Source organism: Pseudomonas fluorescens (assembly GCF_900636825.1).
GTDB lineage: Bacteria > Pseudomonadota > Gammaproteobacteria > Pseudomonadales > Pseudomonadaceae > Aquipseudomonas > Aquipseudomonas fluorescens_BG.
Window position 1 is genome coordinate 1,118,510 of the sequence record NZ_LR134318.1, and the last position, 115,343, is coordinate 1,233,852.

Here is a 115,343-nt window from a genome sequence, read left to right on the forward strand (position 1 = left end):
GTCCAGCGGCCGTTGAGCACCGTCGCATCGGCGTTGGTGCTGAAGCCGAAGAAGCTGCGAACCGACCACAGACCGAGGACCAACAGGGTCACCAGGAACAGGGCGATGTAGAAGATGCGTAATGAGCGGGTCATGTCAGATCCCTCAGAACTGGAAGTAAAGGAACGGCGAGAAGCTTTGCGCCGAAAGTTTGAGAATCGAGGCGATGAACAGCAGCAGGATCAGCCCGCGCATCACGTAGCGCGACCAGTCTGCGGTCCAGTAGGCCGGTTGCACCTGGGCTTCGACGCCGACGGTGTAGCCAGGTTCGTGGATGCTCGCCGGATTTTCCCCAGGCGCTGCCTTGATCATTCCCGGCGTCGCAGTGGCAGGGCCATCGGCCTCGACGTTGACCGCAGGTTTGGTCTTGGCGGGCGGCTGATTGGTGTACAGATCACGCAGGCCGAAGAACGCCAGCGTTACGTAAGCCACCACCAGAGTTGCCACTTGCAGACCGGTCAGGCTGGCCTGATTGAGTTCCGACAGCGACCAGTCGCCGAAGCTGAACATCGCGCCGTACATGCGACCGGCAACGTGCAGGTTTTCGGCACGGAAGATCACCCAGCCCATCACCACCAGCAGGAACGTCAGCGCCCAGCGGATCGGATTGAGGCTGCGCGGCGAAGTGTTCAGGCCCAGTGCTTTTTCGATCGCCAGCCACATGCCGTGCCAGGCGCCCCAGACGATGTAAGTGATGTTCGCGCCGTGCCACAGACCACCGAGCAGCATGGTCAGGAACAGGTTGCGATAGGTCATCAGCGTGCCTTTACGGTTACCGCCGAGGGTGATGTAGAGATAGTCACGCAGCCAGGTCGACAGGCTGATGTGCCAGCGACGCCAGAACTCGGTGATCGACTGGCTGATGTATGGCTGCTTGAAGTTTTCCATGAAGCGGAAACCCATCATCAAGCCCAGGCCGATGGCCATGTCGCTGTAACCGGAGAAGTCGAAATACAGCTGCGCGGTGTACGCCAGCGCGCCGAGCCAGGCATCGCCGGTGGTCGGGTTCTGCAAGGCGAAGCAGTGGTCGGCAACCACGGCGAGAGTGTCGGCGATGAAGACCTTTTTGATGAAACCCTGCATGAACCGTGTGCAGCCCTCGGAGAATTTGTCGAGGGTGTGCGTGCGGTTGTTGAACTGGTCGGCGAGGTCGCGGAAACGCAGCACCGGGCCGGCAATCAGGTGCGGGAAGATCGCCACGAACGCTGCGAAGTCGATCAGGTTACGCGTGGCTGGAGTGTCGCCACGGTAGACGTCGATGATGTAGCTGATCGATTCGAAGATGTAGAACGAAATACCGATCGGCAGCAGCACGTGGGTGAGGATGAACGGCTCCAGACCCACCGACGTCATCATTGCGTTGATGCTGTCGACACCGAAGTTGGCGTACTTGAAGTAGCCAAGGATGCACAGGTCGACGGCCACCCCGAGCAGCAGCCAGCGCTGGGCCGGTTTGGTTCTGACGCCGGCGGCACCGACTTTCAGGCCAATCCAGTAGTTCCACAGCGTGACGGCTGCGAACAGCGCGAGGAAGTCCACTCGCCACCAGGCGTAGAACACGTAGCTGGCGATCAGCAGCAGCAGGTTGCGATAGCGTTGCCCGCTCAAGTAGTACAAGCCGAGAAAGATCGGCAAGAACAGAAACAGGAACACGTTGGATGAAAATACCATCCCGATCTCTCCATGTTTGAACCAACAGTCAAGGGCCAAAGCCCCCCCAAACCCCCCAGGTCAAACCAGAGGGCTAACTCAAATCTCGATGCTTCATGTAGGAGCTGCCGCAGGCTGCGATCTTTTGATCTTGATCTTCAAAAGCCAGATCAAAAGATCGCAGCCTTCGGCAGCTCCTACAGGGTTTTGCATCTGGTGTTACGAGCCTTTATTGCCCTTTTCGTGGGACGGGTCGTAGACCTTGGTCAGGTCGCCGCCGAGGCGGAAGGTCTTGAACGGCTGCATGTCGCGTTTCTTGTCGATCACCTCAGGCGCGCAGGTGTAGAGGGTGCAGAACGGTTCCAGCCAGGCGAATTTCATGTCCTCTTTCAGATCGGTCATGTCCTGCTCTTTGCCGTTCTTCTCTTCGAACGCATCCGGATCTTTCACCCCGGACAACACCCGATCACCCAGACGCTTCAGCGCAGCGTTGTTTTCCTGACGCAAATCGACACCGTTGACCTGGGCGAAACTGGCGATCATCGCCAGCGGCGGCAGGGCGTAGTTGTGATAGGCGAGGGCGCGTTGCTGGCGCTTGAGCTCATTCGGCAGGAAGCCATCGGCATCGACCTGGTTGACGCCGACCTTGTATTCCTTCACCGCCCAGTCAAACAGGTCGCGGCGGTTGGTCGCGACCGAAGTCGCCATCACCGACCAGGCAGCCCAATAGGAGTGGTTGTTGGTTTTTTCCAGCGGCAGGTTGTCCCAGTCGCTGACCACCTGATCGGCCATTTTGCTGAACCAGGCTTCGATCAGCTGCGCTTCCTGCTGGTGCTGGGCCAGTGGATGCGAGTCGGAAAACTTCAGGCGAATGTAAGAAGACGCCATGCTGCCCAGCGCCCATTTGCGCATCGACTTGCCGGTGTGGTTGAAGTCTTTCGACATCAGCGCGTCAGCCTTGGCCCATGCGGTCAACCAGTTGAGCGTGCATTCGAGCTGCTCCGGGCGACCGTCGCGCATGAATTGCATGACGCGCTTGGCGGTACCGCGCTCCAGCGTAGTGATGTCTTTGGTGGTGTCGCGAAAGGCTTTTTCCGACTGCACATTCAGCGTCGCGCGGGCCTTGTCCGAACCTTCGTATTTGCTGCGAAATTGCAGCGGACCGGTGTACGGCGCTGGCATCGCATCGCAGCCTTCACTCTTGTCGCCGGTCTTGAATTTATCCACCGGGGCGAAGTAGCCCTGTGGCGGACGCAGTGGCGCGGCGGCCTGAGTGGCCCCGGCGAACATCGCCAAGCTCAGCAGCGTCGGTGCCAACAGATTTTTCAGTTTCGGATTTCGCATAGCAGACCTCATTGCCCGAGTTGCGCAGTCTGTTGACCAGCGCCCGGGAATACGTTGCGTTTGCAGATTTTCGCTTCGACTTTTTGTGGCGCGGCACCGGGCTTGGCTTCAGGGCCCTGGACTTCAACGGCCAGCAGGTTTTGCGAGGCCCAGTCTTCGTCCGTGCGCAGCTCAAAGGCGAAACGACCGTCGGTGTCGGAAGTTTCCGGTTTCTCGATTTTGATGTCCTCGTGGCGACCGTTCATGTACCAGAGGGTGGCTTGCAGGGTTTTCACCGACGTGTCGGCGAAGCGGATGTCGACCTGATGGCTGGCGTTCTGCAGGTTCAGGTTCTTGCTGTTGACCATCAGTTCCTGTTTGCTGCCCGGCTTCAGCGTGGCGCTGCCGGTCATCTGCGCGTCTTTGCCTTCGCAACCGTTATCGAGCAAGGCCATCATCTGGCGATAGATGGTTTCCTGGTCGAGGCGATACAGCGGCGAGAACTCCCAGATGAGAATCTTCGGCGGGGTCTTCTGGAATTCTTCGCTGCCCAGATATTGCAGCATCGAACCTTCAAAACCGCCGCCGGGGAACGCTACGTTGAGAATGTCGGCGCCGATGGCTTCTTCGAGGAAACCGGCGAAGTTGTAGTTCTTGCCGCTGTGCGAAGTACCGACCAGGGTGATCTGCGGATTGCCCGAATCGCCGAACAGATCGCCGTCGCCTGCCTCACCTTTCGGCTCGGTGGTGAACTGGTCCATGTACTGGATCGCGTAGCTGGTGCCGCACAGTTGCCCGGCCATGTTGTGCAGGGTGCCGGTCTTGCCCATGCGCCCGGACTTCTTGGTCTCGAACTCACGTTTGGGAATGTCGGCGAAGGCCGGGATCTGCTTGACCTTCTCGGCGACGATTTTCGCCGTGCGCTGGGCACCATACGGCGTCCAGTGCTGGTCGCCACGGAAGTAGAAATCGTGGGCGGGCAGGGTGTCCGGCAGCGATTCGTTGGTCAGTGGCGACAGGTCTGGCACGACGTAGCCCATCTTGGCGAAACGGCCGAGCATGGTCTTGTAGTTGCCCAGAGCTTTCTCGTAATCGAACGCGGCTTTTTCCTGCGGGTTGAGCTTGTTGCGGTTCACCAGACCTCGGGTCGGCTGGTATACGATCACCAGCTCCACGCCTTTGCTCTTGAACGCATCGTGCAACTGTTGCAGGCGTTTGTAGCCGGCCGGTGTGGTGTTGAACTCGGTGCGCAGGTCTTCCTGAGTCCGGAACAGCCAGTCGCCCTGGGCCTGCACCAGCGTGGTGAAATTCTGCTGATAACGCGTCGTGTAGTTCTTCGCGTCGTGGGCGGCCGGGCACAGGTTGCAGCACGGCTCGGCGGTGAATTTCGGCGGCGCAACGGTTGCATCGTCAGCGTCGGCGCGGGCGTTGCCGGCAGCGAGAATGCCGAGGGTCAGGGCCGAGAGGCTGAGCAGCTTGATCATGTGTGGGTGCATAAAAATATCCTCAGTCCTGCATTTCGGTCTGGCGTTCGACAGGGTCGATCAGCACGGCTTTCTGCTGGCGTACCAGCAAGTCGAGAATTTCATCCTGGCGCTCGCCGAGGATGCCGTTGAAGCTGATGCCGCTCGATTTGGTCGGCGCCAGCATCGATACGCGATACAGCTCGACACTCAGCGGCGAGTCGATCGACAGCGGGCCGCTGCCATTGGCCGCCAGTTCGCCGCCAACCACGATCAGCGACACCTGCGCATCGAATGGATCGAGCTTGATGTCACGGTCGGTGTCGGTGAGGTCCTTGATGTGGCCGTAAACCCCGGTCAGGCCGTTGGCCATGGCGATGTTTTCGTAGAGGCGGATGTTCACGCTGTTACGAATGCGAATGCCGTGACGGGTATTGCTGATCACCTTGTTGCCCCACAGCAGGTTGTCGGCGGACTCATAGAGCGTGATGCCGTCGGTGTGGTTCTTGTAGATCTCGTTGTAGGCAATGATGTTGTTGACGCTGTTACGGTCGATCACCAGGCCCGACAACTTGTTGTCGAAACTCTTGTTGTTGAAGATGAAGCTGTCGTTGACCTCACGGGAAATGATGATCCCGTGCTTCTTCTTCGTGCCGTGAACGGTGTTCTCGGCAATGATCAGACGGTGCGAGCGGTCATGCGGGTCGATGCCGTAGACGATGTTGTCTTTGTAGGTGTTGCCCTTGACCACAAAGTCGCGGGTTTCGTAGCAGTAGAAGCCGTACCACATGTCCGAGAACTCGGAGCCGACGATCCAGCCGGTCGGCTCGGGACGCTTGAGGACTTTGGCCATGTTCGGCGTGTACTGGGAAATACTCACGCCGTACGACTTACTGTTGGCGTAGCCGAAGCTGGCCATCTTGCTGTTGACGATGTAGGTCTCGGTGCCGCCCCAGGCGAGCAGGAACGGACGGAATTCCTTCGGCGAACGGAACGTCGCGGGGCCGTTGTCCTTTTCGCGCCAGCCGGTGACCTTGGTGTCACGCACGAACAATTGGCCGTCGTTGACCAGGAACGAACCGGCCTCTTGGGACAGGCGCAATTCCTGGGTCTGACCGTCGATTTCGAGGATGCCTTTCTCGCCGACCACGATCGGCAGTTTGGCCAGGTACACGCCCGGGGAGGTCTCGCTGAAATACTGCTTGGGCAGTTTTTTCGCCAGATCCTTGAGGTTCATGTAGCCGTCGTCGATGAAGATGGCCTGCGGGATGCCGTGCTGACGCACCACCCATTCAGCCATCTTGTTGTCACCGCCGATGAAGTCCTTCAGGGCGTTTTCCTGCATCATCCGGCGCACGCTGATTTTGCCCGGCTTGCTGCGCACGATCTTCGCGGCAGCGGCTTCGGCGGTGAAACCGGAGAGGTCGGGCAGGGTCGGCTTGGCCAGTTGCAGCGCGTCGGTCGGCGCGCTGCTGACCGTGTAGGTCTTGGCCTGTTGCAGTTCCTTGGCCACGGTCACAGGTTTGGCCGGTTCAACATTGGCGAAGGCGCCGGCGCTGGCCAGCAGCATCGCGCCGGCCAGCAGGCTCAGTGAGCCTGTTCTGGTGCTGATCATGTCGGGCACTCCCTTGGCGGTTTGCATCAGAAGCGCCAGATCACGTCGATGAATGCGCGGTGCATGTAGGAATCAACCTGGCTGCCGTAGGCATCGCCCGGTTTGAACACACCGCCACGGAAACGCACCAGCGCCGAAGGCTCGTCGATCGACTGGCTCAACGCCGCCGGCAACAGGCCTTGCTTGAAGTACTTGGTGACGACCAGATCCATTTCCTGGCCCAGATCCTTGTTGCCGTCTTCAAGCGGCAGCGAGGTGCTGGAGAGGATCGCGCCGGTGACGTCGTCGGTGTTGTTTTCCACCGCGTTGATGCCATTGCTGCCGACCGGCTTGTTGCCGTCGACACGCCAGAACTTGTGATAGATCAGGCTGGCGTCGTACTCGTCGTTGATCATCCAGGAACCGAACAGGGTGGCGGTCTGCATGTTGTTCATTTCGCCACGGAACGCTTCGCCGAAACGGTGTACGCGCGAGCGAGTGCCGGTGTAGTTGGAGCGGTTGCTTTCCAGACCGGTCTGTTCGTAATCGGCGCTGGCGCGGGCATACGCGCCGCCGACTTGCCATTGCGGATCAAGGCGCAGACGCACACCGATATCGGTGGCCCAGCCGTTGACGTCGTCGCTGCGCTTGGCTTGTGCCGGACGGCTGCCATCGGCGTTCAGCGCGTTGACCGTGTCGCGGTCGCCGCTCATGCCGGTGATGCTGCCCCAGTAATTGACAGTGTTGGTGTTGCGCCAGTTGTAGGCGTCGCTGTCGGCGGTCAGGCCGATCCAGCTGATGTCGCCGTTCTCGGTCTTGTCCAGCGAATCGCGCGGGACACCCGGCTCGGCGTAATCGAGTTTGCCGTCATCGTGAGTGTGATGGCCGCGAATGCCGACCCACTGGCCCGGCGTCCACTGGTAAGCGGCATCGGCGTAAGCGTGCAGGCGATCCTTGTCTTTCGGCGCCAGCTCTTTCAAGTCGGTGCGGTATTCGCTGAAGCGTTCGGCGACGCCGGCGTTGGCGCGCAGCAGGGTGGTGTCGAAGGTCCAGTTCAGCGCTTCGATGTTGGTGTCGCGCCATTGGCCGTCGTCATTGCGCAGGCGCTGGCGACCGAACTTGAGCATCTCGCCAGGGTACGGCGTGAAGCCGCTGTAGCCGACCCAGAACTCGCGCATCGCCAAGTAGTTTTTCTTGGTTTCGCGATCACCGCTGTCGGTGGCTTGTTCGCCATCGGATTGCTGCAGGGTGTCGGTCTCGATGATGTCGGTCGAGGTCACGGCCTGGCCCATCGCGTAGGCGCTCCACGCGCCGCTTTCGCCGTAGATCCACGGACGCAGGTCGAGGCCCACGCCGTTGACATCGCCGCCGCCGGCCGTGCCGAGATCGCGGTCGTCTTCGGACTGGCCGGTGAGTTTCACTTCCAGACCGAAGTTCTTGGTTTCAGTCAACGCAGCCAGTGTCGGGCAAGACCAGATCAGCGCGAAGGTGAGGCCAATACCGGCCTTCACGAATGGGTTCAGCTTCATAGTTTTTCCTCGCCGTCTTCTTCTTGCAGGGCGTGCAGTTGCAGCGTGTTCGAGTTCAGGGCGCCACGGCTGGCCTGTTCCTGTTGCAACAGGCGGCGGGCTTCGGGCAGGCGCTCGGGCGGCAATTGCGCCTCGAGGGTCGCTGCCAGTTCATCGGCTTGCGGGGTGTTCTGCGCCTTGGCCAACTGGCTGAAGACATAGGCGTTCAGCGGGTCAGGCTTGGTGCCTTTGCCTTGGGAAAACAGTTGCGCGATAGCGAAGTCGGCACTGTTCTGCCCGTTGCGGGCAGCGGTCAGCAGATGATCGAGGGCCTTTTGCGGATAGACCTTGCCCAGATAACCACGGCGATAGATCTGGCCGAGGTAGTAATCGGCGGCGACTTCACGGCCGACGGCTTTCTGGAAATGTTCTTCGGCGACTTTGGCGTCGGCCGGGACTATTTTCCCTTCGTAGTAGACCTTGCCCAGGAACAGCTCGGCGCGTGGCTGGTCAGCGGCGCGGCCGTTGTCCAGGTATTTCATCATCTGGTCGACGTCGCCCAGTTCGGGGAAGTCGTACAGCAGTTGCGCGAGGGTGACCCACGACGCCGGGTAGCCTGGGGCGATTGGCTCGAGCAGCGACTGCGCGGTTTTCTCGTCAGTCTTGCCCAGGGTCGAATCGGCCAGCACGCGGGCTACCGAATCGACACGCTGCGCGGTGACCGTGCCACGGCTGTAACCGGCTTGCATTTGCTTGATCAGCTCGGCCTGTTGCTCCGGCTGACCACGCTTCTGGTAAACGGTGGCCAGTTCGACGTAGCAGATGTCGGTGGTGGCGAGCGCGGCTTTGCAGATTTTTTCCACGTCATCCAGGTGCTGATCGTAAGTGCCTTGGGTGCGATACAGCAGCACCTGCGCCAGACCTGCTTCCGGGTAGCCGGATTTGCGCCACTGATCGATCTGCTGCTGAGCGTTGATGTTCGGGAAGCTGTGCGGGTATTGCAGATACAGCATCGCCAGCGGGATCAACGTATTGCCTTCGCCATTGGCGGCGGCTTTTTTCAGCAGGGTTTCGGCTTCGTGGTGCTCGGCTTCGGTAGAGCCCGGTTTTGCAACCAGCAGGCGACCGAGACGTGCCTGAGCGCGCGGCGACACGCTGGCCGCTGCGCGGTAAGTCGCTTCGGCCTGTTTCATCTGCGCCGGGTCGCGGCTGTCGACCTGAATATCGGCCAGGCCGACTTGCGCCTCGCTGTAACCCAGATCGGCCAGTTGCTGATAATTCTGCGCAGCCGTGGCGGTGTCGCCACGCTTGAGCGCTTCATTGGCCAGACGCTGATCGGGCAGACCGGCGCAACCGGCCAGAGAAACTGCCAGCGCCAAGGCACAGATGGGGCCCTTGTGGGAGCTGGCTTGCCAGCGATTCAGGCGACTCGGTGTTTCAGCAAGACCGTATTGATCCAATCGCTGGCAAGCCAGCTCCCACAGGGATCGCGGCGTTCTGAAAAGACTGGTGATAGTCACAGGCATGTCCTCGACTTAAAGACCGGCAGCCATGGCTTTGTCGATCAGCCAGTTCAGGTTCGGGCCACGGTCGCTGTTCACTTCCACCGGGCGACCGGCGAGGCTGCTGTCGAGCGGCTCGTCAGGCTGGATCTGTACGCGGATATCGGAGGACAGGTCGGCGCTTTTCAGGCTGGTGCTGCTGACGATCTTGCCGGTGCGGGTCTTTTCTTCGCCGGCGATCTGGAAGCTCACCGGGGTGCCCGGACGCACATCGCCGAACTGGCGATAGGAGAAGCGTGCTTCAACGTTGGCCTGGGTGTTGCGTGGCACCAACTGGAAGATCACGTCGCCCTTGCTCGCGTACTGACCGTCAGCCACCAGTTGCTGGGCCACGGTGCAATCGCACGGCGAAGTCAGGGTGCCGGTCATTTGCTTGCCGAACAGTTCCTCAACCTTGGCCGGTGCCAGTTGGTCTTCTTCCAGATGACCTTTGAGCACATCGAGCATGCTGGTGCTGAAAGTCGCCAGCGGTGCGCCTTTGGCGGCAACACCATCGGATTTCACCAGGCTTTGCACGGTGCCGTCACGCGGCATGGTGATGTTCATTCCCGGCACGCTGACCAGACCGGCCTGCGCATGGCTGACGAAATACATGCCGTACACCGACTTGAAAATGAAACCGGCAGCGACCAGGCCAACGGCGAAAATACCGGCGCTGAACGTGACGGCCTTCAGGCGACCGAACGCGGTCATGCCGGTGTCGTTGGTCTTGTTCTTGCGCGCCTTGGTGAAGTTGTCACGCTGCAGGGTCGCGAGCACTTCGCCGATGCTGACGATGTCGCCGGCCAGGTGCGAAGTGATCAGGTGACGCAAGGTCGAAATGTCCTGCGGCTCGAGGTTCTGGAACTGGCAGCCGGCGCGGCCGGTGGCGCGATCAAAGGAACGCACCTGCAGTTCAACGTCCATGGCCAGGCCGAGGTTGTCGATGACAAATTGCAGACGCGCCTTGTATACCTCGCCGATGGTCAGCGGCATCTGCCCGGCGTTGAACGCCAGACCGCCAGCCGACAGATCGAGAACACGCGCTTCGAGCGGAGTCCGGTCAGGGCCGAAGAAACGCAGCTTGGCCGGGATTTTCACGCGAGCGTGCTGGCGCTGGGCTTCGGATTCATGCACTACGTTGACGTTGACGGCGGTATTCATAGGGGCGATTTCCTTGTTAATTCAATAGGAGCGGGTCAGACCATCATCAGCAGCACGGCGACAAAAATGCTGCCGGCGGAGAAGGTCATGGTCCGAGACGACCAGGTGTTGAACCAACGTTGAAAGCTGGCGAGATCACGGGTCAGGGATGTGGGCTGGCGAGTCCAGGATTGTTGGTCGAGGCGGAAGAACACGTAGATCTTCACCAGCGCGCCAACGATCTGGTTGTAATACAGAATCGCCGGGTAAGCGGGGCCGATGCGGTGGCCGGAACACGACAGCAACAGCGTCAGGATCAGACGGGTGATGCCGATCCACAGCAGGTACACGAGGATGAACGCGGTGCCGTACTTGAAGCTGGCGATCAGCGCGACGGTCAGGCCCAGCAGCGAAGTCCACATCGACACACGCTGGTCAAACAGCACCACCGAAGTGAAAGCACCGAGACGACGGATACCCAGGCCCAGTGCGCGCGAGTTCTGGCGCAGGTTGTTGCCGTACCAGCGGAACATCAGCTTGCGGCTGGCCTTGATGAAGCTCTTCTCTGGCGGGTGCTCAACGGTGTTGATCGCGGCATCCGGCACGTAGAAGGTGTCGTAACCCAGACGCATCAGGCTGAACCAGCTCGACTTGTCGTCGCCGGTGAGGAACTTGAAGCGGCCCAGACGCCAATGCTGCAGCGAGTCGCTTTCAACGTCGGCGATGAATTCCGGATTGGTCACCACGGAGGCTTTGAATACCGACATCCGGCCGGTCATGGTCAGCACGCGCTTGGACAGGGCCATCGAGCACATGTTGATGTGGCGCTGGGCGAAACGCAGCTTGTGCCATTCGCTCATGATGTAGCCGCCGCGCACTTCGCAGAATTCGTTGGTGGTCAGGCCGCCGACATTGCCGAACAGCTGGAACCACGGCACGGTCTTGCGCACGACGCCTTCGCCGAGCACGGTGTCGCCGTCGATCACGGCCACCACGGCGCGGTCGTCCGGCAGGTGACGGGAAATCGCGCGGAAACCGAACGCCAGACCATCGCGCTTGCCGGTGCCGGGAATGCGCACGAAGTCGAGCTTGACGCGCTCCGGCGGATTCATCCGTGCCCACAGCGCCTTGACCAGCAACTCGTCGGACATTTCCACGATCGAGCAGACAATGGTGGTCGGCAGTTCGCAGTCGATGGCTTCGCGGATCACCGAGCTGTAGACCTGCGCGGTTGTCAGCGCGTCAATACGAAAGCTGGTGACCATCAGAAACACATGCGACGGGTCGGCCGCTTTACCCAGCTTGCGCACTTTGCGGCGCAGATGCGGGTAAACGATGTAGAGAAAAATCATGCCGCGCACAAAGTGCGTTGCACCCATCGAGTAGCGCCAGATACCCACGGCGCCAATCAGGAAAATGAAGTCCTTCGACTCGGAGTCGAATGTGGACGTGGGCAGCATCAAGGCCAGGCCCATCAACAAACTTAGGTAAAACAGCCAACCGGCGGCCTGAAGTAGGCCGTGTTTTAGCCTGTGCATAATCTGCATCCGTCTCTATCTCGGGCTGGGCCCGATGGGGTTAAGGCAGGCTTACGAAAAAATTGCGATGTCACGCGCAATTCTGGCGATCCCGGTAGGAGCTGCCGAAGGCTGCGATCTTTTGATCTTTTTGGGTGTTCACTCACGACTCAAGTGACCCCGGTAAAGATCGCAGCCTCGTTTTACTCGTCAGCTCCTGCATCGGGTTCACACAGTCAGTGCGCGGCGACGCGGTATGCGGCGCCGCGCAATGTCTGCTTACCAGCAGATCCCTTCGGTACGGGTGCCGGCGTCGGTGGCCTTGGCCATGAAGCCGACCAGGTCGATGACCTGTTTGCCGTGCGGCGCCTGTTGAGCCAGCGAACGGAATTTCTCGTCGCGGTTGCCGAGGATGATCACGTCGGAGTTGTCGATCACCGAATCGAAGTCCGAGTTGAGCAGGGACGATACGTGCGGGATCTTCGACTCGATGTAGTCTTTGTTCGCACCGTGAACACGGGCGTACTCGACGTTGCTGTCGTAGATGCTCAGGTCGTAACCCTTGCCGATCAGCATTTCGGCGAGTTCAACCAGCGGGCTTTCGCGCAGGTCGTCAGTGCCGGCCTTGAAGCTCAAGCCAAGCAGGGCGACTTTGCGTTTTTCGTGGCTTTCAACGATGTCGAAAGCGTTCTGCACTTGCGATTCGTTACTGCGCATCAGCGAGTTGAGCAGCGGCGCTTCGACGTCCAGGGAACCGGCGCGGTAGGTCAGCGCACGCACGTCTTTGGGCAGGCACGAACCGCCGAAGGCGAAGCCTGGGCGCATGTAGTACTGGGACAGGTTCAGCGTCTTGTCCTGGCAGACCACTTCCATCACTTCACGACCATCGACGCCGACCGCTTTGGCGATGTTGCCGATCTCGTTGGCGAAGGTCACTTTGGTCGCATGCCAGACGTTGCAGGTGTACTTGATCATTTCGGCAACGGCGATGTCCTTGCGGATGATCGGTGCGTCGAGTTCTTCGTACAGCGATTGCAGAACGTCGCCCGACGCGGTGTCGAACTCGCCGATAACGGTCATCGGTGGCTGGTCGTAGTCAGCAATGGCGGTGGATTCACGCAGGAATTCCGGGTTGACCGCAACGCCGAAGTCGACGCCAGCCTTTTTGCCCGAGCAGTCTTCCAGAATCGGGATCACCACGTTGGCCACGGTGCCTGGCAGCACGGTGCTGCGTACGACGATGGTGTGGCGGGTGGTTTTTTCACGCAGGACAAAACCGATCTCGCGGCACACGGCCTCGATGTAGTTCAGTTCCAGGTCGCCGTTCTTTTTGCTCGGCGTGCCGACGCAGATCATCGACAGGTCGGTATCACGAATCGCCTCGGCGAAGTTGGTCGTGCCGCGCAGACGACCGGTCTGGATACCCTGTTGCAGCAGTTCGCCCAGGCCTGGTTCTACAATCGGCGATTTGCCGGCGTTAATCATGTCGATCTTGTCTTTGGCAACATCGACGCCAACTACGTCATGGCCCCGTGCAGACAGGCAACCGGCACATACTGCGCCAACGTAACCCAAACCAAATATGCTGATGCGCATCGCAATTACCTCTGTATATATCAGGCCTTAGAGGGCCGGAGTTAATGGTGTTCAGCGGTCACTAGTGCACTCGGAAGTGCGGCTTACAGGCGCCACAATGCCGTGTGCAGGCATACAAAGTTCCGAGTGTCTAATAAGTGCACTCAAGATGTGCGCAACTAGGCCTTGTTGTTATGACTTGCCCTGTTATGCAGCGGATCTTCCGTGCGGGAAGACTCTTGTGCAGTCGTGTAGCCTGCTCGACGTCCGGTAGGGGGCCGGTAAATCAAGCAGTTAGGTGCTCAGGCGAGCACGTTTATAGGGGCGCGGCCTTGGCCTTTGTAGGGGATATAAATGGTGCGTATCTCCTGTCCTTCGATTGTTTTGAGACTAGTTAGTCATCCGGGCAAGTTGTTGTGACAACTTGGTTACATGGCTATCTGCTCTACGTAAGTTATCTCTTACAGAAACGGCGAGAATCGTTACCGGTGGTATGAGCTACGCATTTCGACATAGTTCCGGTCCACTCATCGTGCCAGCGGAAATTTTTTGAAATATTGATCAAGATGGCACTAGTTTCAATTTGATAGCACTTGCGATTTCGCCCTTTACTCTTGGGGGTATAAACGGCGTCGATAGTTTTGTGCCACTACAGGTAAAAAATTTACGTGCCACTACTGAAAAAAAACTTCAGTGTCGAGTGAAACTAAAATTAGAAAAGGGCGTGTGGTTTTATTGGCGCCACGAAATTGGCGATATGCGGCGGGGGAATTTTGACTTCGGGCGGAGTGCACGACTCTCAGCGAAAAGAGTCGTGCAAAGGGCATGCTTTATTCGGGGGCGTGGTCGCGCAAAAACACCAGATTGTCCGGTTTGGAATGCTCGGCGCTGTAGCGGTAACCCTGCTCGTCGAATTGCTTGAGCTGTGCTGGATCGTTGATACGTTCCTGAATCACGAAACGGCTCATCAGACCGCGCGCTTTCTTCGCGTAGAAACTGATGATTTTGTACTGGCCGTTCTTCTGATCCTTGAACTCGGTATTGATGATCCGCGCGTTCAGGGCGCTGCGCTTGACGGCCGAAAAGTATTCGTTCGAAGCGAGATTGAGCAGCACGTCATCGCCCTGTTCGGCCAGTGCTTCATTCAGCCACTCGCTGATTCGTGTGCCCCAGAATGCGTACAGATCCTTGCCCCGGGCATTGGCCAGTTTGGTGCCCATTTCCAGGCGATAAGGCTGCATCAGGTCCAGCGGGCGCAGCAAGCCATAAAGGCCGGAAAGCATGCGCAGGTGCTTTTGCGCGTAATCGAATTCAGCTTCGCTGAACGATTGCGCATCCAGACCGGTGTAAACATCGCCTTTGAACGCGAGCAGCGCCTGCTTGGCGTTTTCCGGTGTGAATGCCGGCGTCCAGCTGCCGAAACGCGCGGCATTAAGACCGCCGATCTTGTCGGATACGTGCATCAACTCGCTGATCTGCGCCGGGCTCAGTTCGCGCAACTGCTGGATCAATTCCTGGGAATGGTCGAGGTATTGCGGCTGAGTGAAGCGCTGGGTCGCCGGCGGTGTTTCGTAATCGAGGGTCTTGGCGGGGGAAATCACCATCAGCATGAAGTCGTCTCCTTTAATCGTGGGGGCGATTCTAGGGGGTTGTCGGTGTTGACTCCAGCTATGGGGGTTATAGGCAGGTGTAAGGTCGGGCATTTGCGACGGCTGGTGGATTTTTTTCCCTCACCCTAACCCTCCCGAAACGTCGGACCGCCCAAAGGGAGAGGGGACCGACCGAGTGGTTCTTTCGATTTACGCCGACATGATCTATCGAGTTGAACTCAAATTTTGAAATCAACGGAGATCGGCTCCCTCTCCCCTAGGGAGAGGGCTGGGGTGAGGGTAGCGTCCGTGAATGTTGCACATCAGCTATAGTGCCGCGCGGGTTTTGTTATGGAGACACCCCTTTGCGCATTGTTCTTTTATTCTCCGCGTGGCTGCTCAGCTTGGCCGCCGCGGCGGCGCCTGGTGATCCGGCGACGCTGGATCGCACGACCTGGCCGGAGCAGCTCAGCAGTCCGACATTGTTCGACGTGGCCTCGCGGGCGGAAATTCTCATGTTCGCCAGAGGCCTGCTCGGCACCGAATCCATCGACGAGGCGGCACTGGCCCAGCGCCTGGGCCTGCGCACGGTCAATATCGATGCGATCAACAGCCTGCGCCAGCGTCTCTGGCAGCGTTTGTTGAGCAACTACAACTACGCCCAGCAAAGCTGCGATCAGGATGCCTCGTTCTGCTTCCTCGTCGAAGATCTGCCGAGTCTGCGTGAGCAGGCTGCCAAGTTTGCGGTCAGCGATGACAGCTATTACACCAAGTGGGCCGAGCCGAGCCGCATTTTCCATTTGCAGTATCTGGACGAACTGATGCGCAAGGCCGCGCTGTCGCCGCAGACCAGTAACGAATTCGATCGTTTCGGTGACTACGAGCGCAACGGCGACGACATGCATGACCGCCTGTTTCTGCTGACCTTCGACAGCGCCGCCAATGTGCAGCCGGACAATACCGACTGGCTCACCGAGTACCTGCGCAAGTCCAATCTGAGCGCGACGTTCTTCGTGTTGGGCAAGGATGTTCAGGCGCGACTGGCCGATCGCTCTGTCAGCAGCCTGCAGGCGGGCTTCTCGAAACAATGCGTCGGCGTCCAGGGTTGGGAGTTTCGCTCCCACAGTCATTGGCAGGACTGGCAGGATTCGGTGCGCCGCAGCGCTGATCTGGTGAAGAACAAGTTGCCGGAAAACTACGTGCCTCTGTTCCGTCCGCCGGAAGGGCAGCGCCGCAGTGACGCTCAGGGTTTCTTCAATACCCAGGGCCTGCAAGTGGCACTGTGGGACATCGATGCTCAGGACGCTGCCGGCAAACTGAAGGGCGCGCCGAGTGCGCAACGGGTGTTGACCCTGATGCTGCTATGGCGCCACGGCGTGATCAATTTCAATATGAAACAGGACGCAGTGAAGACCTCGTTGCCGTGGTTGATCACGCAAACGGCGCAGAGCGGCATCGGCTGGGAAGACTGCCAGGACGCGTTTCGCTGACATACGGAAAAAGCCCGGAAACATTGGGCTTTGGGCAATTTTTTCGAAGAATTTGCTGCAGGTGGACTTCCGACTCTAACGGTGTCGCGACGGTCCGCCAAGGGCTTTTCGTCACTTTGCAAAATAAACTTAAAAAAACCGTCAAAGTACTTTTTTATGTCATCGGTTTTGGAGTATTACGAAGACAGACCGCCGAAACCTGCAACACAGGTGGCGTCTTCCAAGACCCGTTTGTTTGCAGTCACTTGAATCTCCGCAGGTGAGATTCGGCAGTCACTTCGAGGCGCAGCACCGCTCAGGTATTGCGTCTACTGGCTCTGACAAAGGTGACCGAGTATGGATGATCACGGACGTAGCCCTTCCTCCAACCAGCCAATCCTGTATGTACTCGATACCAACGTATTGATTCACGATCCTAATGCCCTGCTGAATTTCGAAGAACACCACGTCGCTATCCCGATGACCGTGCTTGAAGAGCTGGACAAGCTCAAGAGCGGGCATCACAGCGTGGCCGCCGAATGTCGTCAGGCCATCCGGTTGATCGACAAGACCCTGGGCGATGCATCCCCCGAAGACGTCGAACTGGGTGTGCCGATCCAGCGCGGCAAAGGCGGACCGAAGGGCTTGCTGTCAATTCTGATGAGCAAGCAGGCTGAATCGAACCTGATTTTGCCCGAGCACCTCAATGACAACAAAATCATCAACCAATTGATCGACCTGCACACCCGCGATCCGCAGAAACCGGTGGTGCTGGTCACCAAAGACATCAACATGCGCCTCAAGGCGCGCGCCTGCGGTATTGCATCCGAAGACTACAGCACCGACCAACTGGTCGACGACGTTTCCCTGTTGCCCAACGGCTACCACAACATGACCGGCTCGTTCTGGGACCGCGTGAGCAAGGTTGAAACCCGGCAAGACCATGGCCGCACCTGGCATCAAGTGCAGTTGATCGACAATTTGCCCGCGGTGCACATCAACGAATTCATCATTGATGAACAGGGTTTCGTCGGCTGGATCAAGGAGATTGAAGAGGACAAGCTGCTGATCCTCGACCTGCATCAGGAACCGCTGCTGCATCAGGAGGCCTGGGGGCTCAAGCCACGCGACATCTATCAAAGCCTGGCGCTGTACGCGTTGCTTGATCCGGACATTCATCTGGTCAATCTGTCTGGCGCCGCCGGTTCCGGCAAAACCATTCTGGCGCTGGCTGCGGCGATCGAGCAGACCATGGTCAGCAAGCGTTATCGCCGCATCATCGCCACCCGCAGCGTGCAGGGCCTGGATCAGGAAATCGGCTTCCTGCCCGGCACCGAAGCGGAAAAAATGGAGCCTTGGCTGGGCGCCATCACCGACAACCTCGAAGCCTTGCACATGGATGACGAAAACACCCATGGCAGCGTCGACTATATCCTCAGCAAAGTGCCGTTGCAGTTCAAATCGCTCAACTACATTCGCGGTCGCAGCTTCCAGCAGAGCTTGATCCTGATCGACGAATGCCAGAACCTCACGCCGCACCAGATGAAGACCATCATCACTCGCGCTGGCGCCGGTTCCAAAGTGGTGTGCCTGGGTAACCTGGCACAGATCGACACCCCTTACCTGTCCGCGACCAGCTCCGGGCTGACCTACCTGACCGAACGCTTCAAGGATTTCCCCAACGGTGTGCACATCACCCTGCAAGGGGTGCCTCGCTCGATCCTGGCCGAATACGCCGAATCTCACCTCTAAGAGGAGTAGCGACAAGCTTCAAGCCGCTAGCTACAAGTGGTCCGAGTGAACTTCACTTGCCGCTTGAAGCTTGCGGCTTTCGGCTGTTTAAATGCGAGCTTTCCTGACGCCTGCCTACCGCGCTTTTAACTTGCCGCTTGTAGCTTGTCGCTCGCAGCTGCCTCAAGGAGGCCCCCGTGCTGACTCATCTCGATTCCCAAGGTCGCGCCAACATGGTCGACGTCACTGAAAAAGCCGTGACGTTCCGTGAAGCGACGGCTCAAGCGCTGGTGCGCATGCTCCCCGAAACTTTGCAGATGATCGTCAGCGGCGGCCATCCCAAGGGCGACGTGTTTGCCGTGGCGCGCATTGCCGGCATTCAGGCGGCGAAGAAAACCAGCGATCTGATTCCGCTGTGCCACCCGCTGATGCTCACCGGCGTCAAAGTCGAGCTCAGCGCTGAAGGTGAAGATAGCGTGCGCATCGTCGCCCGCTGCAAGTTGTCCGGGCAGACCGGCGTCGAGATGGAAGCGCTGACCGCCGCCAGCGTCGCCGCCCTGACCATTTACGACATGTGCAAAGCCGTCGACCGTGGCATGACCATCGAGAGCGTGCGTTTGCTGGAAAAAGTCGGCGGTAAGAGCGGCCACTTCCAGGCGGAGCAGCCATGAAACTGACTGTAAGATTTTTTGCCCGTTACCGCGAGGCACTGGGCGTGGACTCGGTGAAGGTTGAAGGTGATTTCGCGACTGTCGACGACGTGCGAGCACTGCTTGCGCAACGAGATGGCGCCGAGGTGTTGAGCGAGCAGAACCTGATGTGCGCACGCAACGAAGATCTCTGCCAACTCGATGAGCCTGTCGCCGACGGCGATGAAGTGGCGTTTTTCCCCACTGTGACCGGAGGCTGAACATGGCGATTCGCGTGCAGGCCACGCCGTTCGATCCGGGCGCTGAAGTCAACGCGATGCACGCGGCCAATGTCGGTGTAGGCGCGGTGGTGAGTTTTGTCGGTTACGTGCGCGACTTTAATGACGGACTCGATGTGGCGGGGATGTTTCTCGAGCATTATCCGGGCATGACCGAAAAAGCCCTCGGCAAGATCGCCATCGAAGCCGAACAGCGCTGGCCGCTGTTGAAACTGGAAGTGCTGCACCGCATCGGCGCGCTTGAGCCGGGCGAGCCTATCGTCTTCGTCGGCGCCGCCAGCGCCCACCGCCAGGCTGCATTCGACGCCTGCGCCTTCGTCATGGACTACCTGAAAACCCGTGCGCCGTTCTGGAAGAAAGAAAACACCAGCGATGGCCCGCGTTGGGTTGAAGGGCGGGACAGCGATCATGCAGCGGCGGATCGCTGGAAGAAGTAAATCAAAAGATCGCAGCCTTCGGCAGCTCCTACATAGGGTCGGCATCCACCTGTAGGAGCTGCCGAAGGCTGCGATCTTTTTGCTTCTGCCCCCGAATTGACGATTTGTACATATAAGTCCAATATGGATTTACAAGTACAAAATGCTTCAATCTTGCCGCTCGTAGCTCCCCGCTCGAAGCTGCTCTTCTTCGTCTTGCCAAACCAACAACAACCCCGCGAGAGAACGAACATGAAGAAACTCCCCCTCATCACCGGTCTGGCCCTCAGCCTGTTGGCCTGTGCCAGCACCTTCGCCGCCGAAAAAACCCTGCGCATCGGCATCGAAGCCGCTTACCCACCGTTTGCCTCGAAAACTGACAAGGGCGAAATTGTCGGTTTCGACTACGACATCGGCAATGCCCTGTGTGCGCAAATGAAGGTCAAGTGTGTATGGGTCGAGGGAGAGTTCGACGGGCTGATTCCCTCACTGAAAGTGAAGAAGATCGACATGGCCCTGTCGTCGATGACCATCAACGAAGATCGCAAGAAGTCGGTGGATTTCAGCCACAAGTATTACTTCACTTCCTCGCGTCTGGTGATGAAAGAGGGCGCCAGCGTCGACGATCAATACGCTAGCCTCAAAGGCAAGAATGTCGGCGTGCAGCGCGCCACTACGACTGATCGGTTTGCCACCGAGGTATTCGAACCGAAGGGCATCAACGTCAAGCGCTACAGCAACAACGAAGAGATCTACATGGATCTGGCGGCTGGGCGCCTCGATGCGATCTTTGCCGACACCATCCCGTTGAATGATTTTCTGTCGATGCCGCGCGGTAAGGGGTACGCGTTTGTCGGGCCGGAGCTGAAGGATCCGAAGTATGTCGGCGAAGGTGCGGGGATTGCGGTGCGCAAGGGCAACGGTGAACTGGTCAGCCAGTTGAACAGCGCCATCGACGGGATTCGTGCGAGTGGCGAATACCAGAAGATTTCCGAGAAGTATTTCAAGACTGATATCTACGGCGATTGATAAAAAAGATCGCAGCCTTAGGCAGCTCCTACAGGGGAATGCGTGCTCCTGCAGGAGCTGCCGCAGGCTGCGATCTTTTGCTCCTCAGCCTTTCAATTCCTTCAAATGCTTGTACACCGTCGCCCGCCCCATGTTCAGCACATTGGCCACATAGTTCGAAGCGCTCTTGCCCTTGAACGCGCCCTCGGCGTGCAGCGCCAGCACCAGCTCACGCTTGTGATCGCGGGTCAGGACATTCAGGCTCAACTGGCGTTCGCGCAGCCAGGCATGCAGGAAGGTGTTGATGCGCTCCTGCCAGTCATCGCGAAATAAAGAATCCGGTTGTGGGATCAGCTTGCTCGGCGAGAGGAACAGGTCCAGCGCTGCCTTGGCGTTCTCGAACAATGAAATGTTCAGATTGATGCACAGCACTGCCAGCGGACGACTTTCGCTGTCGCGCAGCACTGTGCTCAGGCTGCGAATTTTCTGACCGTCCCAATTGAGCTTTTCGTACGGGCCGATATTCCTGTCGCTGACATCCTCGCTGAGCATGTCCTCCAGTGACGAGTCGTCGCCGATCTCGCGCTTGGACAAGTTGTTGGCGATATAGTCGACCTTCTGCGTACGCAGGTCGTGCAGCACCACCTCGGCATGGGGATAGAACAGTGTGGCGATGGCGTCGGCAATGGCGCGGAAGTTATCCAGCACCGGATCGAATTCGGGGGCGGTCATGACAGTGAAGCTCCAGGCAGCGTCAACGCCTCCGTGATCAGGAGGCGCAGGAAGTGTGCCGCAATCTGCGGCGCGCGTCACCGCACGGATTCAGCGCAGGCGAGCAGGGGAGAGCATGGCGCTGTCCAGCCCGAATTGCTGCAGCTGTTCGGGCAGTGGCTGACCTCGCACTAACGCCGCACTGGCCTGGCCCATCGCCGGCGACGTCTGAATGCCGTAGCCACCTTGCGCCGCAACCCAAAATAATCCCGGCACCTGCGGATCGAAACCGCTGAGCAAATCGCCGTCTGCGACGAAGCTGCGTAAACCAGCCCAGGTGCGGGTCGGGCGGCGGATGGTCAGGGTCGTGGCTTCTTCGATCTGGTAGATGCCCATGGCGATGTCGAGTTCTTCCGGCTGCACATCGTGCGGTTCGACCGGATCGGCATTGGCTGGGGAGCCGAGAAACATCCCGGCATCGGGCTTCATATAGAACGATTCGTCGAGACTGACCAGCATCGGCCAGTGATGAATGTCGATGCCTTCGGGGCCGGCGAAGATGAAGGCGGCGCGGCGTTTCGGTTGCAGGCCCAGCGCAGTTGCGCCGGCCATCGTGCCGATCTTGTCGGCCCAGGCGCCGGCGGCGTTGATGATCACCGGCGCGCTGAACGTCTGGCCATTGGTTTTAACTTGCCACAATCCTTCGGCGTCGCGGCTCAGGCCCAACACTTCGCAGTCGGTGTGTACTTCACCATTGTTGCGGCGGATGCCACGCAGATAACCCTGATGCAGAGCGTCGGTATCGATATCGCTGGCGCTTGGATCGTAGATTGCACCGTGGACTTTTTCCCGGCGCAGAATCGGCAGGCGCGCGCAGGCTTCGTCGGCGCTGAGCATTTGCATCTGCGGTACCGTGGCCTTGGCACTAAGGTATTGATTGTTCAATTCGGCGGAGTCACCGATGAAATCCACGGTCATTTCGCCGCGTGGCGTCAGCAATGGGTGCTCACAGAAACCGGCCGGTGGGTGGTCGAAAAACTCGCGGCTGGCCTGGGTCAGTGCGCGCACTTGCGGGGTGCCGTAAGCTGCGGTGAACAGCGCGGCGGAACGGCCGGTGGAGTGATAGGCCGGGTGCGATTCCCGCTCGAGCACGATCACTTTGGCGTGGGGCGCCAGCCAGAACCCGGTAGAAGCGCCGGCAATTCCGCCGCCGATGATGATGAAATCTGCGTGGCTCATGAAAACTCCGAAGCTATCGTGGTTCTCTGGGGAGCTGTCATTGGCAACTCCCCATTGGAATGCGATCCCTGTAGGAGCTGCCGAAGGCTGCGATCTTTTGATCTTGATCTTAAAAAACAGATCAACAGATCGCAGCCTTCGGCAGCTCCTACAGGGGATTTTTGGTGTTAGTGGGTTAGGTGGTAAACCGCGTTGGCCAAGGCAATGTCTTCAAGGCCCAAGCCGATTGAGCGGAAAAACACGTGACGGTCGTAACCCGGGCGCTGGACTTTTTCGCTGAGCAAGTCGGCGAGATCGCCAACAATCGAATCCTGGCTCCAGCCATGCTGCTCAGCGGCGATCAGCATTTCACCCGCCGACCCCGGCGTGGTCAGACGATAGTCGCAGAACACCTGCATGTTATTGAGGCTGGCCGGCGGTACCTCGTGGGCGCGGGGGGCGTTGGTGCTGATCGAGGTGATGAGTGCCGGTTTGCTCAACTCGACCGGGTCGATCACCGGGCCGGCGGACGAGGTGCACAGCATGATGACGTCTGCATCGGCGAGGGCGGTTTCACGGCTGTCAGTGATCTTCAGGTTGGGGGTGATGGCTTTCAACAAGGCCTGGGTTTGCGCGTCGGCGGACAGGCTCGGCGAATACATACTGATGCTCCGCCAGTCACGCAGCGACTTCACGTAATGCAGGTGCGCCTGGGCAACCTTGCCGCTGCCGATGATCGCCAGCCGTCGGGCGTTCACAGGTGCAAGGGCATCGACGGCCACAGCGGTGGTCGCAGCAGTCCGCGCGGTGGTCAGTTCGCCGGCATCGCACAGTAGCAGCGGCTGGCCGGTTCTCATCGACATCAGCAGTGTCCATGCCGTCACCAGTGCGCCTTGCTCGCGCACAATGTAGGGCGAGGTCTTTACGCCGTACACGCCGTCTTCTGCCAACACGCCCAGGTAGTTGATGAAATCGCCAGCGCCTTGCGGAAACTCCACCAGTTGCTGCGCCGGCTGCACCGCGTTGCCTGCGGCGAGATCGCGGAACAGCTTGCGCAGAATCTGCGGCACATCGATCCGGGTCAGCAGTTCACGGGCCTGGGCCTGGTCGATCATGTGGGGCGTGCTGGACATATTGCGCTCCGAAACTAAACTTATTTTTCCATTATGGACTTTTAGTTCTTTCTAGCAATATGCGGGCATAAAAAAAGCGCAGTCCGTTACGGGCTGCGCTTTTTTCCCAGCGTCGGTTACTGCGGACGCTTGCGCTCAACCGCGCGCAACAGATGCGTTGGCGGCGTTTCACAGCTGATCTTGCGCCCGAGTTTCTCTTCGATGGACGGCAACTGGTACGAGTCGTCTTCGCCAGCGAAGCTGATCGACACGCCATCAGCGCCCGCACGACCGGTACGGCCGATGCGGTGCACGTAATCGTCCGGCACTTCCGGCAGGGTGAAGTTGATCACGTGGCTGATGCCATCGATGTGAATGCCGCGACCGGCGACATCGGTGGCCACGAGCACGCGAATCTTGCCTTCACGGAAACCTTCGAGGGTCTTGATGCGCTTGTGCTGCGGCACGTCACCGGACAGTTGCGCAGCGTTCACACCGTCGCGCACCAGGCGTTCTTCGATACGACGCACTTCGTCCTTGCGGTTGGCGAACACCATCACGCGCTCCCAACCATTGTCGTTGATCAGGTTGAAGAGCAGCTTGTACTTGTCGGCACCGGCAACGGCGTAGATGTGTTGCTCGACGTTGTCGCTGGCGACATTGAGCGATTCGATCTCGACGATGGACGGGTCGGTGGTCCATTGCTTGGCGAGGTTCATCACGTCTTCGGTGAAGGTCGCGGAGAACAGCAAGGTCTGGCGCTCGGATTTCGGCGGGGTCTGGCGAATGATCTGCCGCACTTGCGGGATGAAGCCCATGTCGAGCATGCGGTCGGCTTCGTCCAGCACCATCACTTCGACCATGTCCAGATGCACGTCGCCGCGCTGGTTGAAGTCGAGCAGACGCCCAGGGGTGGCAACGAGGATGTCGCAGTGACGCGCTTCCAGGTGCTTGAGCTGCTTGTCGAAGTCCATGCCACCGACGAACGTCATCACGTTGAGGCCGGTGTACTTGGTCAGGTCCGCAGCGTCTTTGGCGATCTGCACCACCAGCTCACGGGTCGGCGCGATGATCAGCGCACGGGGTTCGCCCATGTAGCGTTCTTTCGGCGGCGGCGTTTGCAGCAATTGGGTGATGATCGAAATCAGAAATGCGGCGGTTTTGCCGGTGCCGGTCTGCGCGCGGCCGATGGCATCTTTGCCGGCGAGGGTGAAACCCAGCACCTGCGCCTGGATCGGCGTGCAATACGGGAAGCCCAGGTCCTGAATGGCGTGCATCAGTTCTGGCGACAACTTGAAATCGTGAAAGCGGGTCTTGCCTTCCTGCGGCTCGACCACGAAGTCTTCGAGTTTCCACGGGATGACCGGTGCCTTGGGCTTCGGCTCGCGGCGCGGTCTGGCCGGTGTCGGCGCTGCGTTGCGGACGGTTTCGGCGGCGACGGGCGCGGCCGGAACGGGGGCTGGCTCTGGCTTCGGTGCCGCTACGGGAGCGACGCGCTCGGCCTGTGGTGCATCGCTGCGATGACCGGGGGCGTGCGACGGCGCACTGGGAACTGACGCGAGCTGCTCAGCCTCGCTTTTACCGAACATCTTCTTGAGTGCTTTGAGCACGGTCATCTCATCAATTGGTTAAGGAATGTACGCCGGCCAGTGTAATGCAAGAAACGGGCGCGGCGTAGGGGGAGGGATCAAAGGGCGGTTTTAAACCCACGCTCAGCGCAGGCGTTCGCTCAACCAGACACCGATGTCACGAATCTCTTCGGGTAACACTTCGTGCTCCATTGGGTATTCCTGCCATGTCACGGTGACACCATGGTGCTTCAAGTACTCGTAAGCGCTGCGCCCCATCGAATTCTGCACCACGTTATCGAACTGCCCGTGCAGACAAAGCACTGGAATGCGCTGCTGACTGGCGGACAGTTCCAGTTCATCGCTGAATGTCGGTGCATAGGTCGACAATGCGAGAACCCCGCCCAATGGCCCCTGCCACTTCAGGAATGCGCTGTGAAAAACCACCGCGCCGCCTTGGGAAAAACCGGCGAGGAAAATCCGCGAGGCGTCTATTCCGCTGGCGCGCTCGGTTTCGATCAATTCGATGATGCGATCGGCAGATGCTTCCAGTTCGTCGCGATCGATCGCCCGTGCCGGGCTCATGGCCTTGATGTCGTACCAGCTGGGCATGGCATATCCGCCATTTATCGTCACTGGACGTGACGGCGCCTGCGGCAACACGAAACGCGTGCTCAACAGGCTTTCCTGCAAAGCCTCGGCCACCGGCAGGAAGTCGTAGCGGTCGGCGCCGAGGCCGTGCAGCCAGATCACGCAGGCGTCTGCGGGCTTAACAGGCTGAAGAATCAAGGGCTCGGTCATGGCTGCTCCAAATGTGTGCGGGCGCTCTCAATAAGTGCGTGATTTGCGTGCGCGCCCGGTTGATCCGTTAAGAAGATGTCGCAAGGTTACAAGTTTTGCTCTTGACCTGTCGCTTAAGCGCTTCAGCGACCGGTGTGGTACGGGCTTTGCTATGGCTTCCTGCGTGCAACAGATCCCGCGCCTGGCGGTAACACTATCAGTGTACCCCTTGGGGCGGGATGCAAAGAATCCGGTGATGGATGTTCGCCAATGGCCGCTACGGGCTTAGCGAACGTGAAAGGGCTACAGCCCGTTCGGCCGATTGGTGAGAAGTGAGTTGTCCATGATGTGGATTGTCTCCTACTAGACTCATAGCGAAGGTCTTACGTCGGTTGACCCCAAAAAAAGCCAACACGGGTCAACAACGCCTCAAAAGGGTGCGACGGGACTCAAGCTCCGACACAACAAGAGCAAAACTGGAGGTTTGAATGAAGATGTTGAAATCCACTCTGGCGGTCGTGACTGCTGCAGCAGTACTCGGCGTCAGCGGGTTCGCTCAGGCGGGTGCAACCCTGGATGCAGTGCAGAAGAAAGGTTTCGTGCAATGTGGCGTGAGCGACGGTCTGCCGGGCTTCTCGGTTCCGGATGCTACCGGCAAGATCCTCGGGATCGACGCTGACGTCTGCCGTGCCGTGGCTGCCGCCGTTTTCGGCGACGCCAACAAGGTCAAGTTCAGCCAGTTGAACGCCAAAGAGCGTTTCACTGCGCTGCAGTCCGGCGAGATCGACATCCTCTCGCGCAACACCACCATGACCAGCTCCCGTGATGCCGGCATGGGCCTGAAATTCCCGGGCTTCATCACTTACTACGACGGCATCGGCTTTCTGGTAAACAACAAGCTGGGCGTGAAAAGTGCCAAGGAACTGGACGGTGCAACCATCTGCATCCAGGCCGGTACCACCACCGAGCTGAACGTTTCCGACTACTTCCGCGGCAACGGTCTGAAATACACCCCGATCACTTTCGACACCTCCGATGAAAGCGCCAAGTCGCTGGAATCCGGTCGTTGCGACGTGCTGACCTCCGACAAGTCCCAGCTGTTCGCTCAGCGCAGCAAGCTGGCGTCGCCGAAGGACTACGTGGTTCTGCCGGAAACCATTTCCAAAGAACCTCTGGGCCCGGTCGTACGTAATGGCGACGACGAGTGGCTGGCCATCGTTCGTTGGGTTGGCTACGCGCTGCTCAACACCGAAGAAGCCGGCATCACTTCGAAGAACGTCGAAGCTGAAGCCAAGTCGACCAAAAACCCGGACGTCGCCCGTATGCTCGGCGCTGACGGCGAATACGGCAAAGACCTGAAACTGCCGAAAGACTGGGTTGTGCAGATCGTCAAGCAAGTCGGCAACTACGGTGAAATCTTCGAGAAAAACCTCGGCAAGAGCACTCCGCTGGAAATCGACCGTGGCCTGAACGCCCTGTGGAACAACGGCGGCATTCAGTACGCACCACCAGTGCGCTAATGGTTCTATCGCCCGGCGGGCCAACCGCCGGGTGATGTTCTTGTTCCATTTCTTCCGGGGCACTTCATGCAAAATTCAATCGGCGCACCAAAGCAGAGGCTCAGCCTCAGCGATCCACGAGTGCGTGCGTGGCTATTCCAGATCATCACCGTTGTGGCGGTGGTCTCGCTGGGCTGGTACTTGTTCGACAACACGCAAACCAACCTTCAGCACCGGGGCATTACCTCCGGTTTCAGCTTTCTGGAGCGCAGTGCCGGATTCGGCATCGCTCAACACCTGATCGACTACACCGAAGCGGACAGCTATGCCCGTGTCTTCGTCATCGGTCTGCTCAACACCCTGTTGGTGACAGTGATCGGCGTGGTTCTGGCGACGATCCTCGGTTTCATCATCGGCGTGGCGCGGCTGTCGCAGAACTGGATCATTGCCAAACTGGCGACGGTGTATGTGGAAGTTTTCCGCAACATTCCGCCGCTGCTGCAAATCCTGTTCTGGTACTTCGCGGTGTTCCTGACCATGCCGGGGCCGCGTAACAGCCATAACTTCGGCGATACCTTTTTCGTCAGCAGCCGTGGCCTGAACATGCCGGCTGCACTGGCAGCCGACGGTTTCTGGGCATTCGTGATCAGCATCGTGCTGGCCATCGTCGGCATCGTGCTGATGTGCCGCTGGGCCAACAAACGTTTCGAAGAAACCGGCGTACCGTTTCACAAGTTCTGGGTCGGTCTGGCGATTCTGCTGGTGATCCCGACCTTGTGCGCGCTGATCTTCGGCGCTCCGCTGCATTGGGAAATGCCTGAGCTCAAGGGCTTCAACTTTGTCGGCGGCTGGGTATTGATCCCGGAACTGCTGGCGTTGACCCTGGCCCTGACCGTGTACACCGCAGCGTTCATCGCTGAAATCGTGCGTTCCGGGATCAAGTCGGTCAGCCACGGGCAGACCGAAGCGGCGCGTTCGCTCGGCCTGCGCAACGGCCCGACCCTGCGCAAGGTGATAATCCCGCAAGCGCTGCGCGTGATCATTCCGCCGCTGACCAGCCAATACCTGAACCTGGCGAAAAACTCTTCGCTGGCGGCCGGTATCGGTTATCCGGAAATGGTTTCGCTGTTCGCGGGCACCGTGCTCAACCAGACCGGTCAGGCCATCGAAGTGATTGCGATCACCATGAGCGTGTACCTGGCAATCAGTATCAGCATTTCCCTGCTGATGAACTGGTACAACAAGCGCATTGCGCTGATCGAGCGGTAAGGAAAAGCGCATGAGTACTCATACTTTCAAACCCGACATGCCTCCACCGAACAGCAGCATCGGGGTGGTTGCGTGGATGCGCGCGAACATGTTCTCCAGCTGGCTCAACACCTTGCTGACGCTGTTCGCGTTCTATCTGATCTACCTCGTCGTGCCACCGATCCTCAGCTGGGCGATTGTCGACGCGAACTGGGTCGGCACCACCCGCGCCGACTGCACCAAGGAAGGCGCGTGCTGGGTGTTCATTCAGCAGCGTTTCGGCCAGTTCATGTACGGCTATTACCCGACCGAACTGCGCTGGCGCGTCGACCTGACCGTGTGGCTGGCGGTCATTGGCGCAGCGCCACTGTTCATTTCGCGGATGCCGCGCAAAGCGGTCTACGGCCTGAGCTTCCTGGTGTTGTATCCAATCATCGCCTTCACCTTGCTGCATGGCGGTTTCGGTCTGACCACCGTGCCGACGAGCCAGTGGGGCGGCCTGATGCTGACCCTGGTGATCGCCACGGTTGGTATCGCCGGAGCATTGCCGCTGGGCATCGTGCTGGCGCTGGGACGGCGTTCGAACATGCCGGCGATTCGTGTGGTCTGCGTGACCTTCATCGAATTCTGGCGCGGCGTGCCGTTGATCACGGTGCTGTTCATGTCCTCGGTGATGCTGCCGCTGTTCCTGCCCGAAGGGATGAACTTCGACAAGCTGCTGCGGGCGCTGATCGGGGTGATTCTGTTCCAGTCGGCCTACGTCGCCGAAGTGGTACGCGGTGGTCTGCAAGCGATCCCCAAAGGTCAGTACGAAGCGGCTGCGGCGATGGGCCTCGGTTACTGGCGTTCGATGGGTCTGGTGATTCTGCCGCAAGCCCTGAAGCTGGTGATCCCCGGCATCGTCAACACGTTCATTGCGCTGTTCAAGGACACCAGCCTTGTGATCATCATCGGCCTCTTTGACCTGCTCAACAGCGTCAAACAAGCCGCTGCCGATCCGAAATGGCTGGGCATGGCCACCGAAGGCTACGTGTTCGCCGCCCTGGTGTTCTGGATTTTCTGTTTTGGTATGTCGCGCTATTCCATGCATCTGGAACGCAAGCTCGACACTGGCCACAAGCGTTAGGAGTTCTCTGTAAATGAGCGAAGCAATCAAAAAGCCTGTGGGTCCGGAAGGCATCATCCAGATGCAGGGCGTGAACAAGTGGTACGGCCAGTTTCACGTGCTCAAAGACATCAATCTCAACGTCAAGCAGGGCGAGCGTATCGTCCTGTGCGGCCCGTCGGGTTCCGGCAAATCGACGACGATTCGTTGCCTCAATCGTCTGGAAGAACATCAGCAGGGCCGCATCGTTGTCGATGGCGTGGAACTGACCAACGACCTCAAGCAAATCGAAGCGATCCGCCGCGAAGTCGGCATGGTGTTCCAGCACTTCAACCTGTTCCCGCACCTGACCATTTTGCAGAACTGCACCCTGGCGCCGATGTGGGTACGCAAGATGCCCAAGCGCAAGGCCGAGGAAATCGCCATGCATTACCTGGAGCGCGTACGCATTCCGGAGCAGGCGCATAAGTACCCGGGGCAACTGTCCGGCGGTCAGCAGCAGCGTGTGGCAATCGCCCGCGCCCTGTGCATGAAACCGAAAATCATGCTGTTCGATGAACCGACTTCAGCGCTCGATCCAGAGATGGTGAAGGAAGTGCTCGACACCATGATCGGTCTGGCGGAAGACGGCATGACCATGCTCTGCGTAACCCACGAAATGGGCTTCGCCCGCACCGTGGCCAACCGCGTGATCTTCATGGACAAGGGCGAGATCGTTGAGCAGGCTGCGCCGAACGACTTCTTCGATAATCCGCAGAATGAGCGGACGAAGTTGTTCTTGAGTCAGATTCTGCATTGATGGTTTATGTGTAAAAAACCAACCCGGCCACGTGCCGGGTTGGTTTTTTGGAATCTCAGGAGACGGAAAGGGATTCCTGTTCTTTATGGATGGTGTGCTTGAACGCCCCTCTCAGATCAGCCCCTTCGGCCAAGACTCTCGCATCGGCTAGCAAGTGTGGATAGCGATCCAGCAAGCGCATCAGAAGCATCAGCGCTTTTGGTGGTAATAATTCGCCACGCTCGTACCTTGAGAAGGCGTTGTGGCCACCGCCTGACAGTAACTGCACAGTTTCTTTTTGCGTGAGGTGCAGTTTGCGACGGATACGCTTCATCTCGGCACCGATCATCTGTCGAGCAGCGATCACCAGCTCGTCACCAGCGTCCGTATAACGTTCCGCACTGTCGGTATTGTCATCCCACTCGACTTCCCCGCATTGCTGACATTCCCAGCCAGCAAGATCATCTATACGCCGCTCCATGCCTTTGACACTGATGGTTTCGCCACGACCTTCGAAATGTCTCATTCCCTCGCGCGCGCCGCAGCTGCAGCATTGTCGGGTTTTCATGGGTTTCTCTCCTTGAAGGAGATTACCGGAGGACCACCGCCGGGGCGGTAAGTCACCTTGATGTAAATCTCCAGGTCTTTTGAGTTGACGTGATACACGTCGTGCCAGACTCGATGGTTGTCGTAAGTAGTCATCGATTTGTACAACATCCCTTGCTGTAACTCGAAAATGATCTCCCGCATCTCTCTGTGGCTGAAGCCAAGATCCAAACCGGTTTTTTCCGAAGATCTGGTAAAGGCTCTTTTTCCAAGCCGCCTCACCTCAGACTTGATCACCGCCAAGTCGTAATGGGGTGTTTTCTTTTCCATAAGAAACCAAAACCCTGTCCCTGAAATTACCCTCAAAGGGTAATTTTGACCAATCGAAAATGCCGCTCCATGTGTCTCGATTGACCCTAGGTGGTTGCCGTCCTACACGGGTCTGACTACCATGTCAGAAAATTCATCCTATGATTGGATGAAAGGGCGGGACTCATGTCGGAAATTTCTCCTTTGATAAAGCGATCCTTGGTCGATCAGGCCCTGGATCAACTGCGTCAACGCATCAACAGCGGTGCCTGGCAGGTAGGCGAGCGCTTGCCGACCGAGCCCGAGCTGTGTGCCGAACTGGGCATCAGCCGCAACACGGTGCGCGAGGCGATGCGCGTGCTGGCGTTTTCCGGATTGATCGAAATTCGCCAGGGTGACGGCAGTTATCTGCGCGCGCTGGTGGATCCGCTGGATACGCTCAAGGCGCTGTCGCGTTGCTCGCTGGAGCAGGCGCGGGAAACCCGGCACATCCTTGAGGTCGAGGCCATCGGTCTGGCAGCGTTGCGCCGCACCGACGAAGACCTCGTCGCATTGCGCGAGGCCCTCGGGACCAGCGGCAGCCACTACCACGGTGATCTCGACACCTACATCGCCTGCGATCTGGTGTTTCATCGCCGGTTGGTCGACGCCGCGCACAACCCCACGCTCAGCGAGCTGTATCGCTATTTCTCCAGCATTGTCGGCGCACAACTGCGCCAGACCCTGAACATCGTCCCGCGCCGTCAGGAAGTGTTCGATCTGCACATCGAGTTGCTCGATGCGGTCGAGCAACGCGACCCGGAACGGGCCAAAGCCTTATCGAGGCAGTTGATCAATGAACCTTGAAACCGAGAAGTCCATGCCCCGCCACGAGATATCCACAACGCCTAAACGCCCCTCGGAGCTTGAAGAGCTGCTGATCGACGCCGAGGCCGATGATGAGCAAGTGCAGCAGAGCCCGCCGCGGGTGCGCAGGCCCTGGCTGTTGCTGCTGGGATTGATTCTGGTCGCGTTGAATCTGCGCCCGGCGCTGTCGAGCATGGCGCCGCTGCTCAGCGATGTATCGAAGAGTCTCGGCTTGTCGGCGGCGCAGGCCGGTTTGCTGACGACGTTGCCGGTTCTTTGCCTCGGTTTGTTCGCCCCGCTGGCGCCGATTCTGGCGCGACGCTTTGGTGCCGAGCGGGTGGTCCTGGGAATTCTGCTGACCTTGGCCGGTGGCATTATCTTGCGCAGCCATTTCGGTGAAATCGGCCTGTTCGCCGGCAGTGTGCTGGGTGGTGCGAGCATTGGCATCGTCGGCGTATTGCTGCCGGGCATCGTCAAGCGCGACTTTGCCAAACATGCCGGCACCATGACCGGCGTGTACACCATGGCGTTGTGCCTGGGCGCGGCAATGGCGGCGGGTTCGAGCGTGCCGTTGAGCGAGCACTTCGGTGGAAGCTGGACGATCGGGTTGGGCTTTTGGGTGATTCCTGCGCTGGTGGCGGCGTTGTTCTGGTTACCGCAAGTGGGGCCGAAACACGGCGCGCACAATGTCGCTTATCGGGTGCGCGGCCTGCTGCGCGATCCGCTGGCCTGGCAGGTAACGTTGTACATGGGCCTGCAATCGTCGCTGGCCTACATCGTATTCGGCTGGTTGCCGTCGATTCTGATCGGTCGCGGTCTGACGCCGACCCAAGCCGGCCTGGTGCTGTCCGGTTCGGTGATCATCCAGCTCGCCAGTTCGCTGGCCGCACCGTGGCTGGCCACCCGGGGCAAGGATCAGCGTCTGGCCATCGTCGTGGTCATGGCGCTGACCCTCGGTGGCCTGTTCGGGTGCCTGTACGCGCCGATCGACGGCCTGTGGGGTTGGGCAATTCTGCTGGGCCTGGGGCAGGGCGGAACGTTCAGCCTGGCGTTGACCCTGATCGTTCTGCGTTCGCGCGATTCCCATGTGGCGGCGAACCTCTCGAGCATGTCCCAGGGCTTCGGCTATACGCTGGCGTCGATGGGCCCTTTCGCGGTTGGTGTGGTGCACGACTGGACCGGCGGCTGGAATGCGCTCGGCTGGATTTTCGGCATCATTGGTGCTGGCGCGATCCTCGCCGGGCTTGGCGCCGGGAGAGCGCTGTACGTGCAGGTCGAGAGCGAGAAAATCTGAGTTCTGCAGGAGCTGCGGCACGCTGCGATCCTTTGACTGTGATTCGTTTAAAAAATCAAAATCAAAAGATCGCAGCGTGCCGCAGCTCCTACAGGGGTTTTCTGTGCATGCAAGCGATGCCGATAGTGTTTCTCCGCCCGGCAGATTATGGTGCTGGCAATCTGTACCTCTTTTTTGGAGATTGTCTTGAGCGAAGCCAACAGCGCGGTGATTACCCGTTTCTACGAAGCCTTTCAACGCCTCGATGCCGAGGCTATGGCCGCCTGCTACACCGACGATGTGGTGTTCAGCGATCCGGCGTTCGGCGAACTGCGCGGGCGTGATGCCGGCGACATGTGGCGCATGCTCACCACCCGCGCCAAAGACTTTTCGCTGACCTTCGACAACGTCCGCACCGATGAGCGCAGCGGCGGCGCGCACTGGGTGGCAACGTATCTGTTCAGCCAGACCGGCAATGTCGTGATCAATGATATCCAGGCGCACTTTGTCTTCCGTGACGGCAAGATTTGCGAGCACCGCGACCATTTCGATCTGTGGCGCTGGTCGCGTCAGGCCCTGGGTTTCAAAGGCTTGTTGCTGGGCTGGACGCCGCTGGTGCGCAACGCCGTTCGTGCGCAGGCGCGCAAGGGACTGAAGGCATTTCAGGCTGGTCGCTGATAATATCGCGGTCTGTTTCCTACACGTCTTGATCCCGAAGTGACCAGCCTTAGCGAAAAATCCGTCGATGTCGCCGAACCGGTGAGCAAGTCCTGGTTCGTCTACCTCGTTCGCGCAGCCAACGGTTCGCTGTACTGCGGAATCAGCGACGATCCGCTGCGTCGCTTCGCCAAACATCAAAGCGGCAAAGGCGCGCGGTTTTTTCTGTCCAGTCCGGCGATGGCGCTCGTTTATACAGAACGCTGCCGCGACAAAAGCGATGCACTGCGGCAGGAACGGCTGATCAAAAAACTCAAGAAGAGCGCCAAGGAATGCCTGGTCGCCTCTTATCAATCTGACTGATTGGTTCCCATCAGGCAGATCTGTAGGCTGCCAGGCCAATGCACGCTAAGCTGCCGGTTCACTTTCCAGCGGCGGAGCCGAGCATGTCCGAGTTGATTCTGCACCATTACCCGACCTCTCCCTTCGCTGAGAAGGCCCGCTTGCTGCTCGGCTTCAAAGGCTTGTCGTGGCGCTCGGTGCATATCTCGCCAGTGATGCCCAAACCGGATCTGACCGCGCTGACCGGTGGCTATCGCAAAACCCCAGTGCTGCAGATCGGTGCGGACATCTATTGCGACACGGCGCTGATCGCGCGACGCCTTGAACAGAAAAAAGCCTTGCCGGCGTTTTTCCCCGAAGGCCAGGAAATGACCAGCGCAAGTTTCGCTGCATGGGCCGACTCGGTGGTGTTTCAGCACGCCGTGAGCCTGGTGTTCCAGCCGGAATCGGTGGCGGTGCGTTTTGGCAAGTTGCCGCCCGAAGCGATCAAGGCCTTTCTCGCCGACCGCGCCGGACTGTTCAGTGGTGGCAGTGCGACCCGGCTGAGCGCCGAGCAGGCCAAGCATCAGTGGCCGACGATCATGGCTCGATTGGAGCAGCAATTGCAGCGCGAGCAGGGGGACTTCCTGTTCGGTGAGCCGTCGATTGCCGACTTCGCGCTGGCGCACCCGCTGTGGTTCCTCAAGGCCACCCATGTAACCGCGCCGCTGGTGGATGAATACCCGGCAGTGTCGGCGTGGCTGGGTCGGGTACTTGGTTTCGGCCACGGTGCGGCGAGCGAGATGTCTTCGGAAGAGGCGCTGCAGGTCGCACGGAATGCGACACCGGCGGCATTGCCCGGCGAGCAGTTCGTTGATCCGAACGGTTTCAAAGCGGGGCAGCAAGTGGCGATTGCGGCGATCGATTACGGCGTCGATCCGGTGGTGGGCGAGCTTCTGTTTGCCGGCAGCGAGGAGTTGATCATCCGCCGAGAAGACGAACGTGGCGGCGTGGTGCATGTGCATTTCCCACGCTTTGGTTTCCGTATCGAAGCCAGATAACAGCAAAAGATCGCAGCCTGCGGCAGCTCCTGCATGAGACTTGTGTAGGAGCTGCTACAGGCTGCGATCTTTTGATCTTGCTGTTACTTCAGCGCGGCGAGAATCTCGTCCGGGTCAAACCCGCGAATCAACGTGCCGTTGACATCAATCAACGGAATCCCGCGCCCACCCAATGCCTCGTAAGCCTTGCGCGCCTCGGCATCCTTCTCGATATCGTATTCTTTGAACGCAATCCCCTTGCTGTCGAGAAAGCGCTTGGTCTGTTTGCAGTAACCGCACCAGTCGGTGGCGTAAAGCACAACGCTGGCCCGCGCCCGCGTCTGCTCCGAGACCATTTGCGAGGGGTTGAACACTCGCTCGATCTTGCCCCAGTTCTGATAGACCACGACCACCAGCAGAACCAGCGCCACTTTCTTCAATACGTTGCCGAGCATCAATTGCGGCGCTTCAACTGATCGGTCAGGGAAGTTGGCAGCCCCTTAATGATCAGGGTGCCGTTTTCTTCGTCGTACTCGATTTTCGAACCCAGCAAGTGCGCTTCGAAACTGATCGACAGACCCTCGGCGCGACCGGTGAAGCGACGGAATTGATTGAGGGTGCGTTTATCCGCCGGAATTTCCGGCGACAGGCCGTAATCCTTGTTGCGAATGTGATCGTAAAAGGCCTTCGGGCGTTCTTCATCGATCAGCTCCGAAAGTTCTTCCAGGCCCATCGGTTCGCCAAGCTTGGCCTGGCTGCTGGCGTAATCCACCAAAGTCTTGGTTTTCTCGCGAGCGGAGTCTTCCGGCAAGTCCTCACTCTCGACGAAGTCGCTGAAGGCCTTGAGCAGCGTGCGCGTTTCGCCCGGGCCGTCGACACCTTCCTGACAGCCGATGAAATCGCGGAAGTATTCCGACACCTTCTTGCCGTTCTTGCCTTTGATGAACGAGATGTACTGCTTGGACTGTTTGTTGTTCTGCCACTCGGAAACGTTGATCCGCGCGGCCAGGTGCAGCTGTCCGAGGTCCAGATGGCGCGACGGGGTTACGTCCAGTTCATCGGTCACCGCGACGCCTTCGCTGTGGTGCAACAGGGCGATCGCCAGATAGTCGGTCATGCCTTGCTGATAATGAGCGAACAGCACGTGACCGCCGACTGACAGGTTGGATTCTTCCATCAGTTTTTGCAGATGCTCGACCGCCACTTTGCTGAACGCGGTGAAGTCCTTGCCGCCGTCCATGTATTCCTTCAGCCATCCGCTGAACGGGAATGCGCCGGACTCCGGATGGAACAGACCCCAGGCTTTGCCCTGTTTGGCGTTGTAGCTTTCGTTGAGGTCGGCGAGCATGTTCTCGATGGCTGCGGACTCAGCCAGTTCAGAGTCACGGGCGTGCAGAACTGCGGGCGTGCCGTCGGGTTTTTTGTCGATCAGGTGGACGATGCAATGACGGATCGGCATGGGCTTCTCGGCTGTTGGATGGGAGGAGGGCAGGCTCCCCCGAAAAAGCGCCCAGTGTACCCGAATCTCTATCCGAGGCTCTGCGCAGGAGCTGCCGGAGGCTGCTAACTTTTGATCTTGTTTTCCAACATACAAAGTCCAAAGATCGCAGCCTTTGGCAGCTCCTACGGGAGGGGCCAGGGCTTAAATCGGGGCAAGTGGCCGGCCTTATGCAGTTTTTTCCCGATTTAGAGCAATAAAGCTGACCAAATGGGTAGCTAGAAGCGGATATTTCCTTGTCGCTGTGCTAGTTTTGCCCGGTCTTACGCGAAGTCACTGCGTTAAGCGTGCATTCAGCATTTGTCAGGTCGAACCAAACCCTGATTTCGGTATCTATAACCCGACTCGTCGTGGTTATCGCCGAGGGTGCCAGATCCAGAAGATCGGGCTCGATGGCTGACACTGCACTCTGCAATCCACATGAATTTGATAGGGAAGGAACACTACATGGCTCTTACTAAAGACCAACTGATCGCCGACATCGCTGAAGCTATCGACGCGCCGAAAACCACCGCGCGTAACGCTCTGGACCAACTGGGCCAAATCGTTGCTGATCAGCTGGAAAACGGCGGCGAAATCACCTTGCCAGGTATCGGCAAGCTGAAAGTGACCGAGCGTCCTGCCCGCACCGGCCGTAACCCTTCGACTGGCGCTGCCATCGAAATCCCTGCCAAGAAAGTGATCAAGCTGGTTGTGGCCAAAGGCCTGACCGACGCTGTGAACAAGTAAGACGCAGCGATAAAAAAACCGTGCACCGGAGTGATCCGGGCACGGTTTTTTTGTGTCTGCGATTTCTTGATGTCACTAAGGTCTTTGTGGGTGTACGTCCCGTAGGAGCTGCCAAAGGCTGCGATCTTTTGATTTTGTTTTGACCATCAAGATCAAAAGATCGCAGCGTGCCGCAGCTCCTACAGGATAAGCGTAATCAGCGAACCCAGCGCTCGCGCCGCCAGATCTGCTGCTCGGATTTGGTCTGGAACGTCCAGGCGACAAAGCGGCTCTGCTTCTGTCCCTGAGACATCTCCACCACCTGGCTCTCCAGCACGCCAGCCTTCTTCAGTGCGGTCTCGATTGCCGGCAGATTCGAAGCCTTCGACACCAGCGTGCTGAACCACAACACCTTGTGCTGGAAGTTCGCGCTTTCGGCGATCAGTTGCGTCACGAATCGCGCTTCACCGCCTTCACACCACAGCTCGGCCGATTGCCCGCCGAAGTTGAGCACCGGCAGCTTGCGTTTCGGATCGGCCTTGCCCAGGGCGCGCCACTTGCGCTCGCTGCCCTTGGTCGCTTCTTCCATCGAGGCATGAAACGGCGGATTGCACATGGTCAGATCAAAACGCTCGCCCGGTTCCAGCAGACCGATCAGGATGTGCTTGCGGTTTTCCTGCTGGCGCAACTGAATGACTTTGCTCAGGTCGTTGGACTGGACGATAGCCTTGGCGGCGGCAACGGCCGTCGGATCGATCTCCGAGCCGAGGAAATGCCAGCGGTATTCGCTGTTGCCGATCAGCGGATAAACGCAGTTGGCGCCCATGCCGATGTCCAGCACATTGACGATCGCGCCACGCGGCACCTTGCCGTCGTTCATGCTCGCCAGCAGGTCGGCGAGAAAATGCACGTAATCGGCACGCCCCGGAACAGGCGGGCAGAGGTAGTCCGCCGGAATATCCCAATGCTGAATGCCATAAAACGACTTGAGCAGCGCCCGGTTGAACACGCGCACCGCATCGGGGCTGGCGAAGTCGATGCTTTCCTTGCCGTAGGGATTGGTGATTACGAACTTCGCCAGCTCCGGCGTGGTTTTGATCAGCGCCGGGAAGTCGTAACGACCCTGATGGCGGTTGCGCGGATGCAGGCTGGCCTTTTCACGCGGCTCGGCAGTTTTGGCCGGGGACGCGGCGTCAGGCTTCTTGCGCGCAGGTTTGGGAGTGCGGGGGGCGTTCATGGGCGTGATCGATTCGGGTATGGCTGAAAGTGGCGGGTATTGTCCCACATCTGAAGGTCACACGCCGAACCCCTGTAGGAGCTGCCGGAGGCTGCGATCTTTTGATTTTGATTTCAGAAGCAAGATCAAAAGATCGCAGCCTTTGGCAGCTCCTACAGGGGAAATGTGGAAGGAATAAAAAAGGGAGGCCACTTGGGCCTCCCTTTTATATTGGCGATCTGCCGTTACAGACTGGCAATCCGCGCATGTTGCTCCGCCAGTTTGCCCAAGGCCTGTTCGGCCTCGGCCAGTTTGGCGCGTTCTTTCTCGATGACTTCGGCCGGGGCCTTGTCGACGAAGCCGGCGTTGGACAACTTGCCGCCAACCCGTTGGACTTCGCCCTGCAGACGCAGGATTTCCTTGTCCAGGCGCGCCAGTTCGGCGCCTTTGTCGATCAGACCGGCCATCGGCACCAGCACTTCCATCTCGCCAACCAGAGCGGTGGCGGACAGCGGTGCTTCTTCGCCAGCCTGCAGAACAGTGATCGATTCCAGACGCGCCAGTTTCTTCAGCAGTGCTTCGTTCTCGGTCAGACGACGCTGGTCTTCAGCGCTGACGTTCTTCAGGTAGATCGGCAATGGCTTGCCTGGGCCGATGTTCATTTCGCCACGGATGTTGCGCGTGCCGAGCATCAGTTCCTTGAGCCATTCGATGTCGTCTTCGGCGGCCGGATCAATGCGTTCTTCGTTGGCCACCGGCCAAGGTTGCAGCATGATCGTCTTGCCCTGAATGCCGGCCAGCGGCGCGATGCGCTGCCAGATTTCTTCAGTGATGAACGGCATGAACGGGTGCGCCAGACGCAGCGCCACTTCCAGCACGCGTACCAGCGTACGGCGGGTGCCGCGCTGGCGTTCAATCGGCGCGTTCTCGTCCCACAGCACTGGCTTGGACAGTTCCAGGTACCAGTCGCAGTACTGGTTCCAGATGAACTCGTACAGCGCTTGCGCCGCGAGGTCGAAACGGAACTGATCGAGTTGGCGGGTCACTTCGGCTTCGGTGCGTTGCAGCTGCGAAATGATCCAGCGATCCGCCAGCGACAGCTCGTACGCCTCGCCGTTCTGGCCGCAATCTTCGCCCTTGTCCAGAACATAACGCGCGGCGTTCCAGATCTTGTTGCAGAAGTTGCGGTAGCCTTCGACGCGGCCCATGTCGAACTTGATGTCGCGACCGGTCGAAGCCAGCGAGCAGAAAGTGAAGCGCAAGGCGTCGGTGCCGTAGCTGGCGATGCCGTCGGCGAACTCGTCGCGGGTCTGCTTCTCGATCTTCTTCGCCAGTTTCGGCTGCATCATGCCGGAGGTGCGTTTCTGCACCAGTGCTTCCAGCTCGATACCGTCGATGATGTCCAGCGGATCCAGGACGTTGCCCTTGGATTTGGACATTTTCTGGCCCTGACCATCGCGCACCAGACCGTGTACATAAACGGTCTTGAACGGCACCTGCGGCGTTCCGTCCTCGTTCTTGATCAGGTGCATGGTCAACATGATCATCCGGGCGACCCAGAAGAAAATGATGTCGAAACCCGTCACCAGCACGTCGGTGGAGTGGAATTTCTTCAGGAACTCGGTCTGCTCAGGCCAGCCCAGGGTGGAGAATGTCCACAGGCCCGAACTGAACCAGGTGTCGAGAACGTCGTTGTCCTGTTGCAGCGCAACGTCCGGACCAAGGTTGTTCTTGGCGCGCACTTCGGCTTCGTCGCGACCGACGTAGACCTTGCCCGCCTCGTCGTACCACGCCGGAATACGGTGGCCCCACCACAGCTGACGGCTGATGCACCAATCCTGAATGTCGCGCATCCACGAGAAGTACATGTTTTCGTATTGCTTGGGCACGAACTGGATGCGGCCGTCTTCAACGGCAGCGATCGCAGGCTCGGCCAACGGCTTGGTCGACACATACCACTGGTCGGTCAGCCACGGCTCGATGATGGTGCCGGAGCGGTCGCCTTTCGGGACTTTCAAGCCGTGATCGTTGACGCTGACCAGCAGGCCAGCGGCATCGAACGCAGCCACGATCTGCTTGCGCGCTTCGAAACGCTCGAGACCGGCATATTCAGCAGGGATCTTGCCGTCGATGCTGTCGTTCAGCGTACCGTCGAGGTTGAACACCTGTGCGGCAGGCAGCACGTTGGCGTTCTTGTCGAAGATATTCAGCAGCGGCAGGTTGTGGCGTTTGCCCACTTCGTAGTCGTTGAAATCGTGGGCCGGGGTGATTTTCACGCAACCGGTGCCGAATTCAGGATCGCAGTAATCGTCGGCGATGATCGGGATGCGGCGGCCAACCAGCGGCAGCTCGACAAATTTGCCGATCAGGGATTTGTAGCGCTCATCGTTCGGGTTAACCGCGACGGCGGAATCGCCGAGCATGGTTTCCGGACGGGTCGTCGCGACGATCAGGAAGTCGTTGCCTTCAGCAGTTTTCGCGCCGTCGGCCAGCGGGTATTTCAGGTTCCACAGGAAACCTTTCTCGTCGTGGTTTTCCACTTCGAGGTCGGAGATCGCCGTGTGCAGCTTGGTGTCCCAGTTGACCAGACGCTTGCCGCGGTAGATCAAACCGTCTTCGTGCAGGCGCACGAACGCTTCTTTAACGGCTTCCGAGAGCCCGTCGTCCATGGTGAAACGTTCGCGGCTCCAGTCCACGGACGAGCCGAGTCGACGGATCTGCCGGCTGATGTTACCGCCGGACTGATCTTTCCACTCCCAGACTTTCTCGAGAAATTTCTCGCGGCCCAGATCGTGACGATTCTGGCCAGTGGCTTCAAGTTGACGCTCCACCAGCATCTGCGTGGCGATACCAGCGTGGTCGGTGCCCGGCTGCCACAGAGTGTTGCGACCCTGCATGCGGCGGAAACGGATCAAGGCGTCCATGATCGCGTTGTTGAAGCCGTGACCCATGTGCAGGCTGCCGGTGACGTTCGGCGGCGGAATCATGATGGTGTAGGAGTCGCCCGCGCCTTGCGGGGCGAAGTAATTCTCGGACTCCCAGGTGTTGTACCAGGAAGTTTCAATGGCGTGCGGCTGGTAGGTCTTATCCATGCGCGGCGGGACCCTATTGGCATTTATTCAGGAAAAGCCGATGAGTATAGCGGGGCATGGAGCCGAGGGCGAGCCGGCGCGCGGGTACGTCAATGTAGGAGCTGCCGAAGGCTGCGATCTTTTGATCTTGTTTTTGTGAAAGCAAAGTCAAAAGATCGCAGCCTTCGGCAGCTCCTACACCTGCGGGTTATTCGTACTGGCTGAGCAGCCGCTCCATTCGCGCATCGAGGCGGCGTTTAATTTCGGTTTCGATGTGCGGAGCGAAATCGTCAATCACGTCTTGCAGGATCAATTGCGCGGCGGCGCGCAGTTCGCTGTCGAGGTGGAGCAGGGCGTCCGGGCCTTTATCAACGGTCGCGGCCGGCTGTGCGGCAGCCGCCGGAACGGCTGGCTGTGACGGTTCGATGGTCGGCGGCTGGTTACCCGGCGAATCGAACAACATCGGAATCTGTTCCTGTTCGCCTTCATCGACCGTGTCGGTCAGCAGTGGCGGTTGCAGGTTGTCATCGCCGAGCAACTGGCGGATCGATTCGAGATCGTCCAGCAGATGTGCGGACTTTTGTTGCGGTTTCGGAGTGTCCATTGGAATGCTCAGAGTCGCTGTAAACGGTGGTCTTGCAGAGGATAGCCCTGTTCCCGGTAGAAACGGAAACTCTCGCGCGCGGCGGCGCGGATCGTCGGGTCTTCGACCACCACTTCCGCTACACGGGCAAATTTGCTGGCGAATGCCGGGACTTTCAAATCGAGATTGACCAGCAAATCCTGATGCTGACCGCAGTCATCGCCCAAGCCCAGCACGATCAAACCATCCGGTTCGCTGTCGGCGAGGCCATGCGGCACGAAGCTTTCGCCCTTGAATGCCCACAGGCGCGCATCGAGGTCTTCACGCTGAGCGGCATCGCTGCAATGCAGATAGATGCGGTGGCCCATGCGCCAGGCTTTTTCGGTGAGCTTGCAGGCAAAATCCAGGCGTGCCGAAGGATCGGCGCTGGGCAGGATATAGAAGTCGACTTTGGTCATTGCGGTTCCAGAGCGGCAAGCGGCGTCACCCGAAAGTGACGCCGCCGCCCATCAGCGGTTTCAGGCTTTGGCGCGATCCAGCAGGTACTGGGTCAACAAAGGCACCGGACGGCCAGTGGCGCCCTTGTCCTTGCCGCCACTGGTCCATGCGGTGCCCGCGATGTCCAGGTGCGCCCAGTTGAGGTTTTTGGTGAAACGCGACAGGAAGCACGCGGCGGTGATGGTGCCGGCCTTCGGGCCACCAATGTTGGCGATGTCGGCGAACGGGCTGTCCAGTTGCTCCTGGTATTCGTCGAACAGCGGCAGTTGCCAGGCGCGGTCGTCGGCGGTCTTGCCGGCGCTGAGCAGTTGCTCGATCAGCTCGTCGTTATTACCGAGCAGGCCAGAGGTGTGGGCGCCCAAGGCGACGACGCAAGCGCCGGTCAGGGTCGCGATGTCGATCACCGCTTGCGGCTTGAAGCGCTCGGCATAGGTCAGCGCGTCGCACAGCACCAGGCGGCCTTCGGCGTCGGTGTTGAGGATTTCCACGGTCTGGCCGCTCATGGTGGTGACGATGTCGCCCGGCCGCGAAGCGTTGCCGCTTGGCATGTTTTCCGCGCAGGCGAGGATGCACACCAGGTTGATCGGCAGTTTCAGCTCAAGCACCGCGCGCAGGGTGCCGAACACCGAGGCCGCGCCGCCCATGTCGTATTTCATTTCATCCATGCCGGCGCCTGGCTTCAGGCTGATGCCGCCGGTGTCGAAAGTGATGCCTTTGCCGACCAGAGCGAACGGCTTCTCGGATTTCTTGCCGCCGTTGTATTGCATGACGATCAGGCGTGGAGGCTGGGCGCTGCCCTGGCCGACGGCATAGAACGAACCCATGCCGAGGGATTTGATCTTCTTCTCGTCGAGCACTTCGACTTTCAGATCCTTGAATTCTTTGCCGAGGCTTTTCGCCTGTTCGCCAAGGAACGTCGGGTGGCAAATGTTCGGCGGCAAGTTACCCAGGTCGCGGGTGAAAGCCATGCCGTTGGCGATCGCGGTGCCATGATTCACGGCGCGCTGTACTTCGGCTTGCGCAGCCTTGATGGTCAGCAGGGTGATTTTCTTCAGGGCGCGCGGTTCGGCTTTCTGGCTCTTGAACTGGTCGAAGGTGTAGCCGCCGTCCACCAGCGATTCCGCCAGCAGACGGGTCTTGCCGTAGCTGTCGCGACCTTTGACGATGACTTCGTCGAGCGCCAGCACGGCGTCGCTGCCACCCAGACCTTTAAGAGTATTGAGAATGCCGGCAACCATTTTGCGGAACGGACGGTCGCCCAGTTCTTCGTCCTTGCCCACGCCGACCAGCAGCACGCGCTCGGCTTTCAGGTTTGGCAGGCTGTGCAGCAGCAGGCTTTGACCGACCTTGCCGGCCAGATCGCCACGCTTGAGTACGACGCTGATCGCACCGCCGCTCAGCTCGTCGACCAGTCTGGCGGCGACACCGAGTTTGCGGCCTTCGCCGACGGCAACCACCAGGGTGGCGGTTTTCAACGTTTCTGGGCTAACGCTTTTTACAACCAGTTCCATGTCCGGATCCCTGAATGAATGGTCAACACGCAGACGGTCGACAGTGTCCGCCGCCATCTGCTTATAGATAGAAGAGGCACAGGCCAAAGCCTGCGACAAGGGCCGCAGTTTGAACCTCGCTCCCCGCGCCTGACAACCCTCGGGTATGCGATCAGCAAAGGATTACAGAGATGGGTGAGTGTGCGCAGTGACAGGCGCCCCCAATCACAGGATAATGCCGCATCTTTTTTCGACGGCTCTGCGTTGCGGGCCGGTCGATGTGTTTGCTTGTTTGGCCGCCTTAGCCTGACAACCCTGGAGTGTCTGGTTTGATCGTCTTCCGTTATCTGTCCCGCGAAGTCCTGTTGACCCTCAGCGCCGTGAGTGCCGTGCTGCTGGTCATCATCATGAGCGGTCGCTTCATCAAATATCTCGCTCAGGCCGCCGCCGGCCAGCTCGATCCGGGCTCGCTGTTCCTGATCATGGGTTTCCGCCTGCCGGGTTTCCTGCAGTTGATCCTGCCGCTGGGCCTGTTCCTCGGGATCCTGCTGGCTTACGGTCGCCTGTATCTCGAAAGCGAAATGACTGTGCTTTCGGCCACCGGCATGAGCCAGCAGAAGCTGTTTCGCATGACGTTGTTTCCGGCGACCCTGGTGTCGCTGGTGGTGGCATGGCTGAGCCTCGGCCTCGCCCCGCAAGGTGCCAACCAGTTCCAGCTGCTGCTGAACAAACAGGATGCCCTGACTGAATTCGACACGCTCGAACCGGGGCGTTTTCAGGCGCTGCGTGATGGCACCCGGGTGACCTACACCGAAACGTTGAGTGACGATCGCGTCAATCTGGGCGGTGTTTTCATCTCGCAGAAAAATCTCGGTGCCGATCAGAAGGACCGCGGGATTTCCGTGCTGGTAGCGGAGAAGGGCCGTCAGGAAGTGCGTCCGGATGGGACCCGTTACCTGATTCTCGACAACGGCTACCGCTATGACGGCAGTCCGGGGCAGGCCGATTACCGGGCGATCCATTACGAATTTTATGGCGTGCAGTTGCCAAAACCGGACGTCAGCGAAGAAGTCACGGATCGTGACGCGATGCCGACTTCCTCGCTTCTGGGCAGCGACGACATTCGCTCCCGCACTGAACTGCAATGGCGTCTCTCCCTGCCGCTGTTGGTATTCATCGTCACTCTGATGGCGGTGCCGCTGTCGCGGGTGAACCCGCGTCAGGGGCGTTTCCTCAAGTTGCTGCCGGCGATTCTTCTTTATATGGCTTACCTGACCATTCTGATTGCCGCGCGTGGCGCCCTTGAAAAAGGCAAGATTCCTCCGGCCCTTGGCTTGTGGTGGGTGCACGCGATCTTCCTGATCATCGGGCTCGGTCTGCTTTATTGGGAGCCGATACGGTTGAAGATGGCCAGCCGTCGCTCTGCAGCGCTGGAGGTGGCCCGTGGTTAAACTCGACCGCTACATCGGCAGCAGCGTGTTCATGGCGATCATCGCCGTGCTGGCGATCATTCTCGGTCTGGCGACCCTGTTTGCCTTCATCGATGAAATGGGCGACGTCAGCGATACCTATACCCTGGTCGATGTGCTGAGCTTCGTGTTTCTGACCGCGCCGCGTCGTCTTTACGAGATGTTGCCGATGGCAGCATTGATCGGCTGCCTGATCGGCCTCGGCAGTCTGGCCAGCAGCAGTGAGCTGACGGTCATGCGCGCGGCTGGCGTTTCCATCGGCCGTATCGTCTGGGCGGTGATGAAGCCGATGCTGGTGCTGATGCTGGCCGGTGTGCTGATCGGCGAATACGTCGCGCCGGCCACCGAAAGCATGGCTCAGGCCAATCGCTCGCTGGCGCAAGGCAGCGGTGATGCGCAAAGCGCCAAGCACGGCATGTGGCACCGCCAGGGTGACGAGTTCATCCACATCAACGCCGTGCAGCCCAATGGCCTGCTTTATGGCGTGACGCGTTATCGCTTCGACAAAGAGCGCCACCTGCTCAGCTCGAGCTTCGCCAAAAAGGCGGAATTCGACGTCGATCACTGGCAGCTCACCGACGTGGCAACCACGGTTTTCCATGAGCGCAGCACCGAAGTGGTGAACACTCCGGCGGAGCGCTGGGATGTATCGCTCAGCCCGCAATTGCTCAGCACGGTGGTCATGGCCCCGGAATCGCTGTCGATCAGCGGGCTGTGGGGGTACATCCACTACCTGTCCGAGCAAGGCCTGAGCAATGGTCGTTACTGGCTGGCGTTTTGGGTCAAGGTGTTGCAGCCGCTGGTCACTGCCGCACTGGTGTTGATGGCGATCTCGTTCATCTTCGGGCCGCTGCGTTCGGTGACCCTCGGTCAGCGGGTATTTACCGGCGTGCTGGTGGGCTTCACCTTCCGTATCGTCCAGGATCTGCTCGGCCCGTCGAGTCTGGTCTTCGGCTTTTCGCCACTGTTCGCGGTGCTGGTGCCGGCCGCGGTCTGTGCGCTGGCTGGCCTCTGGTTGCTGCGACGAGCCGGTTGATGCAACTCGATTCAGCCAGGTTTTGAACCTCGAAAACGCCTCGGTCGACAGACCGGGGCGTTTTTGCATGCAATCCGGGTGACAGGCGAACGTGACGCTTGCGCCGTGTATCAGGTACAATTCCCGGCTATTTTTCGGCGGGCCATGCCTGCAGCCTTTTTGAGTGTTGATCCGTGAGTGATTTGAGTCATATCCGCAATTTCTCCATCATCGCCCACATTGACCATGGCAAGTCGACGCTGGCCGATCGCTTCATCCAGATGTGCGGCGGCCTGGCCGAGCGTGAAATGGAAGCCCAGGTACTGGATTCCATGGACCTGGAACGTGAACGCGGGATCACCATCAAGGCCCACAGCGTCACCCTCTATTACACGGCCAAAGACGGCATCAAGTACCAGCTGAACTTCATTGACACCCCCGGCCACGTTGACTTCACCTACGAAGTCAGCCGTTCGCTGGCCGCGTGTGAAGGGGCTTTGCTGGTGGTCGACGCGGGTCAGGGCGTTGAAGCCCAGTCCGTGGCCAACTGCTACACCGCAATCGAGCAGGGCCTTGAGGTCATGCCGGTGCTCAACAAGATCGATCTGCCGCAGGCCGATCCTGATCGCGTGAAAGACGAAATCGAAAAGATCATCGGCATCGATGCCACCGACGCCGTGACCTGCAGTGCCAAGACCGGCCTGGGTGTCGACGAAGTGCTCGAGCGTCTGGTGCACACCATTCCTGCGCCGACCGGCAACATCGAAGATCCGCTGCAAGCGTTGATCATCGACTCCTGGTTCGACAACTACCTGGGCGTTGTCTCCTTGGTGCGCGTACGCCACGGTCGCGTGAAGAAGGGCGACAAGATCCTCGTCAAGTCCACCGGCAAGATCCATCTGGTCGACAGCGTGGGCGTGTTCAATCCGAAACACACCGCGACCACAGACCTGAAAGCCGGCGAAGTAGGCTTCATCATCGCCAGCATCAAGGACATTCATGGTGCGCCGGTCGGCGACACCCTGACCCTGGCCTCGACCCCGGACGTTGAAGTGCTCCCAGGCTTCAAACGCATCCAGCCGCAGGTGTACGCCGGTCTGTTCCCGGTCAGCTCCGACGACTTCGAGGATTTCCGCGAAGCGCTGCAGAAACTGACCCTCAACGACTCGTCGCTGCAATACACCCCGGAAAGCTCCGACGCACTGGGCTTCGGCTTCCGTTGCGGTTTCCTCGGCATGCTGCACATGGAAATCATCCAGGAGCGCCTCGAGCGCGAATACGACCTGGACCTGATTACCACCGCGCCTACGGTGATTTTCGAGCTGGTGCTGAAAACCGGTGAAACGATTTACGTCGACAACCCATCCAAGCTTCCGGATGTGTCGTCGATCGAAGACATGCGCGAGCCTATCGTGCGGGCCAATATTCTGGTGCCGCAGGAACACTTGGGCAACGTCATCACCCTGTGCATCGAGAAGCGTGGCGTCCAGGTCGACATGCTGTTCCTCGGTAATCAGGTCCAGGTCACTTATGACCTGCCGATGAACGAAGTGGTGCTGGACTTCTTCGACCGTCTCAAATCCACCAGCCGCGGCTATGCTTCGCTGGACTACCATTTTGATCGTTACCAATCGGCTAATCTGGTGAAACTGGACGTGCTGATCAACGGCGACAAGGTCGATGCCCTTGCATTGATCGTGCACCGTGACAACTCGCACTACAAAGGTCGCCAGTTGACCGAGAAGATGAAAGAACTGATTCCGCGTCAGATGTTCGACGTAGCGATCCAGGCCGCCATTGGCGGGCAGATCGTCGCGCGGACAACCGTCAAGGCACTCAGAAAGAACGTATTGGCCAAATGCTACGGCGGTGACGTCAGCCGTAAGAAGAAACTGCTCGAGAAGCAAAAGGCCGGTAAGAAACGCATGAAGCAGGTCGGCAACGTGGAAATTCCACAGGAAGCCTTCCTTGCAGTGCTCAGGTTGGATAGTTAGGTCCTATGTCGCTAAATTTCCCGCTGTTGCTGGTCATTGCCGTGTTCGTCTGCGGCCTGTTGGCGTTGCTTGATCTGTTGATCCTCGCGCCGCGTCGGCGTGCTGCCATTGCCTCTTATCAAGGCAGTGTCAGCCAGCCCGACGTCGTCGTGGTCGAAAAGCTGAACAAGGAACCGCTGCTGGTCGAATACGGCAAGTCGTTCTTCCCGGTGCTGTTCATCGTCCTGGTGCTGCGTTCGTTCCTTGTGGAACCGTTCCAGATTCCGTCCGGTTCGATGAAACCGACCCTGGACGTCGGCGACTTCATTCTGGTGAACAAGTTTTCCTACGGGATCCGCTTGCCGGTGGTCGACAGGAAAATCATCGAAGTCGGTGATCCGCAGCGCGGCGATGTCATGGTGTTCCGCTATCCGAGCGATCCGAACGTCAACTACATCAAACGTGTAGTCGGCCTGCCGGGTGACACCGTGCGCTACACCGCCGACAAGCGCTTGTTCGTCAATGGCGAGTCGATTGCCGAGCAGATGGTCGGCGCCGAGCCGGGCACGTTGGGCAGCGCCGAGCTGTACAAAGAGAAACTGGGCGCCGCCGAGCATCTGATCCGCAAGGAAATGAGCCGCTACCGCGCCACGCCGGACCGCTCGTGGACCGTGCCTGCCGGGCACTATTTCATGATGGGCGATAACCGCGACAATTCGAACGACAGCCGCTACTGGGACGACCCGAACATTCCCAAGGATCTGTTGGGCATGGTTCCCGACCGGAACATCGTCGGCAAGGCCTTTGCCGTCTGGATGAGCTGGCCGGAGCCGAAACTCAGCCACCTGCCGAATTTCTCGCGGGTTGGCCTGATCAAGTAACCACACACGGCGCTGTTGACCACAGCGCCGAATGCATTTCTGGAGCCGGCACAATCGGCTTCGCAATCGCCAGGATTTAATTTTTGAACACAGCGTTAATTGTCCCAGGCCTGCGCCGTATCCCGGCGATGGCAGTGGAATCCAGCCACGAACTCAGCGTGGGTAAACCGTGAGCGTTTCTCTAAGCCGTCTCGAGCGCCAGCTCGGCTACACCTTCAAGGATCAGGAGCTGATGCTGCTGGCCCTTACGCACCGCAGTTTTGCCGGGCGCAACAATGAGCGCCTGGAATTCCTCGGTGATGCCATCCTCAATTTCGTCGCCGGTGAGGCGCTGTTCGATCGCTTCCCGCTGGCCCGTGAAGGCCAGTTGTCGCGTTTGCGCGCACGTTTGGTAAAAGGTGAGACGCTGGCCGTACTGGCACGCGGTTTCGATCTTGGTGACTACCTGCGCCTGGGGTCCGGTGAATTGAAAAGTGGCGGTTTCCGCCGCGAATCGATTCTGGCCGACGCTCTCGAAGCGCTGATCGGTGCGATCTATCTTGATGCTGGCATGGACGTGGCGCGCGAGCGCGTGTTGGCCTGGCTGGCCGGCGAGTTCGAAGGCCTGACGCTGGTCGACACCAACAAGGATCCGAAAACCCGCTTGCAGGAACACCTGCAATCGCGCGGTTGCGAACTGCCACGCTACGAAGTGGTGGATATCCAGGGCGAGCCGCACTGCCGAACCTTCTTCGTCGAATGCGAAGTGGTCTTATTGAATGAAAAAAGCCGAGGCCAAGGCGTGAGTCGTCGCATTGCCGAACAGGTAGCGGCCGCCGCAGCACTGATCGCCTTGGGCGTGGAGAATGGCAATGACTGATACAAACGCAACTCGCTGTGGCTATGTTGCCATTGTCGGCCGTCCGAACGTCGGCAAGTCCACGTTGCTCAACCACATCCTCGGCCAGAAGCTCGCGATCACCTCGCGCAAGCCGCAGACCACTCGCCACAATATGCTCGGGATCAAAACCGAGGGCGACGTCCAGGCGATCTACGTCGACACCCCCGGTATGCACAAGGGTGGCGAAAAAGCCCTGAACCGTTACATGAACAAAACCGCTTCGGCGGCGTTGAAAGACGTCGACGTGGTGATCTTCGTCGTTGACCGCACCAAGTGGACCGACGAAGACCAGATGGTTCTGGAGCGTGTGCAGTACGTCACCGGCCCTTTGATCGTCGCGCTGAACAAGACCGACCGCATCGAAGACAAAGCCGAACTGATGCCGCATCTGTCGTGGTTGCAGGAACAACTGCCGAACGCGCAGATCATCCCGATTTCCGCCCAACACGGCCACAATCTGGAAGCGCTGGAAAAGGTCATCGCCGAGCACCTGCCAGAGAACGATCACTTCTTCCCGGAAGACCAGATCACCGACCGCAGCAGCCGTTTCCTTGCCGCTGAACTGGTACGCGAGAAAATCATGCGCCAGATGGGCGCCGAGCTGCCGTACCAGATCACCGTCGAAATCGAAGAGTTCAAGCAGCAGGGCAAGACCTTGCACATCCATGCGCTGATCCTCGTCGAGCGGGACGGCCAGAAGAAAATCATCATTGGCGACAAGGGCGAGCGGATCAAACGCATCGGCACCGAAGCCCGCAAAGACATGGAGCTGCTGTTTGACTCCAAGATCATGCTCAACCTGTGGGTCAAGGTGAAGGGCGGCTGGTCCGATGACGAGCGTGCGCTGCGATCGCTGGGTTACGGCGACCTGTAAGCGACTCGAAGATCAAAAGATCGCAGCCTTCGGCAGCTCCTACAGGTGTACCCAACACATTGTAGGAGCTGCCGAAGGCTGCGATCTTTTTTGCAGTCCCAACCGGGAAACAACATTCATGTCGCAAAACCCGCCTCCCGCCCAACCCGCCTACGTCCTGCATTCGCGCGCCTATCGCGAAACCAGTGCGCTGGTGGATTTCCTCACGCCGCAAGGTCGGTTGCGGGCGGTGTTGCGCAGTGCGCGGGGCAAGGCCGGGACGCTGGCGCGGCCGTTCGTGGCGCTGGAAGTCGAATTCCGTGGCAAGGGCGAACTGAAGAACGTCGGGCGCATGGAAAGCTCCGGCACCTCGGCATGGCTCAACGGCGAGGCGTTGTTCAGCGGTCTCTATCTCAACGAATTATTGATTCGACTGCTACCCGCAGAAGACGCGCATCCGGCCGTATTCGATCATTACGCCGCGACCCTGCTGGCGCTGGCCGAAGGTCGGCCGCTGGAACCGTTGCTGCGTTCTTTCGAGTGGCGACTGCTGGACGATCTCGGCTATGGCTTTTCCATGAATACCGACATTCACGGCGAGCCGGTGGCGGCGGACGGGCTTTATCGCTTGCAGGTTGACGCCGGTCTTGAGCGTGTTTATCTGCTGCAGCCGGGCCTGTTCAACGGCGTTGAATTGCTGGCCATGGCCGAAGCCGACTGGTCTGCGCCCGGTGCGCTGTCGGCCGCCAAACGGCTGATGCGTCAGGCGCTGGCCGTTCATTTGGGCGGGCGCCCGCTGGTAAGCCGCGAGCTGTTCCGCAAGCCCTGATATGCTGTGCGCCGAATCTCTCAATTCAGGAGCGCATCCGTGACCAGCAGCAATCGCATTCTTCTTGGTGTGAACATCGACCATGTCGCCACCCTGCGTCAGGCCCGTGGCACGCGCTACCCGGATCCGGTCAAGGCGGCGCTGGATGCAGAAGAGGCGGGCGCCGACGGCATCACCGTGCACCTGCGCGAAGACCGTCGACACATTCAGGAGCGCGATGTATTGCTGCTCAAGGATGTGCTGCAAACCCGCATGAACTTCGAGATGGGCGTCACCGAAGAAATGATGGCGTTCGCCGAGCGCATCCGCCCGGCGCACATCTGTCTGGTGCCGGAAACCCGTCAGGAACTGACCACCGAGGGCGGTCTGGATGTGGCGGGGCAGGAAGAGCGAATCAAGGCTGCGGTCGAGCGCCTGTCAAAAATCGGCAGTGAAGTGTCGTTGTTCATTGATGCTGATGAGCGTCAGATCGCTGCGTCCAGGCGCGTCGGAGCTCCAGCCATCGAGCTGCACACCGGACGTTATGCCGATGCCGAAACCCCGGCCGAAGTGGCTGAAGAGTTGAAGCGCGTTGCCGATGGCGTGGCGTTTGGACTGGCGCAGGGGCTGATCGTCAACGCCGGGCACGGTTTGCATTACCACAACGTGGAAGCCGTTGCGGCGATCAAGGGCATCAACGAACTGAACATCGGCCATGCGCTGGTGGCACATGCTTTGTTCGTGGGCTTCAAATCTGCTGTGTCGGAAATGAAAGCGCTTATTCTGGCTGCGGCTCTTAAGGGCTAAGATCAAAAGATCGCAGCCTTCGGCAGCTCCTACAGGTGTACACATAACCCTGTAGGAGCTGCCGAAGGCTGCGATCTTTTGCTGTCAGAGCGGGGCAGGCTCTTGCGCCGGTTTCGATTTGTCGATCGCCGGCACATGCAGATTGCCCTCGGCCACCTGATCGCCTTCAAGCTGGGGCTGGGTCACCCAGGTCAGGATGTCGTAGTAGCGGCGGATGTTCGCCACAAAATGCACAGGCTCGCCGCCGCGGGCGTAGCCGTAACGCGTTTTGCTGTACCACTGCTTTTGCGACAGGCGCGGCAGGATCTTTTTCACATCCAGCCACTTGTCCGGATTCAACCCTTCTTTAGCGGTCAGCTTGCGCGCGTCATCCAGGTGACCGCTGCCAACGTTATAAGCCGCCAAGGCGAACCAGGTGCGATCCGGCTCCTTGATCGAATCGTCGAGCTGGTCCTTCATGTAAGCCAGGTACTTGGCGCCGCCCATGATGCTCTGCTTCGGATCGAGGCGGTTGGACACGCCCATCGCCTGCGCGGTGTTCTGGGTCAGCATCATCAGGCCGCGCACGCCGGTTTTCGAGGTGACTGTCGGCTGCCACAGTGATTCCTGATAGCCGATCGCGGCGAGCAGGCGCCAATCGACTTTCTCTTTCTTCGCGTAATTCTTGAAGTGCTGTTCGTATTTCGGCAGGCGCTGCTGCAAATGCTGGGCGAACGTCGTGGCGCCCATGTAGCCGAGAACATCAACGTGGCCGTAGTAGCGGTCTTTCAGGCGCTGCAAGGTGCCGTTTTTCTGCACCTTGTCGAGGTAATCGTTGATTTCGTTGAGCAGGCTGTTGTCTTCGCCCGGGCCTACCGCCCAGCTCTGACTGCGCGCGTCACCGAGGTCGAAAGCCACGCGGATGTTGGTGAAATACACCTGATTCATCGCCACTTCGTTGGAGTCGACCAGCGTCAGATCAATCTGGCCCTCATCGACCATGCGCAGGAGGTCGACCACCTCGACTGCGTCGGACTCTTCATATTCGATGCCGGGATATTTCTGTTTCAGCTCGGCCAGTTGCTCGGCGTGGGTGCTGCCCTTGAGCACCATGATCTTCTTGCCGACCAGATCACCGGCGTCGGTCGGCCGGGATTGGCCGTTGCGATAAATGATTTGCGGGGTGACTTCGAGATAGGAGTGCGAGAACCGTACCTGCTTCTTGCGCTGTTCACTGCTGACCAGGCCGGCGGCGGCCAGCACCGGGCCGTTCGGTTTGCCGATCTGATTGAACAGGTCGTCGAGGTTGTCGGCGGTTTCGATCTTCAGTTCCACACCCAAATCGTCGGCGAAACGCTTCACCAGCTCGTATTCGAAGCCGGTTTCACCGCTGCGATCCTGAAAGTAGGTGGCGGGGCTGTTACGGGTAACCACCCGCAGCACACCATCCTCCTTTACGCGCTCGAGTGTGTTGGGTTTATCAACACAGCCACCGAGCATCAGGAAGAGTCCGGTTGCGATCAGCCATTTGGCGTACCGCGGACGCAAAGCCGTTGGGAAAAACATCTGCGCAGTATACGCAAACGGCCACGGGCGCCATATCTCGACAGCGTAGGACGAGTCTGCTATTGATCACAAATTCGCACGAAACCCCGCAGAAACGTGCCTGGACGGGTTTTTGTTACAGTAAAAATAAGCCCCCGTGACAGGCTCGATTTACCTGACTCTGAAGTCGGAAACACAGATCGGTATCCGAATGCAACCGTGCGTAGCGTTTCGGGTGATGTTGAGGTCGGTTTAGGCTAGAATGCACGGCCTCAAAGCACACCCCTTCCCGAGGCTGTCCCGAAGATGTTGATCCTGCGCGGCGCTCCTGCCCTTTCTGCCTTTCGCCACAGCAAACTCCTTGAGCAACTGAGCCAGAAGGTTCCAGCTGTCAGTGGCCTGTATGCTGAATTCGCTCACTTCGCCGAAGTCACCGGCGTCCTGACCGGCGACGAACAGCAGGTGCTTGCGCGCCTTCTGAAGTACGGCCCAAGTGTTCCGGTTCAAGAGCCGACCGGCCGTCTGTTTCTGGTGTTGCCGCGTTTCGGCACCATCTCGCCATGGTCGAGCAAGGCCAGCGACATCGCCCGCAACTGCGGCCTGAGCAAGATCCAGCGCCTGGAACGCGGTATCGCCTTCTATGTTGCAGGGCAGTTCAGCGAAGCCGAAGCGCAGCAGATCGCTGACGTTCTGCACGACCGCATGACGCAGATCGTGCTGGGCGACCTCGAGCAGGCCGCCGGTCTGTTCAGCCACGCCGAGCCGAAGCCGCTGACCGCGATCGACATCCTCGGTGGCGGCCGCGCCGCACTGGAAAAGGCCAATACCGAGCTGGGCCTGGCCCTGGCCGAAGACGAAATCGACTACCTGGTCAACGCCTTCAACGGTCTCAAGCGCAACCCGCACGACATCGAACTGATGATGTTCGCCCAGGCCAACTCCGAGCACTGCCGTCACAAGATCTTCAACGCCAGTTGGGATATTGATGGCCAGAGCCAGGAAAAAAGCCTGTTCGGCATGATCAAGAACACCTATCAGATGCACAGCGAAGGCGTGCTGTCCGCTTATAAGGACAACGCCTCGGTGATCGTCGGCAACGTTGCCGGGCGCTTCTTCCCGGATCCGCAAACCCGCCAGTACGGCGCGGTGCAGGAGCCGGTGCACATTCTGATGAAGGTTGAAACCCACAACCACCCGACTGCGATCGCTCCGTTCCCGGGCGCGTCGACCGGTTCCGGCGGCGAAATCCGCGACGAAGGTGCAACCGGTCGTGGCGCCAAGCCCAAGGCTGGCCTGACCGGTTTCACCGTGTCGAACCTGCAGATCCCCGGCTTCGAGCAGCCGTGGGAAGTACCGTACGGCAAGCCTGAGCGCATCGTTACCGCACTGGACATCATGATCGAAGGCCCGCTCGGCGGCGCCGCGTTCAACAACGAATTCGGTCGTCCGGCCCTGACTGGCTACTTCCGTACTTTCGAACAAGCGATCAGCACGCCGCACGGTGACGAAGTGCGCGGTTACCACAAGCCGATCATGCTCGCTGGCGGCATGGGCAACATCCGCGAAGAACACGTCAAGAAAGGCGAGATCGTTGTCGGCTCCAAGCTGATCGTTCTCGGCGGCCCGGCCATGTTGATCGGTCTGGGCGGCGGCGCGGCTTCGTCGATGGCAACCGGCACCAGTTCGGCGGATCTGGACTTTGCGTCCGTGCAGCGCGAAAACCCTGAGATGGAGCGCCGCTGCCAGGAAGTCATCGACCGTTGCTGGCAGCTGGGCGACAAGAATCCGATCAGCTTCATCCACGACGTCGGCGCGGGCGGTCTGTCCAATGCCTTCCCGGAACTGGTCAATGACGGCGAGCGCGGTGGCCGTTTCGAACTGCGCAACATTCCCAATGACGAGCCGGGCATGGCCCCGCACGAAATCTGGTCCAACGAATCCCAGGAGCGTTACGTTCTGGCGGTCGGCCCGGAAGATTTCGAGCGCTTCCAGGCGATCTGCGAACGCGAGCGTTGCCCGTTTGCCGTAGTCGGCGAGGCGACTGCTGAGCCGCAACTGACCGTGACCGATAGCCACTTCGGCAACAACCCGGTGGACATGCCGCTGGAAGTATTGCTGGGCAAAGCGCCGCGCATGCACCGTTCGGTGGTTCGCGAAGCTGAACTGGGCGATGACTTCGATCCGTCGAACCTCGACATCACCGAATCCATCGAACGCGTTCTGCATCACCCGGCCGTGGCGAGCAAGAGCTTCCTGATTACCATCGGCGACCGCACCATCACCGGCCTCGTTGCCCGTGACCAAATGGTCGGCCCATGGCAGGTGCCGGTGGCCGACGTTGCCGTCACCGCCACCAGCTTCGATGTCTACACCGGTGAAGCGATGGCGATGGGCGAGCGCACTCCGCTGGCACTGCTCGACGCTCCGGCGTCGGGCCGCATGGCCATCGGCGAAACCCTGACCAACATCGCCGCGTCGCGCATCAACAAGCTCTCCGACATCAAACTGTCGGCGAACTGGATGTCGGCCGCTGGCCACCCCGGCGAAGACGCGCGTCTGTATGACACAGTGAAAGCGGTCGGCATGGAGCTGTGCCCTGAGCTGGGCATCACCATTCCGGTTGGCAAGGACTCGATGTCCATGGCCACGCGCTGGAACGATAACGGCGAAGACAAGACCGTAACCTCGCCGATGTCGCTGATCGTGACCGGTTTCGCGCCAGTGGCTGACATCCGTCAGACCCTGACCCCGGAACTGCGCATGGACAAGGGCACCACCGACCTGATCCTGATCGACCTCGGTCGCGGGCAGAACCGCATGGGTGCGTCGATCCTCGCGCAAGTCCACGGCAAACTCGGCAAGCATGCGCCGGACGTCGATGATGCTGAAGACCTGAAAGCCTTCTTCGCGGTGATCCAGGGCCTCAACGCCGACGGTCACTTGCTGGCTTACCACGACCGCTCCGACGGCGGTCTGCTGACCTCCGTGGTGGAAATGGCCTTCGCCGGCCACTGCGGCCTGAGCCTGAATCTGGACAGCGTTGCCGAATCCGCCTCGGAGATCGCCGCAATCCTGTTCAACGAAGAACTCGGTGCCGTCATCCAGGTTCGTCAGGACGCCACGCCCGACATCCTCGCGCAATTCAGTGCTGCTGGTCTGGGCGACTGCGTGTCGGTGATCGGTCAGCCGATCAACAATGGCCAGATCAACATCACCTTCAACGGTGACACCGTGTTCGAAGGTCAGCGTCGTCTGCTGCAACGTCAGTGGGCCGAGACCAGCTATCAGATCCAGCGTCTGCGCGACAACGCCGACTGCGCCGAACAAGAGTTCGACGCGCTGCTGGAAGAAGACAACCCGGGCCTGAGCGTCAAGCTCAGCTACGACGTCAACCAGGACATCGCCGCGCCTTATATCAAAAAAGGCATCCGCCCACAGGTTGCCGTGCTGCGTGAGCAGGGCGTCAACGGTCAGGTCGAGATGGCGGCGGCATTCGACCGCGCCGGTTTCAGCGCGATCGATGTGCACATGAGCGATATTCTTGCTGGCCGCGTCGACCTGAACGAGTTCAAAGGTCTGGTGGCGTGCGGTGGTTTCTCCTACGGCGACGTCCTCGGCGCTGGTGAAGGCTGGGCCAAGTCGGCACTGTTCAACAGCCGCGCCCGCGATGCGTTCCAGGGTTTCTTCGAGCGTAACGACAGTTTCACCCTTGGCGTTTGCAACGGTTGCCAGATGATGTCCAACCTGCACGAGCTGATTCCGGGCAGCGAGTTCTGGCCGCACTTCGTGCGCAACCGCTCCGAGCAGTTCGAAGCGCGGGTGGCGATGGTGCAGATCCAGGAATCGAACTCGATCTTCCTGCAGGGCATGGCCGGTTCGCGCATGCCGATCGCTATCGCCCACGGTGAAGGACACGCCGAATTCGCCAGCGAAGAAGCACTGCTGGAAGCAGATCTGTCCGGTTGCGTGGCGATGCGTTTCGTCGACAACCACGGCAAGGTCACCGAGGCATATCCGGCCAACCCGAACGGTTCGCCGCGCGGGATTACCGGTCTCACCAGCCGTGACGGTCGCGTGACGATCATGATGCCGCACCCGGAGCGGGTGTTCCGCGCGGTGCAGAACTCGTGGCGCTCGGAAGACTGGAACGAGGACGCACCTTGGATGCGTATGTTCCGTAACGCGCGTGTGTGGGTTAACTAAGCGTCGTGTACAAGCTCGGGTTTTTTGTTCCTGACAGTCATGTCGAGGTGGTCAAGAACGCTGTGTTCGCTGCGGGTGGTGGGCGGATTGGTGACTATGACCACTGTGCGTGGCAGGTGCTTGGATCTGGTCAGTTTCGGCCATTGGACGGCAGTCAGCCGTTTATTGGTGAGGCGGGGCAGGTTGAGCGGGTCGAGGAGTGGAAGGTTGAGCTTGTGGTGGCGGATGAGTTGATTGTTGCTGTTGTGGCGGCTTTCAAGTTGAGTCATCCCTACGAAACACCGGCTTATGAGGTGTGGCGGTTGGAAGATTTCTGATAACCGCTTATTACAAGAAACCCGCAGATGAGTGATTGTCTGCGGGTTTTTTGTTGCCCCGATTTTGTGGGTGATCTCGTTCCACTGTGGGAGCTGGCTTGCCAGCGATGGCGCCCTGACAGGCGGCCATGTTCTGGCTGACTGGGTGAATATCCGTTTCTTCGGTTGCTGCGGCTGACGGTTCCGCCCTTACGGCGGGTCACCTTTCCAAACGCCGAAAAGGTAACCCAAAAGGCTTGCTCCAACGTTCGGCCCGCTCGCTGAGGCTCGGGGTCCCTTCGCTGCGGGATCGATCCGGGCGCAGCGCCTCCGGTTTGCTTCGCTGCACCTCCTCTCGCTGTGTTCGACTTCGTCGAACGGTCGCTGCGCTCCCACGCCCGGATCGATCCCTCCACTCAGCCTCCCGACGTCGCCCGTGGATCAAGATCAAAAGCGTTGTCGAGCTTGCGCTCATCCTGTGTAGGAGCTGCCAAAGGCTGCGATCTTGAGCTCATCCTTTGTAGGAGCTGCCGCAGGCTGCGATCTTTTGATTTTGATTTTGTGGGAGCTGGCTTGCCAGCGAAGGCGGCCTGACAGCCGACCTGTTACTTGCAGATGTACTCAATCCAACTGTAGGAGTGAGCCTGCTCGCGATAGCAACCTCACAACCAACCAATCACCCGAAGACGTACTCAATCCCTGTGGGAGCTGGCTTGCCAGCGATGGCGGCCTGGCAGCCGACCAATCTCTGTCTGAATGCACCTTCTCCAACTGTGGGAGCCAGCCCTGCTGGCGATGGGGCCAGTCCAGTCTCCAAGGAAATTAGATCTGTTTAAATCTGTGTCGAATTCGCCGAACCGTCCCACAAGGTTTTCAGGTTGTCCGTCGGACGCTCGCTCTCTAGTCTTTGCCTGTCGCTGGCAATTCAGCGACCGGGCGTGAGATCCCCGGAAAGCTTGCAACTAGCGCCAACACTACGATAATTGGCGCCAGCTCAATCTGCTGCCTGTGTTATGGCGGCTGTGTGCGGGCAGACTTCGGTCTGGCCGGTTGCCTGCTCCGGTGGATCTCACCCTGCACATAGCTGCCACCTCTTCGCCGCGTGAGATCCGGCGAACGATGGCATTCTCACTTGCAATAGCAGGAGTTGAATTTTGGACAAGCTAATACCAGATCCACCCCCCGAAACCACCACCCCACTCGAAGCCGCCATCCACGCCGAAGACCTCGCCAAAAACCGCGAAGCCATCAAACGCGCCCTCGATTTCTACCTCAGCCCCGAACCCGCCAAACCGCGGCAACCGAGCACCATGTTCCTCGTCCACCCCGACGTCGACACCGAAAGCCTGCTCGCCCACGCTTGTGAATCGTTGGCTTCGGCAAATGCCATGGCAAGCAACTTCGCCACCGAGCTAGGCGGCCTGCAACGCAGCACCGCCCTGGCCATCCAGCAAATCATCATGCTCGCCGAACTTGCAGTAAACCGGGCACTGGATCGAGTCGATCCACAAACCTGATTTATCAGGTTCACCGTATCATCGTTCGTCGCGAGCAAGCCCGCTCCCACATTTGAAATGCATGCTTTGTGGGAGGGGGCTTGCTCGCGAAAGCGTTTTCGCAGTTGTCGGAATACTTCCTGTACCTCATCAAATAACGGATTTTTCCTACCAGTTTTTCAGGTTGTCCCTCGGAAGTTGCCTCTCTACCTTCGGTTGTCTCTGGCAAACAGCGAGCTCGCAAATAGACCGATTAACGGGATATTGCTCCTTTCGCTGAAGCCATCGACATGACTCAGAGGTTGAAATGGAGCTACTTCCCGTCGTCACACCCCGCATTGACACAAACACAGCGCTGGGGCGGGCCCTGGTATCGATGTTCAGGTCAGTCGAGGCGGAACTGATTCAAGAGAACTCAGCACCGGGAGCGGTGAAGGTCATTGTGTTTGGAGGATGCGCAGTTCACCTCTACACCCATCACCGCATATCGTTGGATGTCGACGCGGAAATCTATGAGGCATGCATTCCGGCAGGATTCGACTTGCGCACACTACTGGCGGAAGTGCCGGAGCCCTTTGTCGATGAGCTTTCTGCTCGAAAGATGGAGCTGAACTACGACTTGCAGTACAACACAAGCTTTGGCCCGATTCATGAGGATTATTGGTCGCGAAGTATTCCCATGTCAGAGTTTTCGCTGGAGTCTCCTCTACACATCCATATTGCTGCGCCCGTCGACATAGCCATTACAAAGCTGGGCAGGGCTACGGATCACGATATCGCAGACATCAATGCGCTTCTGAGGTGTGGGTTCATACTGACCAGCGAGCTCCGGCGTCTGGCATTGCAGGCAATTGATGTATATGTTGGCAATAAAGCGCAACCGACCTCGGTTCTGAGCAACATATTGCAAGACTATCTGGAGAAAGCAGATGACGAAGCTGAATGACGCTCACGTTCTCTCATCCGCGTTGGACACCCTCGTTAGAAGTCCTCTGAATCAGGCCGATGACGTTGCACTCGTGAATGCTGCGAAAGAGGTCTGGTACTCGGATTCAAATGTCGAAAGCGAAGTTAAGGCCTTTTTGAAGCGTCACAGTGATGATATTGAACGCCGGCGCGCTGCCTATTTGCTGGAGCGATTTACGCGATTCTCGTGTGTCTCTGATACCCGCGTATTGGAAACGCTTCATGCGTTGGAGCTTTTCGCACACTCGACGCCGAAGCAGGATGTTGAGCCCCAAACGAAGGTTTCATTACGCAATCGCAAAGATGAGTTGGCCATTTCCTGGGGATTAGCAGAAAGCCTGGGATTAAAGGTTCAAACGCTGATGCCATTTCAGACCCGCCATTACCAAGCGGAACAGCATTCATCCTGAACCGAATCCATCGGCAAAAAAAACCAGCCTAAGCCGGTTTTTTTGTTTCGATTAAACCTTCGCACCAACCTCGTTTCGATTGACCAGGCTTTCCAGCGCCCCACTCAAACTCGCCGCCTTATCCCCCACCAGCAAATGCCAGACCCCGCCGTCCAATTGGCTAACCCCCTGGCAGCCCAGCTCTTTCAACTGCGCCTCCGACAACGCCTTGCCATTCGCCAATTGCAGGCGGATCCGCGTCATTGCGATGCAATCCAGTTGCAACACATTTTCGCCACCGCCCAACGCGTTCAGCCACTGCTGCGCCTCGGCACCGACAACGGCCACAACTTTCGGCTCATCAACAACAGCGGTTTCAACCAAAACAGCACGCCCCAATGCAGGCATCGCCAAGCGAATCTCATCAGCAATGCTGTCGGCCATCGGCCCAACCACAACCTGCAAACTCCCACCCTTGCCCGGACGCACAACCGCCATCGCGCCCAACGCTTTCAACTCTGTGTCCGAAGCCTTGTTGCGATCGACCATCTCCAGGCGCAGCCGAGTGGTGCAGGCGCCGACCGTGAGCAGATTTTCAGCACCGCCCAGCGCCTTGATGTACGCCCCGGCGCGTTCGTTTTCAGTGAGTACGGCTTTCTCGCTGGCAACGACATCCTCACGCCCCGGCGTTTTCAGATTGAAACGACGAATGCAGAAGTCGAAGACCAAGTAGTAGATGACCGCGTAGGCGAGGCCTACCGGAATCACCAGCCAGCCATTGGTCGAGCGGCCCCAACCGAGAATCATGTCGATGAAACCGCCCGAGAAGGTGAAGCCCAAATGGATGTTCAGCGCATTGGTAATCGCCATCGACAACCCGGTCAGCAGCGCATGAAGCAGGAACAACAGCGGCGCGAGGAACATGAAGGCGAATTCGATCGGCTCGGTCACGCCGGTCAGAAATGAGGTCAGCGCCATCGACAGGAAAATCCCGCCCATGACCTTGCGGCGTTCCGGCAGCGCGTTGCGGTACATCGCCAGACACGCGGCTGGCAGGCCGAAGATCATCATCGGGAACATACCGGTCATGAACTGGCCGCCCTTCGGGTCGCCGGCGAAGTAGCGCGACAAGTCGCCGGTCACCAGTGCACCCGTGGTCGGGTCGGTGAAGTTGCCGAAGACGAACCACGCCATGTTGTTGAGGATGTGGTGCAGACCGGTGACGATCAGCAGACGGTTGAACACGCCAAACACGAACGCGCCGATGCTGCCGCTCTCCATCATCAGTGCGCCGAAAGCATTGATGCCATGCTGGATTGGCGGCCAGATGTAGCCGAACAGCACGCCCAGACCAACCGCCGCGAACCCGGTGACGATCGGCACGAAACGCCGTCCGCCAAAAAACGCCAGGTACTCCGGCAACTTGATGTCCTTGAAGCGGTTGTACAGCGCGCCCGCCATCAGACCGCTGACGATCCCCGCGAGCATGCCCATGTTGATGGTCGCGTCGAGCACCTTGAGCGTGGAAATCATCACCAGGTAACCGATCACCCCGGCGAGGCCGGCGGTGCCGTTGTTGTCCTTGGCGAAACCGACGGCGATGCCGATGGCGAAGATCATCGCCAGGTTGGCGAAGATCACTTGGCCGGCATCGTGGATGATCGCGATGTTCAGCAGATCGGTGTCACCCAGGCGCAGCAGCAGGCCAGCGATCGGCAGGATCGCGATGGGCAGCATCAGCGCGCGGCCGAGGCGCTGCAAGCCTTCGATGAAGAGTTGATACATGGCGTTCTTCCTTTTTTTTGTTAGCGCAGAGGCCAATGTTGATGGCAGGCGTGACGTACCGCGGCGGCGCTGCTGAGTCTGAGCAGGTCGCGGCTGAGGCGCTGGCATTCGGCTTCATGCACTTGGCGCACGCGATCCTTGATTTCACCGATCTGCACCGGGCTTACCGACAGTTCGGTGACGCCCAGACCAATCAACACGGGCGTCGCCAACGGATCCGACGCGAGGGCGCCGCACACACCGACCCAGCGTTTGTGCACCGCCGCGCCTTCGCAGGTCATGGCGATCAGGCGCAGCAGCGCGGGGTGCATCGCATCGACCCGCGCGGCCAGACCGGCGTGGTCGCGGTCCATGGCCAGGGTGTATTGCGACAGATCGTTAGTGCCGATCGAGAGGAAGTCGGCGTGTTCGGCCAGTTGTTCGGCTTGCAGCGCGGCGGCAGGCACTTCGATCATCACGCCGATTTCCGGGCGTTGCATGATGTCCATTTCCAGGCATAACGCCTCGACACGCTGGCGGATGTGCAGCAGTTCTTCGACTTCGGTGACCATCGGCAACAGGATTCGGCAACGGCGCAACGGGCTGACTTGCAACAACGCACGCAATTGCTGATCGAGGATTTCCGGGCGCGCCTGAGCCAGACGAATGCCGCGCAGGCCGAGCACGGGATTGGCTTCGGCCGGCAGCGGCAGGTAGTCGAGTTGCTTGTCACCGCCGACGTCGATGGTGCGGATGATCACCGATTTATCGCCCATGCTGTCGAGGACCGCTTGATAGGCGCTGCGTTGTTCCCCGACATCCGGGGCCGTCTGACGATCGACGAACAGAAACTCGGTGCGCAACAGGCCGACACCATCGGCACCGTTGGCGAAGGCGTCCGCTGCTTCAGCGCTGGAGGCGACATTGGCGACGACGTCGATGTGCACGCCGTTACGGGTTTCGGCGGGCAAGTGAGCTTTGGCTTGTTGAGCTTCGCGACGTTGCTGGCGATCAATCTGCGCCTGCTGAACTTCAGCCAGACGTTCAGCGTTGGGCGTCAATTCGAGGCGGCCAGCGTCGGCGTCGAGCACAACCGATTGTCCTTGCGGCTGATCAAGCAGCGCCGAACCCAGTGCAACCATGCACGGCAGGCCTTTGCCGCGAGCGAGAATTGCGACGTGTGAAGTCGCGCCACCTTCGGCCATACATAACCCGGCGACACCTTGTGCGCTGAGTTGCAGCAGATCCGACGGCGTCAGTTCATGCGCGGCAACGATGGCGCCGGCCGGCACGTCGTAGTGCCAGGCTTCGCCGAGCAATGCGCGCAGAACACGTTGTTTGAGGTCGCGCAAATCATTGGCGCGCTCGGCCAACAGTGCGCTGCCGGTGCGGTGCAGCACTTCGCACTGCACATCAATGGACTGGCTCCAGGCGTGAGTCGCCGCAGTGCCTTGTTCGATGGAATGCTGTGCCGCGTCGAGCAGCGCCGGGTCTTCCAGCAACGCCAAGTGCGCGGCGAAGATTGCTTCTTCGTCGGCGTTCTTGTGTTTTTTTGCTTGGGCGAGGGTGCCGTCGATTTCGTTGCGCACCAGAGTCAGCGCCGCATCGAGAACCTGCTGTTGTTGCAGCGGATCGTGGTTGCCCGGATCTGCCGGCAGACTGATCGCATTCAAACGGAACAGCGGCCCGGCGACGAATCCCGGCGCGGCGCACACACCGTGCAACACTCCAGCCTCGGCCGGGCGCTTGAGCGGTGCAACGTGAACTGGCGCGGCGGCGTGATGATCCTCGGGCAGGGCAGTCGCCAATGCCGTGAGCAACGCTTGCAGCGCCGCTTCAGCGTCCGGGCCCTGACAACTGATCTGCACTTCATCCTGCTCACCAATCGCCAGCCCCATCAAACCGATCAGGCTGTTGCACGGTGCCGATTTGCCGGCGAAGTGCAGCTGCGAGTGGCTGTTGAAACCTTGCGCAATCTGGCGGATCAGCGCTGCGGGACGCGCATGCAGGCCGCCGCGATGAGCCACCAACACATGACCCTGAACCTCCGGCCCGCCGACGACTGCAGCGCTCGCTGCCGAACCATTGCGCGCCACAATGTGCAGCAACGGTTCGCCGACTTTCACCGCTTTAAGCGTGATCGGTCGCACCTGAAAATCCTGGCTGTTGGTCAGGATCAACAGGCTGACGAGGCTTTTGCATTGCTGGCCGACCTTGTCCAGGTCATAGCGCAACAACGGCTGGCCCTGAGTCACGCGACCACCTTCCTTGACCAGCATCGAGAAACCTTCGCCGTTCAGTTCAACGGTGTCGAGGCCCAGATGCAGGAGGATTTCCGCGCCGTTGTCGGCACGCACGGTGAGTGCGTGGCCGGTGCGGGCGACGTGGATGATCACCCCGGCGCACGGCGAGTACAGCGTGTCGTTGATCGGGTCGATGGCGATGCCGTCACCCATTGCGCCGCTGGCGAACACCGCGTCCGGGACTTTGGCGAGCGTGAGCACCGGGCCGCTGAGCGGGGCGCTGAGGGTCAGCTCTTTATTGTTGTTGTGCATGGCTCGGTCTCATCAGTAATTTCGCTGGCCCTTGTAGGAGCTGCCGAAGGCTGCGATCTTTTGATCTTGTTTCCTGTGAATCAAAATCAAAAGATCGCAGCCTTCGGCAGCTCCTACATGGAGTTACATCCTTTAGCCGCTATCAGTGCGTGCGGGTTACTTTGCTCAGGTGGCGCGGTTGGTCCGGGTCCATGCCTCGGGACACGGCCAGGCCGGCAGCCATCACGTAGAAACTCTGAATCGCGAGAATCGGGTCGAGGGCCGGGTGTTCGGCGCGGCTCAGGGTCAGGTCGCGTTCACTGACGTCATCCGGCGCGGCGAGCAATACGCGGGCGCCGCGCTGACGCATTTCTGCCGCGAGACTCAACAGCCCCGCCTGCTCGGCGCCGCGCGGGGCGAACACCAGCAATGGATAATGTTCGTCGATCAGCGCCATCGGGCCGTGACGGACTTCCGCGCTGCTGAAGGCTTCGGCCTGAATCGCCGAGGTTTCCTTGAATTTCAGTGCCGCTTCCTGAGCGATGGCGAAACCGGCGCCACGGCCGATCACCATCAAGCGCTCGCAATCGCGCAGTGCTTCGATGGCCACGCTCCAGTCTTGCTTGGCGGCTTCACGCAGACCTTCAGGCAGAGCGTTGCCGGCCTCGAGCAATTCGCTGTCGTCTTTCCAGTGCGCGATCAAGCGGGCGCTGGCGCTGAGGGTGGCGATAAAACTCTTGGTCGCGGCAACGCTGCTTTCCGTCCCGGCGAGCAACGGCACGCTGAATTCACACGCCGCTTCCAATGGCGAATCGGCAGCATTGACCATCGATACGCTCAGGGCGCCACGCTTGCGCAACAGGCGCAGACTGTTGACCAGATCCGGGCTCTGCCCCGACTGCGAAAAGGCGAACGCGACCTGACCGCTGACCTTCAATGGCGCCTGCTGCATGGTCACCACCGACATCGGCAACGATGCCACCGGCACGCCGATTTGCTGCATGGCCAGGTAGGCGAAATAGCTTGCCGCGTGGTCAGAACTGCCGCGCGCAACGGTCATCGCCACTTGCGGCGGCTGGCGGCGCAGGCGCCCGGCGATCTCGATCATCGCCGGGTCGAGCTGTTGCAGTTGGGCTTGCACGGCCTCGAACGAGGACAGCGCCTCTTCAAGCATTTTTGAAGTCAATGTCTTCTCCTTCGACCATGACGGCGGTCAGTGTGAGTGAGCGATCGAGCCGTACGCAGTCGGCCCAGGCACCGGGTGCAAGGCGCCCGCGTTCGGTGATGCCGAGGTAATCGGCGGGAAATTGCGAAAGACGCTGCGAGGCTTCGGCGATCGGCAGACCGATCTTCACCAGATTGCGCAGGGCCTGATCCATGGTCAGGGTGCTGCCGGCCAGGGTGCCGTCGGGCAGACGCACGCCGCCCAGGCATTTGGTCACGGTGTGGCTGCCGAGCTTGTATTCACCGTCGGGCATGCCGGCGGCGGCGGTCGAATCGGTGACGCAGTACAGGCACGGGATCGAGCGCAGGGCCACGCGAATGGCGCCGGGATGCACATGCAGTAAATCCGGAATCAGCTCGGCAAATCTGGCGTGGGCCAGTGCCGCGCCGACGATGCCGGGCTCGCGGTGATGCAGCGGGCTCATGGCGTTGTACAAGTGAGTGAAACTGGTTGCGCCGGCAGCCAGTGCGGCAACGCCTTCCTCGTAACTGCCGAGGGTGTGGCCGATCTGCATGCGAATCCCGCGGCTGCTCAGCTCACGAATCAACGCGTCGTGACCGGCGATTTCCGGAGCGATGGTGATCACGCGGATCGGCGCCAGTGCCAGATATTCTTCGACTTCGGCCATCAACGCGGTGTGGGCGAAGTTCGGTTGCGCGCCGAGTTTTCCCGGATTGATGTAAGGGCCTTCAAGATGTACGCCGAGCACTCTCGCAGCACCTTTCGGTCGCTGTTCGCAGAATTCTCCTACCTCTTTGAGGACACTGGAAATCTCCGCACTCGGCGCCGTCATGGTGGTGGCAAGCAGTGACGTGGTGCCGAAGCGCACGTGGGTTTTGCTGATGGTCTCGAAGGCACTCGCGCCTTCCATAATGTCTTTGCCGCCACCGCCGTGGACGTGCAGGTCGATGAAACCGGGGAGCAGATACGGCAGATCGTTATCGGCCGGATCGCAGGGCACGCCTTCGATCGACACGACCTTGCCGTGTTCGTGGATCAGCCGGCCGCGAACCCAGCCGCTGGCGGTGAGGATGTTGTCTTCGGACATTTCGGTTCTCTCGTTTGGCTTGGTTGCTGATCAGCGACGCAGCTCTGCAACAAAGTCGTAGTAATCGTTGCGGCAATAGGTGTCGGTTACTTCGATTGGGGTGTTGTCTTCCAGGTAGCCGACCCGGGTCATCAGCAGCATGGCGGTGCCGGGGGCGATGCCGACCAGAGCGGCGAACTCATCCGAGGCATTGATTGCCTGGATGTGCTGCAGGGCACGGACGATCGGTTTGCCGATGCCGTCGAGGTATTCGTACAGCGAATCCCCCACTGCTTGCGGCTTGGGCATGATCGCGGCGGGCAGGGTGCTCATCTCGATCGCCATCACCGTGTCATCGGCTTTGCGCAGGCGTTTCATGCGCGCGACCTTGTCGTTCGGCGACAGGCCGAGACGGATCAGTTCCTCGTGGGTCGGCAGAGTGATCTCCCGCTCCAGCCAGTGCGAGCTGGGGGCGAAGCCTTTCAAGCGCAGCATTTCGCTGAATCCGGAGAGGCGCGATAGCGGTTGTTCCAGGCGCGGCGTGATGAATGTGCCGGAACCTTGCAGGCGGCGGATCAGGCCTTGTTCGAGCAAGACTTCCAGGGCTTTGCGCGCGGTGACCCGGGAGATGCCGAGCTGGTCGCTGAGGTTGCGCTCGGACGGCATCGCCTGTTCGGCCTTCCACTGCCCGGCATGAATCGCCGCTTCCAGATTACGCGCCAGTTGCAAGTACAGCGGTGTCGGCTGGGCGTCGTCGGGGCGTAAGGCCTGGAGGTCATTCATGTCAGTCGATTCCGGCACCGATGTAGGATTGTTTTAAGTCGGTTGTCGGGCGAAAGCTAATACCACTTGAATACCATGTCAACGCGGTGAAATCGTCTGTAGCCCGCGTATCTCGGGACTTTGAGCGAGTGTGGCCTGAAGTGGTATTACAGGCGGGCGCTGAAAAGCAAAAGATCGCAGCCTTCGGCAGCTCCTACAGGTTGAAGTGGTATCACCTCTGTAGGAGCTGCCGAAGGCTGCGATCTTTTGATTTATTTTTTTGCGGGTGACCAGCGGTCGGGCTTAAGGGCGAATTTCGATCATCGTGCCGTCCGGCACCAGGTTCCACACTTCGCGCATGTCGACGTTGCGCATGGCGATGCAGCCATCGGTCCAGTCGAGGGTGTGGAACAGTTGCTCCGGGTTGTCTGCCGAATCCGGCGTGCCATGGATCATGATCATCCCGCCCGGTTCGACGCCTTCACGCCGCGCGCGGGCGGAATCGCTGATGTTCGGGTACGAGATGTGCATCGACAAGTTGAATTTTTCGCTGGTCTTGCGCCAGTCGATCCAATAGAAACCTTCCGGCGTGCGTTTGTCGCCCTCGATCAGTTTCGGACCTTTCTTCGCGCCCTTGCCCAACGAAATGCGATAGGTCTTCAGCGGTTTGCCGTCGGCGATCAGTTGCAGCTGATGGGTCGATTTAAGCACCAGGACTTTCTCGATGAGCGGGGTATTCGCAGGCGTCACGGTAGTCACGAATGACGCTTGGGAGACGATAACGAACGACAGGCAGAACAGGGCAAGCAACCAGCGCATTGAAACGATTCCCCAAGGAGTGAAGCAAACAGGTTTTGTGCAGGTGCTGCCGCAGGCTGCGATCTTTTGATCTTCTAACCGACAATCACCGGCTGCACCAACGGCGGAATCGATTCCGAACGAACCGGATAGGTCTCAACACGCAGATCAGCGAAGAAGCATTCTAAGGTACGTCCCACCGTGCGGAAAGCCAGCTCATCCCACGGAATGTCGGCTTCGTCGAATAGTTGCACTTCGAGGCTCTCGGGGCCGGCGGCGAAGTCCAGATCCACCAGCTCGGCGCGGAAGAACACGTGCACCTGGCTGATGTGCGGCACGTCGATCAAGGTGTAAATGCTCAGGTTGCGCACCCGCGCGCAGGCTTCTTCGGCGGTTTCGCGCACGGCGGCCTGTTCGATGGTTTCGCCGTTTTCCATGAAACCGGCCGGCAGCGTCCAGTAGCCGAGGCGCGGTTCGATGGCGCGGCGGCACAGCAGCACTTGGGTGCCCCAGGTCGGCACGCAGCCGGCGACAATATTGGGGTTCTGATAGTGAATCGTCTGACAGCTGTCACAGACAAATCGCAGCCGCGAATCGCCTTCGGGAATGCGCTGGGTGACCGGGTTACCGCAGTGGCTGCAAAATTTCATGCTCGGGTTCCTGAATGCTGCGCCTATCTTGGCGTGCGGCGGTGTCGGTCGGCAAGTTGTCGTTTCGCGACATGGCTGAATTCGGGGGCTTGGGCGGCCGCAATGATTGGTGCATGATGCGGGGTAAGGCACTGATCGAGAACACTCATGCTGGACGAGCTACTGCACAGGGTAAGCAACCATACACCGCGCACGTTGGAGACTGACGCACGTTTCCCCGAAGCCGCCGTTCTGGTGCCAATTACCCGCAGTGACCAACCGGAACTGGTTCTGACCCTGCGCGCCAGCGGTCTCTCGACCCATGGCGGCGAAGTCGCTTTCCCCGGCGGACGGCGCGATCCGGAAGACCCGGACCTGATCTTCACCGCGCTGCGCGAGGCTGACGAAGAAATCGGCCTGCCGCCCGGCCTGGTCGAGGTCATCGGCCCGCTCAGTCCATTGATCTCATTGCATGGCATCAAGGTCACGCCGTATGTCGGCGTCATTCCCGATTTCGTTGAGTATCAGGCCAACGATGCCGAGATCGCTGCGGTGTTCAGCGTGCCGCTGGAATTCTTTCGCAGAGACCCTCGCGAACATACCCATCGTATCGACTATCAGGGGCGCAGCTGGTACGTGCCCAGTTACCGATTTGGCGAGTACAAGATCTGGGGACTGACGGCGATGATGATCGTCGAGTTGATCAATCTGCTCTATGACGCCAAGATCAGTCTGCACCAACCGCCCAAAAGCTTTATCAACACCTGAGCCATCGTTCGAATGGCCTGCACCGCGAGCCCTGAGGAAACCACCATGAAATACCGCCTGGGCGACGCCCGTGTCGAAACCCATCCACAAAGCTGGGTCGCGCCCAATGCCGTGCTGGTGGGCAAGGTCAGACTGGAAGAGGGCGCCAACGTCTGGTTCAACGCTGTGCTGCGCGGCGACAACGAACTTATTCTGATCGGCAAGAACAGCAACGTGCAGGACGGAACCGTGATGCACACCGACATGGGCTATCCGCTGACACTCGGCACTGGCGTGACCATTGGCCATAACGCCATGCTGCATGGCTGCACGGTCGGCGATTACAGCCTGATCGGTATCAATGCGGTGATTCTCAACGGCGCGAAAATCGGCAAGAACTGCATCATCGGCGCCAATTCGCTGATTGGCGAAGGCAAGGAGATTCCTGATGGTTCGCTGGTGATGGGCTCACCGGGCAAGGTTGTGCGCGAACTCACCGAACCGCAGAAGAAGATGCTCGAAGCCAGCGCCGCTCACTATGTGCATAACTCTCAGCGTTATGCGCGCGACTTGGCAGAGCAGGAAGAATGACCGCCGTGGAACGGCCCGTCGCCTCGCCCTGCGTCAATATCTGCGCATTGGATGACGACGATGTGTGCACCGGATGTCAGCGCACAGTTGAGGAAATCACCCGCTGGAGCCGCATGAACAACGACGAGCGCCGCGTGGTGCTGGGGTTGTGTCATGAGCGGGCGAAGGCGAGTGGGTTGGTGTGGATGATTGGGTCAATCCCGAACAAGTAGCGAAGATCAAAAGATCGCAGCCTTCGGCAGCTCCTACATTTGAAATTCGTTTCCCCTGTAGGAGCTGCCGAAGGCTGCGATCTTTTGCTTTTCGGGGCACTCAAGTAATCTGTGCGCCAATCCGACAGGCCACCTCCATGATCTTCCTCATCGCCTACATCAGCAGCGTCGTGCTGATCAACTTCGCCTTTTCCACTGCACCGCACCTGGACATCATCTGGTCGGCATGGGGCGGCTTGGTTTTTGTCCTGCGCGACATGGTGCAAACGCGCTTCGGCCATGGCGCAATTGTGGCGATGCTGGCGGCGCTGGTGCTGTCCTATGTGACGTCCGATCCTTCCATCGCACTGGCCAGCGCTACGGCATTCGCGGTTTCGGAGTGCATCGACTGGCTGGTGTTCAGCATCACCAAACGGCCGTTGCGGGATCGCCTGTGGATCAGCTCGGCGCTGAGCATTCCGCTGGACACGTTCATCTTCTTCGGCATGATCGACCTGCTGACGCCACCGGTGATCATTACTGCGCTGGCGTCCAAGTTCGCCGGCGTTACGGCGGTCTGGCTGATCATGGCCTGGCGCGATCGCAAACAGGCTGTCGCCGGCTGAAGCCAAAGTCTCAGGTTCATGTAAAATGCCGCGCTTTCTCCCCCATGGAAAGCGCGTCTGGCGTTGCTTTCCTCGATGATCCGCTTCTTTGAGGACCTGAGATGACCCGTATCGGAACTCCATTGTCGCCAACCGCGACCCGCGTATTGCTGTGTGGCTGTGGTGAGTTGGGCAAGGAAGTGGTGATCGAACTGCAACGCCTGGGCGTTGAAGTGATTGCCGTCGACCGCTACGCCAACGCGCCGGCCATGCAAGTCGCCCATCGCAGCCATGTGATCAACATGCTCGATGGCGCTGCCCTGCGTGCGGTGATTGAAGCCGAGAAGCCGCATTTCATCGTGCCGGAAATCGAAGCCATCGCTACTGCCACGCTGGTCGAGCTGGAAGCCGAAGGCTTCACCGTGATCCCGACCGCGCGCGCCGCGCAGCTGACCATGAACCGTGAAGGCATCCGTCGCCTGGCCGCTGAAGAGCTGGACCTGCCGACCTCGCCGTACCATTTTGCCGACACCTTCGAGGACTACAGCAAAGCCGTCCAGGACCTGGGTTTCCCTTGCGTGGTCAAGCCGGTGATGAGTTCGTCGGGCAAAGGCCAGAGCTTGCTGCGCAGCGCCGATGACGTACAGAAAGCCTGGGATTATGCGCAAGAGGGCGGTCGCGCCGGCAAAGGTCGGGTGATCATCGAAGGCTTCATCGACTTCGATTACGAGATCACGCTGCTGACCGTGCGCCACATTGGCGGCACCACGTTCTGCGCACCGGTCGGCCACCGTCAGGAAAAGGGCGACTATCAGGAATCCTGGCAGCCACAAGCCATGAGCCCGATTGCACTGGCCGAGTCGGAGCGCGTCGCCAAAGCTGTCACGGAAGCGCTGGGTGGCCGTGGTCTGTTCGGCGTCGAGTTGTTCATCAAAGGCGATCAGGTGTGGTTCAGCGAAGTTTCGCCGCGTCCGCATGACACCGGTCTGGTCACGCTGATTTCCCAGGATCTGTCGCAGTTCGCCCTGCACGCCCGCGCCATTTTAGGTTTGCCGGTGCCGCTGATTCGTCAGTTCGGCCCATCGGCTTCGGCGGTGATTCTGGTGGAAGGGCAGTCGACCCAGACCGCATTCGCCAACCTGGGTGCTGCGTTGAGCGAGCCGGACACTGCACTGCGTCTGTTCGGTAAGCCTGAAGTGAATGGCCAGCGCCGCATGGGCGTGGCGCTGGCGCGGGATGAGTCGATCGAGGCCGCGCGTGCCAAGGCGACTCGTGCTTCTCAGGCGGTTGTTGTAGAGCTGTAACCGAGTCGCTCCCATCGCGGGCGAGCCCGCTCCCACAGGTTTTTGCCGTACACAAAATTTGTGATCAGCAGAAATCCCTGTGGGAGCGGGCTTGCCCGCAATGGTGGTCTATCAGGCCACCCGATTCAGATCGTTATTGCGCGTCTCCTTCAAACACAACACCGCAATCAAACTCAACACCGCCGCCGCCGACACATACCCGCCGACATAGCTCAACCCGCCCATCGCCACCAGTTTCTGCGCAAAGAACGGCGCCGCCGAGGCCCCGACTATCCCGCCCAGGTTGTACGCTGCCGAAGCACCGGTATAACGCACATGGGTCGGAAACAGCTCAGGCAGCAGTGCGCCCATCGGTGCGAACGTTACGCCCATCAAAAACAGCTCGATGCACAGAAACAGCGCCACGCCCCAGGTCGAGCCTTGCGTCAGCAACGGTTCCATCAGAAACCCGGAAAGCACCGCCAGCATGCCGCCGATGAGCAATACCGGTTTGCGTCCGAAACGGTCACTGGCCCAGGCGGATAGCGGTGTGGCTGCGGCCATGAACAATACGGCGAAGCACAGCAGGCCGAGGAAAGTCTCGCGGCTATATCCCAGCGTGGACACGCCGTAGCTGAGGGAGAACACCGTCGAGATATAAAACAGCGCATAGCAGACCACCATGGCCATCGCGCCCAGCAGCGTCGGTGCCCAGTACTGACTGAACAGCTCGACCAACGGCATCTTCACGCGCTCCTGGCGGGCGATGGCGTTGGCGAACACTGGCGTTTCATGCAGTTTGAGGCGCACATACAGACCGACCATCACCAGCGCCGCGCTGAGTAGAAATGGAATGCGCCAGCCCCAACTGCGGAACTGTTCGTCATCGAGGGTCATGGCCAGGGTCAGGAACAAACCGTTGGCCGCCAGAAAACCGATCGAAGGGCCGAGTTGCGGGAACATGCCGAACCATGCGCGTTTGCCCTTCGGCGCGTTTTCCGTGGCGAGCAGCGCTGCGCCGCCCCATTCCCCGCCCAATCCCAAGCCCTGACCGAAGCGCAGCACGCAGAGCAGAATCGGCGCCCAGGCACCAATGCTGTCGTAGCCCGGTAGTACGCCAATCAATGTCGTACAAACGCCCATCAAAAGTAGCGAAGCGACCAGCGTGGATTTACGCCCGATGCGGTCGCCGAAGTGGCCAAACAGCGCCGAACCCAGCGGACGGGCGAGGAAAGCGATGCCGAAGGTGAGAAACGCCGAAAGCATTTGCGCGGTGCCAGACGTTTGCGGAAAGAACACCGGCCCGATCACCAGCGCTGCAGCGGTGGCGTAGACGTAGAAGTCGTAGAACTCGATGGCGGTGCCGATAAAACTTGCCGTGGCCACGCGGGTGGCGGAGTTGGTCGGCTGGGCAGGCGCGGTTTCGCTGTAAGCGGTTTGGGTCGTCATGCGGTGATCCCTGACAGTCATGAGCTCCAGTGGAGCGAATTATTATGGTCGAACACCCAGGGATGTGGGATGAGGCGCGGTCGCTGTTTCAGGTAGGAACAGTCGCCGGAGTACAGCGGAATTGGCCGAAACCTGTTGTGTGCGGGGTAAGCACAAGGTACGGCGGCGCTGGGTAAGCGGATCGATTATAGGAAGGGGGCTAACGATTGAACAAGAGCAAAAGATCGCAGCCTGCGGCAGCTCCTACATTTGGAACATTTGGAACATTTGGAACATTTGGAACATTTGGAACATTTGGGACAATTTGGGACATTTGGGACATTTGGGACATTTGGGACATTTGGGACATTTGGGACATTTGGGACATTTGGGGCATTTGGAACATTTGGAACGCATTCCAATGTAGGAGCTGCCGAAGGCTGCGATCTTTTGATCTTTTGATCTTCTATCGGGCAGGCACCAAAGCCGGCACAGACGAGGTATGCCAGATCAACACCTTGCTCACCCTGTTCTCTTCGGTCTCGAGGATTTCCAGGCGATAACGCCCGATCTTCAGGCACACCGCGCTTTCCGGAATGGTTTCCAGCGCTTCGGTGACCAGGCCATTGAGAGTCTTCGGCCCGTCGCTCGGCAAATGCCAGCCGAGGCACTTGTTCAAGTCGCGAATCGACGCGGCACCATCGATCACCATGCGCCCGTCGGGCTGCGGATGAATGTGCGGGTTGTCGAGACTGTGTTCGCTCTCGAATTCGCCGACGATCTCTTCGAGAATATCTTCCAGAGTCACGATGCCGAGCACTTCGCCGTATTCGTCCACCACCATGCCCAGGCGCCGTTGCTGCTTGTGGAAGTTAAGCAATTGCAGCTGCAGCGGTGTGCTTTCGGGGACGAAATACGGCTCGTAACTGGCGGCCAGCAGGGCCTCGCGGGTCAATTTGCTGTCATTCAGCAAATGGCCGATGTGACGGGTGTTGAGCACCGCTTCGACCTGATTGATATCGCTGTGAAACACTGGCAGACGCGTGCGTTTGTTTTGGCGCAGTTGTTCGATGATCTCCTCGATCGGATCATCAAGGTTGATCCCGTCAACATCACTGCGCGGCACCAGAATGTCGTTGACCGTGATGCTGTCGAGTGCGTGTATGCCGGAAACCGGATGGGCACGGACCGGATGCTCCGGATCATCATGACGCTCGGCCGGCAGCTCGTCTTCGCTCTGCTGCACGACCTGAGCCTTGCGCGTAAACGGAGTCATCAGCAAACCGCTGAGGCGGCTGAACAGCCAGGCGAACGGGTAGACGATTTTCAGCGGCACGGCCAGCAGCGCGTTGCCGAATGCCAGCACGGCGTCGGGATAGCGGCGGGCCACGGTGCGCGGGAAATAATCGGCGAAAACCAGCAGGATCGCACTGGCGCCGAGGCAAGCCGCCCACGGGCCGTTTTCTTCACAGAGGAAAATCGCCAGCAGCGTCGCGATGATCACCGCGAGCGCACGGCACAATGTGTTGCACAGGATCAGGCTGTCGAGCGGGAAGCTCAGCTTCGCCAGCGGTTTATCGCTGGCGCGCGAGGCGGTGCGTTGTGCGAGCAAATGCTGCTGCGCGATTTCGACGGCGGTAAACAGCCCAGACCATAAAATCAGCAGGACAAATACCGCGAGCATCGGCCCTATGGGCAAACCGTCCATTTATGCCGCCCGTCAGATGTGCAGAATGTATTCACGAACCAGTTTGCTGCCGAAGTACGCCAACATCAGCAGGCAGAAACCGGCGAGGGTCCAGCGAATCGCTTTGTGTCCACGCCAGCCGAGACGATTACGGCCCCACAACAGCACGCTGAACACGATCCACGCCAGACAGGCCAGCAGCGTCTTGTGCACCAGATGCTGGGCAAACAGGTTCTCGACGAACAGCCACCCGGAAATCAGCGACAGCGACAGCAGCGTCCAGCCGGCCCAGAGGAAACCGAACAGCAGGCTTTCCATGGTCTGCAGCGGCGGGAAGTTCTTGATCAGCCCGGACGGGTGTTTGTGCTTGAGCTGGTGGTCTTGCACCAGCAGCAGCAAGGCCTGGAATACCGCGATGGTGAACATGCCGTAGGCCAGGATCGACAACAGAATGTGCGCGAGGATGCCCGGCTCTTCATCGATGATCTGCACCGTGCCGGTCGGCGCGAATTGCGCCAGCAATACCGTGATGGCGCCGAGGGGGAACAGCAGCACCAGGAGGTTTTCCACCGGGATGCGCGAGCAGGCCAGAAGCGTCAGGGCAATCACCGCAGCGGCGATCAGACTTGAGGCGCTGAAGAAGTCCAGGCCCAGACCGATCGGGGTCAGCAGGTGGGTGAGCAGGCTGGCGCCGTGAGCAATCACCGCGAACACGCCGAGGCTGACGAGCAGGCGCTTGTTCGCCTTGGCGCCGGTGGCCAGACGGGTGCTTTGATAAAGGGTCGCAGCGGCGTAGAGCAGGGCGGCGGCGAGGGTGGTCAGCAAACTGGGTGACAAGGGGAGCATAAATCCTGTTAGGCAAGCCCGAAAGGCGCTGAGTTTGGCATAGAACCGCCATTGCACGAAAGACTCAGGAAGCTGACGGCGAGGTGTCCGCCGGCCGCAGTCTTCGCTATAATCCGCGACCTGCCCACGCCGCAGGCTCGCCGAGCACATGTTGATTCCGGTCTGGGCCGCCATTATCCCGGTCTGTACAGGGCCTGAAAGGATCGCGCAATGTTTGAAAACTTAACCGACCGTCTCTCGCAGACGCTGCGCCATGTCACCGGCAAGGCGAAGCTGACCGAGGACAATATCAAAGACACCCTGCGTGAAGTGCGCATGGCGTTGCTCGAAGCTGACGTCGCGCTGCCGGTGGTCAAGGACTTCGTCAATTCGGTCAAGGAGCGCGCTGTCGGCACCGAGGTGTCGCGCAGCCTGACGCCGGGCCAGGCGTTCGTGAAGATCGTCCAGGCCGAACTCGAAAGCCTGATGGGCGCGGCCAACGAAGACTTGAACCTCAGCGCCGTGCCGCCGGCCGTGATTCTGATGGCCGGTCTGCAGGGTGCGGGTAAAACCACCACCGCCGGCAAACTCGCGCGCTTCCTTAAAGAGCGCAAGAAGAAGTCGGTCATGGTCGTGTCGGCGGACATCTACCGTCCGGCGGCGATCAAGCAGCTGGAAACCCTGGCCAGCGACATCGGCGTCACGTTCTTCCCGTCCGACCTGAGCCAGAAGCCGGTCGACATCGCCACGGCGGCTATTAAAGAAGCGAAGCTGAAATTCATCGACGTGGTCATCGTCGATACCGCCGGTCGTCTGCACATCGACGAAGAGATGATGGGCGAGATCAAGGCACTGCACGCCGCGATCAACCCGGTCGAAACGCTGTTCGTGGTCGACGCCATGACCGGCCAGGACGCCGCCAACACGGCCAAGGCATTTGGCGATGCGCTGCCGCTGACCGGTGTGATCCTGACCAAGGTCGACGGCGACGCCCGTGGCGGTGCTGCACTGTCGGTGCGCGCCATCACTGGCAAGCCGATCAAGTTCATCGGTATGGGCGAGAAGAGCGAAGCGCTCGACCCATTCCACCCTGAGCGGATCGCTTCGCGAATCCTCGGCATGGGCGACGTGCTCAGCCTGATCGAACAGGCTGAAGCGACTCTCGACAAGGACAAGGCCGACAAACTGGCCAAGAAGCTGAAGAAGGGCAAGGGCTTCGACCTCGAAGACTTCCGCGATCAGCTGCAACAGATGAAGAACATGGGCGGCCTCGGCGGGCTCATGGACAAACTGCCGAGCATCGGCGGTGTCAACCTGTCGCAAATGGGCAATGCCCAGAACGCCGCAGAGAAGCAATTCAAGCAGATGGAAGCCATCATCAATTCCATGACCCCGGCCGAGCGCCGCGACCCTGAACTGATCAGCGGTTCGCGCAAACGCCGGATCGCCATGGGTTCCGGCACTCAGGTGCAGGACATCGGTCGCTTGATCAAGCAGCACAAGCAGATGCAGAAAATGATGAAGAAATTTACCGCCAAAGGCGGGATGGCAAAAATGATGCGCGGCATGGGCGGTATGTTGCCCGGCGGCGGCATGCCGAAGATGTAAGCTGTTCTGTCTCACCGTAAATCAGCAAAACGGGTGGGACAGGACATCAATGCTTCGCCGGTCGTCGCACCGGCGCAGACCCTGCAAGGATGCAGGATCAACAGCAAACCCGCACTCGGCGGGAGCTGACTGGCCGTTTTCATCGACGGCTCTCTATGCAAATCTGCACGGCATGCCATAGGCGCCGGAAAAAGTCATTTGCAAAAGTCCGGATATTCCTTAGAATATGCGGCCTTTCGGGCACCCATGCCCGCTGTGCATTTAGATTTGCAGCACCGACTACAGGAACGATGTTCACATGCTAACAATCCGTCTTGCCCTTGGCGGCTCCAAAAAGCGCCCGTTTTACCACCTGACCGTAACCGACTCGCGTAACCCGCGTGACGGCTCCCACAAAGAACAGGTTGGTTTCTTCAACCCTGTTGCCCGTGGTCAGGAAATCCGTCTGTCCGTGAACCAAGAGCGCGTAGCCTACTGGCTGAGCGTTGGTGCACAACCTTCTGAGCGCGTTGCTCAGTTGTTGAAGGAATCTGCCAAGGCTGCGGCCTGAGCAATATGAACGCGACGCCTGCTGTTGCCGATGATTTGATCGTTATTGGCAAAATTTATTCTGTTCACGGCGTTCGCGGCGAAGTGAAGGTTTATTCCTTTACTGATCCGACTGAAAACCTGTTGCAGTACAAAACCTGGACGCTCAAGCGCGAAGGCAATGTCAAACAGGTCGAGCTGGTCAGTGGACGCGGGAGCGACAAGTTCCTGGTCGCAAAGCTCAAGGGTCTTGATGATCGTGAAGAAGCTCGTCTTCTGGCCGGTTACGAGATCTGCGTGCCGCGCAATCTGTTCGCTGAATTGACCGATGGCGAGTACTACTGGTACCAGCTGGAAGGTCTGAAGGTCATCGACACCCTCGGGCAATTGCTCGGGAAGATCGATCATCTTCTGGAAACCGGCGCCAATGATGTAATGGTCGTCAAGCCTTGCGCTGGCAGCCTGGATGATCGCGAACGCCTGTTGCCCTATACCGAGCAATGCGTGTTGGCCATCGACCTGGAAGCGGGCGAGATGAAGGTGGATTGGGACGCGGACTTCTGACGTGGCTAACTTGCGCGTAGAAGTGATCAGTTTGTTTCCCGAGATGTTTTCCGCCATTGGCGATTACGGCATCACCAGTCGTGCGGTCAAACAGGGGCTCTTGCAGCTGACCTGTTGGAATCCGCGGAACTACACGACGGATCGGCATCACACTGTGGACGATCGCCCGTTTGGCGGTGGTCCGGGCATGGTGATGAAGATCAAGCCCCTGGAAGATGCTCTGGTTCACGCCAAGGCAGCAGCCGGGGAGGCGGCGAAGGTGATTTACCTGTCCCCCCAAGGCCGTCAACTGACTCAGTCGGCGGTACGCGAGCTGGCACAATCGGATGCATTGATCCTGATTGCCGGCCGCTATGAAGGCATTGACGAGCGCTTTATTGAGGCTCATGTCGATGAAGAGTGGTCGATTGGCGACTATGTACTGTCTGGCGGCGAGCTGCCGGCGATGGTCCTGATCGATGCGGTTACACGACTGCTGCCTGGAGCTTTAGGGCATGCGGATTCCGCTGAGGAAGATTCCTTTACGGATGGTCTGCTGGATTGCCCGCACTACACCCGACCGGAGGTGTATGCGGATCAGCGTGTTCCCGACGTGTTGCTGAGTGGCAATCACGCGCATATCCGGCGTTGGCGTTTACAGCAGTCCCTTGGTAGGACCTTTGAACGACGCGCCGATCTTCTGGAAAGCCGCTCGCTTTCTGGAGAAGAGAAGAAGCTGCTCGAGGAATACATCCGCGAGCGGGACGATAGTTAACAACGTATCGATGGTAGATCGAACGATTTACCTTAGGAGCACAGCATGACCAACAAAATCATCCTTGCACTCGAAGCAGAGCAGATGACCAAAGAAATCCCTACCTTCGCCCCAGGCGACACTATTGTCGTTCAGGTGAAAGTGAAGGAAGGCGATCGTTCCCGTCTGCAAGCGTTCGAAGGCGTTGTAATCGCCAAGCGTAACCGCGGCGTGAACAGTGCGTTCACCGTGCGTAAAATCTCCAACGGTGTTGGCGTAGAACGTACTTTCCAGACCTACTCCCCGCAGATCGACAGCATGGCTGTCAAACGTCGCGGTGACGTACGTAAAGCCAAGCTGTACTACCTGCGCGACCTGTCGGGTAAAGCAGCTCGCATCAAGGAAAAACTGGCTTAAGTCCAGCTTCCGATGCAGAAAAAAGCAGCCTACGGGCTGCTTTTTTGTTGCCCAAAATTCTTCCTCTTTAGGAGCTGCCGAAGGCTCGGGCTGCGATCTTTTGATCTTGCTTGTATTCGGGAGCCAGAAATCGAGTCTTGCCATGACCACCCGCGACAAGGAAATCAAACGCCGCACCGAACTCTCGGTGACCCGCGTAACCAAAGCCGTCTTCCCGCCGACCACCAACCATCACAACACCCTGTTTGGTGGCACTGCGCTGGCGTGGATGGACGAAGTCTCGTTCATCACCGCCACGCGATTCTGCCGTTTGCCGCTGGTAACCGTGTCTACCGATCGCATCGACTTCAACCACGCGATCCCGGCGGGGTCGATCGTTGAGTTGGTGGGGAAGGTAATCAAGGTCGGCAACACCAGCCTCAAGGTCGAGGTGGAAGTGTTTGTCGAGAGCATGAGCTGTGATGGTCGCGAGAAGGCGATTCATGGGCAGTTCAGCTTCGTTGCCATTGATGATGACAAGCGACCGGTGCCGGTGCTGCCGGGATTTGCTGCTTGAATTTTAAAAAGATCGCAGCCTTCGGCAGCTCCTACAGGAAAAACGCATTACATGTAGGAGCTGCCGAAGGCTGCGATCTTTTGCTTTCAAGCCTGTTGTGCCTCAGGCTGAATCAACGCCAGCAACGTCCACCCCGCGCCGGGATTCAACGTCGTCTCCGGTGTCACAACATGCACCCAGCCACTGTCATCACGCATGAACAGCAACGTCGCGCGATTGCCGTGCAACGCCCGGTAGTCCTCCCAGCCAAAGCCATCGGTCAATGTTGTGCTGTACAACTCGGCGCCCTGGCCCATCTGGCTGGCCAGTTTCGCGTAAGTGAACGCCTCGCTGCCCAGTTGATTGCCACGATGCTCCAGGCTTGCACGATGCTTGTCACTGCGGCGACTTTCATGACCGCTGGCCAAACCAAACAGTCGTTGATGGCCGAAGTCATGGCGAAAACGCATCGCCGCCAGCGTATTGAGTTCACCTGACGGCGACAGCGCCAGCAAATGCCCCAGGCCGACCAGATCCAGATGCGCATCGGCATGTTGCGAAGCCGGGTTGCCGAAATACGTCGGCAAGCCTTCCATGCGCGCAGCACGGATGTTTTCCCAGCTCGAATCGGTCAGCAGCACGCGGCTGCCCAGTTGCTGCAGCGATTTGCCCAGCTCCCGCGCCGGGCTGTTCGCGCCGACGATCAGGAAACCACTCGGCGCCGGTTCGGCGACCTTCAGCAGCCGTGCCAGCGGTCGCGCCGTGGCGCTTTGCAGGACGACGGTGCCGATGATCACAGCGAAGGTCAGCGGCACCAGCAGCAAGGCGCCTTCATGCCCGGCCTCATGCAGACGAATCGCGAAAATCGCCGACACCGCCGCCGCGACGATCCCCCGTGGCGCGATCCAGCACAGCAAGGCGCGCTCACGCCAACTCAGGCTCGAACCAGCCGTGCTCAGCAGCACGTTCAACGGCCGGGCAATCAACTGAATCACCAGCAGCAGAATCAGTACCAGCGGGCCCAGCCCGATCAAGGCATACAAATCCAGACGCGCCGCCAACAGAATGAACAAGCCGGAAATCAGCAGCACGCTGAGGTTTTCCTTGAAGTGCAGGATGTGTCGAACGTCCACGCCCTTCATGTTTGCCAGCCACATGCCCATCAGCGTCACTGCCAACAAGCCGGACTCATGCATCACTTCGTTGGCAGCAATGAAGATCCCCAGCACGGCCGCCAGCGAAGCGAGGTTGTGCAGGTACTCGGGCAGCCATTGCCGGCGAATAATCGTCCCCAACACCCAGCCACCGACGATTCCGAACACCGCGCCGCACAGAATCACCCCGCCGAAGGTCAAAAGACTCTGCTTGAGCCCATGGCCATCGGCGCTGGCAATGATGAAGCTGTAAACCACAACGGCGAGCAGCGCGCCGATCGGGTCAATGACGATGCCCTCCCAGCGCAAAATGTTGGCGATCGAGGCTTTCGGTCGCACCACACGGAGCATCGGCACGATCACCGTCGGGCCGGTGACCAGCGTGAGGCTGCCGAAGAGAATGGCGAGCATCCAGTCGAACCCCAGCAGGAAGTGCGTAGCGACCGCAATGACCACCCAGGTCGATAGCGCGCCGATGGTCACCAGGCGATGAACGACGCTGCCGATCTCTTTCCATTCCGACAAGTGCAGTGTCAGGCTGCCCTCGAACAGAATCAGCGCCACCGCCAGAGACACCAACGGCATCAGCAAGGGACCGAACATTTCCTGTGGGTCGAGCCAGCCCAGTACCGGCCCGACCAGAATGCCGGTCAGCAACAGAAACAGAATCGCCGGTAACTTCAGGCGCCAGGCCAGCCATTGGCAAGCCAGCGCTGCTGCGCCTATCCCGCCAAATGCCAAGAGAATTTCCTGCTCGTTCATCGATGCTCCCTGTTCCTTGAAATGGCGGGCTATGAAAGACTAGCGCCCATTCCTACAGTTCACTCAACATTTGCGCGCCGGCCTCAAGGCCGCGTGACATGAGCGCCCATGCCTGCCATCGACCATCCGCTGATTGATCAATTCCTCGACGCTATATGGCTGGAGAAAGGCCTGTCCGATAACACCCGCGGCGCCTATCGCAGCGATCTGGCGCTGTTCAATGGCTGGTTGCAGGAGAAAAACCTGGAACTGATCGACGCCGGTCGCGAGTTGATCCTTGATCACCTGGCCTGGCGTCTGGAGCAAAATTACAAGCCACGCTCCACCGCCAGATTTCTCTCCGGTGTGCGGGGCTTTTATCGCTATCTGTTGCGCGAGAAGCTGATCAGCGTCGACCCGACCTTGCGCGTTGATATGCCCCAGTTGGGCAGGCCGCTGCCCAAATCCCTCTCGGAAGCTGACGTCGAGGCGCTGCTGAAAGCGCCGGATCTGAGCGAGGCCATCGGCCAGCGTGATCGCGCCATGTTGGAAGTGTTGTACGCCTGCGGATTACGAGTCACCGAACTGATCAGCCTGACGCTGGAGCAGGTCAATTTGCGTCAGGGCGTCCTGCGGGTGATGGGCAAGGGCAGCAAGGAGCGTCTGGTGCCGATGGGCGAGGAGGCGATTGTCTGGGTCGAGCGCTACATGCGTGACGGTCGCGGCGAACTGCTGGGGGGCCGGCCCAGCGATGTGCTGTTTCCCAGCCAGCGCGGCGAGCAGATGACCCGCCAGACGTTCTGGCACCGCATCAAGCATCAGGCCAAGGTCGCCGGAATCGGCAAGTCGCTGTCGCCGCACACCTTGCGTCATGCCTTCGCCACACACTTGCTCAACCACGGTGCCGACTTGCGCGTCGTGCAGATGTTGCTCGGCCACAGCGACCTGTCGACCACGCAGATTTACACCCACGTCGCCCGCGCCCGCCTGCAGGACCTGCACGCCAAACACCATCCGCGCGGCTGAACACAAAATTGTCTGTAGGAGCTGCCGAAGGCTGCGATCTTTTGATGTTGTTTTTCTTGAAATCAAAAGCAAGATCAAAAGATCGCAGCCTTCGGCAGCTCCTACATAAAACGGTGTGATCTATGGCGACAGGCGCATTCGGCCCTCGTGACCTTATGTGTTAGGCTTTGCCGGTTTGCACGATGGACGGTTATGACCCGGTGTTCAGGCACGGGCGTTCTGATCGTTCCATTTGTCCGCCCTCAGGAGTTCTCATGCGTCTGACCCAGATTTTTGCCGCCGCAGCCATTGCGTTGGTCAGCACCTTTGCCGTCGCCGATGACGCGGCCGACAAAGCCATCCGTAAAAGCCTGGAAAACCTCGAACTCGAAGTTCCGGTAGAAAGCATCTCCGCCAGCCCGTTGCCGGGCATGTACGAAGTCAAGCTCAAGGGCAGCCGTGTGCTCTATGCCAGCGCCGATGGCCAGTACATTGTGCAGGGCAACCTGTACCAGCTCGAGAACGGCAAGCCGGTCAACCTGACCGAAAAAACCGAGCGCCTGGGCGTTTCCAAACTGATCAACGCCATTCCGGTCGCCGAAACCGTGGTTTACCCGGCCGTGGGCGAAACCAAATCGCACATCACCGTGTTCACCGACACCACTTGCCCGTATTGCCACAAACTGCACGAGGAAGTGCCAGAGCTGAACAAGCGCGGCATCGAAGTGCGTTACGTGGCATTCCCGCGCCAGGGTCTGAACTCGCCGGGTGACGAGCAACTGCAAGCCGTGTGGTGCTCGAAAGACAAAAAAGCTGCCATGGACAAAATGGTCGATGGCAAGGAAATCAAGGCCGCCAAGTGCGATAACCCGGTCTCCAAACAATTCGCCCTCGGTCAGTCGATCGGCGTGAACGGCACACCGGCCATCGTTTTGGCTGACGGACAAGTCATTCCGGGCTACCAGCCTGCGCCACAAGTCGCCAAACTGGCGCTGGGCGCCAAGTAATTCGCATCGTCACGGACAGCCGTTGACGATCATGGTCCGGCAGCAACAACGCCGGGCCATCAATAGAGAGCCGCGAGCACGCGGTTGTTTTCCGGCCGACCCTGCGTCGGCCGTTTTATGGGGAGTTCACAGTGAATCCGGTCAAAGTAGGCATCTGTGGGTTAGGGACCGTCGGTGGCGGTACCTTCAACGTACTTCAGCGCAACGCCGAGGAAATTGCTCGTCGTGCCGGGCGTGGGATTGAAGTGGCACAAATTGCCATGCGCACGCCAAAGCCTCAGTTCCAGACGACCGGTATTGCGATTACCAACGATGTCTTCGACGTGGCCACGAACCCTGAGATCGACATCGTCATAGAGCTGATGGGCGGCTACACCGTTGCCCGCGAGCTGGTACTCAAGGCCATCGAGAATGGCAAGCATGTGGTCACCGCGAACAAGGCGCTGATAGCCGTTCACGGTAATGAAATTTTCGCCAAGGCACGCGAGAAAGGCGTGATCGTCGCATTCGAAGCGGCAGTGGCCGGTGGCATTCCGGTGATCAAGGCGATCCGCGAAGGCCTGTCTGCCAACCGCATCAACTGGGTCGCCGGGATCATCAACGGCACCGGTAACTTCATCCTCACCGAAATGCGCGAGAAGGGCCGTACGTTCGAAGACGTACTCGCCGAAGCGCAGGCGCTGGGTTATGCCGAAGCCGATCCGACTTTCGACGTGGAAGGTATTGATGCGGCGCACAAGCTGACGATCCTCGCGTCCATCGCCTTCGGCATTCCGCTGCAATTCGACAAGGCCTACACCGAAGGCATCACCAAGCTGACCACCGCTGACGTGAATTACGCCGAAGCGCTGGGCTATCGCATCAAGCATTTGGGCGTGGCGCGCAGCACTGACGCCGGCATCGAATTGCGCGTGCACCCGACGCTGATCCCGGCCGATCGCCTGATCGCCAACGTCAACGGCGTGATGAACGCGGTGATGGTCAACGGTGACGCGGCCGGTTCGACGCTGTTCTACGGCGCGGGCGCCGGCATGGAGCCAACCGCTTCGTCGGTGATCGCCGATCTGGTCGACGTGGTTCGCGCCATGACTTCCGACCCGGAAAACCGCGTGCCGCATTTGGCGTTCCAGCCGGATTCGCTGTCGGCGCATCCGATCCTGCCGATCGAAGCCTGCGAAAGCGCTTACTACCTGCGCATTCAGGCCAAGGATCATCCGGGCGTACTGGCGCAAGTGGCGAGCATTCTTTCGGAGCGCGGCATCAACATCGAGTCGATCATGCAGAAGGAAGTCGAAGAGCATGACGGCCTGGTGCCGATGATCCTGCTGACCCACCGCGTTGTCGAGCAGCGCATCAACGATGCGATCGCCGCACTTGAAGCGCTCGCAGGCGTTGACGGCCCGGTCGTACGGATCCGCGTCGAACATTTGAATTAACAGCAGCGGCAAGCTGCAAGCTACAAGCGGCAAGACAAAGCAGATCGGCTTTTACTTGCTGCTTGTAGCTCGCAGCTTGCAGCTCAAACCAAAGGTTTGCTCTTATGCGCTATATCAGTACCCGCGGCCAGGCACCGGCCCTGAATTTCGAAGAGGTTTTGCTGGCCGGTCTAGCCACCGACGGCGGTCTGTACGTGCCGGAAAATCTGCCACGCTTCACTCAGGAAGAAATCGCTTCCTGGGCCGGCCTGCCGTATCACGAACTGGCCTTCCGCGTGATGCGCCCGTTCGTCACCGGCAGCATTCCCGATGCCGATTTCAAAAAGATTCTTGAAGAAACCTACGGTGTGTTCGCCCACAGCGCCGTTGCGCCGTTGCGTCAGCTGAACGGCAATGAATGGGTGATGGAGCTGTTCCACGGCCCGACCCTGGCGTTCAAGGACTTCGCTCTGCAACTGCTCGGTCGTTTGCTCGACTACGTGCTGGAAAAGCGCGGCGAGCGCGTGGTGATCGTCGGTGCCACCTCCGGTGACACCGGTTCGGCCGCCATCGAAGGCTGCAAGCACTGCGAAAACGTCGACATCTTCATCCTGCACCCGCACAACCGTGTGTCCGAAGTGCAGCGCCGCCAGATGACCACGATTTTCGGCGACAACATCCACAACATCGCCATCGAAGGCAACTTCGACGACTGCCAGGAAATGGTCAAAAACAGCTTCGCCGACCAGAGCTTCCTCAAAGGCACGCGTCTGGTCGCGGTGAACTCGATCAACTGGGCGCGGATCATGGCCCAGATCGTTTACTACTTCCATGCGGCCCTGCAGTTGGGTGGCCCGGCACGCTCGGTGGCGTTCTCGGTGCCGACCGGCAACTTTGGCGACATCTTCGCCGGTTACCTGGCGCGCAACATGGGCCTGCCGATCAACCAGTTAATCGTCGCCACCAACCGCAACGACATCCTGCACCGCTTCATGAGCGGCAACCAGTACGTCAAGGAAACCCTGCACGCGACGCTGTCGCCGTCGATGGACATCATGGTTTCGTCGAACTTCGAACGCCTGCTGTTCGACCTGCACGGTCGCAACGGTGCGGCGATTGCCGGTCTGATGGACTCGTTCAAGCAGGGCGGCGGTTTCAGCGTCGAGCAGGAGCGCTGGACCGAAGCGCGCAAACTGTTCGATTCGTTGGCCGTGGACGACGAGCAAACGTGCGAAACCATTGCCGAAGTTTACGAGCAGACCGGTGAAGTGCTGGATCCGCACACCGCCATCGGTGTGAAGGCCGCGCGTGAATGCCGCCGCAGCCTGGACACCCCGATGGTGATCCTCGGAACTGCCCACCCGGTGAAATTCCCTGACGCAGTGGAGAAAGCCGGTGTAGGAAAAGCGCTCGAGCTACCTGCACATCTTTCTGATTTGTTTGAGCGAAACGAGCGCTGCACCGTTCTGCCAAACGAGCTGAAAGCCGTGCAAGCCTTTGTCAGCCAGCATGGCAACCGCGGCAAGCCGCTGTAAACCGCTAAAACCTGTCACATTTTGAAGCCCGTCTCCTGACGGGCTTTTTTGTTTCTGCTGCCACACTGCTCGGGTTTTCACCCACGAAGGACGGGTGAGTCGATCACGAAGGAAGTGGCAATGGGGTTGCAGAGCAGATTGAGACCAGTCTTGAACTGGGTATTTTTTTTGGCCTGGCTGATGGCCGGAGCCAGCAGTAGCGCCGCGCAATTGGCGTTGCATGATGCAAACGGGTTGTCGCATATCGCACCGATCGATCTCGATCCCGCAGAGCGCCAATGGATCCGCGACAACCCGCGGGTGATTGTCGCCTCGGTGCAATACCCGTTGTACCTGTTCCAGGACGAGCATGGCCGCTGGAGCGGACTGAACAACGATGTTCTGCAACGGATCAGCGCCATGACCGGTCTGCGCTTCGAGCATGAAGAGTCATTCTCCACCGATCAGATGCTCGAACGCCTGGAGAGCGGTACAGCGGATATGAGCACCACGCTGGCAATGACCGAAACCCGCAAGGCATTCCTTGAATTCAGTCATGCCTTCGGCGGCGCAGGCTGGGTGTTTGTCAGTCGCGCCGGAGCGCCGCGGGTGAGTTCGCTGGAGCAGTTGGCGAAACGCGTACTGGTATTGCCTGCCAGGCATGCGCTGGAGGAAGTCATTCGTCGCGAGCATCCGTCAATCGAGCTGCGGCTGGTGAAAACCTATGCGGAGGCGCGGGCGCTCGTGGAAAGTGGTGAGGCCTACGCCACCATCGAAAATGAAATCGGCGCGCAGCTGCATCCGTCGGGGCTGCTCACGGTTGGCGGGGTACTCGAAGGTAAATGGGAAGCCGATCACTTGGCGGTGCGCAAGGGCCAGCCCGAGCTGTTGAGTGTCATCAACAAAGCGCTGAGTGCGTTTTCTGCCGCGGATCTGCGCGCCATTCGCCTGAAGTGGCTGGGTGGAATCGCACCGGCAGCGGAGGCTTCGCTTTGGCAGCGAATCGTCGAGCCCGGATGCTGGACGATGGGCGTCATCGGTTTCTTCGGGCTGTTGTCACTGGTCTGGAATCGCCGCTTGAGCGTGTTGATGAAACAGCGCGGTGAAGCCGAGCGATCGTTGAATGATCAGTTGGCCTTCCAGCATGCGTTGATCGATGCGATGCCTGATCCGATTTTTGTGCGTGACCTCGAAGGGCGGTTGGTGATGTGCAACCGCAGCTACGAAGAGCTGCTTTCGGTGCGCCAGGACCAAGTCCAGGGACGTTTGCTTTTCGAAATCGACGCATTGCCCGAAGCCACGGCAATGATGCTGCATGACGAGTTCATGGCGCAGTTGCAGACGCGCAAGACACGCTTCAGCCATCGTCAGTTGTTATTCAAGAACGGCCCTCGGGACATCTATCAATGGACTGTGCCGTTCTACAGCGCCGACGGTAAATTGCGCGGCTTGCTCGGCGGCTGGACAGACATCACCCAGCGTCGCGTGGAGAGCGGGTGTCGGTGTCTGCATTGAAGTTGGGAAATGTCCTATCTGACGTGACGCCTTTTCCGATGTGAGGCGCAGGACGGGTGTCCTAGAGTGGACGGCCCCTGCGGTGACAAACCGCGAATGTCGTCAGAGGTCGCCCATGCGTTCGCTAAAAGTCCTGATCCTTGAACATAACCCGTTTCAGTTGATGGCTTTGCATCAGATGCTCAATGCCATCGGCATCTACGATGTATTGACGGCACCCACGCTCGCTTCGGCGCGACGTTCCCTGCAACGTCGCGGCGCCGTCGACATTGCGATCTGCGATCCGCAATTGAAACGAGGTGAAGGTGTGGCGCTGATCCGGCATCTGGCCCAGCGCCAACAGGCGCATGCCCTGATTCTGCTGGGGTGCACCGCGCCGAGCTTGCTCAAGGGGCTCGATTGCATGGTGCTCGAACACGAAATCAAACTGTTGGGGCGCTTGCATTCGCCGGTGTCTGCCGTGCTGATGCGGGGTCTGGTGGACGAGTATTTGCTGTCCGGTCGACGGGTGGCCAGTCTCTGACGGGAGCCGTTATGTTTCTGTCATCTTCACTCGGCATGCTCTGAACGACCGGTGACGCTCAAGGAAGACGCCCGGGACACAGAACTTTCTTCTCGGGCCGGCGGTCATTTATTGTGAACACGCCCCAGGCACACAGTTTTCGGACTATTGAGTGGAGATCGAGATGGAAAGTATCAGTCTATTGCTCGGTGAGGCTCTGAGCCCGTATCAGGTAACGTTGACCCCGCGCGGCAGCCATGGCGAATGCCTGGTGACGTTGAAAAACAGCAGCGGCGCGATCGTGGTGGAACGTGAATTCAATCAGGCTCAATTGAGCGACAAACGCTTGCTGACCGATGTGGTCGACGGCTTGCACCGGGATATCCTGATCGCCGAAGGGCGGCTGGAACCCTGCGTCATTGCGGCGTTGCGCAACGCGGCTCTGGATAAACGTCCGGCGTTGTAAAGATGAAATATTTTTTGTGGGAACCTTCCTGCATCCGTGTCAGTCAGACCCCATAACAGCAGGATCAAGCATTGTGCTCCGGTGCTTGTCGCTTGCTGCTACGGGTCGTTATTCGACCCCGTTTAACCCCGAGTCGTCTCCCCACTTCTCGGGGTTTCTTTTGTCCGGCGTTTGCCTATTGCGCCGGCTGATGTTCGAAAAACAGGCGACTCTGCTGCATATAATCTTCGCGGCGGTCGTTATCCAGCCACGCGGCGTAACGCTGACTCAGCGGTTCATGGGGCAGGGTGCGCAGCAATTGGTTGATCTCGCCGATGGCTTGGCGTCCCTGAGTCGTGTCGGAACAGGCGACATGACTCGAGATATATTTTCCGGTGCCCTGAATCGGATAGAACTCCAGTTCATCCTCGTCGATTTGCGCCTGCTTCGCCTGATAGCGGATTTCCGGCCAATAGCCCAACACCACTTGCAAGCGTCCGAGGCGTTGCATCGACAGCAGATTGGCCAGCGCATCATTGCCGTAATGGGCGGTCAGGGACTCGCCCGGCGCGTGGTGCAAAAGTGCATCGATGACTTCTCCATAGCTGCGTTCTGCCACGATGCCGACTTTGCGCTCAGTGCCAGCGAGCAGCGCGGCCAAATCGACTTCGCCATTCACCAGATACGGGAGGAGCACCGAGCGATCTTGCTGGCGCACCACCAGGCCATTGCTCACTGCGCGAAGCGCCGGTATCGAATACGTAACCGATTGCGCGCGTTGCTTGCTCCATAGCAAGGCGGGATCGCAGGCAAAGGGATTTTCCTGAAGCATTTGCAAGCCGCGAGCGCGGTTGACCCGCATCAGCGTGTGTTCGTACTGCGGCATGCCTGCGATCAGCAATGGCAACAACTGGTCGATCACGCCCTGACCCTTTCTCGGCCCTTCGAAAATCGTCATGGGTGGCAAGTCGCGCAGCAGCCAGATCAACGTTGGTTTCGCCTGCGCTGCGCTCGATACCGCGAGCAGAATCAGCAAGCCGAACAGCCGCCGCGCCCACTCATGGGAGGCGCGGTAGGCGGGCAATGCTGGTCGGCGGTTCAGCTTAGATGGCTCCGTCTTCGCGCAGTCGGGCGATCTGTGTTTCGTCATAACCCAGATCATGAAGTACCTGCGCGTTGTGTTCACCGAGTTGCGGGCCGACCCATTCGGAGGATCCCGGCGTCTCAGAGAGTTTCGGGACAATGCCCGGCATCTTGAAATCCTTGCCGTCGGGCAGCTTGGCATGCAGGAACATTTCCCGGGCGAGGTATTGCGGATCGTTGAACATGTCTTCGGCGCTGAAGATCCGGCTCACCGGCACATCGGCCTGATTGAGCAGATCGAGCACAGTTTGCAACGGCAAGGAATTGACCCAGCGATCAATCACCCCGTACAGCTCGTCACGGCGGCTGTCGCGCCCGTCATTGCTGGCCAGCGTCGGATCGTTGGCCAGATCGTCGCGACCGATGACCTGCATGAAGCGCTTGAAGATCGCATCGCCATTCGCGCCGATCTGTACGTGCTTGCCGTCGGCGCTGGTGTGAATGGAGGAGGGCGTGATGCCGGGCATGATGTTGCCGGAGCGCTCGCGGATGAAACCGAACACATCGAATTCCGGCACCATGCTTTCCATCATCGCAAAGATCGCTTCGTACAACGCCACGTCGACCACTTGCCCGAGTCCGCCATTGACCTCGCGATGACGCAGTGCCATCAGCGCGCCAATCACGCCCCACAGCGCGGCAATCGAATCGCCGATGGAAATCCCGGTGCGCACCGGCGGCCGATCTTCGAAACCGGTGATGTAACGCAGGCCGCCCATGGATTCGCCGACGGCGCCGAAGCCAGGCTGATCTTTCATCGGCCCGGTCTGGCCAAACCCCGACAGCCGCACCATCACCAGTTTCGGGTTCAAGGCGTGCAGGATTTCCCAGCTCAAGCCGAGCTTTTCGAGGACGCCGGGGCGGAAGTTCTCGATGAGAATGTCGGCTTCACCGAGCAGTTGTTTCAGGATCGCCAAACCCTCGGGATGTTTGAGGTTGAGCGTCAGTGACTTTTTGTTGCGCGCTTGAACGAACCACCACAGCGATGTGCCTTCGTACAATTTGCGCCACTTGCGCAGTGGATCACCGCCGTCCGGCGATTCGATCTTGATCACTTCGGCGCCGAACTCGCCGCAAATGCGCGAGGCAAACGGTCCGGCAATCAACGTACCCAATTCAATGACTTTCAGACCCGAGAGCGGTTTGTTGGCGAACGGCATACTGAATCCTGTAGGACGAGGCTGTGCGGAGACAGCGTTTTAACATAGCCGACTGTCAGACGCCGCAGGTTGATCGCCATCAATTCGATGATTGCCTACCGCATCGGTTAGACTTGCCGACTTTCCTCGTATCAAGAAGCCCGTTCATGGCCCAGCCGTCCACTACCTACAAGTTTGAACTGAACCTCACCGACCTCGACCGCAGCGTCTACGAGAGCGTCAAGCAGACCATCGCCCGTCATCCTTCGGAAACCGAAGAACGCATGACCGTGCGCCTGCTGGCCTACGCGCTCTGGTACAACGAGCAGCTGTCGTTTGGCCGTGGTCTGTCAGACGTGGACGAACCTGCGCTGTGGGAAAAAAGCCTGGACGACCGGGTTCTCCACTGGATCGAAGTCGGCCAGCCAGACGCCGACCGCCTGACCTGGTGTTCGCGCCGTACCGAGCGCACCAGTCTGTTGGCTTACGGCAGCCTGCGCGTTTGGGAAACCAAAGTGATCCCGGCGATCAAGAACCTGAAGAACGTCAACATCGCTGCGGTTCCGCAGGAAGTGCTGGAGACCCTGGCCAAGGACATGCCCCGCGTTATCAAGTGGGACGTGATGATCAGCGAAGGGACGATCTTCGTCACCGACGACCGCGGTCAGCACGAAGTCCAATTGCAGTGGTTGCAGGGCGAGCGCGGCTGATCCCACGCCTTTAACCGATCAATCCCACGTATCAAAGAGAATTTTCGTCACCCCATGCGTATCGAACCTCGCGAACTGCCTGCCACGCTGCCCTTTCTTGGTGATCTACCGCCGCTATTGACCCGCCTTTATGCGGCGCGGGGCGTGCAGTCCGAGGCGGAGCTGGACAAGAGCCTGGCGCGGTTGATTCCGTTCCAGCAACTCAAGGGCATTGACGCCGCAGTGGACTTGCTGGTGACCGCATTGGAGCAGCGCCAGCGGATCCTGATCGTCGGTGACTTCGATGCGGACGGCGCTACGGCCAGCACCGTTGGCATGCTCGGGTTGCGCTTGCTGGGTGCGGCCCATGTCGATTATCTGGTGCCCAACCGCTTTGAATATGGCTATGGGCTGACCCCGGAAATCGTCGAAGTCGCTATGACCCGTGAGCCGCATTTGCTGGTGACCGTGGACAACGGTATCTCCAGCGTCGAAGGCGTGGCCGCTGCCAAACGTCACGGCCTGAAAGTGCTGATCACCGACCACCACTTGCCCGGCGATGAACTGCCGCAGGCCGATGCGCTGGTCAATCCGAACCAGCCGGGCTGTACATTTCCAAGCAAGGCGTTGGCCGGGGTCGGGGTGATTTTCTATGTATTGATGGCACTGCGTGCACGCCTGCGCAGCCTCGGCTGGTACGAGAGCAAGCCGCAGCCGAACATTGGCGAGCTGCTCGATCTGGTGGCGCTGGGCAGCGTGGCGGACGTGGTGCCGCTGGATGCCAACAACCGCATCCTCGTGCATCAGGGCCTTGAACGCATTCGCGCCGGTCGCGCACGGCCAGGGATCAAAGCGATCCTGGAAGTGGCCAAACGTGACGCCGCACGCATCACCTCCACCGATCTGGGCTTTATCGTCGGCCCGCGCCTGAATGCCGCCGGGCGTCTGGACGATATGAGCCTGGGCATCGAATGCCTGCTCACCGCCGACGCCACCAAGGCTCGGGAAATGGCCGCGCAACTGGATGGCATGAACCAGGATCGCAAATCCATCGAGCAAGGCATGCAGCGTGAAGCGCTGGCGCAGCTCAAGGATCTACCGGTGGAGTCGATGCCGTTCGGCCTGTGCTTGTTCGATCCCGAGTGGCACCAGGGCGTGATCGGCATCCTCGCGTCGCGGATGAAAGAGCGTTATTTCCGGCCGACCATTGCCTTTGCCGATGCCGGCGATGGTTTGCTCAAGGGTTCTGGTCGCTCGGTACAGGGCTTCCACATTCGGGACGCCCTGAGCGTGGTGGCAGCGCAGCATCCGAACCTGATCGCCAAGTACGGTGGCCACGCGATGGCGGCTGGTTTGACGCTGCCGCAAGAGAATTTTGCGGTTTTCGCCGAGGCCTTTGACGCCGAAGTGCGCAGGCAGCTTCGCGAAGAAGACCTGACCGGGCGGATGTTGTCGGACGGCACGTTGGCCGTTGAAGAATTCCACCTCGAACTGGCCCGCGCCCTGCGCCATGCCGGCCCTTGGGGTCAGCATTTTCCTGAGCCGTTGTTTCACGGCGTGTTTCAGCTGGTTGAGCAGCGCGTGGTCGGTGAACGGCATCTGAAAGTCGTGCTGAAAAGCGAGTGCGGCTCGGTGAAGCTCGATGGCATCGCGTTTGGTATCGACCGCGATGTCTGGCCAAACCCGACGATTCAATGGGTCGAACTGGCGTACAAGCTCGACGTTAATGAGTTTCGGGGTAATGAGACTGTTCAGTTGATGATTGCTCATATCGAACCACGCTGAAGATCAAAAGATCGTCCGATCGCGGCCCGAACCTGCGGCAGCTCCTACACAGAATGCGGTTTCCTGTAGGAGCTGCCGGAGGTTCGGGCCGCGATCGGACGATCTTTTCTTGAATTTCTCGCGATCCCCCGTTGTCGACTAGGCTCTAAGCACTGCTTGATTGGCCTTGTGACGTCTTGTCGAATTTCTTTGCCCGTGGGGGCGGGAGTTGCATCTTTTTCTGTCACTCGTCGACTTTTCAAACAGAACCCTGGAGCCTGACCACTGATTCGAGAGGTGCCCCATGAGTCTGCTGCTTGAACCCTTCACCCTGCGCCAACTGACCCTGCCCAACCGCATCGCGGTCTCACCGATGTGCCAATACTCCAGCGTCGACGGCCTGGCCAACGATTGGCACCTTGTCCATCTCGGCAGCCGCGCTGTGGGCGGCGCCGGCCTGATCTTCACGGAAGCCACGGCGGTCACGGCGGACGGGCGGATCACCGCTGAAGACCTTGGCCTGTGGAACGACGAACAGATCGAACCGCTGCAACGGATTACCCGCTTCATCACCGCTCAAGGTGCCCTGGCCGGTATTCAACTGGCCCACGCCGGACGCAAGGCCAGCACCCATCGGCCGTGGATCGGCCAGCACGGCAGCGTCAAACCGGAGGACGGCGGCTGGACCCCGGTCGGACCGTCACCGATTGCGTTCGACCCGCAACACACTCAACCGAAAATGCTCGATGAAACGCAGATCGCCGAAGTCATCCAGGCGTTTGTCGACGCGGCCCAACGGGCGCTGAAAGCCGGGTTCAGTGTGGTCGAGGTGCATGCCGCTCATGGTTATCTGCTGCATCAGTTTCTCTCGCCGCTGAGCAATCAGCGCCGGGATCAATACGGCGGCTCGTTCGAAAACCGCATCCGTCTGGTGCTGCAAGTGACTGAAGCGGTGAGGGCGGTGTGGCCGGAGGAATTACCGGTGTTCGTTCGGGTGTCGGCCACCGACTGGGTAGAGGACGGCTGGAATCCCGATGAAACCGTCGAACTGGCGCGGCGCCTGCACACGCTCGGCGCGGATCTCATCGATGTGTCTTCGGGCGGCACGGCGGCCAACGCGGAAATTCCGGTGGGGCCGGGTTATCAGACGCGCTTCGCCGAACGCGTGCGCAAAGAGTCAGGCATCGCCACCGGCACGGTCGGCATGATCACCGAGCCGGCGCAGGCTGAGCATATTTTGCGCACCTGCCAGGCCGACATCATTTTCCTCGCGCGCGAACTGCTGCGTGATCCGTATTGGCCATTGCACGCCGATGATGACCTTGGCGGACGCAAAGCGGTGTGGCCGGCGCAGTATCAACGCGCGACCCATCGGGATCAGCCAATTCATGAATCTGATTTGCGCGATTGAGTGAACCGCGTTCGCCGGCCAGCAAAAAAAAACCGCCGTAGATTCGGCGGTTTTTGATCTGCCCCTGTACGAGCTGCCGCAGGCTGCGATCTTTTGATCTTGCTCTTAAAAGACAACATCACAACATTGCAGCCTGCAGCCTGCAGCCTGCAGCTTTTGCGTTGGCGCTAGAAATTCATCAAGGGTATTTGCGCTTGTCCGGCGCCGGAGGGAAGTACTGGTACAACCAGGTCTCGCTCAAGGTGCGGTCATTGGTTCGAATGAACAGGCGCAGCTCCACCGGCTCTACGCTGTCGTTGGTCGGGTACCAGTCGAACAGGATTCGGTAACCCTTGATGTCATCCAGCACCAGCACGCTGAAATCCTGCACCTTGCCGTTCGAGCAAGTGACCACCGGTTCAATACCGGTGCCCTGCGGCAAGCGCTCCAGGCCACCACCGGTAAAGTCCACCGCGAAACGGCGCGCCCACACCGGTGGGGAGTGCTCGCCCGGTGCCCAGCCTTCAACGAAACCGCCCATGCCGGAACGGGTCGCTTGTACCCGCGCCAGCGGCGTACTGACCGGTGGCAGTGCGCTCCAGTAAAGCTTGTAGCCGTAATTCAGCGAATCCCCGGCCGCCACCGGTTTCTTCGGTGTCCAGAACGCCACGATGTTATCGAGGGTTTCGCCGGTCGTAGGAATTTCCAGCAGATCAATAGAGCCTTCGCCCCACTCGGTTGTAGGTTCTACCCACAGGCTCGGACGTTTGCTGTACCAGTCGACAGTGTCCTGATAATTGGCGAACTCGTGGTCGGTCTGCACCAGCCCGAAACCTTTCGGGTTGGTATCGGCAAACGCGTTGAATTGCAGAGTGGCCGGGTTGTTCAGCGGGCGGCAGATCCATTCGCCGTTGCCGCGCCACATCGCCAGGCGATCCGAGTCGTGGATTTGCGGGTGAATGGTGTCGCACATGCGCCGTTCGTGATTGCCGCAGCTGAACATGCTGGTCATCGGCGAGATGCCCAGTTGTTCGATGGCGGTGCGCGCATTGATGTGCGCATCGATTTCCATGACCACCCGTTCGGCCTGGCAATCGATATCGAAGCGGTAGGCGCCGGTCGCGCTCGGCGAATCGAGCAGGGCATAGACCACAAAACGCGTGGCGTTCTTGTCCGGGGTTTCGAACCAGAATTTGGTGAAGTCGGGAAACTCTTCGCGTTTCTTCGCGTAAGTGTCGATCGCCAGGCCGCGTGCGGAGAGGCCATATTGGCCAGTCGCATCCACTGCGCGGAAGTAGCTGGCACCGAGAAACGACACCACGTCATGCCGATCCAGTTCCGGAGCCTTGAACAGTTTGAAACCGGCGAAACCCAGATCGCCCTTGAGCTGCTGGGTGTCGACCGAGGTGTTTTCGTAGTTGAACAGCGCCGGGCGGAAGTGCACTTCGCGCGCGGTGCGGGTTTTCGGATCGACGCTGTACATGCGCACCGGCTGGCGGAAACCCATGCCGACGTGGAAAAACTGCACGTCGAGCTGGCCCTTGTTTTCCTTCCACAACGAATGCTCGCCGTCATAGCGGATGGCGTTGAAGTTTTGCGGAGTCATCGTCGCCAGCGTCGGCGGCAGCACCTGTTTAGTGTCCTGATAGGCACTGCCGGCCAACTGCTTGGCCTGGCGCTTGAGCGCTTCGAAATCGAAAGGCAGCGCCTCGCCGTCGGCAGCGCCGCCATTGGCCGCCCACGCACGGGTAGCCAGTAGGCCAGTGGCCGAGAGACCGGTGTAAGCCGCAATGGCCATGGACGCTTTGAGCAAATTCCTGCGGTGCATAAATACAACCTGTCGTGTGCAATCCCGCGCCGTTCCTGGCACGTGCTGGATCGAAAATTACGGTTCGGTCATGCCTTCGGCCAAACGCAACGGACTATAAACAGATGCCGGCTAGCTTAAACGGTTCGCTCACGTTGGAAAATTCGTTGATTCATCGCGCCAGAGTGTCAATGAAACAAGACATGTCGGTTAAAAATCTTACGGGACTTTCTGATTTAGACGGCATATCTGCTTTTTTCGACTAATTACTCTAAAAAACCCTTTTCAGCGCCGATTTAATTTCTATTCTATGGGCATGACCGGTGCGACCCATCTGACCGGTAGGGCACACGGCGCTGCTGTAAGGGGCAGGGCGATGTGGTTCAGGCAATTCTTTGAAGTACTAGAGAAGGACATCGTCCATGGCAAAAATACAAGGCATCACCGACATGTTGGGCATCTTCCCGTGCCTGGGCAGCGGCCGCAGAAGACGTCGGTTGAACTCGGAGGAGTTGAAGCTGGTGGAACGTTATCGGGAGCTTTCGGAAAGCGACCGGATTGCGATGAGGTATCTGGTGGATGCGATGCGGAGTGTTTCGCGGTTTTGACGCCGAGGCAGGCGTTTGCGCCGCGCGATATCGATCCATTTGAAAACCAAACCCGTGGCGAGTGAGCAAACCCTCTCGCCACGGGTTTTTTGTTCTCTGCATTGCAGCGGCAAATCATCCCTTGGATCAATCCAGGCAAGCTGTGGGAGCCAGCCATGCTGGCGATGCTTTAGTGCTTGAACATCACATGCCGCACCGTTGTGTAGTCCTCCAGCCCATACATCGACATATCCTTGCCGTAACCGGACAGTTTCTGACCACCATGGGGCATTTCGCTGACGAGCATGAAGTGCGTGTTCACCCAGGTGCAGCCGTATTGCAAGCGTGCCGACATGCGATGGGCGCGTCCGACGTCCGCTGTCCACACCGAGGAGGCGAGGCCGTAGTCGGAATCGTTGGCCCACTCCAGCGCCTGAGCTTCATCGGTGAACTTGGTTACCGACACCACTGGCCCAAACACTTCACGGCGGACGATTTCGTCATCCTGCTGGGCATCAGCCAGCACGGTCGGCTCGAAGAAGAAACCATTGCCTTCGACAGCCTTGCCGCCAGTGATCAAACGGATGTGCGGTTGCGCCACGGCGCGCTCGACGAACCCGGCTACGCGGTCGCGATGTTGCGCGGTGATCAGCGGTCCCAGCTCGGTCGATGGATCATCCTGCAGACCATGCTTGATGCTGCTCACTGCGGCGCCGAGCTTTTCGACGAAGGTGTCGTAAATGCCTTGCTGCGCATAGATCCGGCACGCGGCGGTGCAATCCTGGCCGGCGTTGTAGAACCCGAAAGTACGAATCCCTTCCACTGCCGCATCGATATCGGCGTCGTCGAAAATGATCACCGGCGCTTTGCCGCCCAACTCCATGTGCATGCGTTTGACGCTGTCAGCCGTGCTGGAAATGATATTGGCGCCAGTAGCGATGGAGCCTGTCAGCGAAACCATGCGCACTTTCGGGTGGGTCACCAACGGACTGCCCACTGTCGGACCGCGACCGAACACCAGGTTGAGCACACCGGCCGGGAAGATTTCCGACGCCAGTTCGGCCAGACGCAACGCGGTCAGCGGGGTTTGTTCCGACGGCTTGAGCACCACGGTATTACCGGCGGCCAACGCCGGAGCGATTTTCCAGGCGACCATCATCAGCGGGTAATTCCACGGCGCAATCGAGGCGATCACGCCCACCGGATCGCGGCGGATCATCGAGGTGTGGCCGGGCAGGTATTCGCCCGCTGCCGAGCCGCTCATGCAACGACTGGCGCCGGCGAAGAAACGGAACACGTCGGCAATCGCCGGAATCTCGTCGTTGAGAGCGGCGCTGTAGGGTTTGCCGCAGTTGTCGGATTCCAGTCTGGCCAGTTCTTCGCCGTGGGCTTCAATCGCGTCGGCGAGTTTGAGCAGCAGCAGAGCGCGGTCTTTCGGCGCCGTTTGCGACCATTCGGCGAACGCACTGTCGGCGGCACGCACGGCGGCATCGACCTGAGCTTCGCTGGCTTCGTTGATTTCCACCAGCATTTCCCCACGCGCAGGGTTGAGCACCGGCTGCGTCGGACCTTCGCCGTTGACCAGTTGGCCATTGATCAAGAGTTTGGTTTGCATGATTTGCCCCTGAAAATCAATTTTATCGGTAGAAACCGGATCCAGTGTAGGAGCTGCCGAAGGCTGCGATCTTTTGATCTTGATCTACAAAGCCAGATCAAAAGATCGCAGCCTGCGGCAGCTCCTACAGGGGGTTCGGTTTGTTTAGTTATCCGGTTATTTGCCGCCACTGCCGGCAACGCTTTCGCCACCCCGCGTCAGGTAATACGCGCCCAGAATCGGCAGCATGGTTACCATCATCACCAGCATCGCGACGACGTTGGTCACCGGCACATCCCGTGGCCGGCTCAACTGATTGAGCAGCCACAGCGGCAACGTGCGCTCATGCCCGGCGGTAAACGTGGTGACGATGATTTCGTCGAACGACAGCGCAAACGCAAGCATGCCGCCCGCCAGCAACGCCGAGCCGAGATTCGGCAAGATGATGTAGCGAAAGGTCTGCCAGCCGTCCGCACCCAGATCCATCGATGCCTCGATCAGACTGTGGGATGTGCGCCGCAGGCGCGCGATAACATTGTTGTAGACGATCACCACGCAGAAGGTCGCGTGGCCGACGATGATGGTGAACATTCCGGGCTCGATTCCCAGTGTCTTGAACGTTGCCAGCAAGGCGATTCCGGTGATGATCCCCGGCAGTGCAATCGGCAGGATCAGCATCAGCGAAATGCCCTGTTTGCCAAAAAAGTCCCGGCGGTACAACGCCGCCGAAGCCAACGTGCCGAGGACCATGGCAATCAGCGTGGCGATGGCCGCGATCTGCAGCGACAGCTTGATCGCTTCCAAAACATCTGGCCTTGAAAACGCGACGCTGAACCAGTGCAGCGTAAAGCCCTTTGGCGGGAAGCTGAACGCGGCTTCTTCGGTATTGAAGGCGTAGAGGAAAATGATCAGGATCGGGAAATGCAGAAACACCAATCCGCACCATGCTGCGATTTTCAAGCCGATTGAAGCCCTTTCAGAGCGCATCGAAGGCTCCCAGTCGTTTGACGATGGACAGGTAAACCGCAATCAGCACGATTGGCACCAACGTGAACGCCGCCGCCATCGGCATATTGCCGATCGCACCTTGCTGCGCGTAGACCATGCTGCCGACGAAATAGCCCGGCGGGCCGACCAGTTGCGGCACGATGAAGTCGCCCAGGGTCAGCGAAAAAGTGAAAATCGATCCTGCTGCAATGCCGGGAATCGACAGCGGCAAAATTACCTGCATGAAGGTCTGACGCGGCTTGGCGCCAAGGTCGGCAGACGCCTGCAACAGCGACGGCGGCAATCGTTCCAGTGATGCCTGAATCGGCAGGATCATGAACGGCAGCCAGATGTAGACGAACACCATGAACCGTCCCAGGTGCGAGGTCGACAAGGTGCTGCCGCCGACACCGGGAATCCCCAGAACAAACTGCAACAGCGGCTCCAGCCCCAGATGCTGCACGAACCACTGGGCCACACCGCCCTTGGCCAGCAGCAGCGTCCACGCGTAGGCCTTTACGATGTAGCTGGCCCACATCGGCATCATCACCGCGATGTAGAAAAACGCCTTGGTCTTGCCGCTGGTGTAGCGCGCCATGTAGTAGGCAATCGGAAACGCGACGATGGCGCTGGCGATCGACACGACGATGGCCATGCTCAGCGTGCGCAGGATTATGTCGAAGTTGGACGGCTGGAACAGCGCTGCAAAATTCGCCAGGGTCAGGTCGGGAGTGACTGCCATGGTGAAGTCGTCGAAGGTGTAGAAACCCTGCCACAGCAGCACCAGCAGCGAGCCGAGATAGATTGCGCCAAACCACAGCAGCGGCGGCACCAGCAGCATCGACAAATACAGGTTCGGCTTGCGATAGAGCAGGTTGGAAAAACGGCGCAATGGTGGCGACGAAGGCATCGCGAGCGTGCTCATGTCAGACCCCGTTCGCCACGGTGTCGTGAAGCCGGATCATCGCCTCTCGCGCCCAACGCGCACTCAGACGCTGGCCGGTCTGGTGCTGAGCGCTGCTGTCGATCCACTGGCTGTTGGCGTGGCTGATGTTCAACGTCTGGCCGTTTTCCAGCTTCAGCTCATAGCGCGTCGCGCTGCCCTGATACTGGATGTCGTGAAGCATGCCGCTGACTTCGATTTCGTCACTGGCAAGTGGGCCTTCGGCGAAACGCACGTGTTCCGGACGGATCGAAAACGGCTGCGGATGACCGCTGAGTTCGCGGGCCAGCTCGCCGCGAATCACGTTCGAAGTGCCGACGAATTCAGCGACGAAAGTGGTGGTCGGTTTCATGTACAGATTGCGCGGCGTGTCGACTTGTTCGATGCGGCCCTGATTAAACACGGCGACGCGATCGGACATCGACAGCGCTTCGGTCTGATCGTGGGTGACGAAAATAAACGTGATGCCGAGCTGACGCTGCAGCTTCTTCAGCTCGCTCTGCATTTGCTCGCGCAGTTTCAGGTCGAGTGCGCCGAGCGGCTCGTCGAGCAACAGCACGCGCGGCCGATTGACCAAGGCGCGGGCGAGGGCGACACGCTGACGCTGGCCGCCGGACAACTGCACCGGTTTGCGTGCGCTGTAACCACCGAGCGCGACCATGTCCAAGGCTTCTTCGGCGCGTTGATGGCGCTCGGTTTTGCCCACACCTTTGACCTTCAAGCCATAGGCGACGTTGTCGAGCACGTTCATGTGCGGGAACAGGGCGTAATCCTGAAACACCGTGTTGACGTCCCGTTGATACGGCGGCAACCCGACCGCTTCGGCGCCATGAATGCGAATCGAGCCGGCGCTCGGTTGTTCAAACCCGGCGATCAAGCGCAGGCAAGTGGTTTTGCCCGAACCCGAAGGGCCGAGCATGGAAAAGAACTCGCCGTCCTCGATATCGATGGAAACCCGGTCCACGGCCTTCACCTCGCCAAACTGCCGGGAAACGTTGGTGAACTGGACTGCAAGTGGCATGGTGTGTTGCTCCGGTAAATCAGGGTGGCGCCGAAAAGATCGCAGCCTGCGGCAGTTCCTACAGGCTTTGTGGAAGGCACGGGATTTTCGGCGCTCACCTTCGCTGTAGGAGCTGCCGCAGGCTGCGATCTTTTGAACTTGAAAAGGCCTAGCGTCCGCCCATGATCGCGATGTAATCCTGGGTCCAGCGGCTGTACGGCACGAACTTGCCGCCCTCAGCCTGCGGGGTCTTCCAGAAGGCGATCTTGTCGAACTGATCGAAACCATTGGTCTTGCAACCTTCTGCCCCCAGCAGTTCGCTCTCCTTGCACGCCGCTGGTACTGCCGGCAATGACCCAAACCACGCCGCCACGTCACCCTGGACTTTCGGTTTCAGCGACCAGTCCATCCACTTGTACGCACAGTTCGGATGCTTGGCCTCGGCGTGGAGCATGGTCGTGTCGGCCCAACCGGTGGCGCCTTCTTTCGGAATCGTCGAGGCGATCGGTTGCTTCTCGTTCATCAGACCATTGACCTGATACGGCCATGCGCTCGATGCGACCACACCTTCGTTTTTGAAGTCACTCATCTGCACCGTGGTGTCGTGCCAGTAGCGGTGGATCAGCGGCTGCTGCGCGCGCAACAGATCAAGCACGGCTTTGTATTGTTCTTCGGTGAGTTGATACGGGTCTTTGATGGCCAATTCCGGTTTGGTCGACTTCAGGTACAACGCCGCATCGGCGATGTAGATAGGGCCGTCGTACGCCTGCACACGGCCCTTGTTCGATTTGCCGTCGGGCAGATCCTGTGCGGCGAACACCACGCTCCAACTGGTCGGCGCAGTCTTGAACACGTTGCTGTTGTACATCAGCACGTTCGGCCCCCACTGGTATGGCGTGCCGTAAGTCTGATTGTTGACGACGTACCACGGCGCATCTTTCAGGCGCGGGTCGAGGGTGCTCCAGTTGGGGATCAACGCGGTGTTGATCGGTTGCACACGCTTACCGACGATCAACCGCAGCGACGCATCGCCCGACGCGGTGACCAGGTCGTAACCGCCCTTGGCCATCAGGCTGACCATTTCGTCCGAGGTCGCGGCGGTCTTCACGTTGACCTTGCAGCCGGTATCCTTTTCGAAACCGCTGACCCAATCGTAGGCTTTATCGCTCTCGCCACGTTCGATGTAGCCCGGCCATGCGACGATATCCAGCTGACCTTCGCCGGCGCCAACAGCCTTCAGCGGCTCGGCGGCCTGCAAACTGGCGCTGGTCAGCAAGGCGGTGGTAATTGCACTGAGCAGTGCGGTCTTGTGCACGAACATGGTGATCCCTCTTTTTCATATTATGGTCGGGGCAGTTGTGAACGCGGTGCAGCATGCCGTTGACGGCTTTTTATTAGCGTAGTCAGTGGCCGAGGCGGGGCGGGGCGAAACCCGATCATGGCGGCGGACATTTTTTCGCTCGGCTGAAGTGTAGATCGGTTTTTCCGAGGTCAGCTGCGCACTTCAATGCCGAACGTGAGCAACATCTCGAAGCACACTCGCGGGGCGGGTTGGGGCACTTTCGAACTAGGCTGAGGGCCTTAAATCCGGATAACCCTTGTTTGGAGACGGAACATGAATACCCGTGGATTGCTCGATCAACTGCTCAAGTCCGGGCAGCAAATGCTGCAGAACAAGACTGGCGGCGCTTCCAACAAGTCGGCTGCCAGCGGATTAGGCGGTTTGCTCGGTGGCGCTTCAGGCTCCAGCGGTCTGGGCGGACTGCTCTCCGGCGCGGGTGGCGGCGCATTGGCCGCAGGCGCGATGGGTCTGCTGCTCGGCAATAAAAAGGTCCGCAAGGTCGGCGGCAAAGTCGCCATCTACGGCGGCCTCGCCGCTCTCGGCGTGCTGGCCTACAAGGCCTATGGCAACTACAACGCCCAGAAAGGCAGCGCACCACAACGCGAACCACAAACTCTCGACCGCCTGCCACCGGCGCAAGTCGAGGAGCATAGCCAGGCAATCCTCAAAGCCCTCGTCGCCGCCGCCAAAGCCGACGGCCACATCGATGAGCGCGAGCGCGAACTGATCGAAGGCGAATTCACCAAACTCGACAACGACCAGGAACTGCAACACTGGCTCCACGCCGAACTCAACAAACCCCTCGACCCCACCGACGTTGCCCGCGCGGCGAGTACGCCGGAGATGGCGGCAGAGATGTACATCGCCAGTGTGATGCTGGTGGATGAGGAGAATTTTATGGAGAAGAGTTATCTGGATGAACTGGCACGGCAGTTGAAGCTGGAGCCGGGGTTGAAAGTGGAGTTGGAGAAGCAGGTGAGGTTGGCGGCGGGTTGACGTGGGGGTTTTGGGAAATCGCAGCGTTGAGTTGCGATTTTTCCCGAGTCTTTCGGGTGTTCGGTCAGGGCGAGGAATACCTATTGACCAAAAGGGTCATGGGCGAATGTGGTCAGACGGGGGGATGACGGATTGGGAATTTGTAGTCTTGGCACGCGATGGTATGTTTGGCCTTTGACGAACCTTTATAAGGATATTGCGCGTGTTACGTCAGTTTGTGCTTGGCCTTCCTGCCTTGATGCTCTTGGTCGGCTGTGATGCTGAATCGGGTCCGCTGCCGGCTAGCAAAAACTTGTCGCCTGAAAGGGTGGCCTCCATCGCAGCGACCGTAAAAACGAAATACCCTGATCTTTCTGACGAGCTTCGTGACAAGGTTCTCAATACCGTAGTTCAGTCGATTGACAACATGGTCTTCGTCGAAGGTGGCCAGTTTGATATGGGCGACTTCGGCTGGATTTGTGAATACGATGAAAAAGATGTTTGTGCCTGGCCTTGTGGGCAGGAACCGGAGCAGCTTTGTAATATCAGTCGTGACGGTAATGATGATTTTGTCCATCCTGTAACGTTGACCAGTTACTATCTTTCGAAGTATCAGACAGTCGTGGCGGATTTTGATCTTTTTTTTGTGGCCAATGGAAAGCCTCTTTATGACAAAGATGATCGAAAGCGCGAAGATTTGAAAAATCTTTATTTGCCAAGTCTTCCTGCTCCAACTCAAAGCTGGCAGGAGGCAAAAGATTACTGTAAGTGGATTGGATCTTTGAGTGGGTACGAAGTTGACCTGCCGACGGAGGCTCAGTGGGAATTTGCGGCTCGCAATCGTGGGCAACACATCCTTTTTCCTACTGATACTGGAAGTCTTGACTACGGTAAGAATTTTCCTTTTGAAAACGAGCAGGAAATTTTTCCGGTGAACCGTTTTGCGCCTAACCCCCTGGGTTTGTATGGTATGGCTGGTAATTCAACCGACTGGGTGAATGATTGGTACGCTGAAGATTATTATAAAGTCTCTCCACAAGAAGATCCTCAGGGCCCCGAATTTGGGGAAAGAAAGATCAGAAGAGGATCTACAACCCTGGATGCACCACTGTCAGCAGCACCACTTGTGCGGCGGTGGCCACAAGATTTAGTACAAAAATATCACTCCAGCGATACTAGCTTTAGATGTGCAATCCAGTCCAGCAAGCCGCTTTGATAACTGTAGCTAGGCGTCTGAGACGTCTTAAGCTCTAGGCTATTCTTTCAAATAGCCCGCTTCTCTGGGCCGCTAGCAGTGTTTTTTCTTTTCTCCATGCATGCCCTGGCTGCCAAGCAATCATTAGTGTCACCGATCTTCTCGACGTCGACTGCTGTACCAAAACCGCCTCCTGCGCCAGTACCAAATACCAAGCTGGCTTTACAATTGATCGCTAAACGATCCGCGTTGATCTCAATCCCAAAATCAAAACTCGCGCCAATACCCAACGCCGCATTTCCTTCGGCCTTGATCTCTACCAGGCTCGACCAGTCCGTATTACCACTATCGTTCGCCTGTCCTGCGACGATCTGCCGACCCCTTGCTTGGTCGAATCAAGCCATTTCAATGTTCCGGTAATCGTGCCTCCGCCTTGTACGCCGGCAAAGGCGTTGCCTTTCAGCCCCAGGCTGCCGCCGCGTTTTTTGTCGACGGCCATGTCGGGCGGGCTTAACAGTGCTGTGGCACCAGATGCTTCGACTTCCTTGGGCTTGTATTGGGCCTTGACGCCGGCTTGACCCTGGGCGGTGGCGCCAGCGAAACACGACAGCTCGACTTTGCCGTCGAGACGGAAGATGCCAATGTCGCTGACGACTTCCTTGCCTTCGGCGTTGCGGTAGGGCATGCGCACCACGTAACCGCCCTGGTCGGGGAAGTAGCTCTTCAGTGCAATCGAGCCTTCGGCCAGCGGGATCGCGGCACTGGCTTTGATACCAACTTGGACGTAGCCCTTGCCGGGCTCCCAACTTTTGATCCCGGCGCTGATCGTAGCGGCGAAGCGGAAAGCGTGGGCTTGGGCGGATGCGGCGTCTTTTGCCGAGGCAGCCTCGTTGGAAGTCCAAAAGCATTATTTATCCCGGGTGTCTGGAGCAGGCTGAAGTATTCGTAATTTTGTAGTCTTGGCACGCGATGGTATGTTTGGCCTTTGACGAACCTTTATAAGGATATTGCCCGTGTTACGTCAGTTTGTGCTTGGTCTTCCTGCCTTGATGCTCTTGGTCGGCTGTGATGCTGAATCGGGTCCGCTGCCGGCTAGCAAAAACTTGTCGCCTGAAAGGGTGGCCTCCATCGCAGCGACCGTAAAAACGAAATACCCTGGTCTTTCTGCCGAACTTCGTGACAAGGTTCTCAAAACCGTAGTTCAATCGATTGACAACATGGTCTTCGTCGAAGGTGGCCAGTTTGATATGGGCGACTTTGGCTGGATTTGTGAATACGATGAAAAAGATGTTTGTGCCTGGCCTTGTGGGCAGGAACCGGAGCAGCTTTGTAATATCAGTCGTGACGGTAATGATGATTTTGTACATCCGGTTAAATTGAGTTCGTATTATATTTCTAAGTATCAAACTACAATTGGTGAGTTTGATCTGTTTTTTACTTCCCAAGGCAGAGAACTCTTCGATTCCAATTATCGCGCAAGAGCGGATTTAAAGAGTATGTACGCTCCCAAGCTGCCAGCACCGACAAAGCACTGGCAGGAGGCGAAAGATTTTTGTAAGTGGGTGGGCGATTTGAGCGGCTATCCGGTAGATCTTCCGACTGAAGCCCAGTGGGAGTTCTCTGCACGTAATCGCGGATTCCATATACTTTTTCCAACGAGCAATGGAAGCCTGAATTACGGTATGAACTTTCCCGTTGGAGGGGAAGGGGGAACGTTTGCGGTGGACCGATTTCCACCAAACCCGTTAGGTATCTTTAATTTGTCTGGCAATGCGACTGACTGGGTAAATGATTGGTACGATAAAGATTATTATAGAAAATCTCCCATTGATGATCCGCAAGGGCCTGAATCGGGAACACAGAAAGTGAGACGAGGTTCCAATTATCCGGAGGCGCCTTTGTCAGCGGCACCGATTGTTAGACGCTGGCCTGATAGTCCAGAACAAGATGCCTACTATCCTGGATCTGGTTTCCGTTGTGCGGTCCAAACCGGAAAATCGCTTAGATAATGATAAATAAAAAGGCGCGTTCGGCGCCTTTTTTCAAGCCAGACCGTCGAAGTGATTGCTACGCCTGGCTGCTATCAGAGTTCGTTCCTTGCGCCAAGCTATACCGGGCATCCAGGCAATTTTTTCGTATGCTGGCGTCGTTGAATCAATATTAACCGCTAACGTTCCGATGAAACGGTTAAGTTGTAGTTGCTCTACGCCGTCAAGTAAAGAGTTTAACCTGTTCAGGCTGTCTATGGCATTAACTTTGCTGCCATCTTTAGAGCAGTGTTCCAATACTTCAGTGAAATGTTTCCAGCTCCGTAAGTGCGAAAGGAGAAGAACTATTGCTCTTTCTTGATCCTCTGCCCATGACTCCACAAAGCTTTCAGTTAACAAGTGAAGCATGGGGCCGATTGTCTCGGGTGGCAGCATCTGCAACGGTATGGTTTTTCTATTGATGCTAATCGATTGATTGCTCAGTAAGTATTTGGCGAGGCGTTGGGCTTCTTGTTTTGTGGCTTCGCGTCTTTTCCACCATAACGACATTTTGCTGAAACCACCTTCAAACGCCTCTGTGACAGATTGTCCGGGGTTAGTTGCAATTTTAAATAGGCCCGTCGCCATGTATTGAAAAGCTTCTTTAGTTACTGCTAGCTGGTAATGAAAATCAGCCTTTGAGAGCGCATTGCAAAACACATAAATCAGATCGCCAATTTTCTCTAGGTCCACCGAGGTGCCAAACCCGCCCCCAGCGCCAGGACCAAATACCAAGCTGGCTTTACAATTGATCGCTAAACGATCCGCGTTGATCTCAATCCCGAAATCAAAACTAGCCCCAATACCCAGGGCCGCATTTCCTTCGGCCTTGATCTCGACCAGGCTCGACCAGTCCGTACTACCACTATCGTTCGCCTGTCCTGCGACGATCTTGCCGACCCCTTGCTTGGTCGAATCAAGCCATTTCAATGTTCCGGTGACAGTGCCTCCGCCTTGTACGCCGGCAAAGGCGTTGCCTTTCAGGCCCAGGCTGCCGCCGCGTTTTTTGTCGACGGCCATGTCGGGCGGGCTTAGCAGTGCTGTCGCACCAGATGCTTCGACTTCTTTGGGTTTGTATTGGGCTTTGACGCCGGCTTGACCTTGGGCAGTGGCGCCAGCGAAACACGATAGCTCGACCTTGCCGTCGAGGCGGAAGATGCCGATGTCGCTGACGACTTCTTTGCCTTCGGCGTTGCGGTAGGGCATGCGCACCACGTATCCGCCCTGATCGGGAAAGTAACTCTTAAGCGCAATCGAGCCTTCAGCCAGCGAGATGGCGGCGCTGGCTTTGACGCCGACTTCGACGTTGCCTTTGCCGGGTTCCCAGCTGTTGATCCCGGCGCTGGCCGTGGCGGCGAAGCGGAAGGCGTGGGCTTCGGCCGATACGGCGTATCGGGCCGAGTCGGCTTCGTTGGATGTCCACGAGCATTCTTTATGCAGGGCGTTGAGCAGGTTGTCGTCCTTGCTCGTCCAAGAGCTGAACTTAGCCTCAAGACTTCCCAGCGGGCTGGTTTTACGGCCATCGCTGACGGCGGTTCGAATGTCCTTTAGCAGATCCTTCGCTAGATTTTTATCAAGCGGTTTACCACGCATCACCGTGGTTGGCACTTTGACTCGCCAGGTGAGTACTTCTCGCGTGCGAACCGGAATGTAGTGGCGTCGGGTCGGGTCGCTGAAGGAGATGTACTCAACAACGGTAATGCCAGTTTTGACCTGTTTGCCTTTCTGCGTCTCGGTGCCTTTGCCTTTGCCATGCTTGAGATCCGGTGCCGCACCGTTGGCACTCGTAGAGCTGTCGCCGGCTTCGGCTTTGCCTTGCGCGGCGATTCGCGTGCGCAGCGATTGGATCTCGGCGTTCAGTTCCGCGACTTTTTTCGCGCGAAGGCTTTCCCAGTTGGTTTCCAGGTAGTTGCCTTCAAAAGCCGGCTGCGGCGTGTAACGCTGGTACCAATCGCGGGCCTTTTGTACGGTCGCCAATTGGCCCTGTAAGTCTTCCTTTCGCTCGATGACAGCTTTCGGTTTTTCTACAGCCGGAGGCGAACGCTGCAGCAGACCGGCTTCTTCAGCTTTTGCGTTCCAGGCATCCTTGACGCAGCGTGTGCAGGTGCAGCTGGCTTGCGGATTCCTGGTTTTGGCGCATAGCTTGGCTTCGGTCGCCGTGGCGAGATTCTGGTGCAGCTCGTCCATGAGTTTTTTGACGAGGTCGGATTGCTTCTGTAGCTCTTTCGATTCTTTTTCCGTCAGCACGTAAAAGTGCTCGTCGCCTGTGATGTGGATGACATCGACCAATTCATCCTTGCATTCAACTGGGCCTTTGACGACTGTGGTGCTCTTGTTCTCGGCGTGTTTCGGCGGCGGCAAAACCTTGGCGGCCGGCAGTTGCAACGTCCATCCAGCCTTTATGTGATTGGGGTCGGTGATAATCGGATTCAGCGCTCGCAGATCTGCCACGGAGCATTTATTGGCGGCCGCAATGCTGCCAAGAGTGTCGCCGCTCTTAACGGTGTAGGTGGTGCTCATTGCTCATCGTCCTTGTGATTCACAGGCTTTCCAGTTGAGTCAGCTTGTCGCCCAGCGCTACGTCATCACGCGCGAGCAGGTCGCCGGCCGGCTTGTGTTCCCAGAAACGGTCGCCACGCTGGATAGACACGCGAAGCCAGCGCTCCTGATCGGCCATTTGCTCGTAGCCCTTATCTTTCGCAGCTCTTAGCTGGCGATGAACGAACTCGACGCTGTCATCCGTGGGCAGAACCTCGCGGTAATCTTCCGCGAAGCGAGTCGCGATGACTCTGAGCCGGCCCTGTTCGATCAATGCCTGACGTTCTTCGCCCAGGTAAAGCCATGCCGGTGGCTGGTTAGAGGTTGGCGGGCTATGAGGAGGCTTTGCGTAGACGCGCCAGCCAATCTCGTTACGCCATGCCAGCGCGCTGAACGGGCCCATAAACTGCAACTTTTCTGATTCGTCCAGCGAAAGCAGCAACGGTTCGAGCCAGCGAGGATCGAAGAAACGCATCATATGTTGCGGTTCTTCATCGGTGCGCACGGTTAGCAGGCTCCGCCAGTGTTCCACGCCCTGATCCAGCAACGCAGGGTCGCTTAACCAGGCGACGCAACCAGCATCAGACTGCTCCAGTAAAGCGCTGGCGTAGGGGGCTACCGTTTGCTTTTGCGGATACAGAACGACGTATGGACCTGCTGATTGCAAGTCTGCGTAGGGCGTGTTGGTGAATAGCGGAAGGCAGCTGGGCCGGAACTGTTCGTCACTCTGGAACAACTGACTGAGCAGATCCGCATCAAAGCTTCGATCAAGGATCAGGCACATTGCGCCTGTCGTCGCGGACTGTTTGAAAGGCGATTCAATACATTTAATCATGCCGACGCACCGGGTTGGTGGATCGGGCAATGACCGCTCGCATCCAGATGACATGACGGAGTGGGCAGCAAGACGCCCGCCTTGGATTGAGCCTTGAACGAACCGAGAGAAGGTTTCACTACCTGACCCGCCTTGTCGGCATCCGCCTGTTTCAGCACGCCCGGCATCAACGGCGCAGCCCCAGTCCCACTGCCCGGACTACCACCGGAATTCATGTTAATCACCGGCCCGCTCATGGTCACGCCGCCGGCGTCGATCTTGATGAAGCTGCCACCGCCGACCAGCGTGAGTTTGGCACCAGCTTCCATCACCACTTTCATGCCGCTGCTCAGGTGGATTTCCTGGCCGGCATCGATGAACTGGCCGGTGCCGATCTTGATGTGCTGGTTGACGCCCACGGTGAGGTGGTCGTTGGCGCGGGTTTCGACTTTGCGGTCGGCATAGACGGTGTGGTGTTCTTCGGCTTTGAATTCGGTGTAGCTGTTCTTTTCGACGGTGTCGTGGCGTTCGTTGCCGACGCGGATTTTCTGGTCGTGTTCGATGTTTTCGTCCCAGTCGCGCTGGGCGTGCAGGTAGATCTGCTCCTGGCCTTTTTTGTCTTCGATGCGCAGTTCGTTGTAGCCGCCACCGCCCGTGGAGCTGAGGGTCTTGAAGGTGCTGCGGGTCTTGTTCGCCGGCAGTGGATAGGGGACGGTGTTTTCCTTGTGGTACAGGCATCCGCTGATCAGCGGTTGATCGGGGTCGCCTTCAAGGAAGGTGACCAGCACTTCCATGCCGATGCGCGGGATGGCGATGCCGCCGTACTGGGCGCCGGCCCAGGCGCTGGAGACGCGTAGCCAGCAGCTGGTTTTGTCGTCGGCCTGGCCTTCGCGGTCCCAGTGGAACTGCACTTTGACGCGGCCGTATTCGTCGCAGTGGATTTCTTCACCTTTCGGGCCGGTGACTACGGCGCTCTGGCTGCCGAGGATGCGCGGTTTCGGGTGGCGCAGGGGCGGGCGGTTGGGCACGTCCCACGGCGTGGCCTGGAAACGGTTGCGGTAGCCCTGATGGAAATCGTCTTTCAGCGCGGTGGTGTCACTGGTCACCGACTCCTCGAGCACTTGCGGCTGCTTGCCTTCATGCAGAACCTCGGTGAGCAGCCAGAGGTCGTTCCACTTGGCTTTCGGGTGTTCGGTGAGAGCGAGGAAATGGCCGCTGACCAGCAGTGGCTGATCGCTTTTGCCTTCGGCCAGTTGGAAGTCGCTGCGGTGGCGTTCGAGGGCGCGTTTGGCCAAATGCTTGCCGCGCTCGCGGTCGATGAAACGGCCCGGGTAATCGTAGTCTTCGAGGTCGGGCAGGGCGTCGCCACGGTTTTCGCTTTCCAGGGTCAGGCGCGGTTTTTCGAAGTCGTAGTCGCGGCGCGTGGTGCGGCTGGTGCGGGTTTCCAGGCGCAGGTCGAAGCGCTTGATCACCGGGTTGCTGGCGACCATGCCGGAGTCTT

Annotated in this window: 105 protein-coding genes (2 of these 105 running past the window's edge); 55 read left to right on the forward strand and 50 right to left on the reverse strand. The window is 59.0% G+C overall.

Translation table 11 applies throughout. The features are described 5' to 3' along the window. From EL257_RS05040 to yaaA, 11 genes are all read right to left on the reverse strand, one after another. Window positions 1-134 carry the 5' end (the start) of an alginate O-acetyltransferase gene (locus EL257_RS05040; protein WP_126360372.1) on the reverse strand. It extends 1,039 nt beyond the left edge of the window, so only the first 134 of its 1,173 coding nucleotides appear in the window; it begins with the start codon at window positions 132-134; the stop codon falls past the left edge of the window. A gap of 10 nt (window positions 135-144) precedes the next feature. Next, on the reverse strand, window positions 145-1,710 hold the full coding sequence (locus EL257_RS05045; protein ID WP_101159309.1) for an MBOAT family O-acyltransferase: 1,566 nt from the start codon (window positions 1,708-1,710) through the stop codon (window positions 145-147). A 198-nt stretch (window positions 1,711-1,908) separates the two neighbouring features. Then, window positions 1,909-3,033, reverse strand: coding sequence for a mannuronate-specific alginate lyase (locus tag EL257_RS05055; RefSeq protein WP_126360374.1), 1,125 nt, complete (start codon window positions 3,031-3,033; stop codon window positions 1,909-1,911). Window positions 3,034-3,041: 8 nt separating this feature from the next. Next, a complete protein-coding gene (locus EL257_RS05060) occupies window positions 3,042-4,508 on the reverse strand; it encodes an alginate O-acetyltransferase (protein ID WP_126360376.1) in 1,467 nt (488 codons plus the stop codon). A 10-nt stretch (window positions 4,509-4,518) separates the two neighbouring features. Beyond that, a complete protein-coding gene (algG, locus tag EL257_RS05065) occupies window positions 4,519-6,090 on the reverse strand; it encodes a mannuronan 5-epimerase AlgG (protein ID WP_126360378.1) in 1,572 nt (523 codons plus the stop codon). Window positions 6,091-6,116: 26 nt separating this feature from the next. After that, entirely contained in the window at window positions 6,117-7,598 is a 1,482-nt protein-coding gene (locus EL257_RS05070) for an alginate export family protein (protein ID WP_126360380.1), read from the reverse strand. Continuing rightward, window positions 7,595-9,097, reverse strand: coding sequence for an alginate biosynthesis TPR repeat lipoprotein AlgK (gene algK, locus EL257_RS05075; protein ID WP_269471993.1), 1,503 nt, complete (start codon window positions 9,095-9,097; stop codon window positions 7,595-7,597). The genes EL257_RS05070 and algK overlap by 4 nt, the downstream gene beginning before the upstream one ends. A gap of 15 nt (window positions 9,098-9,112) precedes the next feature. Next, window positions 9,113-10,282 (reverse strand): alginate biosynthesis protein Alg44, encoded by a 1,170-nt coding sequence (locus tag EL257_RS05080; protein ID WP_126360382.1) that lies wholly within the window; start codon window positions 10,280-10,282, stop codon window positions 9,113-9,115. Window positions 10,283-10,317: 35 nt separating this feature from the next. Then, complete coding sequence (gene alg8, locus EL257_RS05085) at window positions 10,318-11,799, reverse strand: mannuronan synthase (protein ID WP_371924006.1); 1,482 nt, start codon at window positions 11,797-11,799, stop codon at window positions 10,318-10,320. 258 nt (window positions 11,800-12,057) lie between these two features. Beyond that, entirely contained in the window at window positions 12,058-13,374 is a 1,317-nt protein-coding gene (locus tag EL257_RS05090) for a nucleotide sugar dehydrogenase (protein WP_126360384.1), read from the reverse strand. Window positions 13,375-14,183: 809 nt separating this feature from the next. Then, window positions 14,184-14,963, reverse strand: coding sequence for a peroxide stress protein YaaA (yaaA, locus tag EL257_RS05095; RefSeq protein WP_126360386.1), 780 nt, complete (start codon window positions 14,961-14,963; stop codon window positions 14,184-14,186). Window positions 14,964-15,307: 344 nt separating this feature from the next. Between yaaA and EL257_RS05100 the strand changes: the two genes are divergently transcribed. From EL257_RS05100 to EL257_RS05125, 6 genes are all read left to right on the forward strand, one after another. Beyond that, on the forward strand, window positions 15,308-16,432 hold the full coding sequence (locus tag EL257_RS05100; RefSeq protein ID WP_126360388.1) for a polysaccharide deacetylase family protein: 1,125 nt from the start codon (window positions 15,308-15,310) through the stop codon (window positions 16,430-16,432). Window positions 16,433-16,768: 336 nt separating this feature from the next. After that, window positions 16,769-18,163: a PhoH family protein gene (locus EL257_RS05105; RefSeq protein ID WP_126360390.1), complete on the forward strand. Its 1,395-nt coding sequence runs from the start codon at window positions 16,769-16,771 to the stop codon at window positions 18,161-18,163. 176 nt (window positions 18,164-18,339) lie between these two features. Then, window positions 18,340-18,813 (forward strand): cyclic pyranopterin monophosphate synthase MoaC, encoded by a 474-nt coding sequence (gene moaC / locus EL257_RS05110; protein WP_008080206.1) that lies wholly within the window; start codon window positions 18,340-18,342, stop codon window positions 18,811-18,813. Beyond that, complete coding sequence (gene moaD / locus EL257_RS05115) at window positions 18,810-19,052, forward strand: molybdopterin converting factor subunit 1 (protein WP_126360392.1); 243 nt, start codon at window positions 18,810-18,812, stop codon at window positions 19,050-19,052. Before moaC ends, moaD begins: the two co-directional genes overlap by 4 nt. A gap of 2 nt (window positions 19,053-19,054) precedes the next feature. Next, a complete protein-coding gene (moaE, locus tag EL257_RS05120) occupies window positions 19,055-19,507 on the forward strand; it encodes a molybdopterin synthase catalytic subunit MoaE (RefSeq protein ID WP_038357637.1) in 453 nt (150 codons plus the stop codon). 231 nt (window positions 19,508-19,738) lie between these two features. After that, window positions 19,739-20,515, forward strand: a complete 777-nt coding sequence (locus EL257_RS05125) for an ABC transporter substrate-binding protein (protein WP_126360394.1) — start codon at window positions 19,739-19,741, stop codon at window positions 20,513-20,515. Window positions 20,516-20,599: 84 nt separating this feature from the next. Here EL257_RS05125 and EL257_RS05130 read toward each other — a convergent pair whose 3' ends face one another. The 5 genes from EL257_RS05130 to EL257_RS05150 all read right to left on the reverse strand — a co-directional run bounded on the left by EL257_RS05130 (window position 20,600) and on the right by EL257_RS05150 (window position 25,904). Continuing rightward, window positions 20,600-21,226, reverse strand: a complete 627-nt coding sequence (locus EL257_RS05130; protein WP_126360396.1) for a helix-turn-helix transcriptional regulator — start codon at window positions 21,224-21,226, stop codon at window positions 20,600-20,602. A 90-nt stretch (window positions 21,227-21,316) separates the two neighbouring features. Further along, window positions 21,317-22,444: an NAD(P)/FAD-dependent oxidoreductase gene (locus EL257_RS05135; protein ID WP_126360398.1), complete on the reverse strand. Its 1,128-nt coding sequence runs from the start codon at window positions 22,442-22,444 to the stop codon at window positions 21,317-21,319. A gap of 167 nt (window positions 22,445-22,611) precedes the next feature. Then, window positions 22,612-23,556 (reverse strand): ornithine cyclodeaminase family protein, encoded by a 945-nt coding sequence (locus EL257_RS05140; RefSeq protein ID WP_126360400.1) that lies wholly within the window; start codon window positions 23,554-23,556, stop codon window positions 22,612-22,614. A 116-nt stretch (window positions 23,557-23,672) separates the two neighbouring features. Further along, on the reverse strand, window positions 23,673-25,151 hold the full coding sequence (gene rhlB / locus EL257_RS05145; protein WP_126360402.1) for an ATP-dependent RNA helicase RhlB: 1,479 nt from the start codon (window positions 25,149-25,151) through the stop codon (window positions 23,673-23,675). A gap of 96 nt (window positions 25,152-25,247) precedes the next feature. Then, entirely contained in the window at window positions 25,248-25,904 is a 657-nt protein-coding gene (locus tag EL257_RS05150) for an alpha/beta hydrolase (RefSeq protein ID WP_126360404.1), read from the reverse strand. 467 nt (window positions 25,905-26,371) lie between these two features. Between EL257_RS05150 and EL257_RS05155 the strand changes: the two genes are divergently transcribed. The 4 genes from EL257_RS05155 to EL257_RS05170 all read left to right on the forward strand — a co-directional run bounded on the left by EL257_RS05155 (window position 26,372) and on the right by EL257_RS05170 (window position 30,534). Continuing rightward, window positions 26,372-27,403, forward strand: a complete 1,032-nt coding sequence (locus tag EL257_RS05155) for an amino acid ABC transporter substrate-binding protein (RefSeq protein ID WP_126360406.1) — start codon at window positions 26,372-26,374, stop codon at window positions 27,401-27,403. A gap of 66 nt (window positions 27,404-27,469) precedes the next feature. After that, window positions 27,470-28,651: an amino acid ABC transporter permease gene (locus EL257_RS05160; RefSeq protein ID WP_126360408.1), complete on the forward strand. Its 1,182-nt coding sequence runs from the start codon at window positions 27,470-27,472 to the stop codon at window positions 28,649-28,651. Window positions 28,652-28,661: 10 nt separating this feature from the next. Further along, a complete protein-coding gene (locus tag EL257_RS05165; RefSeq protein ID WP_042607719.1) occupies window positions 28,662-29,756 on the forward strand; it encodes an amino acid ABC transporter permease in 1,095 nt (364 codons plus the stop codon). Between the two features lie 13 nt (window positions 29,757-29,769). Next, window positions 29,770-30,534 (forward strand): amino acid ABC transporter ATP-binding protein, encoded by a 765-nt coding sequence (locus EL257_RS05170; protein ID WP_124319255.1) that lies wholly within the window; start codon window positions 29,770-29,772, stop codon window positions 30,532-30,534. 55 nt (window positions 30,535-30,589) lie between these two features. On the opposite strand, the gene EL257_RS05175 is transcribed toward EL257_RS05170, so the two are convergent. Next, on the reverse strand, window positions 30,590-31,081 hold the full coding sequence (locus EL257_RS05175; protein WP_126360410.1) for a type II TA system antitoxin MqsA family protein: 492 nt from the start codon (window positions 31,079-31,081) through the stop codon (window positions 30,590-30,592). Continuing rightward, window positions 31,078-31,389 (reverse strand): type II toxin-antitoxin system MqsR family toxin, encoded by a 312-nt coding sequence (locus EL257_RS05180; protein WP_126360413.1) that lies wholly within the window; start codon window positions 31,387-31,389, stop codon window positions 31,078-31,080. Before EL257_RS05180 ends, EL257_RS05175 begins: the two co-directional genes overlap by 4 nt. 165 nt (window positions 31,390-31,554) lie before the next feature. Here EL257_RS05180 and EL257_RS05185 point away from each other — a divergent pair, with 165 nt between their 5' ends. The 5 genes from EL257_RS05185 (at window position 31,555) to EL257_RS05205 (ending at window position 35,526) form a co-directional block, all read left to right on the forward strand. Beyond that, complete coding sequence (locus EL257_RS05185) at window positions 31,555-32,214, forward strand: FadR/GntR family transcriptional regulator (protein ID WP_126360415.1); 660 nt, start codon at window positions 31,555-31,557, stop codon at window positions 32,212-32,214. After that, entirely contained in the window at window positions 32,204-33,508 is a 1,305-nt protein-coding gene (locus tag EL257_RS05190) for a CynX/NimT family MFS transporter (RefSeq protein WP_126360416.1), read from the forward strand. Before EL257_RS05185 ends, EL257_RS05190 begins: the two co-directional genes overlap by 11 nt. Window positions 33,509-33,694: 186 nt before the next feature. Further along, a complete protein-coding gene (locus EL257_RS05195) occupies window positions 33,695-34,165 on the forward strand; it encodes a nuclear transport factor 2 family protein (RefSeq protein ID WP_126360418.1) in 471 nt (156 codons plus the stop codon). A 39-nt stretch (window positions 34,166-34,204) separates the two neighbouring features. Next, the gene (locus EL257_RS05200) at window positions 34,205-34,507 is read left to right on the forward strand and encodes a GIY-YIG nuclease family protein (protein WP_126360420.1); all 303 of its coding nucleotides are present in this window, start codon (window positions 34,205-34,207) and stop codon (window positions 34,505-34,507) included. 83 nt (window positions 34,508-34,590) lie between these two features. Further along, window positions 34,591-35,526: a glutathione S-transferase family protein gene (locus tag EL257_RS05205; protein ID WP_126360422.1), complete on the forward strand. Its 936-nt coding sequence runs from the start codon at window positions 34,591-34,593 to the stop codon at window positions 35,524-35,526. Window positions 35,527-35,609: 83 nt separating this feature from the next. On the opposite strand, the gene EL257_RS05210 is transcribed toward EL257_RS05205, so the two are convergent. Then, the gene (locus tag EL257_RS05210; protein WP_126360424.1) at window positions 35,610-35,960 is read right to left on the reverse strand and encodes a glutaredoxin family protein; all 351 of its coding nucleotides are present in this window, start codon (window positions 35,958-35,960) and stop codon (window positions 35,610-35,612) included. After that, a complete protein-coding gene (yejK, locus tag EL257_RS05215) occupies window positions 35,960-36,964 on the reverse strand; it encodes a nucleoid-associated protein YejK (RefSeq protein ID WP_126360426.1) in 1,005 nt (334 codons plus the stop codon). The genes EL257_RS05210 and yejK overlap by 1 nt, the downstream gene beginning before the upstream one ends. A gap of 486 nt (window positions 36,965-37,450) precedes the next feature. Between yejK and EL257_RS05220 the strand changes: the two genes are divergently transcribed. After that, entirely contained in the window at window positions 37,451-37,732 is a 282-nt protein-coding gene (locus tag EL257_RS05220) for an HU family DNA-binding protein (protein WP_003221909.1), read from the forward strand. A gap of 196 nt (window positions 37,733-37,928) precedes the next feature. Here the strand turns inward: EL257_RS05220 and rlmF are convergent, their stop codons facing one another. From rlmF to EL257_RS05245, 5 genes are all read right to left on the reverse strand, one after another. After that, the gene (gene rlmF / locus EL257_RS05225) at window positions 37,929-38,948 is read right to left on the reverse strand and encodes a 23S rRNA (adenine(1618)-N(6))-methyltransferase RlmF (protein WP_126360428.1); all 1,020 of its coding nucleotides are present in this window, start codon (window positions 38,946-38,948) and stop codon (window positions 37,929-37,931) included. A 224-nt stretch (window positions 38,949-39,172) separates the two neighbouring features. Beyond that, the gene (locus tag EL257_RS05230; protein WP_126360430.1) at window positions 39,173-42,019 is read right to left on the reverse strand and encodes a valine--tRNA ligase; all 2,847 of its coding nucleotides are present in this window, start codon (window positions 42,017-42,019) and stop codon (window positions 39,173-39,175) included. A gap of 187 nt (window positions 42,020-42,206) precedes the next feature. Further along, window positions 42,207-42,602 carry a DNA polymerase III subunit chi gene (locus EL257_RS05235; RefSeq protein WP_126360432.1) on the reverse strand — a complete coding sequence of 132 codons (396 nt, stop codon included), beginning with the start codon at window positions 42,600-42,602 and terminating at the stop codon, window positions 42,207-42,209. Window positions 42,603-42,610: 8 nt separating this feature from the next. Then, window positions 42,611-43,039 carry a DNA polymerase III subunit chi gene (locus EL257_RS05240; protein ID WP_126360434.1) on the reverse strand — a complete coding sequence of 143 codons (429 nt, stop codon included), beginning with the start codon at window positions 43,037-43,039 and terminating at the stop codon, window positions 42,611-42,613. A 60-nt stretch (window positions 43,040-43,099) separates the two neighbouring features. Beyond that, a complete protein-coding gene (locus EL257_RS05245; RefSeq protein WP_126360436.1) occupies window positions 43,100-44,590 on the reverse strand; it encodes a leucyl aminopeptidase in 1,491 nt (496 codons plus the stop codon). Window positions 44,591-44,898: 308 nt separating this feature from the next. Between EL257_RS05245 and lptF the strand changes: the two genes are divergently transcribed. The 8 genes from lptF to pdxJ all read left to right on the forward strand — a co-directional run bounded on the left by lptF (window position 44,899) and on the right by pdxJ (window position 53,255). Continuing rightward, window positions 44,899-46,020, forward strand: coding sequence for an LPS export ABC transporter permease LptF (lptF, locus tag EL257_RS05250; RefSeq protein WP_126360438.1), 1,122 nt, complete (start codon window positions 44,899-44,901; stop codon window positions 46,018-46,020). Further along, window positions 46,013-47,074 carry an LPS export ABC transporter permease LptG gene (gene lptG / locus EL257_RS05255; protein ID WP_126360440.1) on the forward strand — a complete coding sequence of 354 codons (1,062 nt, stop codon included), beginning with the start codon at window positions 46,013-46,015 and terminating at the stop codon, window positions 47,072-47,074. Before lptF ends, lptG begins: the two co-directional genes overlap by 8 nt. A 173-nt stretch (window positions 47,075-47,247) precedes the next feature. Beyond that, window positions 47,248-49,047, forward strand: a complete 1,800-nt coding sequence (gene lepA, locus EL257_RS05260) for a translation elongation factor 4 (RefSeq protein WP_008083639.1) — start codon at window positions 47,248-47,250, stop codon at window positions 49,045-49,047. Window positions 49,048-49,052: 5 nt separating this feature from the next. Next, window positions 49,053-49,907, forward strand: coding sequence for a signal peptidase I (gene lepB / locus EL257_RS05265; RefSeq protein ID WP_126360442.1), 855 nt, complete (start codon window positions 49,053-49,055; stop codon window positions 49,905-49,907). A gap of 169 nt (window positions 49,908-50,076) precedes the next feature. Next, on the forward strand, window positions 50,077-50,766 hold the full coding sequence (gene rnc, locus EL257_RS05270) for a ribonuclease III (RefSeq protein WP_024011703.1): 690 nt from the start codon (window positions 50,077-50,079) through the stop codon (window positions 50,764-50,766). Then, window positions 50,759-51,661 (forward strand): GTPase Era, encoded by a 903-nt coding sequence (gene era / locus EL257_RS05275; protein WP_123451899.1) that lies wholly within the window; start codon window positions 50,759-50,761, stop codon window positions 51,659-51,661. Before rnc ends, era begins: the two co-directional genes overlap by 8 nt. 118 nt (window positions 51,662-51,779) lie before the next feature. After that, window positions 51,780-52,469, forward strand: coding sequence for a DNA repair protein RecO (gene recO, locus EL257_RS05280; RefSeq protein ID WP_126360444.1), 690 nt, complete (start codon window positions 51,780-51,782; stop codon window positions 52,467-52,469). Window positions 52,470-52,508: 39 nt separating this feature from the next. Beyond that, a complete protein-coding gene (pdxJ, locus tag EL257_RS05285) occupies window positions 52,509-53,255 on the forward strand; it encodes a pyridoxine 5'-phosphate synthase (protein ID WP_126360446.1) in 747 nt (248 codons plus the stop codon). Between the two features lie 84 nt (window positions 53,256-53,339). On the opposite strand, the gene mltF is transcribed toward pdxJ, so the two are convergent. Then, the gene (gene mltF, locus EL257_RS05290; protein WP_126360448.1) at window positions 53,340-54,800 is read right to left on the reverse strand and encodes a membrane-bound lytic murein transglycosylase MltF; all 1,461 of its coding nucleotides are present in this window, start codon (window positions 54,798-54,800) and stop codon (window positions 53,340-53,342) included. A gap of 285 nt (window positions 54,801-55,085) precedes the next feature. Here mltF and purL point away from each other — a divergent pair, with 285 nt between their 5' ends. From purL to EL257_RS05315, 5 genes are all read left to right on the forward strand, one after another. After that, a complete protein-coding gene (gene purL, locus EL257_RS05295; protein WP_126360450.1) occupies window positions 55,086-58,982 on the forward strand; it encodes a phosphoribosylformylglycinamidine synthase in 3,897 nt (1,298 codons plus the stop codon). Between the two features lie 5 nt (window positions 58,983-58,987). Continuing rightward, window positions 58,988-59,299 (forward strand): YqfO family protein, encoded by a 312-nt coding sequence (locus EL257_RS05300; RefSeq protein ID WP_126360452.1) that lies wholly within the window; start codon window positions 58,988-58,990, stop codon window positions 59,297-59,299. Between the two features lie 1,133 nt (window positions 59,300-60,432). Next, window positions 60,433-60,795 carry a DUF6124 family protein gene (locus EL257_RS05305; protein WP_126360454.1) on the forward strand — a complete coding sequence of 121 codons (363 nt, stop codon included), beginning with the start codon at window positions 60,433-60,435 and terminating at the stop codon, window positions 60,793-60,795. A gap of 286 nt (window positions 60,796-61,081) precedes the next feature. Beyond that, complete coding sequence (locus EL257_RS05310) at window positions 61,082-61,720, forward strand: DUF6036 family nucleotidyltransferase (RefSeq protein WP_126360456.1); 639 nt, start codon at window positions 61,082-61,084, stop codon at window positions 61,718-61,720. Next, window positions 61,704-62,150 carry a hypothetical protein gene (locus EL257_RS05315; protein ID WP_126360458.1) on the forward strand — a complete coding sequence of 149 codons (447 nt, stop codon included), beginning with the start codon at window positions 61,704-61,706 and terminating at the stop codon, window positions 62,148-62,150. The genes EL257_RS05310 and EL257_RS05315 overlap by 17 nt, the downstream gene beginning before the upstream one ends. 51 nt (window positions 62,151-62,201) lie before the next feature. Here the strand turns inward: EL257_RS05315 and nagE are convergent, their stop codons facing one another. The 7 genes from nagE to EL257_RS05350 all read right to left on the reverse strand — a co-directional run bounded on the left by nagE (window position 62,202) and on the right by EL257_RS05350 (window position 70,889). Then, the gene (gene nagE / locus EL257_RS05320) at window positions 62,202-63,914 is read right to left on the reverse strand and encodes an N-acetylglucosamine-specific PTS transporter subunit IIBC (RefSeq protein ID WP_126360460.1); all 1,713 of its coding nucleotides are present in this window, start codon (window positions 63,912-63,914) and stop codon (window positions 62,202-62,204) included. A gap of 20 nt (window positions 63,915-63,934) precedes the next feature. Continuing rightward, on the reverse strand, window positions 63,935-66,448 hold the full coding sequence (ptsP, locus tag EL257_RS05325) for a phosphoenolpyruvate--protein phosphotransferase (RefSeq protein ID WP_126360462.1): 2,514 nt from the start codon (window positions 66,446-66,448) through the stop codon (window positions 63,935-63,937). Between the two features lie 142 nt (window positions 66,449-66,590). After that, the gene (locus tag EL257_RS05330) at window positions 66,591-67,613 is read right to left on the reverse strand and encodes an SIS domain-containing protein (protein ID WP_126360464.1); all 1,023 of its coding nucleotides are present in this window, start codon (window positions 67,611-67,613) and stop codon (window positions 66,591-66,593) included. Continuing rightward, entirely contained in the window at window positions 67,594-68,700 is a 1,107-nt protein-coding gene (gene nagA, locus EL257_RS05335) for an N-acetylglucosamine-6-phosphate deacetylase (RefSeq protein WP_126360466.1), read from the reverse strand. Before nagA ends, EL257_RS05330 begins: the two co-directional genes overlap by 20 nt. Window positions 68,701-68,730: 30 nt before the next feature. Continuing rightward, a complete protein-coding gene (locus EL257_RS05340) occupies window positions 68,731-69,462 on the reverse strand; it encodes a GntR family transcriptional regulator (RefSeq protein ID WP_126360468.1) in 732 nt (243 codons plus the stop codon). Between the two features lie 282 nt (window positions 69,463-69,744). Then, window positions 69,745-70,260, reverse strand: a complete 516-nt coding sequence (locus tag EL257_RS05345; protein ID WP_126360471.1) for a L,D-transpeptidase family protein — start codon at window positions 70,258-70,260, stop codon at window positions 69,745-69,747. A gap of 74 nt (window positions 70,261-70,334) precedes the next feature. Then, entirely contained in the window at window positions 70,335-70,889 is a 555-nt protein-coding gene (locus EL257_RS05350) for an NUDIX hydrolase (protein ID WP_126360473.1), read from the reverse strand. Between the two features lie 147 nt (window positions 70,890-71,036). On the opposite strand from EL257_RS05350, the gene EL257_RS05355 reads away from it, so the two are divergent. The 5 genes from EL257_RS05355 (at window position 71,037) to purT (ending at window position 74,306) form a co-directional block, all read left to right on the forward strand. Continuing rightward, entirely contained in the window at window positions 71,037-71,636 is a 600-nt protein-coding gene (locus EL257_RS05355) for a CoA pyrophosphatase (protein ID WP_126360475.1), read from the forward strand. A 45-nt stretch (window positions 71,637-71,681) separates the two neighbouring features. Beyond that, window positions 71,682-72,206, forward strand: a complete 525-nt coding sequence (locus EL257_RS05360) for a gamma carbonic anhydrase family protein (protein ID WP_126360478.1) — start codon at window positions 71,682-71,684, stop codon at window positions 72,204-72,206. Beyond that, on the forward strand, window positions 72,203-72,418 hold the full coding sequence (locus EL257_RS05365; RefSeq protein ID WP_126360480.1) for a DUF1289 domain-containing protein: 216 nt from the start codon (window positions 72,203-72,205) through the stop codon (window positions 72,416-72,418). Before EL257_RS05360 ends, EL257_RS05365 begins: the two co-directional genes overlap by 4 nt. A gap of 137 nt (window positions 72,419-72,555) precedes the next feature. Beyond that, window positions 72,556-73,023, forward strand: coding sequence for a preQ0 transporter (locus tag EL257_RS05370; protein WP_126360484.1), 468 nt, complete (start codon window positions 72,556-72,558; stop codon window positions 73,021-73,023). Between the two features lie 101 nt (window positions 73,024-73,124). Then, window positions 73,125-74,306: a formate-dependent phosphoribosylglycinamide formyltransferase gene (gene purT / locus EL257_RS05375; protein ID WP_024011715.1), complete on the forward strand. Its 1,182-nt coding sequence runs from the start codon at window positions 73,125-73,127 to the stop codon at window positions 74,304-74,306. Between the two features lie 111 nt (window positions 74,307-74,417). Here the strand turns inward: purT and EL257_RS05380 are convergent, their stop codons facing one another. Further along, the gene (locus EL257_RS05380) at window positions 74,418-75,734 is read right to left on the reverse strand and encodes an MFS transporter (RefSeq protein ID WP_126360486.1); all 1,317 of its coding nucleotides are present in this window, start codon (window positions 75,732-75,734) and stop codon (window positions 74,418-74,420) included. 285 nt (window positions 75,735-76,019) lie between these two features. Here EL257_RS05380 and EL257_RS28350 point away from each other — a divergent pair, with 285 nt between their 5' ends. Next, complete coding sequence (locus EL257_RS28350; protein ID WP_419866611.1) at window positions 76,020-76,175, forward strand: thiocillin family RiPP; 156 nt, start codon at window positions 76,020-76,022, stop codon at window positions 76,173-76,175. Window positions 76,176-76,179: 4 nt separating this feature from the next. Here EL257_RS28350 and EL257_RS05390 read toward each other — a convergent pair whose 3' ends face one another. Continuing rightward, window positions 76,180-77,421, reverse strand: a complete 1,242-nt coding sequence (locus EL257_RS05390; protein ID WP_126360488.1) for a transporter associated domain-containing protein — start codon at window positions 77,419-77,421, stop codon at window positions 76,180-76,182. 12 nt (window positions 77,422-77,433) lie between these two features. Further along, entirely contained in the window at window positions 77,434-78,246 is an 813-nt protein-coding gene (locus tag EL257_RS05395; protein WP_126360490.1) for a cytochrome C assembly family protein, read from the reverse strand. Between the two features lie 210 nt (window positions 78,247-78,456). On the opposite strand from EL257_RS05395, the gene ffh reads away from it, so the two are divergent. The 6 genes from ffh (at window position 78,457) to EL257_RS05425 (ending at window position 82,631) form a co-directional block, all read left to right on the forward strand. Continuing rightward, complete coding sequence (ffh, locus tag EL257_RS05400; protein ID WP_126360492.1) at window positions 78,457-79,833, forward strand: signal recognition particle protein; 1,377 nt, start codon at window positions 78,457-78,459, stop codon at window positions 79,831-79,833. Window positions 79,834-80,131: 298 nt separating this feature from the next. Then, on the forward strand, window positions 80,132-80,383 hold the full coding sequence (gene rpsP, locus EL257_RS05405; protein ID WP_003185073.1) for a 30S ribosomal protein S16: 252 nt from the start codon (window positions 80,132-80,134) through the stop codon (window positions 80,381-80,383). Window positions 80,384-80,388: 5 nt separating this feature from the next. Further along, a complete protein-coding gene (rimM, locus tag EL257_RS05410; RefSeq protein WP_126360494.1) occupies window positions 80,389-80,925 on the forward strand; it encodes a ribosome maturation factor RimM in 537 nt (178 codons plus the stop codon). Between the two features lie 43 nt (window positions 80,926-80,968). Continuing rightward, on the forward strand, window positions 80,969-81,679 hold the full coding sequence (trmD, locus tag EL257_RS05415) for a tRNA (guanosine(37)-N1)-methyltransferase TrmD (protein ID WP_232013095.1): 711 nt from the start codon (window positions 80,969-80,971) through the stop codon (window positions 81,677-81,679). A 45-nt stretch (window positions 81,680-81,724) separates the two neighbouring features. Then, a complete protein-coding gene (gene rplS, locus EL257_RS05420) occupies window positions 81,725-82,075 on the forward strand; it encodes a 50S ribosomal protein L19 (RefSeq protein WP_003175895.1) in 351 nt (116 codons plus the stop codon). 142 nt (window positions 82,076-82,217) lie between these two features. Continuing rightward, window positions 82,218-82,631, forward strand: a complete 414-nt coding sequence (locus EL257_RS05425; RefSeq protein WP_126360498.1) for an acyl-CoA thioesterase — start codon at window positions 82,218-82,220, stop codon at window positions 82,629-82,631. An 86-nt stretch (window positions 82,632-82,717) separates the two neighbouring features. Here EL257_RS05425 and EL257_RS05430 read toward each other — a convergent pair whose 3' ends face one another. Further along, complete coding sequence (locus EL257_RS05430) at window positions 82,718-84,526, reverse strand: cation:proton antiporter (RefSeq protein ID WP_126360500.1); 1,809 nt, start codon at window positions 84,524-84,526, stop codon at window positions 82,718-82,720. A 108-nt stretch (window positions 84,527-84,634) separates the two neighbouring features. Here EL257_RS05430 and xerD point away from each other — a divergent pair, with 108 nt between their 5' ends. From xerD to EL257_RS05465, 7 genes are all read left to right on the forward strand, one after another. After that, window positions 84,635-85,531: a site-specific tyrosine recombinase XerD gene (gene xerD / locus EL257_RS05435; protein WP_126360502.1), complete on the forward strand. Its 897-nt coding sequence runs from the start codon at window positions 84,635-84,637 to the stop codon at window positions 85,529-85,531. 254 nt (window positions 85,532-85,785) lie between these two features. Further along, entirely contained in the window at window positions 85,786-86,517 is a 732-nt protein-coding gene (gene dsbC / locus EL257_RS05440) for a bifunctional protein-disulfide isomerase/oxidoreductase DsbC (protein WP_126360504.1), read from the forward strand. A 131-nt stretch (window positions 86,518-86,648) separates the two neighbouring features. Beyond that, entirely contained in the window at window positions 86,649-87,953 is a 1,305-nt protein-coding gene (locus EL257_RS05445; RefSeq protein WP_126360506.1) for a homoserine dehydrogenase, read from the forward strand. A 104-nt stretch (window positions 87,954-88,057) separates the two neighbouring features. Beyond that, on the forward strand, window positions 88,058-89,467 hold the full coding sequence (thrC, locus tag EL257_RS05450; protein WP_126360508.1) for a threonine synthase: 1,410 nt from the start codon (window positions 88,058-88,060) through the stop codon (window positions 89,465-89,467). Window positions 89,468-89,647: 180 nt separating this feature from the next. Next, complete coding sequence (locus EL257_RS05455; RefSeq protein ID WP_232013096.1) at window positions 89,648-90,961, forward strand: transporter substrate-binding domain-containing protein; 1,314 nt, start codon at window positions 89,648-89,650, stop codon at window positions 90,959-90,961. A gap of 115 nt (window positions 90,962-91,076) precedes the next feature. After that, window positions 91,077-91,484 (forward strand): response regulator, encoded by a 408-nt coding sequence (locus EL257_RS05460; RefSeq protein ID WP_126360512.1) that lies wholly within the window; start codon window positions 91,077-91,079, stop codon window positions 91,482-91,484. A gap of 163 nt (window positions 91,485-91,647) precedes the next feature. Then, window positions 91,648-91,929: a DUF3509 domain-containing protein gene (locus EL257_RS05465; protein ID WP_126360514.1), complete on the forward strand. Its 282-nt coding sequence runs from the start codon at window positions 91,648-91,650 to the stop codon at window positions 91,927-91,929. Window positions 91,930-92,104: 175 nt separating this feature from the next. Here the strand turns inward: EL257_RS05465 and EL257_RS05470 are convergent, their stop codons facing one another. Together EL257_RS05470 and EL257_RS05475 are read right to left on the reverse strand one after the other, a co-directional pair. Then, on the reverse strand, window positions 92,105-93,058 hold the full coding sequence (locus EL257_RS05470) for a TIGR02285 family protein (protein WP_126360516.1): 954 nt from the start codon (window positions 93,056-93,058) through the stop codon (window positions 92,105-92,107). Further along, complete coding sequence (locus EL257_RS05475; RefSeq protein WP_126360518.1) at window positions 93,012-94,211, reverse strand: CaiB/BaiF CoA transferase family protein; 1,200 nt, start codon at window positions 94,209-94,211, stop codon at window positions 93,012-93,014. The genes EL257_RS05470 and EL257_RS05475 overlap by 47 nt, the downstream gene beginning before the upstream one ends. A 146-nt stretch (window positions 94,212-94,357) precedes the next feature. On the opposite strand from EL257_RS05475, the gene EL257_RS05480 reads away from it, so the two are divergent. The 3 genes from EL257_RS05480 (at window position 94,358) to EL257_RS05490 (ending at window position 98,054) form a co-directional block, all read left to right on the forward strand. Next, window positions 94,358-94,900: a YaeQ family protein gene (locus EL257_RS05480; RefSeq protein ID WP_007908961.1), complete on the forward strand. Its 543-nt coding sequence runs from the start codon at window positions 94,358-94,360 to the stop codon at window positions 94,898-94,900. Between the two features lie 54 nt (window positions 94,901-94,954). Then, window positions 94,955-96,664 (forward strand): single-stranded-DNA-specific exonuclease RecJ, encoded by a 1,710-nt coding sequence (recJ, locus tag EL257_RS05485; RefSeq protein ID WP_126360520.1) that lies wholly within the window; start codon window positions 94,955-94,957, stop codon window positions 96,662-96,664. Between the two features lie 283 nt (window positions 96,665-96,947). Continuing rightward, complete coding sequence (locus tag EL257_RS05490) at window positions 96,948-98,054, forward strand: NADH:flavin oxidoreductase/NADH oxidase (protein ID WP_126360523.1); 1,107 nt, start codon at window positions 96,948-96,950, stop codon at window positions 98,052-98,054. A 178-nt stretch (window positions 98,055-98,232) separates the two neighbouring features. Here EL257_RS05490 and EL257_RS05495 read toward each other — a convergent pair whose 3' ends face one another. Next, on the reverse strand, window positions 98,233-99,861 hold the full coding sequence (locus EL257_RS05495; RefSeq protein ID WP_126360524.1) for a glucan biosynthesis protein D: 1,629 nt from the start codon (window positions 99,859-99,861) through the stop codon (window positions 98,233-98,235). A 401-nt stretch (window positions 99,862-100,262) separates the two neighbouring features. Here EL257_RS05495 and EL257_RS05500 point away from each other — a divergent pair, with 401 nt between their 5' ends. After that, window positions 100,263-100,448, forward strand: coding sequence for a hypothetical protein (locus EL257_RS05500; protein WP_053117475.1), 186 nt, complete (start codon window positions 100,263-100,265; stop codon window positions 100,446-100,448). Between the two features lie 169 nt (window positions 100,449-100,617). Here the strand turns inward: EL257_RS05500 and EL257_RS05505 are convergent, their stop codons facing one another. The 5 genes from EL257_RS05505 to ydcS form a co-directional block, all read right to left on the reverse strand. After that, entirely contained in the window at window positions 100,618-102,042 is a 1,425-nt protein-coding gene (locus EL257_RS05505; RefSeq protein WP_126360526.1) for a gamma-aminobutyraldehyde dehydrogenase, read from the reverse strand. A gap of 156 nt (window positions 102,043-102,198) precedes the next feature. Continuing rightward, the gene (locus EL257_RS05510) at window positions 102,199-103,008 is read right to left on the reverse strand and encodes an ABC transporter permease (protein ID WP_126360529.1); all 810 of its coding nucleotides are present in this window, start codon (window positions 103,006-103,008) and stop codon (window positions 102,199-102,201) included. Then, complete coding sequence (locus tag EL257_RS05515) at window positions 102,998-103,918, reverse strand: ABC transporter permease (protein ID WP_419866612.1); 921 nt, start codon at window positions 103,916-103,918, stop codon at window positions 102,998-103,000. Before EL257_RS05515 ends, EL257_RS05510 begins: the two co-directional genes overlap by 11 nt. Before the next feature lie 16 nt (window positions 103,919-103,934). After that, window positions 103,935-104,972 (reverse strand): ABC transporter ATP-binding protein, encoded by a 1,038-nt coding sequence (locus EL257_RS05520; RefSeq protein ID WP_126360533.1) that lies wholly within the window; start codon window positions 104,970-104,972, stop codon window positions 103,935-103,937. A gap of 148 nt (window positions 104,973-105,120) precedes the next feature. Further along, on the reverse strand, window positions 105,121-106,272 hold the full coding sequence (gene ydcS, locus EL257_RS05525) for a putative ABC transporter substrate-binding protein YdcS (RefSeq protein ID WP_126360535.1): 1,152 nt from the start codon (window positions 106,270-106,272) through the stop codon (window positions 105,121-105,123). A 294-nt stretch (window positions 106,273-106,566) separates the two neighbouring features. On the opposite strand from ydcS, the gene EL257_RS05530 reads away from it, so the two are divergent. After that, window positions 106,567-107,289, forward strand: a complete 723-nt coding sequence (locus EL257_RS05530) for a tellurite resistance TerB family protein (RefSeq protein ID WP_126360537.1) — start codon at window positions 106,567-106,569, stop codon at window positions 107,287-107,289. A gap of 202 nt (window positions 107,290-107,491) precedes the next feature. Next, a complete protein-coding gene (locus tag EL257_RS05535; protein WP_232013066.1) occupies window positions 107,492-108,484 on the forward strand; it encodes a formylglycine-generating enzyme family protein in 993 nt (330 codons plus the stop codon). A gap of 47 nt (window positions 108,485-108,531) precedes the next feature. Here EL257_RS05535 and EL257_RS05540 read toward each other — a convergent pair whose 3' ends face one another. Then, window positions 108,532-108,753, reverse strand: coding sequence for a hypothetical protein (locus EL257_RS05540; RefSeq protein WP_126360539.1), 222 nt, complete (start codon window positions 108,751-108,753; stop codon window positions 108,532-108,534). Window positions 108,754-108,779: 26 nt separating this feature from the next. Beyond that, entirely contained in the window at window positions 108,780-109,148 is a 369-nt protein-coding gene (locus EL257_RS05545) for a hypothetical protein (protein ID WP_126360541.1), read from the reverse strand. Between the two features lie 328 nt (window positions 109,149-109,476). On the opposite strand from EL257_RS05545, the gene EL257_RS05550 reads away from it, so the two are divergent. Then, window positions 109,477-110,472, forward strand: coding sequence for a formylglycine-generating enzyme family protein (locus EL257_RS05550; RefSeq protein WP_232013067.1), 996 nt, complete (start codon window positions 109,477-109,479; stop codon window positions 110,470-110,472). A gap of 33 nt (window positions 110,473-110,505) precedes the next feature. Here EL257_RS05550 and EL257_RS05555 read toward each other — a convergent pair whose 3' ends face one another. The 3 genes in view from EL257_RS05555 to tssI are tightly spaced (at most 19 nt apart) and all read right to left on the reverse strand, a layout consistent with a single transcriptional unit that may run on beyond the window. Continuing rightward, window positions 110,506-113,010 carry a LysM peptidoglycan-binding domain-containing protein gene (locus EL257_RS05555; RefSeq protein ID WP_126360544.1) on the reverse strand — a complete coding sequence of 835 codons (2,505 nt, stop codon included), beginning with the start codon at window positions 113,008-113,010 and terminating at the stop codon, window positions 110,506-110,508. Between the two features lie 19 nt (window positions 113,011-113,029). Continuing rightward, complete coding sequence (locus EL257_RS05560) at window positions 113,030-113,863, reverse strand: DUF4123 domain-containing protein (protein ID WP_172604453.1); 834 nt, start codon at window positions 113,861-113,863, stop codon at window positions 113,030-113,032. After that, a protein-coding gene (tssI, locus tag EL257_RS05565; protein ID WP_126360548.1) for a type VI secretion system tip protein TssI/VgrG crosses the window boundary here: on the reverse strand, window positions 113,860-115,343 show its 3' portion. Its footprint extends 592 nt past the window's final position; 1,484 of the gene's 2,076 nt are visible here — the last part of the coding sequence; its start codon lies off the right edge, out of view; the stop codon is at window positions 113,860-113,862. The genes EL257_RS05560 and tssI overlap by 4 nt, the downstream gene beginning before the upstream one ends.

Bases quoted from the DNA above. Each gene is read 5' to 3' on its own strand.
- EL257_RS05045 (WP_101159309.1), bottom strand. From the start codon at position 1,710: ATGGTATTTTCATCCAACGTGTTCCTGTTTCTGTTCTTGCCGATCTTT.
- EL257_RS05055 (WP_126360374.1), bottom strand. From the start codon at position 3,033: ATGCGAAATCCGAAACTGAAAAATCTGTTGGCACCGACGCTGCTGAGC.
- EL257_RS05060 (WP_126360376.1), bottom strand. From the start codon at position 4,508: ATGCACCCACACATGATCAAGCTGCTCAGCCTCTCGGCCCTGACCCTC.
- algG (WP_126360378.1), bottom strand. From the start codon at position 6,090: ATGATCAGCACCAGAACAGGCTCACTGAGCCTGCTGGCCGGCGCGATG.
- EL257_RS05070 (WP_126360380.1), bottom strand. From the start codon at position 7,598: ATGAAGCTGAACCCATTCGTGAAGGCCGGTATTGGCCTCACCTTCGCG.
- EL257_RS05080 (WP_126360382.1), bottom strand. From the start codon at position 10,282: ATGAATACCGCCGTCAACGTCAACGTAGTGCATGAATCCGAAGCCCAG.
- alg8 (WP_371924006.1), bottom strand. From the start codon at position 11,799: ATGCACAGGCTAAAACACGGCCTACTTCAGGCCGCCGGTTGGCTGTTT.
- EL257_RS05090 (WP_126360384.1), bottom strand. From the start codon at position 13,374: ATGCGCATCAGCATATTTGGTTTGGGTTACGTTGGCGCAGTATGTGCC.
- yaaA (WP_126360386.1), bottom strand. From the start codon at position 14,963: ATGCTGATGGTGATTTCCCCCGCCAAGACCCTCGATTACGAAACACCG.
- EL257_RS05105 (WP_126360390.1), top strand. From the start codon at position 16,769: ATGGATGATCACGGACGTAGCCCTTCCTCCAACCAGCCAATCCTGTAT.
- moaD (WP_126360392.1), top strand. From the start codon at position 18,810: ATGAAACTGACTGTAAGATTTTTTGCCCGTTACCGCGAGGCACTGGGC.
- moaE (WP_038357637.1), top strand. From the start codon at position 19,055: ATGGCGATTCGCGTGCAGGCCACGCCGTTCGATCCGGGCGCTGAAGTC.
- EL257_RS05125 (WP_126360394.1), top strand. From the start codon at position 19,739: ATGAAGAAACTCCCCCTCATCACCGGTCTGGCCCTCAGCCTGTTGGCC.
- EL257_RS05130 (WP_126360396.1), bottom strand. From the start codon at position 21,226: ATGACCGCCCCCGAATTCGATCCGGTGCTGGATAACTTCCGCGCCATT.
- EL257_RS05135 (WP_126360398.1), bottom strand. From the start codon at position 22,444: ATGAGCCACGCAGATTTCATCATCATCGGCGGCGGAATTGCCGGCGCT.
- EL257_RS05140 (WP_126360400.1), bottom strand. From the start codon at position 23,556: ATGTCCAGCACGCCCCACATGATCGACCAGGCCCAGGCCCGTGAACTG.
- rhlB (WP_126360402.1), bottom strand. From the start codon at position 25,151: ATGACCGTGCTCAAAGCACTCAAGAAGATGTTCGGTAAAAGCGAGGCT.
- EL257_RS05150 (WP_126360404.1), bottom strand. From the start codon at position 25,904: ATGACCGAGCCCTTGATTCTTCAGCCTGTTAAGCCCGCAGACGCCTGC.
- EL257_RS05155 (WP_126360406.1), top strand. From the start codon at position 26,372: ATGAAGATGTTGAAATCCACTCTGGCGGTCGTGACTGCTGCAGCAGTA.
- EL257_RS05160 (WP_126360408.1), top strand. From the start codon at position 27,470: ATGCAAAATTCAATCGGCGCACCAAAGCAGAGGCTCAGCCTCAGCGAT.
- EL257_RS05165 (WP_042607719.1), top strand. From the start codon at position 28,662: ATGAGTACTCATACTTTCAAACCCGACATGCCTCCACCGAACAGCAGC.
- EL257_RS05170 (WP_124319255.1), top strand. From the start codon at position 29,770: ATGAGCGAAGCAATCAAAAAGCCTGTGGGTCCGGAAGGCATCATCCAG.
- EL257_RS05175 (WP_126360410.1), bottom strand. From the start codon at position 31,081: ATGAAAACCCGACAATGCTGCAGCTGCGGCGCGCGCGAGGGAATGAGA.
- EL257_RS05180 (WP_126360413.1), bottom strand. From the start codon at position 31,389: ATGGAAAAGAAAACACCCCATTACGACTTGGCGGTGATCAAGTCTGAG.
- EL257_RS05185 (WP_126360415.1), top strand. From the start codon at position 31,555: ATGTCGGAAATTTCTCCTTTGATAAAGCGATCCTTGGTCGATCAGGCC.
- EL257_RS05190 (WP_126360416.1), top strand. From the start codon at position 32,204: ATGAACCTTGAAACCGAGAAGTCCATGCCCCGCCACGAGATATCCACA.
- EL257_RS05205 (WP_126360422.1), top strand. From the start codon at position 34,591: ATGTCCGAGTTGATTCTGCACCATTACCCGACCTCTCCCTTCGCTGAG.
- EL257_RS05210 (WP_126360424.1), bottom strand. From the start codon at position 35,960: ATGCTCGGCAACGTATTGAAGAAAGTGGCGCTGGTTCTGCTGGTGGTC.
- yejK (WP_126360426.1), bottom strand. From the start codon at position 36,964: ATGCCGATCCGTCATTGCATCGTCCACCTGATCGACAAAAAACCCGAC.
- EL257_RS05220 (WP_003221909.1), top strand. From the start codon at position 37,451: ATGGCTCTTACTAAAGACCAACTGATCGCCGACATCGCTGAAGCTATC.
- rlmF (WP_126360428.1), bottom strand. From the start codon at position 38,948: ATGAACGCCCCCCGCACTCCCAAACCTGCGCGCAAGAAGCCTGACGCC.
- EL257_RS05230 (WP_126360430.1), bottom strand. From the start codon at position 42,019: ATGGATAAGACCTACCAGCCGCACGCCATTGAAACTTCCTGGTACAAC.
- EL257_RS05235 (WP_126360432.1), bottom strand. From the start codon at position 42,602: ATGGACACTCCGAAACCGCAACAAAAGTCCGCACATCTGCTGGACGAT.
- EL257_RS05240 (WP_126360434.1), bottom strand. From the start codon at position 43,039: ATGACCAAAGTCGACTTCTATATCCTGCCCAGCGCCGATCCTTCGGCA.
- EL257_RS05245 (WP_126360436.1), bottom strand. From the start codon at position 44,590: ATGGAACTGGTTGTAAAAAGCGTTAGCCCAGAAACGTTGAAAACCGCC.
- lepB (WP_126360442.1), top strand. From the start codon at position 49,053: ATGTCGCTAAATTTCCCGCTGTTGCTGGTCATTGCCGTGTTCGTCTGC.
- era (WP_123451899.1), top strand. From the start codon at position 50,759: ATGACTGATACAAACGCAACTCGCTGTGGCTATGTTGCCATTGTCGGC.
- recO (WP_126360444.1), top strand. From the start codon at position 51,780: ATGTCGCAAAACCCGCCTCCCGCCCAACCCGCCTACGTCCTGCATTCG.
- mltF (WP_126360448.1), bottom strand. From the start codon at position 54,800: ATGTTTTTCCCAACGGCTTTGCGTCCGCGGTACGCCAAATGGCTGATC.
- purL (WP_126360450.1), top strand. From the start codon at position 55,086: ATGTTGATCCTGCGCGGCGCTCCTGCCCTTTCTGCCTTTCGCCACAGC.
- EL257_RS05310 (WP_126360456.1), top strand. From the start codon at position 61,082: ATGGAGCTACTTCCCGTCGTCACACCCCGCATTGACACAAACACAGCG.
- EL257_RS05315 (WP_126360458.1), top strand. From the start codon at position 61,704: ATGACGAAGCTGAATGACGCTCACGTTCTCTCATCCGCGTTGGACACC.
- nagE (WP_126360460.1), bottom strand. From the start codon at position 63,914: ATGTATCAACTCTTCATCGAAGGCTTGCAGCGCCTCGGCCGCGCGCTG.
- ptsP (WP_126360462.1), bottom strand. From the start codon at position 66,448: ATGCACAACAACAATAAAGAGCTGACCCTCAGCGCCCCGCTCAGCGGC.
- nagA (WP_126360466.1), bottom strand. From the start codon at position 68,700: ATGTCCGAAGACAACATCCTCACCGCCAGCGGCTGGGTTCGCGGCCGG.
- EL257_RS05340 (WP_126360468.1), bottom strand. From the start codon at position 69,462: ATGAATGACCTCCAGGCCTTACGCCCCGACGACGCCCAGCCGACACCG.
- EL257_RS05345 (WP_126360471.1), bottom strand. From the start codon at position 70,260: ATGCGCTGGTTGCTTGCCCTGTTCTGCCTGTCGTTCGTTATCGTCTCC.
- EL257_RS05350 (WP_126360473.1), bottom strand. From the start codon at position 70,889: ATGAAATTTTGCAGCCACTGCGGTAACCCGGTCACCCAGCGCATTCCC.
- EL257_RS05355 (WP_126360475.1), top strand. From the start codon at position 71,037: ATGCTGGACGAGCTACTGCACAGGGTAAGCAACCATACACCGCGCACG.
- EL257_RS05360 (WP_126360478.1), top strand. From the start codon at position 71,682: ATGAAATACCGCCTGGGCGACGCCCGTGTCGAAACCCATCCACAAAGC.
- EL257_RS05365 (WP_126360480.1), top strand. From the start codon at position 72,203: ATGACCGCCGTGGAACGGCCCGTCGCCTCGCCCTGCGTCAATATCTGC.
- EL257_RS05370 (WP_126360484.1), top strand. From the start codon at position 72,556: ATGATCTTCCTCATCGCCTACATCAGCAGCGTCGTGCTGATCAACTTC.
- purT (WP_024011715.1), top strand. From the start codon at position 73,125: ATGACCCGTATCGGAACTCCATTGTCGCCAACCGCGACCCGCGTATTG.
- EL257_RS05380 (WP_126360486.1), bottom strand. From the start codon at position 75,734: ATGACGACCCAAACCGCTTACAGCGAAACCGCGCCTGCCCAGCCGACC.
- EL257_RS05390 (WP_126360488.1), bottom strand. From the start codon at position 77,421: ATGGACGGTTTGCCCATAGGGCCGATGCTCGCGGTATTTGTCCTGCTG.
- EL257_RS05395 (WP_126360490.1), bottom strand. From the start codon at position 78,246: ATGCTCCCCTTGTCACCCAGTTTGCTGACCACCCTCGCCGCCGCCCTG.
- ffh (WP_126360492.1), top strand. From the start codon at position 78,457: ATGTTTGAAAACTTAACCGACCGTCTCTCGCAGACGCTGCGCCATGTC.
- rpsP (WP_003185073.1), top strand. From the start codon at position 80,132: ATGCTAACAATCCGTCTTGCCCTTGGCGGCTCCAAAAAGCGCCCGTTT.
- rimM (WP_126360494.1), top strand. From the start codon at position 80,389: ATGAACGCGACGCCTGCTGTTGCCGATGATTTGATCGTTATTGGCAAA.
- trmD (WP_232013095.1), top strand. From the start codon at position 80,969: ATGTTTTCCGCCATTGGCGATTACGGCATCACCAGTCGTGCGGTCAAA.
- rplS (WP_003175895.1), top strand. From the start codon at position 81,725: ATGACCAACAAAATCATCCTTGCACTCGAAGCAGAGCAGATGACCAAA.
- EL257_RS05425 (WP_126360498.1), top strand. From the start codon at position 82,218: ATGACCACCCGCGACAAGGAAATCAAACGCCGCACCGAACTCTCGGTG.
- EL257_RS05430 (WP_126360500.1), bottom strand. From the start codon at position 84,526: ATGAACGAGCAGGAAATTCTCTTGGCATTTGGCGGGATAGGCGCAGCA.
- xerD (WP_126360502.1), top strand. From the start codon at position 84,635: ATGCCTGCCATCGACCATCCGCTGATTGATCAATTCCTCGACGCTATA.
- dsbC (WP_126360504.1), top strand. From the start codon at position 85,786: ATGCGTCTGACCCAGATTTTTGCCGCCGCAGCCATTGCGTTGGTCAGC.
- thrC (WP_126360508.1), top strand. From the start codon at position 88,058: ATGCGCTATATCAGTACCCGCGGCCAGGCACCGGCCCTGAATTTCGAA.
- EL257_RS05455 (WP_232013096.1), top strand. From the start codon at position 89,648: ATGGCCGGAGCCAGCAGTAGCGCCGCGCAATTGGCGTTGCATGATGCA.
- EL257_RS05460 (WP_126360512.1), top strand. From the start codon at position 91,077: ATGCGTTCGCTAAAAGTCCTGATCCTTGAACATAACCCGTTTCAGTTG.
- EL257_RS05465 (WP_126360514.1), top strand. From the start codon at position 91,648: ATGGAAAGTATCAGTCTATTGCTCGGTGAGGCTCTGAGCCCGTATCAG.
- EL257_RS05470 (WP_126360516.1), bottom strand. From the start codon at position 93,058: ATGACGAAACACAGATCGCCCGACTGCGCGAAGACGGAGCCATCTAAG.
- EL257_RS05475 (WP_126360518.1), bottom strand. From the start codon at position 94,211: ATGCCGTTCGCCAACAAACCGCTCTCGGGTCTGAAAGTCATTGAATTG.
- EL257_RS05480 (WP_007908961.1), top strand. From the start codon at position 94,358: ATGGCCCAGCCGTCCACTACCTACAAGTTTGAACTGAACCTCACCGAC.
- recJ (WP_126360520.1), top strand. From the start codon at position 94,955: ATGCGTATCGAACCTCGCGAACTGCCTGCCACGCTGCCCTTTCTTGGT.
- EL257_RS05490 (WP_126360523.1), top strand. From the start codon at position 96,948: ATGAGTCTGCTGCTTGAACCCTTCACCCTGCGCCAACTGACCCTGCCC.
- EL257_RS05495 (WP_126360524.1), bottom strand. From the start codon at position 99,861: ATGCACCGCAGGAATTTGCTCAAAGCGTCCATGGCCATTGCGGCTTAC.
- EL257_RS05500 (WP_053117475.1), top strand. From the start codon at position 100,263: ATGGCAAAAATACAAGGCATCACCGACATGTTGGGCATCTTCCCGTGC.
- EL257_RS05505 (WP_126360526.1), bottom strand. From the start codon at position 102,042: ATGCAAACCAAACTCTTGATCAATGGCCAACTGGTCAACGGCGAAGGT.
- EL257_RS05510 (WP_126360529.1), bottom strand. From the start codon at position 103,008: ATGCGCTCTGAAAGGGCTTCAATCGGCTTGAAAATCGCAGCATGGTGC.
- EL257_RS05515 (WP_419866612.1), bottom strand. From the start codon at position 103,918: ATGCCTTCGTCGCCACCATTGCGCCGTTTTTCCAACCTGCTCTATCGC.
- EL257_RS05520 (WP_126360533.1), bottom strand. From the start codon at position 104,972: ATGCCACTTGCAGTCCAGTTCACCAACGTTTCCCGGCAGTTTGGCGAG.
- ydcS (WP_126360535.1), bottom strand. From the start codon at position 106,272: ATGTTCGTGCACAAGACCGCACTGCTCAGTGCAATTACCACCGCCTTG.
- EL257_RS05530 (WP_126360537.1), top strand. From the start codon at position 106,567: ATGAATACCCGTGGATTGCTCGATCAACTGCTCAAGTCCGGGCAGCAA.
- EL257_RS05545 (WP_126360541.1), bottom strand. From the start codon at position 109,148: ATGCCCTACCGCAACGCCGAAGGCAAGGAAGTCGTCAGCGACATTGGC.
- EL257_RS05555 (WP_126360544.1), bottom strand. From the start codon at position 113,010: ATGAGCACCACCTACACCGTTAAGAGCGGCGACACTCTTGGCAGCATT.
- EL257_RS05560 (WP_172604453.1), bottom strand. From the start codon at position 113,863: ATGATTAAATGTATTGAATCGCCTTTCAAACAGTCCGCGACGACAGGC.